The 113,772-nt window shown below is 62.2% G+C and carries 103 protein-coding genes, 3 pseudogenes and 1 riboswitch (2 of these 107 running past the window's edge); of the genes and pseudogenes, 52 read left to right on the top strand and 54 right to left on the bottom strand.

The window, feature by feature from the left end:
* Positions 1-1,341 carry the 5' portion of an adenylate/guanylate cyclase domain-containing protein gene (locus tag Tal182_RS26870; protein WP_064808086.1) on the bottom strand. The gene continues 3 nt to the left of window position 1, outside the view, so only the first 1,341 of its 1,344 coding nucleotides appear in the window; its start codon is at positions 1,339-1,341; its stop codon lies beyond the left edge, outside the window.
* 462 nt (positions 1,342-1,803) lie between these two features.
* Between Tal182_RS26870 and Tal182_RS26875 the strand changes: the two genes are divergently transcribed.
* A complete protein-coding gene (locus Tal182_RS26875) occupies positions 1,804-3,141 on the top strand; it encodes a nucleotide sugar dehydrogenase (protein WP_085861440.1) in 1,338 nt (445 codons plus the stop codon).
* Here Tal182_RS26875 and Tal182_RS26880 read toward each other — a convergent pair.
* The gene (locus tag Tal182_RS26880) at positions 3,131-4,306 is read right to left on the bottom strand and encodes a DUF3095 domain-containing protein (RefSeq protein ID WP_085861742.1); all 1,176 of its coding nucleotides are present in this window, start codon (positions 4,304-4,306) and stop codon (positions 3,131-3,133) included. The genes Tal182_RS26875 and Tal182_RS26880 overlap by 11 nt on opposite strands.
* A 124-nt stretch (positions 4,307-4,430) precedes the next feature.
* Between Tal182_RS26880 and Tal182_RS26885 the strand changes: the two genes are divergently transcribed.
* Both Tal182_RS26885 and Tal182_RS26890 read left to right on the top strand, forming a co-directional pair.
* Positions 4,431-4,910 carry a class I SAM-dependent methyltransferase gene (locus tag Tal182_RS26885; RefSeq protein WP_064808092.1) on the top strand — a complete coding sequence of 160 codons (480 nt, stop codon included), beginning with the start codon at positions 4,431-4,433 and terminating at the stop codon, positions 4,908-4,910.
* A gap of 40 nt (positions 4,911-4,950) precedes the next feature.
* Positions 4,951-5,451, top strand: a complete 501-nt coding sequence (locus Tal182_RS26890; RefSeq protein WP_064808094.1) for a GFA family protein — start codon at positions 4,951-4,953, stop codon at positions 5,449-5,451.
* Positions 5,452-5,468: 17 nt separating this feature from the next.
* On the opposite strand, the gene Tal182_RS26895 is transcribed toward Tal182_RS26890, so the two are convergent.
* Entirely contained in the window at positions 5,469-5,924 is a 456-nt protein-coding gene (locus Tal182_RS26895) for an Rrf2 family transcriptional regulator (protein WP_064808096.1), read from the bottom strand.
* A gap of 130 nt (positions 5,925-6,054) precedes the next feature.
* Here Tal182_RS26895 and Tal182_RS26900 point away from each other — a divergent pair, with 130 nt between their 5' ends.
* The 9 genes from Tal182_RS26900 (at position 6,055) to Tal182_RS26940 (ending at position 14,563) form a co-directional block, all read left to right on the top strand.
* Positions 6,055-6,960 (top strand): NAD(P)/FAD-dependent oxidoreductase, encoded by a 906-nt coding sequence (locus Tal182_RS26900; RefSeq protein ID WP_085861441.1) that lies wholly within the window; start codon positions 6,055-6,057, stop codon positions 6,958-6,960.
* Between the two features lie 235 nt (positions 6,961-7,195).
* Complete coding sequence (locus Tal182_RS26905; RefSeq protein ID WP_085861743.1) at positions 7,196-7,642, top strand: DUF805 domain-containing protein; 447 nt, start codon at positions 7,196-7,198, stop codon at positions 7,640-7,642.
* 199 nt (positions 7,643-7,841) lie between these two features.
* Positions 7,842-8,291: a DUF805 domain-containing protein gene (locus Tal182_RS26910; RefSeq protein ID WP_085861442.1), complete on the top strand. Its 450-nt coding sequence runs from the start codon at positions 7,842-7,844 to the stop codon at positions 8,289-8,291.
* A 3-nt stretch (positions 8,292-8,294) separates the two neighbouring features.
* Complete coding sequence (locus Tal182_RS26915; protein ID WP_085861443.1) at positions 8,295-9,062, top strand: hypothetical protein; 768 nt, start codon at positions 8,295-8,297, stop codon at positions 9,060-9,062.
* On the top strand, positions 9,055-10,329 hold the full coding sequence (locus tag Tal182_RS26920; protein WP_085861444.1) for a hypothetical protein: 1,275 nt from the start codon (positions 9,055-9,057) through the stop codon (positions 10,327-10,329). Before Tal182_RS26915 ends, Tal182_RS26920 begins: the two co-directional genes overlap by 8 nt.
* Positions 10,316-11,272 (top strand): MoxR family ATPase, encoded by a 957-nt coding sequence (locus Tal182_RS26925; protein ID WP_064808107.1) that lies wholly within the window; start codon positions 10,316-10,318, stop codon positions 11,270-11,272. The genes Tal182_RS26920 and Tal182_RS26925 overlap by 14 nt, the downstream gene beginning before the upstream one ends.
* A complete protein-coding gene (locus Tal182_RS26930) occupies positions 11,272-12,591 on the top strand; it encodes a DUF58 domain-containing protein (protein WP_085861445.1) in 1,320 nt (439 codons plus the stop codon). The genes Tal182_RS26925 and Tal182_RS26930 overlap by 1 nt, the downstream gene beginning before the upstream one ends.
* Entirely contained in the window at positions 12,591-13,667 is a 1,077-nt protein-coding gene (locus tag Tal182_RS26935; protein ID WP_085861446.1) for a stage II sporulation protein M, read from the top strand. The genes Tal182_RS26930 and Tal182_RS26935 overlap by 1 nt, the downstream gene beginning before the upstream one ends.
* Positions 13,664-14,563 carry an RDD family protein gene (locus tag Tal182_RS26940; protein ID WP_085861447.1) on the top strand — a complete coding sequence of 300 codons (900 nt, stop codon included), beginning with the start codon at positions 13,664-13,666 and terminating at the stop codon, positions 14,561-14,563. The genes Tal182_RS26935 and Tal182_RS26940 overlap by 4 nt, the downstream gene beginning before the upstream one ends.
* Positions 14,564-14,891: 328 nt before the next feature.
* Here Tal182_RS26940 and Tal182_RS26945 read toward each other — a convergent pair.
* A pseudogene (locus tag Tal182_RS26945) lies at positions 14,892-15,128 on the bottom strand (FkbM family methyltransferase); the annotation flags it as partial.
* Between the two features lie 136 nt (positions 15,129-15,264).
* On the opposite strand from Tal182_RS26945, the gene Tal182_RS26950 reads away from it, so the two are divergent.
* The 3 genes and pseudogenes from Tal182_RS26950 to Tal182_RS31570 all read left to right on the top strand — a co-directional run.
* Positions 15,265-15,531, top strand: a complete 267-nt coding sequence (locus Tal182_RS26950) for a hypothetical protein (protein WP_085861449.1) — start codon at positions 15,265-15,267, stop codon at positions 15,529-15,531.
* A 158-nt stretch (positions 15,532-15,689) separates the two neighbouring features.
* Entirely contained in the window at positions 15,690-17,300 is a 1,611-nt protein-coding gene (locus Tal182_RS26955) for a winged helix-turn-helix domain-containing protein (RefSeq protein ID WP_085861450.1), read from the top strand.
* Positions 17,301-18,355: 1,055 nt separating this feature from the next.
* Positions 18,356-18,565, top strand: a pseudogene (locus Tal182_RS31570) (RDD family protein); the annotation flags it as partial.
* Positions 18,566-18,793: 228 nt separating this feature from the next.
* Here Tal182_RS31570 and Tal182_RS26965 read toward each other — a convergent pair.
* Together Tal182_RS26965 and Tal182_RS26970 are read right to left on the bottom strand one after the other, a co-directional pair.
* Positions 18,794-19,672, bottom strand: coding sequence for an FkbM family methyltransferase (locus tag Tal182_RS26965; protein WP_085861452.1), 879 nt, complete (start codon positions 19,670-19,672; stop codon positions 18,794-18,796).
* Entirely contained in the window at positions 19,672-21,387 is a 1,716-nt protein-coding gene (locus Tal182_RS26970) for an adenylate/guanylate cyclase domain-containing protein (RefSeq protein WP_085861453.1), read from the bottom strand. The genes Tal182_RS26965 and Tal182_RS26970 overlap by 1 nt, the downstream gene beginning before the upstream one ends.
* A gap of 273 nt (positions 21,388-21,660) precedes the next feature.
* On the opposite strand from Tal182_RS26970, the gene Tal182_RS26975 reads away from it, so the two are divergent.
* Both Tal182_RS26975 and Tal182_RS26980 read left to right on the top strand, forming a co-directional pair.
* Complete coding sequence (locus Tal182_RS26975) at positions 21,661-22,749, top strand: glycosyltransferase family 4 protein (RefSeq protein WP_085861744.1); 1,089 nt, start codon at positions 21,661-21,663, stop codon at positions 22,747-22,749.
* Positions 22,749-23,501, top strand: a complete 753-nt coding sequence (locus Tal182_RS26980; protein ID WP_085861454.1) for a polysaccharide deacetylase family protein — start codon at positions 22,749-22,751, stop codon at positions 23,499-23,501. Before Tal182_RS26975 ends, Tal182_RS26980 begins: the two co-directional genes overlap by 1 nt.
* Positions 23,502-23,509: 8 nt before the next feature.
* On the opposite strand, the gene Tal182_RS26985 is transcribed toward Tal182_RS26980, so the two are convergent.
* The 8 genes from Tal182_RS26985 to pcaD form a co-directional block, all read right to left on the bottom strand.
* Positions 23,510-24,379, bottom strand: a complete 870-nt coding sequence (locus tag Tal182_RS26985) for an alpha/beta hydrolase (protein WP_085861745.1) — start codon at positions 24,377-24,379, stop codon at positions 23,510-23,512.
* Between the two features lie 2 nt (positions 24,380-24,381).
* Positions 24,382-24,756 (bottom strand): GFA family protein, encoded by a 375-nt coding sequence (locus Tal182_RS26990; RefSeq protein ID WP_085861455.1) that lies wholly within the window; start codon positions 24,754-24,756, stop codon positions 24,382-24,384.
* 120 nt (positions 24,757-24,876) lie between these two features.
* On the bottom strand, positions 24,877-25,707 hold the full coding sequence (locus Tal182_RS26995) for an MBL fold metallo-hydrolase (RefSeq protein WP_085861456.1): 831 nt from the start codon (positions 25,705-25,707) through the stop codon (positions 24,877-24,879).
* A 324-nt stretch (positions 25,708-26,031) separates the two neighbouring features.
* Entirely contained in the window at positions 26,032-27,078 is a 1,047-nt protein-coding gene (locus Tal182_RS27000) for a 3-carboxy-cis,cis-muconate cycloisomerase (RefSeq protein ID WP_085861457.1), read from the bottom strand.
* Positions 27,079-27,277: 199 nt separating this feature from the next.
* Complete coding sequence (gene pcaG, locus Tal182_RS27005) at positions 27,278-27,889, bottom strand: protocatechuate 3,4-dioxygenase subunit alpha (protein ID WP_085861458.1); 612 nt, start codon at positions 27,887-27,889, stop codon at positions 27,278-27,280.
* Positions 27,890-27,891: 2 nt separating this feature from the next.
* The gene (pcaH, locus tag Tal182_RS27010; RefSeq protein ID WP_064808128.1) at positions 27,892-28,641 is read right to left on the bottom strand and encodes a protocatechuate 3,4-dioxygenase subunit beta; all 750 of its coding nucleotides are present in this window, start codon (positions 28,639-28,641) and stop codon (positions 27,892-27,894) included.
* A 9-nt stretch (positions 28,642-28,650) separates the two neighbouring features.
* The gene (gene pcaC, locus Tal182_RS27015; RefSeq protein ID WP_085861459.1) at positions 28,651-29,055 is read right to left on the bottom strand and encodes a 4-carboxymuconolactone decarboxylase; all 405 of its coding nucleotides are present in this window, start codon (positions 29,053-29,055) and stop codon (positions 28,651-28,653) included.
* Positions 29,052-29,861 (bottom strand): 3-oxoadipate enol-lactonase, encoded by an 810-nt coding sequence (gene pcaD, locus Tal182_RS27020; RefSeq protein ID WP_085861460.1) that lies wholly within the window; start codon positions 29,859-29,861, stop codon positions 29,052-29,054. Before pcaD ends, pcaC begins: the two co-directional genes overlap by 4 nt.
* A 483-nt stretch (positions 29,862-30,344) precedes the next feature.
* Between pcaD and pcaQ the strand changes: the two genes are divergently transcribed.
* The 3 genes from pcaQ to Tal182_RS27035 all read left to right on the top strand — a co-directional run bounded on the left by pcaQ (position 30,345) and on the right by Tal182_RS27035 (position 32,541).
* Positions 30,345-31,262 (top strand): pca operon transcription factor PcaQ, encoded by a 918-nt coding sequence (pcaQ, locus tag Tal182_RS27025; protein WP_085861461.1) that lies wholly within the window; start codon positions 30,345-30,347, stop codon positions 31,260-31,262.
* Between the two features lie 71 nt (positions 31,263-31,333).
* Complete coding sequence (locus tag Tal182_RS27030) at positions 31,334-31,846, top strand: MbcA/ParS/Xre antitoxin family protein (RefSeq protein WP_085861462.1); 513 nt, start codon at positions 31,334-31,336, stop codon at positions 31,844-31,846.
* Entirely contained in the window at positions 31,843-32,541 is a 699-nt protein-coding gene (locus tag Tal182_RS27035) for an RES family NAD+ phosphorylase (protein WP_085861463.1), read from the top strand. Before Tal182_RS27030 ends, Tal182_RS27035 begins: the two co-directional genes overlap by 4 nt.
* Here the strand turns inward: Tal182_RS27035 and Tal182_RS27040 are convergent.
* Positions 32,538-33,179, bottom strand: a complete 642-nt coding sequence (locus Tal182_RS27040) for an alpha/beta family hydrolase (protein WP_085861746.1) — start codon at positions 33,177-33,179, stop codon at positions 32,538-32,540. The genes Tal182_RS27035 and Tal182_RS27040 overlap by 4 nt on opposite strands.
* 70 nt (positions 33,180-33,249) lie before the next feature.
* Here Tal182_RS27040 and Tal182_RS27045 point away from each other — a divergent pair, with 70 nt between their 5' ends.
* Positions 33,250-33,432, top strand: coding sequence for a hypothetical protein (locus Tal182_RS27045; protein ID WP_085861464.1), 183 nt, complete (start codon positions 33,250-33,252; stop codon positions 33,430-33,432).
* Positions 33,433-33,871: 439 nt separating this feature from the next.
* Here the strand turns inward: Tal182_RS27045 and Tal182_RS27050 are convergent, their stop codons facing one another.
* Positions 33,872-34,771, bottom strand: coding sequence for a LysR family transcriptional regulator (locus tag Tal182_RS27050; protein ID WP_085861465.1), 900 nt, complete (start codon positions 34,769-34,771; stop codon positions 33,872-33,874).
* 128 nt (positions 34,772-34,899) lie between these two features.
* On the opposite strand from Tal182_RS27050, the gene Tal182_RS27055 reads away from it, so the two are divergent.
* The 4 genes from Tal182_RS27055 (at position 34,900) to Tal182_RS27070 (ending at position 38,194) form a co-directional block, all read left to right on the top strand.
* Positions 34,900-35,748, top strand: coding sequence for a class III extradiol ring-cleavage dioxygenase (locus Tal182_RS27055; protein WP_085861747.1), 849 nt, complete (start codon positions 34,900-34,902; stop codon positions 35,746-35,748).
* Between the two features lie 159 nt (positions 35,749-35,907).
* Positions 35,908-36,264: a DoxX family protein gene (locus Tal182_RS27060; RefSeq protein ID WP_280952423.1), complete on the top strand. Its 357-nt coding sequence runs from the start codon at positions 35,908-35,910 to the stop codon at positions 36,262-36,264.
* Positions 36,265-36,346: 82 nt separating this feature from the next.
* A complete protein-coding gene (locus Tal182_RS27065) occupies positions 36,347-37,249 on the top strand; it encodes an NADP-dependent oxidoreductase (protein ID WP_085861466.1) in 903 nt (300 codons plus the stop codon).
* Between the two features lie 243 nt (positions 37,250-37,492).
* Positions 37,493-38,194, top strand: coding sequence for a DUF899 family protein (locus tag Tal182_RS27070; RefSeq protein WP_085861467.1), 702 nt, complete (start codon positions 37,493-37,495; stop codon positions 38,192-38,194).
* 17 nt (positions 38,195-38,211) lie between these two features.
* On the opposite strand, the gene Tal182_RS27075 is transcribed toward Tal182_RS27070, so the two are convergent.
* From Tal182_RS27075 to hutI, 6 genes are all read right to left on the bottom strand, one after another.
* On the bottom strand, positions 38,212-38,841 hold the full coding sequence (locus Tal182_RS27075; protein ID WP_064808149.1) for a J domain-containing protein: 630 nt from the start codon (positions 38,839-38,841) through the stop codon (positions 38,212-38,214).
* Between the two features lie 174 nt (positions 38,842-39,015).
* Positions 39,016-39,588, bottom strand: coding sequence for a HutD family protein (locus Tal182_RS27080; protein ID WP_085861468.1), 573 nt, complete (start codon positions 39,586-39,588; stop codon positions 39,016-39,018).
* A 5-nt stretch (positions 39,589-39,593) separates the two neighbouring features.
* Positions 39,594-41,267, bottom strand: a complete 1,674-nt coding sequence (gene hutU / locus Tal182_RS27085; RefSeq protein ID WP_085861469.1) for a urocanate hydratase — start codon at positions 41,265-41,267, stop codon at positions 39,594-39,596.
* Positions 41,268-41,291: 24 nt separating this feature from the next.
* Positions 41,292-42,095, bottom strand: coding sequence for an N-formylglutamate deformylase (hutG, locus tag Tal182_RS27090; protein ID WP_085861470.1), 804 nt, complete (start codon positions 42,093-42,095; stop codon positions 41,292-41,294).
* A gap of 202 nt (positions 42,096-42,297) precedes the next feature.
* Positions 42,298-43,833: a histidine ammonia-lyase gene (gene hutH / locus Tal182_RS27100; RefSeq protein WP_085861471.1), complete on the bottom strand. Its 1,536-nt coding sequence runs from the start codon at positions 43,831-43,833 to the stop codon at positions 42,298-42,300.
* Positions 43,830-45,092 carry an imidazolonepropionase gene (gene hutI / locus Tal182_RS27105; protein ID WP_085861472.1) on the bottom strand — a complete coding sequence of 421 codons (1,263 nt, stop codon included), beginning with the start codon at positions 45,090-45,092 and terminating at the stop codon, positions 43,830-43,832. The genes hutH (Tal182_RS27100) and hutI overlap by 4 nt, the downstream gene beginning before the upstream one ends.
* A gap of 122 nt (positions 45,093-45,214) precedes the next feature.
* Between hutI and Tal182_RS27110 the strand changes: the two genes are divergently transcribed.
* Together Tal182_RS27110 and hutC (Tal182_RS27115) are read left to right on the top strand one after the other, a co-directional pair.
* Entirely contained in the window at positions 45,215-46,561 is a 1,347-nt protein-coding gene (locus Tal182_RS27110; RefSeq protein ID WP_085861473.1) for a formimidoylglutamate deiminase, read from the top strand.
* Positions 46,562-46,622: 61 nt separating this feature from the next.
* On the top strand, positions 46,623-47,345 hold the full coding sequence (gene hutC / locus Tal182_RS27115) for a histidine utilization repressor (protein ID WP_085861474.1): 723 nt from the start codon (positions 46,623-46,625) through the stop codon (positions 47,343-47,345).
* Between the two features lie 32 nt (positions 47,346-47,377).
* On the opposite strand, the gene hutC (Tal182_RS27120) is transcribed toward hutC (Tal182_RS27115), so the two are convergent.
* A complete protein-coding gene (gene hutC, locus Tal182_RS27120; protein ID WP_085861475.1) occupies positions 47,378-48,133 on the bottom strand; it encodes a histidine utilization repressor in 756 nt (251 codons plus the stop codon).
* A gap of 191 nt (positions 48,134-48,324) precedes the next feature.
* Between hutC (Tal182_RS27120) and Tal182_RS27130 the strand changes: the two genes are divergently transcribed.
* From Tal182_RS27130 to hutH (Tal182_RS27150), 5 genes are all read left to right on the top strand, one after another.
* A complete protein-coding gene (locus Tal182_RS27130) occupies positions 48,325-49,167 on the top strand; it encodes a transporter substrate-binding domain-containing protein (protein ID WP_012490473.1) in 843 nt (280 codons plus the stop codon).
* A gap of 105 nt (positions 49,168-49,272) precedes the next feature.
* Complete coding sequence (locus Tal182_RS27135; protein ID WP_064823487.1) at positions 49,273-49,998, top strand: ABC transporter permease subunit; 726 nt, start codon at positions 49,273-49,275, stop codon at positions 49,996-49,998.
* A 10-nt stretch (positions 49,999-50,008) separates the two neighbouring features.
* On the top strand, positions 50,009-50,713 hold the full coding sequence (locus tag Tal182_RS27140) for an ABC transporter permease subunit (protein WP_085861477.1): 705 nt from the start codon (positions 50,009-50,011) through the stop codon (positions 50,711-50,713).
* A 27-nt stretch (positions 50,714-50,740) separates the two neighbouring features.
* A complete protein-coding gene (locus tag Tal182_RS27145; RefSeq protein ID WP_012490476.1) occupies positions 50,741-51,517 on the top strand; it encodes an ATP-binding cassette domain-containing protein in 777 nt (258 codons plus the stop codon).
* Positions 51,514-53,001 (top strand): histidine ammonia-lyase, encoded by a 1,488-nt coding sequence (hutH, locus tag Tal182_RS27150; protein WP_085861478.1) that lies wholly within the window; start codon positions 51,514-51,516, stop codon positions 52,999-53,001. Before Tal182_RS27145 ends, hutH (Tal182_RS27150) begins: the two co-directional genes overlap by 4 nt.
* A gap of 8 nt (positions 53,002-53,009) precedes the next feature.
* Here the strand turns inward: hutH (Tal182_RS27150) and Tal182_RS27155 are convergent, their stop codons facing one another.
* Positions 53,010-53,552, bottom strand: a complete 543-nt coding sequence (locus tag Tal182_RS27155) for a hypothetical protein (protein WP_064829249.1) — start codon at positions 53,550-53,552, stop codon at positions 53,010-53,012.
* Between the two features lie 190 nt (positions 53,553-53,742).
* Between Tal182_RS27155 and Tal182_RS27160 the strand changes: the two genes are divergently transcribed.
* A complete protein-coding gene (locus Tal182_RS27160) occupies positions 53,743-54,477 on the top strand; it encodes a phosphatase PAP2 family protein (protein ID WP_085861479.1) in 735 nt (244 codons plus the stop codon).
* Positions 54,478-54,538: 61 nt separating this feature from the next.
* Here Tal182_RS27160 and Tal182_RS27165 read toward each other — a convergent pair whose 3' ends face one another.
* The 5 genes and pseudogenes from Tal182_RS27165 to Tal182_RS27185 form a co-directional block, all read right to left on the bottom strand.
* A complete protein-coding gene (locus tag Tal182_RS27165) occupies positions 54,539-57,100 on the bottom strand; it encodes an FAD-dependent oxidoreductase (protein ID WP_085861480.1) in 2,562 nt (853 codons plus the stop codon).
* Between the two features lie 99 nt (positions 57,101-57,199).
* Positions 57,200-57,319 (bottom strand): annotated as a pseudogene (locus Tal182_RS27170) (hypothetical protein); the annotation flags it as partial.
* A gap of 48 nt (positions 57,320-57,367) precedes the next feature.
* The gene (locus tag Tal182_RS27175; protein WP_085861481.1) at positions 57,368-57,607 is read right to left on the bottom strand and encodes a hypothetical protein; all 240 of its coding nucleotides are present in this window, start codon (positions 57,605-57,607) and stop codon (positions 57,368-57,370) included.
* Between the two features lie 12 nt (positions 57,608-57,619).
* Positions 57,620-57,880 carry a hypothetical protein gene (locus Tal182_RS27180; protein ID WP_085861482.1) on the bottom strand — a complete coding sequence of 87 codons (261 nt, stop codon included), beginning with the start codon at positions 57,878-57,880 and terminating at the stop codon, positions 57,620-57,622.
* On the bottom strand, positions 57,881-58,198 hold the full coding sequence (locus tag Tal182_RS27185) for a hypothetical protein (protein ID WP_064808180.1): 318 nt from the start codon (positions 58,196-58,198) through the stop codon (positions 57,881-57,883). It abuts the gene before it with no gap.
* Between the two features lie 197 nt (positions 58,199-58,395).
* Between Tal182_RS27185 and Tal182_RS27190 the strand changes: the two genes are divergently transcribed.
* On the top strand, positions 58,396-59,457 hold the full coding sequence (locus Tal182_RS27190) for a class I SAM-dependent methyltransferase (RefSeq protein WP_085861483.1): 1,062 nt from the start codon (positions 58,396-58,398) through the stop codon (positions 59,455-59,457).
* Between the two features lie 23 nt (positions 59,458-59,480).
* Here the strand turns inward: Tal182_RS27190 and Tal182_RS27195 are convergent, their stop codons facing one another.
* Entirely contained in the window at positions 59,481-60,323 is an 843-nt protein-coding gene (locus Tal182_RS27195) for an AraC family transcriptional regulator (protein ID WP_064808820.1), read from the bottom strand.
* Positions 60,324-60,567: 244 nt separating this feature from the next.
* On the opposite strand from Tal182_RS27195, the gene Tal182_RS27200 reads away from it, so the two are divergent.
* From Tal182_RS27200 to Tal182_RS27225, 6 genes are all read left to right on the top strand, one after another.
* A complete protein-coding gene (locus tag Tal182_RS27200; RefSeq protein WP_085861484.1) occupies positions 60,568-62,034 on the top strand; it encodes an alpha-glucosidase/alpha-galactosidase in 1,467 nt (488 codons plus the stop codon).
* 124 nt (positions 62,035-62,158) lie between these two features.
* Positions 62,159-64,246 (top strand): ABC transporter substrate-binding protein, encoded by a 2,088-nt coding sequence (locus Tal182_RS27205; RefSeq protein WP_085861485.1) that lies wholly within the window; start codon positions 62,159-62,161, stop codon positions 64,244-64,246.
* Positions 64,247-64,437: 191 nt separating this feature from the next.
* A complete protein-coding gene (locus tag Tal182_RS27210) occupies positions 64,438-65,445 on the top strand; it encodes an ABC transporter permease (RefSeq protein WP_085861486.1) in 1,008 nt (335 codons plus the stop codon).
* 1 nt (position 65,446) lies between these two features.
* A complete protein-coding gene (locus tag Tal182_RS27215) occupies positions 65,447-66,583 on the top strand; it encodes an ABC transporter permease (RefSeq protein ID WP_064808189.1) in 1,137 nt (378 codons plus the stop codon).
* Positions 66,584-66,593: 10 nt separating this feature from the next.
* On the top strand, positions 66,594-68,261 hold the full coding sequence (locus tag Tal182_RS27220) for an ABC transporter ATP-binding protein (protein ID WP_085861487.1): 1,668 nt from the start codon (positions 66,594-66,596) through the stop codon (positions 68,259-68,261).
* Between the two features lie 22 nt (positions 68,262-68,283).
* Positions 68,284-69,654, top strand: coding sequence for an alpha-glucosidase/alpha-galactosidase (locus Tal182_RS27225; protein WP_085861488.1), 1,371 nt, complete (start codon positions 68,284-68,286; stop codon positions 69,652-69,654).
* 118 nt (positions 69,655-69,772) lie between these two features.
* On the opposite strand, the gene Tal182_RS27230 is transcribed toward Tal182_RS27225, so the two are convergent.
* The 8 genes from Tal182_RS27230 to Tal182_RS27265 all read right to left on the bottom strand — a co-directional run bounded on the left by Tal182_RS27230 (position 69,773) and on the right by Tal182_RS27265 (position 77,970).
* Positions 69,773-70,216: an RT0821/Lpp0805 family surface protein gene (locus Tal182_RS27230; protein ID WP_335720578.1), complete on the bottom strand. Its 444-nt coding sequence runs from the start codon at positions 70,214-70,216 to the stop codon at positions 69,773-69,775.
* Positions 70,213-71,226, bottom strand: coding sequence for a methyltransferase (locus Tal182_RS27235; protein WP_085861489.1), 1,014 nt, complete (start codon positions 71,224-71,226; stop codon positions 70,213-70,215). The genes Tal182_RS27230 and Tal182_RS27235 overlap by 4 nt, the downstream gene beginning before the upstream one ends.
* A gap of 275 nt (positions 71,227-71,501) precedes the next feature.
* Positions 71,502-72,248, bottom strand: a complete 747-nt coding sequence (locus Tal182_RS27240) for a ribonuclease activity regulator RraA (RefSeq protein ID WP_064808197.1) — start codon at positions 72,246-72,248, stop codon at positions 71,502-71,504.
* Between the two features lie 21 nt (positions 72,249-72,269).
* Complete coding sequence (locus Tal182_RS27245) at positions 72,270-73,430, bottom strand: mandelate racemase/muconate lactonizing enzyme family protein (RefSeq protein WP_085861490.1); 1,161 nt, start codon at positions 73,428-73,430, stop codon at positions 72,270-72,272.
* A 33-nt stretch (positions 73,431-73,463) separates the two neighbouring features.
* A complete protein-coding gene (locus Tal182_RS27250; RefSeq protein WP_064808200.1) occupies positions 73,464-74,561 on the bottom strand; it encodes an ABC transporter ATP-binding protein in 1,098 nt (365 codons plus the stop codon).
* Positions 74,562-74,572: 11 nt separating this feature from the next.
* Complete coding sequence (locus tag Tal182_RS27255) at positions 74,573-75,463, bottom strand: carbohydrate ABC transporter permease (protein ID WP_085861491.1); 891 nt, start codon at positions 75,461-75,463, stop codon at positions 74,573-74,575.
* Complete coding sequence (locus tag Tal182_RS27260) at positions 75,460-76,419, bottom strand: sugar ABC transporter permease (RefSeq protein WP_064808202.1); 960 nt, start codon at positions 76,417-76,419, stop codon at positions 75,460-75,462. The genes Tal182_RS27255 and Tal182_RS27260 overlap by 4 nt, the downstream gene beginning before the upstream one ends.
* Positions 76,420-76,491: 72 nt before the next feature.
* Positions 76,492-77,970 (bottom strand): sugar ABC transporter substrate-binding protein, encoded by a 1,479-nt coding sequence (locus tag Tal182_RS27265; RefSeq protein WP_064808203.1) that lies wholly within the window; start codon positions 77,968-77,970, stop codon positions 76,492-76,494.
* Positions 77,971-78,175: 205 nt separating this feature from the next.
* On the opposite strand from Tal182_RS27265, the gene Tal182_RS27270 reads away from it, so the two are divergent.
* From Tal182_RS27270 to Tal182_RS27285, 4 genes are all read left to right on the top strand, one after another.
* Positions 78,176-78,886 (top strand): GntR family transcriptional regulator, encoded by a 711-nt coding sequence (locus Tal182_RS27270; protein ID WP_064808822.1) that lies wholly within the window; start codon positions 78,176-78,178, stop codon positions 78,884-78,886.
* Between the two features lie 52 nt (positions 78,887-78,938).
* Complete coding sequence (locus tag Tal182_RS27275) at positions 78,939-80,105, top strand: mandelate racemase/muconate lactonizing enzyme family protein (RefSeq protein ID WP_064808205.1); 1,167 nt, start codon at positions 78,939-78,941, stop codon at positions 80,103-80,105.
* Positions 80,106-80,166: 61 nt separating this feature from the next.
* Positions 80,167-81,528: a mandelate racemase/muconate lactonizing enzyme family protein gene (locus tag Tal182_RS27280; RefSeq protein WP_085861492.1), complete on the top strand. Its 1,362-nt coding sequence runs from the start codon at positions 80,167-80,169 to the stop codon at positions 81,526-81,528.
* Between the two features lie 17 nt (positions 81,529-81,545).
* Complete coding sequence (locus tag Tal182_RS27285) at positions 81,546-82,745, top strand: mandelate racemase/muconate lactonizing enzyme family protein (protein WP_085861493.1); 1,200 nt, start codon at positions 81,546-81,548, stop codon at positions 82,743-82,745.
* A gap of 62 nt (positions 82,746-82,807) precedes the next feature.
* On the opposite strand, the gene Tal182_RS27290 is transcribed toward Tal182_RS27285, so the two are convergent.
* Positions 82,808-83,107 (bottom strand): hypothetical protein, encoded by a 300-nt coding sequence (locus Tal182_RS27290; protein ID WP_064808211.1) that lies wholly within the window; start codon positions 83,105-83,107, stop codon positions 82,808-82,810.
* Positions 83,108-83,338: 231 nt separating this feature from the next.
* On the opposite strand from Tal182_RS27290, the gene Tal182_RS27295 reads away from it, so the two are divergent.
* On the top strand, positions 83,339-85,456 hold the full coding sequence (locus Tal182_RS27295; protein WP_085861494.1) for a carboxy terminal-processing peptidase: 2,118 nt from the start codon (positions 83,339-83,341) through the stop codon (positions 85,454-85,456).
* A 194-nt stretch (positions 85,457-85,650) separates the two neighbouring features.
* On the opposite strand, the gene Tal182_RS27300 is transcribed toward Tal182_RS27295, so the two are convergent.
* From Tal182_RS27300 to Tal182_RS27330, 7 genes are all read right to left on the bottom strand, one after another.
* Positions 85,651-86,004 carry a cupin domain-containing protein gene (locus tag Tal182_RS27300; protein WP_011427966.1) on the bottom strand — a complete coding sequence of 118 codons (354 nt, stop codon included), beginning with the start codon at positions 86,002-86,004 and terminating at the stop codon, positions 85,651-85,653.
* Positions 85,997-86,665, bottom strand: a complete 669-nt coding sequence (locus tag Tal182_RS27305) for a cysteine hydrolase (protein WP_085861495.1) — start codon at positions 86,663-86,665, stop codon at positions 85,997-85,999. The genes Tal182_RS27300 and Tal182_RS27305 overlap by 8 nt, the downstream gene beginning before the upstream one ends.
* Complete coding sequence (locus Tal182_RS27310) at positions 86,665-88,215, bottom strand: ABC transporter ATP-binding protein (protein WP_085861496.1); 1,551 nt, start codon at positions 88,213-88,215, stop codon at positions 86,665-86,667. The genes Tal182_RS27305 and Tal182_RS27310 overlap by 1 nt, the downstream gene beginning before the upstream one ends.
* Positions 88,212-88,913 carry an isochorismatase family cysteine hydrolase gene (locus Tal182_RS27315; RefSeq protein WP_085861497.1) on the bottom strand — a complete coding sequence of 234 codons (702 nt, stop codon included), beginning with the start codon at positions 88,911-88,913 and terminating at the stop codon, positions 88,212-88,214. The genes Tal182_RS27310 and Tal182_RS27315 overlap by 4 nt, the downstream gene beginning before the upstream one ends.
* Before the next feature lie 104 nt (positions 88,914-89,017).
* Positions 89,018-89,944 carry an ABC transporter permease gene (locus Tal182_RS27320; protein ID WP_085861498.1) on the bottom strand — a complete coding sequence of 309 codons (927 nt, stop codon included), beginning with the start codon at positions 89,942-89,944 and terminating at the stop codon, positions 89,018-89,020.
* Positions 89,944-91,074 (bottom strand): ABC transporter permease, encoded by a 1,131-nt coding sequence (locus Tal182_RS27325; RefSeq protein WP_085861499.1) that lies wholly within the window; start codon positions 91,072-91,074, stop codon positions 89,944-89,946. The genes Tal182_RS27320 and Tal182_RS27325 overlap by 1 nt, the downstream gene beginning before the upstream one ends.
* Positions 91,075-91,094: 20 nt before the next feature.
* Entirely contained in the window at positions 91,095-92,222 is a 1,128-nt protein-coding gene (locus tag Tal182_RS27330) for a BMP family ABC transporter substrate-binding protein (protein WP_085861500.1), read from the bottom strand.
* Between the two features lie 333 nt (positions 92,223-92,555).
* Here Tal182_RS27330 and Tal182_RS27335 point away from each other — a divergent pair, with 333 nt between their 5' ends.
* Positions 92,556-93,248 carry a GntR family transcriptional regulator gene (locus Tal182_RS27335; protein WP_085861501.1) on the top strand — a complete coding sequence of 231 codons (693 nt, stop codon included), beginning with the start codon at positions 92,556-92,558 and terminating at the stop codon, positions 93,246-93,248.
* Positions 93,249-93,496: 248 nt separating this feature from the next.
* Here the strand turns inward: Tal182_RS27335 and atzF are convergent, their stop codons facing one another.
* Genes atzF through Tal182_RS27370 form a run of 7 tightly spaced genes read right to left on the bottom strand, consistent with a single transcriptional unit; the run spans position 93,497 to position 103,099 of the window.
* Positions 93,497-95,308 carry an allophanate hydrolase gene (gene atzF, locus Tal182_RS27340; protein ID WP_085861502.1) on the bottom strand — a complete coding sequence of 604 codons (1,812 nt, stop codon included), beginning with the start codon at positions 95,306-95,308 and terminating at the stop codon, positions 93,497-93,499.
* A gap of 3 nt (positions 95,309-95,311) precedes the next feature.
* Positions 95,312-98,851, bottom strand: coding sequence for an urea carboxylase (uca, locus tag Tal182_RS27345; protein WP_085861503.1), 3,540 nt, complete (start codon positions 98,849-98,851; stop codon positions 95,312-95,314).
* Positions 98,852-98,853: 2 nt separating this feature from the next.
* On the bottom strand, positions 98,854-99,504 hold the full coding sequence (locus tag Tal182_RS27350) for an urea amidolyase associated protein UAAP2 (protein WP_011427976.1): 651 nt from the start codon (positions 99,502-99,504) through the stop codon (positions 98,854-98,856).
* 10 nt (positions 99,505-99,514) lie between these two features.
* Positions 99,515-100,336, bottom strand: a complete 822-nt coding sequence (locus Tal182_RS27355) for an urea amidolyase associated protein UAAP1 (RefSeq protein ID WP_085861504.1) — start codon at positions 100,334-100,336, stop codon at positions 99,515-99,517.
* A complete protein-coding gene (locus Tal182_RS27360) occupies positions 100,333-101,157 on the bottom strand; it encodes an ABC transporter ATP-binding protein (RefSeq protein ID WP_011427978.1) in 825 nt (274 codons plus the stop codon). The genes Tal182_RS27355 and Tal182_RS27360 overlap by 4 nt, the downstream gene beginning before the upstream one ends.
* A complete protein-coding gene (locus tag Tal182_RS27365; RefSeq protein ID WP_085861505.1) occupies positions 101,154-101,972 on the bottom strand; it encodes an ABC transporter permease subunit in 819 nt (272 codons plus the stop codon). Before Tal182_RS27365 ends, Tal182_RS27360 begins: the two co-directional genes overlap by 4 nt.
* A gap of 53 nt (positions 101,973-102,025) precedes the next feature.
* Complete coding sequence (locus Tal182_RS27370; RefSeq protein WP_085861506.1) at positions 102,026-103,099, bottom strand: putative urea ABC transporter substrate-binding protein; 1,074 nt, start codon at positions 103,097-103,099, stop codon at positions 102,026-102,028.
* 74 nt (positions 103,100-103,173) lie between these two features.
* Positions 103,174-103,285: riboswitch (guanidine-I (ykkC/yxkD leader) on the bottom strand.
* Between the two features lie 407 nt (positions 103,286-103,692).
* On the opposite strand from Tal182_RS27370, the gene Tal182_RS27375 reads away from it, so the two are divergent.
* Both Tal182_RS27375 and Tal182_RS32570 read left to right on the top strand, forming a co-directional pair.
* Positions 103,693-106,281, top strand: a complete 2,589-nt coding sequence (locus Tal182_RS27375) for a caspase family protein (RefSeq protein WP_085861507.1) — start codon at positions 103,693-103,695, stop codon at positions 106,279-106,281.
* Positions 106,282-106,305: 24 nt separating this feature from the next.
* Positions 106,306-106,944: a tail fiber domain-containing protein gene (locus tag Tal182_RS32570; RefSeq protein WP_085861508.1), complete on the top strand. Its 639-nt coding sequence runs from the start codon at positions 106,306-106,308 to the stop codon at positions 106,942-106,944.
* 89 nt (positions 106,945-107,033) lie between these two features.
* Here Tal182_RS32570 and Tal182_RS27385 read toward each other — a convergent pair whose 3' ends face one another.
* On the bottom strand, positions 107,034-108,638 hold the full coding sequence (locus tag Tal182_RS27385) for a hypothetical protein (protein ID WP_085861509.1): 1,605 nt from the start codon (positions 108,636-108,638) through the stop codon (positions 107,034-107,036).
* A gap of 258 nt (positions 108,639-108,896) precedes the next feature.
* Here Tal182_RS27385 and Tal182_RS27390 point away from each other — a divergent pair, with 258 nt between their 5' ends.
* The 4 genes from Tal182_RS27390 to Tal182_RS27405 all read left to right on the top strand — a co-directional run.
* Positions 108,897-109,487: a hypothetical protein gene (locus Tal182_RS27390; protein WP_064808235.1), complete on the top strand. Its 591-nt coding sequence runs from the start codon at positions 108,897-108,899 to the stop codon at positions 109,485-109,487.
* A gap of 219 nt (positions 109,488-109,706) precedes the next feature.
* Entirely contained in the window at positions 109,707-110,084 is a 378-nt protein-coding gene (locus Tal182_RS27395) for a hypothetical protein (RefSeq protein WP_085861510.1), read from the top strand.
* 211 nt (positions 110,085-110,295) lie between these two features.
* Complete coding sequence (locus Tal182_RS27400) at positions 110,296-112,257, top strand: DUF4384 domain-containing protein (protein WP_085861511.1); 1,962 nt, start codon at positions 110,296-110,298, stop codon at positions 112,255-112,257.
* Between the two features lie 22 nt (positions 112,258-112,279).
* A protein-coding gene (locus Tal182_RS27405) for a caspase family protein (RefSeq protein ID WP_085861512.1) crosses the window boundary here: on the top strand, positions 112,280-113,772 show its 5' portion. It continues 124 nt past the right edge of the window; only the first 1,493 of its 1,617 coding nucleotides appear in the window; its start codon is at positions 112,280-112,282; its stop codon lies off the right edge, out of view.

Consider the following 113,772-nt stretch of genomic DNA (forward strand, 5'->3'; position numbering starts at 1 on the left):
CTGGATGAACTTCTCCATGCTGGTGCGCTTGACCTGTTTCTTCGCATCCCGGTGCAGCAGAATGACCTGCTCGGCTTCGGAAAGTCCGTTCTGCACGGCCTCGCGGAAATGTTCGTCGACATGGATCTCCGGGGCCGGGGCGCGTGGCTGGAGCACCGTCACCTTCTGGCGGATGCCGCGCAGCTTCTCCTCTCCGAGGGTCGTCCATTCGCCACCGCAATAACCGGCGAAGGCCTGGCTGGCGACGACCTCGCGGCCGTATTTCTTGGTCAGGATTTGCAGACGCTGCACCTCGTTGACCGCCGATCCGAAGGCGGAGAAGGTCAGCCGGTCCTTGAGGCCGACATTGCCGAACATGACGTTGCCGACATGCAGGCCGATGCCGTAACCGATCCTGGCCAGACCCTTTTCCTCGCGGTCGCGGTTGAGTTCGGCCACCCGCGCCTGTGCCTGATAGACGGCCGAAAGTGCAGCCTCGCAGGCGATTTTGGACGGATCCTTGTGACGCCCGCAGGGATAGACGGCGAGGAAGCCGTCGCCGAGGAAGCTCAGAATCTCGCCGCCATTGCGGTTGAAGGGGGCGGCGATCGCGTCGAAGAACTGGTTGAGCGTATCGATATAGGCCTGGCGCCCTTCCTTTTCGGCATACATGGTGGATTCGCGCATGTCGCCCATGACGAGGGCCGCACGGATCGTTTCGCCATCGCCGCGGCGGATCTGGCCGTTCAACACCCGCTTGCCGGCGTCGCCGCCGAGATAGGTGGTCAGCATGTTGTTGGCGAGCTTGCCGAGCACCGCCATCTTGGCGGCGACTGCCAGATGGTTCTGCATCCGGAGCAGCGCGTCGATCATGTCGTCGGTAAAACCGTCATGGTGATCGGTCGACCAGGAGCCCATCATGCCCTGCACCGAATCGTCGCCGAAGGGCTGCACGAAGGCGAGATAATCGGTCATCCTGTCCTTGCGCAGGTCCTCGAAAATCGGGAATTCGGCCGGCCCTTCCTGCATCAGCCGCCGGCGGATGTGCTGCAGGTTGTTGTCGAGCAGGTAATAATAAGGGCTCTGCAGGAAGCGGTCCGGCTTCTGCCCGGCCGGCATGCGGAAACCCTCGATGGTGACGCCGCTGGCGCGCCGCCAGGTGAAGCTCAGCGCATCGTAGAGCGGATGCAGCATCGAAAAGGTCAGGTGCACGCGCGCAATCGGCAGGCCGGCGGAAGCAAGCCTTTCGCAGAAGCCGCGCACGATGTTTTCAAGGTCGTCGCCTGCCAGCGAGGAATGCGTCAGCCATTCGGCGACCCGGTCCAACAGGATGGAGGACACGCTGGATTCGATCGTGCTCATTCGCGGTATGATCCTCATAAGGCAAGCCATCCCTAAGAGCCAAAAGTCCCTCGGCCGACGCATTTTCATGCGCAGGTCACAAGAAAATCAGGATGTACGAGCGGTAATATTTGTCAACGATCCGCCGAAAGCCCGGCAGCAGCGCCCCTGAGTTCCCCGAGCGGGGACCGGACGGGAAGTCCTTTCTCGATGGTTCAATATCAAACTCAGATAGGGATGCTGCAGATGCGAAACAATGGGAGGCGGACGCTTTTGTGCGCCGAAGTTGCAGCAAAGGCCGCCGCCGGGGCATTTTCGCCACACCCGGCTAAAGGGATTCATCTGGCCTAAGAGATTGGTGAGGCCGGCCCCTCATTGGCTCCAACCAGACGGCATTGCCGCCGGGGAAGAAGCCCCGGGTTTAATTCCCCGCCATCATGCATTAGATCAGCTTCCTGAATTCGCCAATTGAAAGAGCCCACCTTGGCCACCTCCACCTTCGACACGCTTTTGCAGAAGATCGAAACCCGCGCGGCGCGTGCCGGCATCATCGGGCTCGGTTATGTCGGCCTGCCGCTGGCGATTGCGGTCGCGCGCAGCGGTTTTGCGGTCACCGGCTTCGACATCGATCCCTCAAAGATGGTGGCGCTCGAGGCCCGCCGTTCCTATATCGACGCCGTCAGCAACGAGGCGCTCGCCGCCGAGATCGAGGCGGGGCGGTTCCGGGCGACCACGGATTTCGCAGGCCTTGGCGAGTGCGACGTGATCATCATCTGCGTGCCGACGCCGCTCACCAAACATCGTGACCCCGACCTTTCCTTCGTCGAGGCGACCTCGCGCTCGATCGCAGAACATCTGCGCTCCGGCCAGCTCGTCGCGCTGGAATCGACCACCTATCCCGGCACCACAGACGATATCGTCAAGGTCATCCTCGAAGGCTCCGGCCTGAAATCCGGCGCCGATTTCTTTGTCGGCTTCTCGCCGGAACGCGAGGATCCCGGCAACCAGCATTATCACACCGCGACCATCCCGAAGGTCGTCGCCGGCGACGGGCCCGAGGCCTTGGCTCTGATGAAGACCTTCTACGGCGCTGCCGTTTCGACCGTCGTTCCTGTCTCCTCGAATGCGACGGCCGAGGCCGTCAAGCTCACCGAAAACATCTTCCGCTCGGTCAACATCGCCCTCGTCAACGAGCTGAAGACCGTCTACGCGGCGATGGGCATCGACGTCTGGGAAGTGATCGACGCGGCCAAGACCAAGCCGTTCGGCTATATGCCCTTCTATCCCGGCCCCGGCCTCGGGGGCCATTGCATCCCGATCGATCCCTTCTACCTCACCTGGAAATCGCGCGAATACGAGTTGCCGACCCGCTTCATCGAGCTTGCCGGCGAGATCAATTCGGCGATGCCGCGTTATGTCGTCGGCAAACTGGCCGAAGCGCTCGACATGCGCGCCGGCAAGGCGCTGAGCCGCAGCCGGGTGCTGGTGCTGGGGCTCGCCTATAAGAAGAACGTTGCCGATATAAGAGAGAGCCCGTCGCTGCGGCTGATCGAGATCATCGAGGAGCGAGGCGGGCGGGCCGATTACCACGATCCCTTCGTCGCCGAGATCCCGCCGACGCGCGAACACCAGGCCCTGAAGGGCCGCAAGTCGGTGACGCTGACTCCGGAGGCGGTGGCCGGCTACGATGCTGTGCTGGTCGCGACCGACCATGACAGGATCGATTATACGATGCTCGCCAAAACTGCGGCGCTGATCGTCGATACGCGCAACGTCTTCGACCGCCTCGGCCTCTCGGCCTCTCACGTCATCAAGGCGTGACGGAAACGGCCGAAAGCGATTTGCCCGTCATCCGGCTGGCGGCGACGGCATAACCGCCTGATGCGCCATCGATGAAATGCATGTGGTCGCGCGAGATCGGCGTCGGCACGAAGCAGGTCATCAGCGCCGAGGACTGGCGATGCAGGCCGTAGCGGGCAATGCCTCTCGCCCGCGCTTCTTCCAGCAGCGTCTCGATCCGTTTCAAGCGGGCGGCGTCGACGTCGACCGTCATCTTCAGTCCGTCGTCGAACTTGCGGAAATCGGAATTGCCGGCGACGTCGCCCTTATAGCGGCGGGCATCAAAGCGTCCGAGCGGAACGCCGAGCTTGTAGCAGACAACGACGATGGCGAGCTGCAGCAAGATGAAGAGCTTCTGCCACAGACGCCGGCCGGCCGGCGCAATCGCCTTGGCCTCGCGATTGATACCCTTCAGTGAAAAGGCGAATTTCGGGCCGTCGGCCGGCACCGGATGGCTGCCGCGGTTCTGCTCGGCGGTGATGGCGACGATGCCGTTGACGAGATCGCGGAATTCTTCGCCCGGCCGGCCTTCGCCGGGCACGGCGATGATCGAGACGATCTCGCCGTTCTCGGCCTCGATCGGGCTCCAGCGGCAGGAAAGGCCGGTGAGATCCGGCCGCGTGCCCAGAGCGGCGCGCTCGATGCCGTAGCGGCCGAGCTTCATCTGTCGTTCCGCCCAGCTCGTGCCGCCGCCCCAGAACATCGCATAGGTGACGTGCGGGCTTGCGGAATAGCGCGCGACACGGACGTCGAGGCCCTCGGCGCGGGTATCGGCGACCGGCACGATGGCGATGCGCAGCATCAGGCCGAGATCCTCCTCGACCCAGACCTGCACGGCGGCGAGCGCATCGCGCGCCGCCTTCTCCAGCGAACCCGGAAGCGCGATCAGCGCGCCGTCGCCACCGAAGACGAAGGGATAGTCGCCCTTGCCGACGGCATTCAGCACCGCCGAAATGACGCTGGCGCCGGCCATATTGACGTCCTTGTAGCGGCCGCCGGCAATCGCCTGTGTCGAGCCGACGATATCGGCAAGCGCCAGCACCCATCCCTCCGGCAGCGGCCGGTAATTGTCGGCATCGGTCACGCCCTCGAAGGCGCTGAAGAGCGGCACGTTCGCAAAGAATTCTTCGTCGGTCTCAGTTGTCATGTCATCGACCTTAGCACAGACACATATCGCTGCTGCAACGCCAATTCCCATTTACGGCAATCGACTTGGCAAGGTTTCATGTGTTAGCACGCGCTCACGATTTTCATCACGGATACGGATTTCGATGAGCCGCCTCGACAGCTTCATTCGCCGGTTGACGGCCCAACGCGACATTCTGAACGCAATCGCCGATTTGGTCGAGGACATCGAAGGTCCGGTGCTGGAGTTCGGCCTCGGCAACGGCCGCACCTATGATCATCTGCGCGAAAAATTCCCCGACCGCCGCATCATCGCTTTTGACTGGGAGGTCCGCTCCTATTCGGCCTCGACCCCAGAGCCGCAAGATATGGTGACCGGCAACATCCGCGACTCCGGCCAAGCCTTCCTCGGCATCGGCGCAGCCCTTGCCCATGCCGATATCGGCACCGGCCATGACGAGATTGACGCCGTGACGCTGACCTGGCTGCCGCAGCTGATGGCCGGCGTGCTCGCTCCGAACGGGATCGCGGTCAGCGGTCTGCCGCTGGAGCATCCGGAGCTCACCGCACTGCCGCTGCCGGAAGGGATCAAGGAAGGACGGTATTTTCTGTATCGGCGGGTGTGAGGGGAGAGTAAGCCCCACCCGCCTCTTGAAGGAGGAGAAAATGAAACGCATCGAGACGGAAGTGAGTGGCGGCTGCCAGTGCGGTGCCGTGCGCTACCACGCCACCGCCATGTTCGACAACTCGCATCTCTGCCATTGCCGCATGTGCCAGAAGGCCTCGGGCAACATCTTTGCCGCGCTCGTCGCCGCGCCCGACGATGCGCTCAGCTGGACACGCGGCAAGCCGAGTGTCTGGAAGAGCTCGGAGCTTGTCGAGCGCGGCTTCTGCGCCAATTGCGGCACGCCATTGTTCTTCCACCACCTGGAAAACGGTCGCACCAACCTGATGATCGGTTCGCTGGACAATCCTCATCCCTTCGCGCCGCTTGCCAATACCTGCACCGAGAACATGGTGGCATGGTTCGAGACGATCACGGACATAGAAAATACCGGTGCAACCGAAACCAACGGCGCCGACTGGGCCGCGGCGATCAGGGCGAGCAACAACCAGCACCCCGATCGCGATACCGCCTCGTGGACGGTGAGGGGGCGTGACGGCTGAGTCCTAGGAGCGTCCGCTCACGAGGCACAGGAATAAGCCGCAGCTGAGCGCGCCGTCAGTTTTGCTTCGAATTCAGCCGCAATTTCCTCCAGCGTCACGCTGCCTAGCCGCCTCAAAAGCAGCGCCTCCGCCTCCTTCATCGCATCGGCCAGCGCGTTATTCACCGCCTGTTCGACCAGACATTTGGGCTGATCGTCGGCGGGGCCGATGGCAAAGACGTGCGGTTCGCCAAGCGCGTTGTAGACGTCGAGCAGGGTGATCTCTGACAAAGGCCGCACCAGCGTCCAGCCGCCGCCGTGGCCCTTTTCCGAACGCACATAGCCCTGTTGGCGAAGCCCCGCCATGGTGCGGCGGACGACGACGGGATTGGTGTTCAGCATCTTTGCAATCATTTCGGAGGTCGCCGCATCCTGATGCCGATCCATGTGGATCAGCACGTGCAGCATGCGGGAAAGGCGGCTGTCGTTGCGCATGGTTCTATCCTGTCGACCGAGCGCGCCATTATCGCAGCCAGTTTGTAACAAGACAAGTGACATGAGTCTTGACTGCTCCGTTTCATGTAACTTATGATGATTCATGAGCCAATATCGAAGGAGTCAGCGCATGTCCTACGAAGTCATCGTCATCGGCGGCAATTTTGCCGGCCTGTCGGCAGCCATGCAGCTCACCCGCGCGCGGCGGCGGGTTCTGCTCGTCGACGCGGGCGCGCCGCGAAACCGATTTTCGCAGGCTTCGCACGGTTTTCTCGGACAGGACGGTCAAGCGCCGGCGGCGATCATGGGTGAGGGGAAGAGGCAGCTTTCGCTTTATCCGAACATAACGCTGCGCGACGCCAAAGTTATCCGCGCCCAGAAGGAGGGCGAGGAATTCGTCGTCACCGTCGAAGGCGGCGGTGAAGAACGCGCTGCCCGCCTCATTCTCGCAACCGGCGTCAGCGACACGCTGCCCGACATCCCCGGCCTTGGCGACCGCTGGGGCCGGTCGGTGCTGCACTGCCCCTATTGCCACGGCTATGAGGTAAGCGGCGGCGAACTCGGTGTCCTTGCAAACCATCCGCATTCGGCCCATGCCGCCATGATGATCCCGGACTGGGGCGCGACCACCTTCTTCACCCAGGCACTGTTCGAGCCCGATGAAGAGCAGCTGGCACGGCTGACTGCCCGTGGGGTACGCATCGAGCGCAGCCCGATCGTGGAGCTGTTGGGCGATAGCCCGAAACTCCAGGCGGTGCGTCTCGCCGATGGCCGTATCGTTCCGCTCGACGCCATATTCGTCGCGCCGAAGACGGCGATGGCGAGCCCCATCGCCGAACAGCTCGGCTGCGCCTTCGACGACGGTGCCTTCGGGCCGGTCATCCGCGCCGGCGAAAACAAGGAGACCAGCGTCAAGGGCGTCTTCGCCGCCGGCGATGCCGCAAGCTCCATGCACAGCGGCACGCTCGCCTCCGCCTCGGGTGTCCTCGCTGGCGTGCACTGCCATCAGTCGCTTATCGTGCAGCCCGCGGCTTAACGCAGGCGCAGTCAGCAATACCGGTCGAGTTCACACCAGTGGGTTAGAGACCCGAGGCCCAGCTGCGCGGGATCACTGGGTGGTAAAAGTACAAGCGCAGTTTCTAAGGCTGCGCCAACCCGGTCATATTGCAATTTTTGCGTTTAAATCGTAGTCACTTTGCGGCGGAATGATCTTCGTTCAGACGCTGGCGAGACATCAACAGATTTGCGGCAAGCAAGAATGGGGCGTTAAAGTGGGGTTTGCTGAGGCTGCCGGAATGGCGCTGGTGCAGAAATATGCAACTTTCTCCGGCAGGGCCTCGCGCTCGGAATATTGGTGGTTTGCCTTATTCTATTTTCTAGTGCTGTTCGCAATCGGGCTCGCTTGTCTTGTGACAGCCAGCTTTTCCGATCTTCGAGACGGCGTTCCACCCCCAGTCGCCCTTCTCTTATTCATCGGCGGATTGATTTGGCTCGCAATGTTTTTGCCACAGGTGGCCGTTCAGGTTCGTCGCTTTCATGATCGCAACATTTCCGGCTGGTGGTATCTCGCACTGTTTGTCTGTGGTTTCGTTCCCTACGTTGGTTTCATTGCGGGTATCGCAGTCCTCGTGATCAGTGTGCTTCCCGGCACCGAGGGGCCCAACAGGTTCGGACCTGATCCGTTGCGCCCCGAGGCGCGAGCTGAGGTCTTTGCCTAGCGCGTGGCCACCCGCACTCCGGCCTGCCCTCAGCTCTGCTGCTGCCTACGGCTCAGTTTTCCGCCTGCATAACGCCCTTCAAGAAATGGGCTTATTGCAATTTCTGCGTTTGAATTGTAGCTGTTTTCATAGAAGTGACTATTGTGGCAAGGCGATGTAAGGTTCGCTGTGCTGCAGTAAGCAGGATTGAGGGGTTAATATGGGGTTTACTGAAGCTGTTCGAACAGTTCTAACGAAGAAATATGCAACTTTCTCTGGAAGGGCCTCCCGCTCGGAGTATTGGTGGTTTCAGCTATTCTATATGCTTATAGCGATCATACTTGTAATTCTGGCCGCCTTGAGCGGCGCTTTTTCCGTTAATCAGAATGAATCTTCGCCGGTGATCTTTATTTTCGGGGCCATCGGCGGATTGTTGGGGCTTGCATTGGCTTTGCCGATCCTCTCCCTTCAGGTTCGCCGCTTTCATGATTGCAACATGTCCGGTTGGTGGTACCTCGCAATTATTATTTTGGCGGGCACTGTTCCCTTTATCGGTCGGGCTACGGGCATCGCAGTTGCGGTTCTTTCCGCGAGGAAGGGCACGGAAGGTCCAAACAAGTTCGGGCCGGATCCGCTGCGTCCCGAAGCGCGAGCAGAGGTCTTTGCCTAGAGCATGACCATCCGCAACGCCGGCCTGCTGGCGGCCCTTTTCCTCGCCGCCTCGGTTTCATTTCCGCCCGTCTGGGCGCAGGACAGCGGCAGCCAGCCCGCCGATAGTCATCAGCCGATCAGCGCCGTCGGTACGGAATATGCCTCGCAGTGCCTGCTGAATGACCTGCGCTGCACGCTCGTCTACGGCGATGCGTCCGATCAGGCCAAAGCGGCGTCGGGTACGACGTCGTCTCAAGACAAGCCGCCGCTGCGACGCGCGCCGTCATCTTTCTCGCGGGAGCCGGTGATCAGCGGCGGCCCTCTGGCCATTGCCGTCGTGCTCGTCGGCTTGGCAGCGGCAATCGGCTTGTGGATGCGTTTCGGAAACGGCGGCGTCCTGCTGTCGTCTGCTCCGAGCGACATCAAGCAGCGCCAGGAGGCGCCGGAAAGTTGGCGGACCGGCGCCGACGAGGTTGAGGAAAAGCCAAGCGATTTCCTGCAGCGGATTGCGGCCATGGCCGATCGAAGGCAGGCGCTTGTCCTGCTGCTCAGGCATTGTCTGCTCCACGCCGCCGACATCACGGATACGCGGCTTTCCCGCGCCGATACGGAACGTGCCGTCTTTGCCCGCTTGCCGAAAACCATGCCCGGCCGCGAGCGGCTTGCCAGCTTCCTGACGGCGGTGGAACTCGTTCATTACGGTGGCCGCACCGTTGCGGAGAACCATTTCGGGGTTCTTCTTGCGACCGGGCGCGATCTGCTTGCAGCAGTCAGAGTGGCCCATGCGTAAATCCGCCCCCGTTTTAATCCTGGGGCTGGTGCTCGCGCTGGCTGCACTGGCGGTCTTTGCGGTGTCGCGGGGCAGCGATTACGACCGTTCGCCTCTTGGCAACAAGGGGCTGGAATTGTGGCTGCAGACCAAGGGTATCCCGGTCGTCCGTTCCGACCCTCATCTTGTCCAGGCGCGTTCCAAAATCTCGCTGCGCATCGTTCACCTGTCGATACGCCAAGGCGAGGCTGTCACACCTCGGTCACACGATGAAACGGAAGATCTGGACCCGGAAAACCCCGTTGTGGAGGCAGACCGATACGCCCTGCCGACGCTGATCGTTTTGCCGAAATGGCGCGGCAGCGTATCGACGGAAGGTGTTGCCGGCAAATCGGGGCTGATTGATCTCGCCGATATCAGCAATGAACTCGACAAGATCGGCTACTCGGATTTTGGCTTCGCCCGCAGTGAGACAAGTTTTGAGGAAGCGCAGCCGCAGCTGCAACCGGGCCAGCCGATCAAGATTGCCCTCTATCGGGCGCAAACCTTCGAGCGGTCGAGCCTGCCGAGCGGCTGCGGGGAGGTCGTGGGTACGCCATCGGGTGTGCTGCTTCTGCACTGCGCGGCCGATCCCACCGTCTATCTGCTGTCGGATCCCGATCTGCTGAATAACCACGGACTGGCGTTGGCCGATAACGCCGCCTTTGCCGTCTCACTGGTCCAGTCTCTCCGCGCCGCCGGCGAGTCGCGGCCAATCTATCTGGATACATCGGGCGAACCTCTCGATAGCAAGGCAACGGTCGACGAGGGGCAATCCTATGAGCGCTCCACCACCGATCTGAAGCGCTTTTTCGCCTATCCCTTATCGGCCATCTGGGGAACCGTGCTGGTTGTGGCGGCGATCTGCTTCTGGCGCGGCGCCTATCGCTTCGGGCCGCCTTTGCGTGGGGTCTCCGGAAATATCGAATTGTCCAAGACCGCCGCGATCGAAGCCACGGCGCGGCTCTTGCGGCTTTCGGGCAATGACGGCCGGATGACGGGACAGTTCGTGCTGCATCTGCTCGCCGATAAGGCGCAATTGCTCTTCGGCTCCGGCGCCGGCAATCAGGCAGGCATCGCACGATTGTTCCAACGCCTGGCGCGTCAAGACAAGGCAGCCGCACAGGCCTTGCACGCCGCAGCCGAGGCGCTGATCGAACGCGGACATATCATGACGCGCTCGGATCTGCATCGCAATCTCGAGACATTCAGAAAATTGCTAGGGAGCTTTGAGTTTGGATCTAGGTGAGTTTCGCGATCTTATCGCTACGGTTCGTGGGGAAATAGGCAAGGTGGTGCAAGGACAGGACGCGATCATCGATCTCGTTCTGATTTCGATTTTTGCCGGCGGGCACTGCCTTGTCGAAGGGCCGCCCGGCACGGCCAAAACCCTGCTGGCCCGCTCGGTTTCCGCGGCCATGGCGCTGGATTATCGCCGTATCCAGTTCACGCCCGACCTGATGCCGGGTGATGTGCTCGGCGTCAATCTCTTCAACTTCCAGACCAATCAATTCCACCTGACCAAGGGACCCGTCTTTACCGACATCCTTCTGGCCGACGAGATCAATCGCGCTCCGCCGAAGACGCAATCCGCCCTGCTGCAGGCGATGAACGAGCGGATGGTGACGATCGATGGGACCGATTATTTGCTGGGGTCGGATTTCTTTGTGCTTGCCACGCAGAATCCGATCGAGCAGCAGGGCACCTATCCCTTGCCCGAAGCACAGCTCGACCGCTTCCTGTTCAAGCTCGTCGTCGATTTCCCCGACCGCAACACCGAAATCGCCATCCTTTCCAAACACGCCAGGCAGGCGCTGAAATCGGATATGCGCAATGCCGGCATCCGTCCGCTTGTCACCAGCGCAGCGCTTGCCGAGGGGCGGGCGCTGATCGACGCCATCCATCTGGATGAGACGACCCTGACCTATGTCGTCGATCTGGTGCGCGCCACGCGCTCCGATCCCGATATTCTCTACGGCGCATCCACGCGCGCTGCCGACGCCCTTGCCTCGGCGGTCAGAGTGCGGGCGGCCTTCGAAGGCCGGGATTACGGCTTGCCGGACGATATCCAGGCGTTGCTGGTGCCCGCGCTTCGCCATCGCATCGTTCTTTCGCCTTCGGCCGAAATCGATGGCCGTACCCCCGACGAGGTGCTGCGCAGCATCATGAACCGCGTGGATGCGCCTCGTTAATGCGGCCATCCCGTTACCTGATCGCGCTCGTTCTGATTTTGGCCGCGGTGACGGTCTTCGTCAGCGTTTGGTGGCGCGATATGGGTTATCCGCTGCTGATGCTGTGGGTCGCGCTTGCGGCATTGACGGCAGGCGATCTGGCGATGTCGGCCTCATCGGGCCGGATGACGGTGGAATTCGATCTGCCGCTGCAAGGTTTTGTCGGTCACACCGCTGTATTTGCGGTGGCGATCCGGCCGCAGAAGGACGCGGTGCCCGACAATGTCGAGATTCGGATCGATTGTGCTCCCGAGCTTGCCGTCGGCGAAGGCAGATTGGCGCGTGCTGCGTCCGTCGCCGGAGAAAGCCATGTCAGAGCCACTGTGAATCTTCGTCTGACGCGACGGGGGCGGTATGCGATCCATGTGCTGTGGCTGAAATGGCCATCGCGGCTGAGGCTGCTGGACATTATCGCGCAGATGCCGGTGGAAAAGGAGATCGCCGTCCTGCCTGACATATCGCCGGTCCTGTCGGGAGCGATAAGGACCCAGATCCTGCCGCTGGAAGGCGGCCAGAAGGATTTGCGGCTGCGCGGCGAAGGATCGGAATTCCATCAGCTGCGCGAGTTTGCCAGCGGCATGGACCCCCGCAGCATCGACTGGAAGCGATCCGCCCGGATGCGCAATCTCGTCGTGCGCGAGATGCGGGCCGAACGAAACCATCAGATCATCCTGTGCATCGATTCCGGGCGGCTGATGGCCGAGCAGCTCGGCGGTTTCACCAAGCTGGACCGCGCCATCAACGCCGCCTTGGCGATGTGCTGGGGGGCCGGGCTCGCCGGCGATCTCGTGGGCTTCTACAGCTTCGATAGCCGCCCGCGGCTGTTCGTGCCTGCCTTGCCCGGAAGAGCGGCCTTTCCGCGGCTTCAGACGAAATGCGCCGAGCTACGATATGAGACCCAGGAGAGCAATCATACGCTCGGACTGACGCATTTGTCGGGACGGCTGAAGCGACGTTCGTTGGTCGTGATATTCTCCGATTTCGTCGACAGCATCACGGCGGAGCTGATGATCGAGAACATCCAGGTCCTCGCCCGGCATCATTTCATCGTCTATGTCGCCTTGCGCGATCCGATGCTCGCAAAGCTGACGGAACCGGAGGAAATCAGCTTGGACGCGGTCGCCCGCTCCGTGGCAGCGCGTCAGATCGTTCAGGAGAGGCGCACTGTCATGGAAAAGCTGGCGCGTCTCGGCGTCCTCTGCCTCGACAGCACGCCGGAGGCGCTGACTTCGGATCTCATTGCGCGCTACATCGAAATCAAATCCCGCGAGATGATATGATGGATCTTGGGATCGACAGCAGGACAGAGACGGGCGCGTCGGTAAACGTCGGCGCCATCCAGACCGATTTGCTGCGCTCGGCGCGCTTTCGCATGGAGCGCGAGGCGCACTGGCGCCAGCTGGACGAGCTCGTGACGCGGGCGGAGAAGGGTGGCGCAGCGACGCTCGGTTATGACGATGTCCGCAACCTCGCCGCCGGGTACAGGCAGGCGATGAACTCGCTGAGCGTCGCGCGTGACATTTCCCTCGATCGCGCCCTCGTCGCCTATCTGGAGAGCCTCTGCGCCCGAGCCTATCTGGTCGTCTATGCGCCGCAGGAAAGTCTCGGGGGGCTGATTACCCGCCTGCTGGTCCAGGGCATTCCTCAGGCGGTGCGCCGATCGGCATTGCCCCTGTTCATCGGCTTCCTGGCTCTCATCCTCGGGGCGGCCGCCGGATACAGGCTCTTCACCCACGACCCGAGCTGGTTCTATACCTTCGTGCCGCCCGACATGGCCGATCAGCGCACCCCGGCAGCATCGGTCGATTTTCTCCGCTCGACGCTTTACGGCGATGAACGGCATGCGAGCGACAGGCTCGCGGCGTTTTCCGCATTTCTCTTTTCCCACAACACCACCATCGTCGTCTTCATTTTTGCGCTCGGCGTTTTCATGTCGGTGCCGAGCTTCATCCTGACCTTTTACAATGGCCTGACGCTGGGCGCGTTTTTTGCGATGTTTTCTCGCAAGGGGCTGGGCTACGACATCTTCGCCTGGCTCTCGATTCACGGGGTGACCGAGCTTGCAGCAATCGCCATTGCCTGTGCGGGCGGTGCAAGGCTCGGCCTTGCCGTTCTCATTCCGGGTATGCGAACGCGCAGGGAGGCCCTGCGCCACCAGGCGCATGATGCCGTCAAACTCGCGATCCTCGCGGCTCTGATGCTTATCGTGGCAGCCTTCATCGAAGGGGTTCTTCGCCAGACGATCCAGGAGCCGATATGGCGCCTCGGCATCGGCTGGGGTATGGGTGTCTTCTGGGTGAGCTGGCTGCTGTTCAGCGGACGCGAAAGCAAGATTTCGCGGGGGCCGAAGCGATGAATCGGCCAGTGACGGACGGCAGGCGCACCGAACAGTTCATCCCGCCCGAAGGAGTGCCGATCAATTTCGCGATCGCCTCGCTGGCGAGCCGCTTCGGCGCGCAATTCCTCGACATCCTCTTTACGGCGCTCATCATCTTCATTTGCGCGGCCGTTATCATCTTCACGGGGTTTCTGCCGGTGAGCGCCGATCTGATGCTCGCCGCCTTGCTCGGCTTTCTCTTGCGCACCCCTTATTACATCCTGTCCGAGCTCATCTGGAACGGCCGCACGCTCGGGAAAAGAATTACCGGTATCCGCGTCGTCAACATGGACGGGCGGCGGCTCACCCCGCACCAGGTGACCGCACGCAACCTCATGAAGGAGGTCGAGATCTTCGGCCCGATGGGCCTACTGGCGCGCATGGAAACCCAGGGAGCTTGGGAGAACGGCCTGGCGGGCCTCTGGCTTCTGGTGGTGGTGGTCGTTCCGTTGGCAAACCGACGCCGGCAACGGCTCGGCGATATCATTGCCGGCACGCTGGTCGTCGACACGCCGCGCTCCGTGCTGCTCGCGGACCTTGCTTTGTCCGCACCCGCAGCCGCCTCGTCGCAGCCGGCCTTCGATTTCCAGCCGGAACATCTCGATGTCTACGGCAAATATGAGCTGCAGACGCTGGAGGACGTGCTCCGCGACTCGATCAAGGCATCAGACCATAAAGAGATCATACAGATCGTGCGAACCATTACTCGAAAGATCCGGTATGAAGACATTGTGAGGCCGGGCCAGGAGCTCCCGTTCCTCAATGACTTCTACCGCGCTCAGCGCGAGCATCTGGAGAGCTTAAAGCTTTTTGGAACGCTGCGGGAGAACAAGTATCATGAGCATACGCGGACGGAGGCGAAGAAACTCGTTTGAGGGTCTACCGATCGAAACGTGAAAGAGTCGTGGTTTTGAGCTGCAGCCAATTGACCGCGGAAATTCACGGACGCCGACGCCGGAATACGCCGCCCCGAAATGAAAGGCGTGCCCTGATGCCCCCCTCATCCGACCCTGCGGGCCACCTTCTGCCCGCTGGGGAGAAGAAGGGAGAACGCCGGTTCGTCATCGCCAGCTTGGGCGGGGTCCCTTTAGTAGGCGTGTTTCGTGCAGGCATGCCGGTGCGGCTTGCTCGCTCTTCTCCCCAGCGAGTGGCCCGCAGGGGTGCACGGGCACGGGCGCCAATGGTCCGCTTCAGGGCGTAAGCCTACGGCAAAAACAGCACATTGTACTGATCGAACTCGTCAGGCAGGTCCCGCACCTTCATCTCCACCTCGCGATCCTCGAACAGCACGACACAGTCTTCGTAAAATCCTGACAGCATCGCTATGAACGCCTTCGTTCCCTCGCGCCCGTAGAACAGCGGCGTGAACTCCATGTGGAGCGGCACGCGGCGGGAAAGCAGCGGCTGCATCGAGCGGCAGGCGACCGGCTCGTAGCCTTGCCCGGAGCGTCCCGCAGGAGCGATCCGAAGGGTACTGGTCGAGAACGTCTCGGGGCGAAGTCACGGCGCCATCAATCTCTTTGCGGAGGAACCCGGCGGTATCGACGGTGTCGTTCTACATGGTATCGATATCAAGATGGACGAAGGGCCGCTTGGCACCGCCAAGCAGTACGACCTGCGACCGACAAATGCTGATCTGGCGCCGCCGAAGGGGGCGCAGGGGCGCGGCAACGCCTGGGTGCGCGGACAGGACGGGAAGATCGTCGGGCTCTTCGACTATCCGGGGGGATTGCCGGGCGTTTTTGCACAAAATGTGACGGATCTCGAGTTGGAAGACATGACGATCCGCCGGCCCGAACCGCTGCCTGCAGGATGGAATCCGGCAATAACCGTGATCTGGTGAGGACGATAAAGCGCTTCTCATCGAGAGGTTGCGAACGTCAATTTCTTCTGTCAAACGACGTATATTGTTTTGCGCAGGCTCGTCTTATAAGCCTTGCACTTTAGGTTTGGTGCAGTGCCCGAGTTGCGGCGATCGCCCGTCAGGCGGTTGGAATTGAGATGATTTCATTTGCGGATACAGGCAAGGCAAAAAGTCTCCATTTTGGAGATCTGACAATCGACGAAGCTTGCATGTTTGCCCATCGCAACGGGCAGACACTCCAGTTCACCAAAAACGAGCGCGCCCTGCTGCTCGCTTTCACCAGCAATCCGCAACGTCTTATGACGCGCGGCCGTCTGCTGGATGAAATCGCTCAACCGGGCTCCGATTCTTCCGATCGCAATATCGATTTTCTGGTCAACAGGTTGCGGTTGAAGCTGGGTGATAATGCAAAATCACCCACCTACATTGCGACCCAATACGGCGAGGGTTATGTCTGGATTGCCACCCCATCTCGGCCCGGTCCGATCGATGCATTCCTGATTATCGGCTCGAGCTTCGAGCTTCAGAAACGTCCTCTGGGTCAACAGGGCCTGTCCTTGATGAACAAGCTGCGCGACTTGATTGCTGTCGGTATCGGCGGAAGTCGCAAGGTCGCTGTTGCCGACAGAAATCTTCTCTCTGCCTACGATAAGTCGCGCTATTTTCTGCAGGTGAGTTTTCACGCCGACACCGACCGCCTCAACTGTGCGGCCACTCTGCAGGAAATGCCGTCGAAGCGCATCGTGAAAGCATTTCGTCTGCATCTCGATGTCACGGATAATATCTCATTCGTGAATGAGGCGACTCGCGTATCCAAAAGCGTTGTCGATGCCTTGCAACAGGCCCTCGAAGAGGCCTCGAACGGGCTCGGCATACTTTTGGATGAGACGCCTGAAGCCCGGCTCCGAAGCGCCTCAAATCTGCTGTCGACCTCGAATTCGAAATGGCTGGCAAGCGGCGAACGGCTTGCCGAAGGCCGCTCGCAGGCCCCTCTCAATGCCGACGCCGCGATTCAATGGGGTTTGCATCTCTTCGCACGCCTTGTCCTGACCAGTCCGTTCGATGGCGGCATGAGCCTGGAAGAACGCGATCGCATCGAGAGCGAGATCGAAGCAACCGTCCTGGAGTGCCTGCCTGAAATCGAGGACAAGCCTCTGCTGATGCTGGGGGCTGCCAAGCTTCTCTACTTCATCAACCGGGGCCATCTTGACCTCGCCGAGGAAATTGTCGAGCGCGCCCTCACCCGCGCCCTGGATTCCACTGCCGGTCTGCCCATTCTCGGGCAGTTGCGATATGCGCGCGGGCGTTTTGATGAAGCTGTCGGAATCTTCGATCAAGGCATCAGAGTGGCCGAACCGGGTTCGGAGTTTCACCGCCATATGAGAGTTCTTAAGTGTATCGCACTGCTGGGTGCGGGCCACAGCGCGGCTTCGGCAGCGCGGGCCACCGACATGGCTGATCTCGGTTCGGATTGCCCACCCCAGATCCGGCTGATGATCGGCTGGATGGTCGCTGCGCCGGATCAGAAATTGCCGGAAGCGTCGGAGCACGCACTTGCGGCACTTGGTCCAGATCACGCTGCCGGGGCGATCGAATATCTCTACTTCACTTCCGCGCGCCACATCACCCTGAGACAGGGTCGCGCAAATGTGATGCGCAACATGATTGCTCATGTGTCGCGATTGTACGGCAAACGAGTCATTCCTGATTTTGTGCTTCGCAGCATCGGCTCTGTGGCCGCCGTCTAGATCATCAACGGCCAAATCAGAAGATCTGTAAAAGCGCTCTGAGAGTCCGCGGCGCCGGCCGCTCGCTCCGGCCAGTTACGACACTGGTTTTTTCAATTCTCAAATATTGCACAAACAATTGCCTGATAGCGACGACCTCAGTTGCCCATCCGAATATCACGTATTCGCTGAGAACGGGGACATCCGGGCAGCAATTGGTTGAAATCTCACGGGCGCGACGCATCCAGCAAAGTCCGCGCACCAATCTTTGTTGAGGGCCATATTACATGCGAATTCAAGTCGGGCGGATCCGATATATCGTCGTGCTTTCGGCAGTGCTGTTAAGCACAGCAACGCTCCTGCAGGGTTGCGCGCGATTTCAAGAAGAGCTGGATAAGTGGGCGAAGGAAAAATCCCAAAAGGGATCAGCGGACGCAGCATTTGGGCGAAGTGAAGCAAATGGCAGTTCAAGCACATCGCCGAGCGCGAGTACCCCGACTGCTGCGACCCCAATCACGCCGACTACTCCGAGCGGCACACCCACTACCGGCACCGGCGGGGTTACGCACTAGAATCTCACATTTTGGCAACGGCGTCGCCAGCAATATTGAGATAATTGGCCGAATGCTTGATTGAACAAGGGCTCTGATGCAACGCTGCGCGTCTTCAATGGTGCGTTTCTGCTCGGCCTTATTCAATTCCAGACTTGTCTGCTTTCGCGATCTTGGCTGTCGATTGGTGGCGGCCGAGATTGTCATATGACGATGACAGTATCGTCAGTCTCCTCACTACACCTCGCTCCTCCTCGCAAACCCTACCGAGAGCGGCCTTCAGCACGCCGCCTCCGAGCGGAATCGCCGTCATATCGAGGTTGGCGAAGGTAATCGACGTGCGCACGGCCATAATTTTATGGCGAAGCGCCTATCCGGGAAAATATGCGTTGATGTGAGATGCAACCTGTTTGATAGTCGGACCTACATCACACTCCATGCCCACCAGCAGAACAGAATGCTTTAAACCCATGAGATTTCCCAGTTTTACGCGATTCCTGATGGTAATCGCGCTTGGCGCAGGCATCAGACCATAAAGAGATAACACAGATCGTGCGAACCATTACTCGAAGGATCCGGTATGAAGACGCCGTGAAGCCCGGCCAGGAGCTGCTTTTCCTCAATGACTTCTACCGCGCCCAGCGCGAGCATCTGGAGAGCTTGAAACTGTTTGGGACGCTGCGGGAGAACAAGTATCATGAGCATACGCGGACGGAGGCGAAGAAACTTGTTTAAGGGGCTGAATGCGCAGGGCAGGCCGGAATATTGAGCATCGTCACCTCTTAACCGGCAGGCGCATGCCGCGCCCGATTGGATGCCAGTATTCCGCGGCTGTCATAGCCCTGCGAACAAGGCGGTCGGCGCCCTGCGTCAGCCACGCGCTGGTGATGAACGCCGACGCCGGAATCGGTCGCTCCGATAATGAAAAGCACGGCGTCAACGATCCGTTTTCAGGATGTAGGCCTACGGCAAAAACAGCACGTTATACTGCTCAAACTCCCCCGGCAGATCCCGCACCTTCATCTCCACCTCGCGATCCTCGAACAGCACGACACAGTCTTCGTAAAATCCTGACAGCATCGCTATGAACGCCTTCGTTCCCTCGCGCCCGTAGAACAGCGGCGTGAACTCCATGTGGAGCGGCACGCGGCGGGCAAGCAGCGGCTGCATCGAGCGGCAGGCGACCGGCTCGTAGCCTTCGATATCCATCCATACAAGGCCGATTGCGGTCGGATCGATCGAGAGGCCGGCGAGGATTTCGGAGACCGGCTTCACCGGCACGCTGATCTTCCGGTCGGTCGGGCTCTGGCGGATGGCGCTGCTCTTGCCGTGATTGTTGAGGTTGAGAAAAAAGTCGATCTCGCCTGCGTGCTCCCCGGCGGCGCAATTGACGAGCCGAACCTTCTCCTCCAGCCGGTTCTGGCGGATGTTGAGTTCAAGCAGCGGGAAATTGCGCGGATCGGGCTCGACGCTGACGATATCGGCGTAGGTGCCGCTCAAGGCGAAATAGATCGTCTGGGTGCCGATATTGCCGCCGATCTCGAGCAGCGTCGCATCCTTTCTGAGCAGGCCGCGCTCGCGCAGGATGACGATCAGTCGGTCGACGGCGTCGCGCTCGAAGTGGCCCTTACGGAAGACCTTGCGGCCGATATAATCGGAAGGCGAGAAGGTCATCAGGTGATCACCGGCATCGACTGTCATCGAGACGACGCGCGGGCCGATATTCTCGATCAGCAGGCGACGGCCGAAACGGGTGTCGAAGAGCCGCGAGGCGGCTCTATTGCGCGCCTTGCGCAGGCGGCGGCTCCAATATTTGGCGGTGAGCCACGGCTTGCCGGGCATTAGGCTTTTCCTTCGAGCGGTTCTGCCGCTTTCTCTCTCGGAACGACATAGACTTTCAAGGGCAGGGCGCGGCCGCGCACGCTGATTTCACGGCTTTCGACATCGGCAAGATCGGCGCCGGCAAGCCTGGCCACCGGCTCGGAGAAGACGATCGCCGCGTCGAATTCCTTGGCCGCACTTTCCAGCCGGCTCGCGACATTCACCGTATCGCCGATCGCCGTCATGCTGCGGACCCGGCCGTAGCCCATCGTGCCGACGACGGCCGGGCCGGTGTGGATGCCGATGGCGATCCGCAGCGGCAGCGTCAGCTCTTCGGCCAGTTCGGCGGCGAGTTTCTCGATTCCCGCGACGATCGCCGCCGCCGCGTCGAGCGCTTGGCGGCAGGCCTCCTCCGGCGCGGCGTTGAGGCCGAAGAGCGCCATGGCGCCGTCGCCGATGAATTTGTCGAGCCGGCCGCCCGCCTGCTCCACCGCCTTGCCGATGATGGCGAAATAGCGGTTCAGCAGGAAGACGACGTCGAAGGGCAGGCGGGTTTCCGTCAGCGTGGTGAAATGACGGATATCGACGAAGAGCACGACGATTTCACGCTCACGGCCAGGGCTCGTCTCCTGGCTGTTGGCGGGAAGAGCCGCCTCGACGGCTGGTACGAGAAGGGGCGCGACCGCGACGTCGGCATCCGGCCGAAGCTGGCAGGCGAGGCGGACATCAGGGCCGGCATTGATGCGTTTCAGTGTCGTCTGTTCCAGCTTGTCGGGCGGCGGCAGCTTCTGGTAATCGCCAAGAATCTGCACCCGGCAGGTGGAGCACTGGCCCTTGCCACCGCAGACCGAATAATGCGGCAGGCCGCCGAGCCGGCTCGCCTCCAGCACCGTGAACCCACGCGGCACCCGGATCACTTCGCCGCCCGGATAGTGCACGGCGACCTGATCGAGACGCTCCTTCAGCCTGCGCCGGGTGCGGGCGGCAACGACGATGATCAGCGAGGCCGAGAAGGCGCCGTAGAGTCCGGCGCGGACCATGGCGATTTGGCTGCGAATCGCGGGGTCGGAGACATAGTGGGAATTCACCGTGGTCGCGTAAGGCTCGATCGAGGTCAACTGATAGGCGGGGTCGGCGAGTGTGCGGCCCATTTCGACGAAGCCGAGCAGCGACAGCACCGGCACGAGGATCGCCAGCGCCAGCAACAGCGGTGCGAAACCGCCGTACCAGGGGCGATAACGCAGCCAGTAATGGATGCCGATGCAGCCGTGGAACCATACCGCGATCAGGCCGAGTGCCTGGCGCACGCCCGTCGCCGGCGTCCGCAGCCACAACATGCCGACGATCGTCTCGTAGTTGTCGATATAGCCGTAGAGTTCATGAGCGATGCGGGTGCCGATGACGTGATCGATGAGAAGCAGCGGGATCAGCAGGCCGAGCACCATCTGGGTTGCTTCCCCCTTGGGCATGACCAGGCTGCGCCTGATGTAGATGGCGCGCAGCACCAGGGTCACATGGACGAGGACCGATCCATAGAACAGGACGGTGCCGAGGGGATTGCGCCAGAGGGCCAGGAAAAGGTGGCGAGCCTTATCGGCTGCGGAGATCGAAACGAGTCCGAGCGCATGGTTCGATAAATGCAAGAGGACGAAGACAAAGATGACCAGCCCGGAACCGAGCCTTGCCCTTCTGATCGAGCGTTCCGAAAAAATCCCTGTGGCCGAGACCGTTGTCATTCATTCCCGTTCTTGCCGATGCAATCGCAGGCCCATAGAGAGGGGGAAAGAGGCGGAATTGCTTCCATTGCGATCACATTGCATATGCTTATGCGCAAGTTTTCGGGAAGGCAGCAATAAGGGATTTTTTCGTCCCCGGCTACGATGGCGCAAACCATGGGCGGGCTGAATGCGACCTCCTCATCCATCTAGCTGATTTGGTTACGGATTCGAATAATCTATGATCGCCCGTGGAAACTGATTGGAAACAGTGTGTCTATGCGAGGGATGCGCATGCGGGTCGCCTTCTATGCGCCGATGAAATCGCCGAACCATCCGGTGCCCTCGGGCGACCGGCTGATGGCGCGGCTACTGATCCGGGCATTGCAGCTTGCCGGGTATCAGGTCGAGGTCGTCTCCGAATTCCGCACCCATGCCGCGACGCCCGAGGCGGCCGCGGCGCTCGAACCCGCGATCTCAGCCGAATTGGCGCGGCTGCGGGCAAAATGGCAAGAAGAGCCCCGGCCGGAGCTCTGGTTCTGCTACCACCCTTACTACAAATCCCCCGATTCCTTCGGGCCGGTGATCTCAGTCGAATTCGCCATTCCCTATGTCACGGCCGAGGCCTCCTATGCGGCAAAACGCGACCGGACCGGTTGGGCGGCCCGGCAGAAACGCGTGGGCGAGGCGGTCATGCAGGCGGCGGTCAATATCAGCTTCACCGAGCGTGATCAGGCCGGGCTTTCCGCCGCCTTTCCGCAGGCGCGGCTTGCAGCTCTCAAGCCGTTCATCGACCCGGCGCTGTTCGAGGCGGTGCGGCCGGCGCCCGATCCCAGCCGGCTGATGACCGTCGCGATGATGCGGGCCGGCGACAAGATGGAAAGTTACGCGATGCTCGCAAAAGCATTGCGGCTGATCGAAAGCCGGCCATGGACCCTTGCGGTCATCGGCGATGGGCCGATGCGCCGGGAGGTGGAGGCACTGTTTGCCGGCTTTGCCGGCCGCATCGAATGGCTGGGCGAGCAAGGTGAAGCTGAGATCGCCAGCCTGCTCGCGCGTGGGGGCATCTATGTCTGGCCCGGCTGCGGCGAGGCCTATGGCCTTGCCTATCTCGAAGCCCAGGCCGCCGGCCTGCCTGTCGTGGCGCAGCAAACGGCGGGCGTGCCTGCCGTGGTCGAGGCCGGGGTCACCGGCCTGCTGACGCCAGAGGGCGATGTCGCCGCCTATGCCGGGGCCATCGCGGCCCTGCTTGGCGACGGGCAAAAACGCGACGCGATGGGACAGGCGGCGCGGCGCTTCGTGCTCGAGGAGCGCTCGCTTGCGACGGCTGCCCGCGCCCTGGACGAGATTTTGCGCAACAGCGCAGGAACAGGAGTGAGGTGATGAGCGAAGGGATGAGCTGGGAACCGCTGCGCCGCGAGCTCGACCGCTGGCGTGCCGCCGGCCGCGTGGCGCGGCTCTGGCTGCGCGACGACGACGCCGTCGAGCCGACGCCCGATCTGGAGCAGCTGTTGGCGCTGACCGGCGGGAACGGGATTCCGCTGACCCTTGCCGTTATTCCTGCCCTGACCGGCGAGGCCTTGGCTGCGCGGCTGGCGGCGGAAGCGGGCGTTGCTGTCGCTGTGCATGGCTGGTCGCACAGCAATCACGCCGGGCAGGAGCGCAAGAAACAGGAACTCGGCGGCGAACGGCCGGCCGAGGTGGTGCTCGGCGAGTTGCGTGCAGGATGGCAGCGCTTGAAGCGGCTCCATCCTGCCCGCTTCGTGCCGGTGCTGGTGCCGCCGTGGAACCGGATCGACGCCACGCTGATCCCGGCATTGCCCGAACTCGGCTTTGCAGCGCTCTCGGTGTACGGGCGGGCAAGAGAGGGCGGGCCGATCCCGCTTCTCAACACCCATATCGACATTATCGACTGGCACGGCACGCGCGGTGGCCGCAGCGCGGAGGAACTGGTGGCCGAATTGGTTGCCGAACTCCGCGATCGGTTTGCCGGCAACGACGAGCCGATCGGCGTGCTCACACATCATCTGGTGCATGATCATGCAGCCTGGGATTTCCTGTCGGCCTTGTTTGCGGCGACGGCCGATCATCCTGCCGTCGCTTGGTCGTCGGCGCCCGAACTCCTGCAAGATTAGGCTATCGATCATCCGGCGTGAACACGCCCGAGGAAATCCCGCATGAGTTCTGCGATCTCATCCAAATGCGTTTCCAACAGCCAATGCCCGCCGTCGAGCAGATGCAGTTCGGCCTCCGGCAGATCGCGGAGATAGGCGCGTGCCGACTTTTCTGGCATATAGTGGTCGTTCGGCCCCCAGACGATCAGGGTCGGCGGCCGGTACTGTCTGAGATATTTCCGGTGCTCGGGGAACCAGGCGCGGTTCTCCTTCAATCCGGCGATCAGGTCGATGGCGATTTCCTTGCGCCGCGGCGTGATCAGCGACCAGTGCAGCCTCCAGAGATCCGGCGGGATCGTGTCGGCCAGAGGCGGCGGCAGGTCATTGAGAAACTCCTCCTTAAACGTCTCCTCGCTGATTGCTTCCGCCAGCGCCTTCCTCATCTCCGCGTGCGGCAGCGCCCAGGTCGCCTCGATGTCCGCATATTTGGGGCCGAGCGCATCCTCATAGGGAATATCGCCATTCTGGATGATCAGCGCCGCGATGCGGCTGGGGTTTCTGATTGCCAGCCGCGCTCCGATCGGCGAGCCGAAATCGTGGAGATAGAGGGCGAAGCGATCGACATCGAGCGCGCCGATAAAAGCCTCCAGCCAGGCGGCATAACCACCGAAGCTGTAGTCGAAATCATCGGGCGTGCCGCTATAGCCCGCGCCGGGGAAATCCGGGGCGATCAGCCGCCAGCGGTCGGCAAGGCGCGGCATGAGATTGCGAAATTCGTAAGACGAGCAGGGATAGCCGTGCGGCAGCAACAGCACCGGCGCATCAGGCGGACCAGCCTCACGGTAAAAGATCTCGATGCCTGCGATCGTAACGAGCTTATGCCGGACGAGCGTGGCCAGGTTCACGTTCGGTCCTCCTCATACTGCTCTGCGCCCTCCACGGGTCGCAGCCACGTCTCGCGGCGTTTGATCCAGAGTTCGTAGCGCGGCACCAGCGGCGTCGGCGCCTGCGAGAGGATGCCGAGCTTGATTTCCGCCTCTTGATCATCGGCGGAAAACAGCCGCGAACCGCAGCCGGTGCAGAAGCGTCGGCCGTGAAATTCGCCGGTTTCGCCGGAATGTTCAAACTGGCCGGCTGGCCAGATTCCATAAAAGGTAAAGGCCGAACCGCTTTCCTTTCGGCAGTCGGTGCAGTGACAAATTCCGACGCGCAGCGGTTCGCCACGAACAGAAAGTTTCACCTGCCCGCAAAGGCATTGTCCGGAGAGCACGGTCATGGTTGATACCCCGTTTCATCGATCTTGCGCTGCCGGGGAAACGGTCGGACCCGGCATCTGTTCCGTCAGCAAAGCGCGAACGGGCCGGCCTGCTTGCGCCGGCGCAGGAGACTTGGTGTTCTAAATCACTACCGTCTGATTGTCGCGGGCGGCGAAGGCGCCGGGGAAGGCGGCCTCGGCCTGCGCTTCCATTTCGGCCAATTGTTCGTCCGTGCGAGAGGGCGCGTGGTGGAACAGGGCGAAGCGCTTGGCGCCCGCCATTTTGGCCAGTTCGGTGCCGTGCTCCCAGGTCGAATGTCCGAAGCCCTTGAAGCGCTGCATCTCGTCTTCATTGTAGGTGCAATCGTAAACGACGAGATCGGCGTCCTGCATCATCTCCAGCGAGACCGGATCATAGCTGCCGGGGATATGCTCGATATCGTAGATGAGAGCGATCGAACGGCCCTGCCATTCGATGCGGTAGCCGATGGCGCCGCCCGGATGGTTCAGCGTGAAGGTCTTGATCTCGATGCCCTCATGCGGGGTCAGAACCTGACCGGCATGGAAATCGCGGAAGTTCATCGTCGCCTGGCAGATGTCGGTCTTCACCGGAAACCAGGGCGGGCTGATGAACTGCTCGACCATCTCACGCGTGCTCATCTTGCCGTCGAGATGGCCGGACCAGATGTTGACGTTGATCGAGGGATAATAGATCGCCTTGAAGAAGGGCAGGCCGATGATGTGGTCGTAGTGGCAATGGCTGAAGAACAGGTCGACGTCACTGACGCCGTCGGCGAGCAGCGACAACCCCGCCTCGCGCAGACCCGAACCTGCGTCGAAAAGCAACCGATGTTTTCCGCAACGAATCTCGATGCAGGAAGTGTTACCGCCGTAGCGATCGAACTCGGGGCCTGATACGGGAATACTGCCGCGGACGCCCCAAAATTTTATCTGAAACAGTCCTGTCGTCATCGTTTTTCAAACCGGCCTTCCCGCATCGCCATCGTAATCATAGTTTATCCCGATGCGAAGCAGCAGAATTCCACGAGTTTGCCTGCGCCCCCTTTCGTTCTCCTAACCGCTAGCGGAAGAAGAAGTATATTCTCCTAAGCAATCGGCTTTCGCTTCGGAAAGCAACCCAGTATGGTTGGTTTTCGGTAAATGGGCTGCTCGGGCGGGGCGTTTTCCGCAAGTCATGCCTATTAGATGGTTGCGCACGATTGAAAAAGCAAATCGCTATGCTTGTGGCCATCCTGCCGCATTCCTTTGCCGCCGCGCCGGGCTTCAGCTGCGGCCTCAGCCCGTACCAAGCCGCTTGATATTTCCGGTCAGTTCTCGGGCAAGCCGCAGGCTCGCAGCGGTTCCCATCGTCATTTGCGGCAGCAGCAGCCATTCGAGCGTCCAGGCGGCTCCGGAGCGTTCCTGTTCATGGACGAGGGACTGGTGGATGCCGGAGAGCGCCGTGGCGTTGAAGCGGGCGAGCGAGACCAGGACTTCAGCGGCAACCGGATTCCGCTTGTGCGCCATCGCCGAGGAGGTGCCGCCGCCTGAGACTTCGATCTCGCCGCCCGTCTGGGCGAGCAGGGCGATGTCCTGGCCGATCTTGCCGAGGCTGCCGGAGATTGAGGCGAACAGGCCTGATATATCGGCGATCACAAGGCGCGAGCTCTGCCATTGGCCGATGTCGGTGAGGCCGAGCTCCTGGGCGAGCGAGGCACGGACGGCCACAGCCTGTGGGCCAAGCTTGTCGAGCGTGCCGGCAGCACCGCCGAACTGGACGGGAAAACTCTGCTCGGTCAGGCGGTCGCGATAGGTCGCGAGCGGCGCACGCCAGGTGTTGAGACGGTCGGAGACGCTGATCGCGATCGCCGCCTGCATGCGGGTATGGCCCATCAGCCGGTTGCCGCCGAATTGCCGCTCGAGCCCGTCGAGCGCTGCGAGGATGGCGGAAAGCCGGGCGGCAAACAGGAAGGCCACCGCTTTCAGGCGGATCATCAGGCTGGTGTCGATGACGTCCTGGCTGGTGGCGCCGAGATGCAGGTTTTTGCCCGCTTCCTCGCCGACCTCAGCGCGCAGCTGCTTGACGAGGTCGGGGACGACGACGCCGTCCTTCGCCGTTGCCGCGCGAAGGCTGGCAAGATCCGGAGAAAAACCGGCGCAGCCTTCGGCAATCTTCCTTGCGGCTTCGCCGGGAATGAGGCCGTGCGCGGCTTCGGCCCTGGCGAGCGCGGCCTCGAAGGAGAGCATTGCGCGGATATCGGCTTCGGCGGAAAAATAGGGTGCGATTTCGTCATCGCCGAGGAGGCCGGAGAGGAAGGGGTGGTCGAAGGGCGATGCGGTCATGGTCGGCTCGTTGTGGTGGTGGCCCCCTCATCCGGCTGCCGCCACCTTCTCCCCCCAGAGGAGAAGGGACTCGGGGCGCGGCCCAGGTGTTTATGAGCGGGCGATCTCGTATGGCACTGTTCCCCTCTCCCCGTCGGGGAGAGGGCAGGGTGAGGGGGCCACTTGCGCGAAGCTCTCCGATTAAATAGCCCGCATACAATCAAATATCCAGAAACACGGTTTCGTCAGGCCCCTGCAGATGGATATCGAAACGGCAGATCGTGCCGTCGCGGGTGGCGACCATGGTTGCGACGCGCTCGCGATGTTCGATGCGCAGCAGCAGCGGGTCGCCCGCGTTGGCTTCGGCCTCTTCCGGGAAATACATCCGCGTATGCAGGCCGATATTGATGCCGCGGGCGACGATCCAGAAGGTGATGTGCGGCGCCTGTCTGCGGCCGTCCTTGAAGGGGACACGGCCGGACTTGATGGTCTCGAAGCTGTAGACGCCGTCCTCGGCGCGGGTCGGGCAACGGCCCCAGCCGGCGAAGTTCGGATCGGCGGCGCCGCGCATTTCCGAGGGGCTGTTGTAAAGGCCGGCGCTGTCGGCCTGCCAGATCTCGACGACGGCGTCGCGCACCAGCGCGCCGGCACCGTCGAAGATGCGGCCGGTGACGGTGATGCGTTCGCCGAGCGTGTTGTCGTTGACCATCTGCGTGCCGAGATCGCTGTCGTAGACGCCTGTGACGTCGCAGAAATTCGGCGTCAGGCCGATATGCACATAGGGACCGGCCGTCTGCGACGGGGTTTCCTTGAGATAGCCGAGCTGCTGCATGGTCAGTTGCCCTCCAGCCTGTTTTCGAACATCGTCGAGCGGCGGCCGCGCAGCACGATATCGAATTTATAGGCGCGTGAATCCATCGGAATGGTGTTGCCCCAATCGAGCGGTGCGATCAGCTGCTCGATCGCCGCCTTGTCCGGGATCGTGCCGACGATCGGACATTTCCAGATCATCGGATCGCCCTCGAAATACATCTGGGTGATCAGCCGCTGGGCAAAGCCGTGGCCGAAGATCGAGAAGTGGATATGGGCGGGGCGCCAGTCGTTGACGCCGTTCGGCCAGGGATAGGCGCCGGGTCGCACGGTGCGGAAATGGTAGCGGCCCTCCTCATCGGTGATGGCGCGGCCGCAGCCGCCGAAATTCGGATCGATCGCCGCGAGATAGGTTTCCTTCTTGTGGCGATAGCGGCCGCCGGCATTGGCCTGCCAGAATTCCACCAGGGCGCCGGCAACCGGCTTTGCCCGCTCGTCGAGCACGCGGCCGTGGACGATGATGCGCTCGCCGATGGCGCTTTCGCCGGGGCGCGCATAGTTCAGGATCAGGTCGTTGTCGAGTTCGCCGATGATAGAATGGCCGAAGACCGGACCTGTCGTCTCGGAGATCGTGCCGTCGAGCGACAGCAGCGCGCGCTGCGGCGCGCGCAGCACCGAGGTTTTGTAGCCTGGGGTCAGCGCCGGCGCGTGCCAGGCGCGGTCGCGGGCGAAGAAGGCGCCGGTCTCCGGCTTGCTGTTTGCTCGTTCGGACATTTCTCCCCCTCAGGCCGCCTTCTCGGCGTCCATCTCCGCAAAGGCCTGCTTGGCAATCTTGATCGCATGATTGGCGGCGGGAACGCCGGCATAAATCGCCACATGTAACAGCGCCTCGCAGATATCTTCGCGCGTCGCACCCGTATTGGCGGTCGCACGCACATGCATGGCGACCTCCTCATCCTGGCCGAGTGCGGCCAGCAGGGCGATCGTGACGATCGAGCGCTCGCGCTTGGTCAGCGTCGGGCGCGACCAGACATGACCCCAGGCGGCTTCGGTGATCAGCTCCTGGAAGGGGCGGTCGAAGCCGGTCTCGCCGGCCGCGGCGCGGTCGACATGGGCGTCGCCGAGCACGGCGCGGCGGGTCGCCATGCCTTGCCGGTAGCGTTCGGAGGGGGAGGCGGTCTCGTTCATGGGCTGCTTTCTCCAGGCGAAATCGATGTGAGGAAGGCGCGGATGATCGCCGTCAACGCCTCCGGCTGCTCGACGCAGGGAATGTGGGCGCAATCGCGGATGACCTCATAACGGGCGCCCGGAATCAGCCGCGCGGTGGAGAGCACGAGATCCGGCGGCGTCGAGCCGTCCTGGTCGCCGACGATGCAGATCGTCGGAACGGCGATCGCCTTGGCCGCTTCGGTGAAGTCGGCATCGCGGATGGCGGCGCAGGCGGCGAGATAACCCTCGACCGGCTGGCGCGTCAGCATGTTGCAATAGCCGGAATAGGCGGTGTTCTCGGGCCGGCGGAAGGCCGGCGTGAACCAGCGCTCCATGACGGCGTCGACGATGCTGCCGATGCCCTTGTCTTCGACGGCGGCGATGCGGGCGTTCCAGCTCTCTGCCGTGCCGATCTTATGGGCGGTGTCGCAAAGAATGAGAGCGCCCACGAGGTCCGGCCGGCGCTGCGTCAGCGACTGGGCGATGAGGCCACCGACCGATAGGCCGCAGATGACCGCATTTTTCACCGACAGCAGATCGAGCAGGCCGGCAAGATCGGTCGCATGGTCCTCGATCGACGAGGGCAGCTGGCCGACATCGGAAAGGCCGTGGCCGCGCTTGTCGTACAAAACGACGGCATAGTCGCCGGCAAGTCGCACCACGACATCGCGCCAGATGCGGAAATCCGTCCCGAGCGAATTGATAAAGACGACCACCGGCCGGTCGGCGGGCGCGCCGATGACCTGATAATGGATCGTTACGTCGTTTATGCGGGCGAATTGCATGCCGCTCTCCTCCCTGTTCAAGTCCGCGCACACCACCCCTCCGTCATGCTCGGGCTTGACCCGAGCATCCACACGGCACCCACCAGCAGCCGCGGCATGGATCCTCGGGTCAAGACCGAGCATGACGGAATGTGGGGTTAGCCTTCCCGCCAAACTGATCTCGTCCAACAGTGACACATCGCATCGCGTGTTTCACCAAGCCGCACTTTCTTTCCTATTCTCATCACAGGAATCCGGCCACAGGCGACAACGCCGCGAATGGCTCCTTATGCCTCCCCACCCTCCGTCATGCTCGGGCTTGATCCGAGCATCCATACGCGCCCACCAACACCCGCGGCATGGATCCTCGGATCAAGCCCGAGGTGACGGAATTTGGGGTTAGCCTTCTCGCCACCATCTCTTGACGACAAAACTGAATGGTTGATCCGGTTAGGTAAAATGATATTTTACGGCTTTTCGATAACTCTGGAGTTATGAAAACAGATGGTCGACAGCCGCGTTAAGTTTCGCCATCTGCAGACCTTTGTCGAGGTGGCGCGGCAGAAGAGCGTGATGAAGGCGGCGGAACTGCTGCATGTCAGCCAGCCGGCGGTGACGAAGACGATCCGCGAGCTGGAACAGGTGCTGGGCGTCGATGTCTTCGAGCGCGACGGCCGCGGCATCAAGATCACCCGTTACGGCGAGGTCTTCCTGCGCCATGCAGGCGCCGCGCTGACGGCGCTGCGCCAGGGTCTCGATTCCGTCTCGCAGGAGCAGTTCGCCGATGCGCCGCCGATCCGGATCGGCGCCCTGCCGACGGTATCATCGCGCATCATGCCGCGGGCGATGGAACTCTTCCTCAAGGAAAATACCCGAAGCCGGGTGAAGATCGTCACCGGCGAAAACGCCGTGCTGCTGGAAGAGCTTCGCGTCGGCGATCTCGACCTCGTGGTCGGCCGTCTGGCCGGGGCGGAGAAGATGGCAGGCTTCTCCTTCGAACATCTCTATTCCGAACAGGTGGTGTTTGCCGTCCGGGCCGGCCATCCGCTGCTGAACAGCCGGCAATCGCTGTTTTCGGGCTTCGGCGACTATACGGTGCTGATGCCGACGCGCGGCTCGATCATCCGGCCGGTCGTCGAAAACTTCCTCATTGCCAACGGCATCTCCAGCCTGCCGAACCAGATCGAGACGGTGTCGGATTCCTTCGGCCGTGCCTTTCTCAAGGCAAGCGACGCCATCTGGATCATTTCCCACGGCGTGGTAGCAGGCGATGTCGCCGATAGGCGGCTGGCGCTGCTGCCGGTCGATACCGGTGAGACTAAAGGGCCGGTCGGGCTGACGATGCGGGCCGATGCCGTGCCGTCGGCGCCGCAATCGATCCTGATGCAGACCATCCGGGAAGCGGCCGCGGAGCTTTCCTGAACTCCCCTCTTCCAACTCTCTTGCCGGATGCCCAGATTTGGACTAAATCTAGTTCAAGACAGGAGATTGCTATGCAGCAGGCAAGACGCAGGGAGCAGGAGCCGGAGCGGCTGGAAACGGAGCGGTTTGCACCTGCCAATCGAAGGCGGCTGAGTCCGCCGGCTTTGCGGACCTTCCTGGCGATCGCCGATCTCTGGGGTTTGAGCGAGGAGCAGCGCCTGCTCGTGCTCGGCTATCCCTCCCGCTCGACCTATCACAGCTGGGCCAAGCAGGCGCGCGAGCACGGCGCTTTCACCCTCGATGTCGATACCCTGACCCGCATCTCCGCCGTGCTCGGCATCCACCAGGCGCTCCGCGTGCTGTTTGCCGACGAACGCTCAGGCGTCGCCTGGCTGCGCACGCCGCATCAGGCGCCAGTTTTCGGCGGCCATCCGCCACTCGATATCGTCACAAGCGGAACCCAGGACGGGCTGATGACCGTGCGCCGGTTCCTCGACGGTGCGCGCGGCGGGCTCTACATGCCGCCGAACGGGCTGGACGAGGCATTCACGCCGTACGAAGATACGGACATCGTCTTCCGGTGAGCGATCGTTTTGCCGAGGCGCCGCGCCCATCCTACCGGCTGATCCCGTCGCAATTTCCGCCAATCGGTTTGTTCGATACGGTGGCAAGGGCGGCCGATCTCGAAGCCGTGATGGAACTTGTGGGATGGACCAACGACCGGCTCGTCGCCGACCGCATCCGGCGGCTTCCCGAAAACGAGTGGGTTTACGGCAGTGCGAACGCCAGTATCGTGATGGCGGCGTTCCTGCATGTCGCACCGGGCGGCATGCGCTTCAACGGCCCCGATCTCGGCGCCTGGTATGCCGCCGACAATCTCAAGACGGCCGCCGCCGAGGTCGGTCATCATCTCCGGCGCGAGGCTGTGGCGCGTGGGGTGGCGACGATGGCGCGCACCTATCGAAGTTATGCCGCCACCCTGACCGGTGACTATCTCGACATTCGCGGCGAACAGGCGCTGCGGCCCGATATCTATGACGGCACGAGTTATGCGGCATCGCAGCTGCTCGGCGAGGCGGTGCGCTTAAGCGGCGGCGCCGGCATTCTCTATGACAGTGTGCGGCTGCGAGGCGGGGTGAACGTCGCGGCGCACCGGCCGAGGAATATCCGCGACGTGGTGCAGGCCGATCATTTCGAAATCACCGTTTTCGCCGCCGACTGGCGCATCGATGTGAGGAAGCTTTCCACCCGACGGCGACCGCCGAAAGCCGGCGCCTAGACCGGTAGGCGTTCGGCCCATGCCTTTGCCATCTTCGCCATCGTCGCAAGGTGGTCGGCGGCGGAGAAGCCGGAGATTTTCTTGCGCGGCTTGAGGTCGTGGTCGCCGTCCTCGAGCCAGAGGATCTCGATCCTGTCGGAGAGATCGTAGCCCGGCACTTCGTCCTTTGTCCCGAACTCGTCGCGCGTACCCTGACAGATCAGCGTGGGTGTCGCGAGCCTTTTGAGGTGGCCGGTACGCAGCTTCTCCGGTTGGCCAGGTGGATGGAAGGGATAGCCGAGGCAGAGCAGGCCGGCGATCTTTCCACTGTCATAGAGACCGTCGGCGACCATGCTCGCAACCCGTCCGCCCATCGACTTGCCGCCGATGATGAGGGGACCGCCGGCGTCGAGCGCGGCAATCGCCGCTTGATATTCGGGGTTGAGCGTTTCGGCGCGCGGCGGCGGCTTGCGGCCTTCCGCAGTGCGGCGGGCGGCCATATAGGCGAATTCGAACCTGGCGACGCGAAAGCCGACGCCGGCAAGCGCGTCGGCCGCCGCTGTCATCGACGCCGAATCCATCGGCGCGCCGGCGCCATGGGCAAGTAGGATGGTGACGCGCGCATCCGGCGGCCCCTGCAGCAGAAACCTCTCAAACATCGGCAGTCCTCCATTCACCGCCGGAACCATGTCGACGGCCCCGACTTCCTCTCTGGAAAGGAGACAGACAATGTCGACGAATGACGAAAACGTAAAGCCCGAGCAGCGCCGTCCCAAGGATGTCAATGTGGTTCCCGGCAAGCCGGAACCCGCCGATGCAGAATCGCTGGCGCCGCCGGCCGTGCAGCCGGCTGGGGAAGGCGACAAAAGCGAGCGGCCGGTGGTCAATCCCGTGACCGGCGTCGCCCTTTAGCAGCCGTTCGCCAACGATGATGCAAAAGACCCCTTGAAATGACGAATGCGAGCGTCCATATAGCGGCCCTGCCTGAAAAATGGATGCGCCCGGTATCGACGTCGTCGAGCTGTTCGCTGTCCGACAGGATAAGGGCGCTCCCCGCAAGGGTCGAGCGCCCTTTTTGCTTCTCGCACCTCGGGTGGAATCATTGCCTGATGGCGGTAGCGAGCAACTCCCACCAGAATCTATATAGCACTTCGGAATCCCGAAATTGGCTGCATCATTGAAATCACTGCGTATTTTCTTACGCCGACGGCGGTGAAAACGCGGCGAATTTCGGAATCCCGAAGCGGGGGAATTTCGGGATTCCGAAGTGAGATTTTTTTCATGCCGCCGTTTTTCGCGCTGCTGGCGTGCTGGAGGCAAGATGGCCTACGGTTTCCAATGAGGGCGGGGATTATCCCATCTCCCGGGTGCTCGCCGTCAGAAAATCGATGAAGGTGCGGACCTTGGCCGAGAGATATTTGCGGCTCGGATAGACGGCGTAAAGTGTGCTGTTGAAGCCAAGCATAATGGCCGGAAGCACGATCTCCAGTCGGCCGGCCTCGATATCCTGCTCAGCCATCCATGCCGGCAGGAAGGCGAGGCCCATGCCGCGCAGGGCCGCCAGGTGCATAATTGTCTCGTTGTCGCTCAGCATCACGGTGCGGAAGGTGATCTTGTGTGGTCCGTCCGGACCTTCCAGCGACATGCTTTCCCCGAGGTTGACGCCGGAGTAGCGAAGCAGTGCGTGGCCGTTGAGGTCGGCGACGTTTTGAGGCCGCCCGGTTCGCGCGAGGTAATCCGGCGAGGCCATGAGACGGAACTGTACATTCGTCAGCGGGCGAGCGACGAGACCCGGATCGAGCCGGTCCTGCGACGTCGCCCGCAGCGCCAGATCGAAACCTTCGTCAACCAGGTTCACCAGCCGGCCGCTGAGATCCAGGTCCAGGCAGACATCGGGGTAGCGCCGGTTATAGGCTGCCAGCATGTCTGTAAAATAGCCGGTTGCCGCCCAAACCGGCGCACTCAATTTCAGGGTGCCACGCGGAGCCACCGTCACATTGCCGATGGCGTCTTCCACCTCGTCCAGCCGTTCGAGCATCTCCCTGGTCTGGTTGAAATAAAGCCGGCCGCTCTCCGTCAGGCTGACATGGCGGCTGGTTCGGTTGAGCAGCCGCGTCCCCAGCCGGTTCTCGAGCTGCATCACATGCTTGCTCGCCATTGCCGGTGAAACGCCAAGGCGATCGGCGGCAGCGGTAAAGCTTTTCAGTTCGGCGATGGTGCAGAACACCCGCAGGCTCGTCATCGTATCCATTTATCATCAACATCCAGGAAATGGTTCTTCAATATCTGCCACATTGATCAATAACGGAGAAAAAATCAAAATCCTCCCATCGAAGCGCTGCTCCAATGCTCGTGGCAATGATGCGAAGGACAATTCCGATGACAAATTCCAGACTCCCGACCTATTTCGTCAGCCATGGCGGCGGCCCCTGGCCCTACATGACGGGTGAATTCCGCCGCAACTTCGATGTGCTCGAACAGTCGCTGGTCGATATGCGCGCCGAACTCGGTGATGCGCCGAAGGCGATCCTCGTGGTCTCGGGTCACTGGGAGGAGAAAGGTTTTGCCATATCGTCGGGCGTCAAGCCGGGCATGGTCTACGACTATTACGGCTTTCCCGAACACCTCTATCACATCACCTACAATGCTCCGGGTTCGCCCGAACTCGCAAACCGCGTGCAGCATCTGCTGCGGGCGAACGGCATCGAGGCGGCGCTCGATCCGACCCGCGGTTACGATCACGGCACGTTCAGCATCATGAAGCCGCTCTATCCGGAAGAGGACATCCCTGTCGTGCAGCTTTCGCTGGATGCGGGTTACGATCCGGCGCTGCACATCAGCGTCGGCCGGGCGCTGGCGCCCTTGCGTGACGAGGGCGTCCTGATCATCGGCAGCGGTCTCAGCTATCACAACCTTTCGGCCATGCGCGGCACGGGCGGATATGAGCCGTCCCGCCGCTTCGACGTCTGGCTTCAGGAAACGCTGGTTCACACGGCCTGCGACAAGCGCACCGAGCGGCTGCTCGAATGGCAGCAGGCCCCGGCTGCCCGGGCGGCGCATCCGCGCGAAGACCATCTCATCCCGCTGATGGTGGTGGTCGGCGCGGCCGAGAACGAAGCCGGCGCCACCACCTATCATCAGAAGGACTTCGCCGGCGGGCTCACCGCATCGAGCTTCCGTTTCGGCCGCGTCCCCTCAGCCATGCCCGCGAACGGAGACCTGCAATGACCAGCGGAAACGTCAGGCCGTCTTCGCCATGTCGATAAGGCTCTGGAAAGAAAATCACGAACTCAAGAAGGCGGCCTCCGCCGCCTGACCTCCCCTCAACCTCTTTGGAGAAACTCGATGACCAATACCGGCAAATAGACGCCATACGTCCTCGCACTTCTGCGCATCATGGCGGCCTTACTCTTCCTCGAACATGCAACCATGAAGTTTCTGCAGTTTCCGGGTCCGATTCAAGGCGTCCCCTATCCGCTGCCCACCATCATGCTGGTTGCAGGCGCGATCGAGGTGATCACCTCTGCTCTGATGCTCGTCGGATTTCAAACGCGCATCGCAGCATTCATCGCTTCGGGCGAAATGGCTGCCGCCTACTTCATGGGCCACATGCCGTATGGCTTCTGGCCGGCGCTCAACATGGGCGAAGGCGCCATCCTGTTCTGCTTCATCTTCTTCTACATCGCCTTTGCCGGCGGCGGCGCCTGGACGCTCGACACTGCGCGTCGTCCCGCCACGGCCTGAGACGGCACTATCCGGAAATCGCCTGTGCCCGGCTGCCGGGCGGCAATTGGGCATAACGAAACGCTGAAATTCTGGAGACGCCATGAAAGCGGCACTTCTCAAATCCTACGGTGATGTCGACCAGTTTGAAATCGCGGACCTTCCGGCGCCGAAGCCCGGACCGGGCGAAGTCCTGATCAAGATCGAGGCATCCGCCGTCAACCCTTTCGATCTCATTCTCCGCCAGGGCCTGATGGCCCAGTATATCCCGCTTCCGCTGCCGGCCGTGCTCGGCGGTGACGCCGCCGGCACCATCTCGGCCCTCGGCGAAGGCGTGACCGGTTTTGCGGTCGGCGAGCGGGTCGTCGCCGATTTTGCCGCAAACGGCAAAGGCGCCCATGCAGAGTATGGTGTCGTTCCCTCGACATCCATCGCAAGGCTGCCCGCCGCACTCGGCTTCGAGCAGGGCGCCTCGCTGGTCAAGGCAGGTCTTACCGGCCGGCAGACCGTCGAAGCGCTCGGCGTCAAGGCCGGCGAACGGGTTCTGGTTTCCGGCGGCCTCGGCACGGTCGGACGGTCCGCCATTCAATATCTCAAGCAGATCGGCGCCGAGCCGGTTGCCGGCGTCCGGCCCGAGCGGCTGAACGAAGGCCGGGGGCTGGCGGGCGAAGCGCTCGACATCACGGTTGCCGCCGCAAGCCCGAGCTTCGACTATGCGATCAGCACGGCCGGCCCGGTGGCCGGCAACCTCATCGGTCATGTCCGCGACGGTGGCACGGTTGCGAGCATCGTTCCGGTGCCGGAAGGCGCCAATGCCGCAGGCCGCGTTATCGTCCGTGAACTCTACCATCGCACCGACGCGGCCATGCTCGACGCTATTCTGGCATCCGCCGCCAGCGGTGAGCTGGTGATCCCGATTTCCTACACCTTCACCCTGGACCAGATCGGCCTCGCCCAAAACGCGGTTGCGGCAGGTGCTCCCGGGAAGGTCGTTCTCAAGCACTGAAAGACAGAGAAGCGGCACGGCATCACGCGAACGGTAGCACCGGCATGAAGTTCTTCATGCCGGTCGCCTCGGTCGCTACCGCGGTTTTCTGTTCCACTCCTCCTCGAAGGCGGATTTTTCCCGCCGGTCCTGTCGATTTTCGCATCTGCGGATCGTCATTCTAACGATGTGCTGGAAATCCGTTGCGATCGCGGCACATCCTTTGAGCGCCAGAGACGCGCGACGATAGAAGGAGGATATGTGATGGATGATCAACAGCTGGTACCCGCCGCCGTGCTCGCGGCAAAAAACGGCGTCCGTTTTCCCAACGAGAGCGAGGAATATCGCAGAGCCCGCGACGCGCTGCTTGCCGAGGAGATCGAATTGCGCCGGCACATCGAGCGCGTCGCGAGACAGCGCCGGGCGCTGCCGCCGGGCGGCGCGGTGAAGAAGGATTACCGCTTCGAAGGCGCCGACGGGCCGATCTCGCTCACCGATCTCTTCGCCGGCAAGGAGACGCTGATCGTCTACAGCTATATGTTCGGGCCGGAGCGCGAACGCCCATGCCCGATGTGCACCTCGCTGCTCTCGGCCTGGGACGGCGAGGTGCCCGACATCCAGCAGCGCGCCGCCCTTGCGGTCGTTGCCCGCTCGCCGATCGGAAAGCTGCTTGCCTTCAAGAAGGAACGCGGCTGGCATCACCTGCCGCTCTATTCCGACACGACGGGCGATTACAGCCGCGACTACAACGCCATCGGCAAAGGCGGCGGCGATGACCCTGCCTATAACGTCTTCACACGGCGCGACGGCACCATCCGCCACTTCTGGAGCCAGGAAATGGGCGACGTCACCTCGGATCCCGGCGAGGATCCGCGCGGCGCGCCCGACCTGATGCCGCTCTGGACCTTGATCGACACGACGCCGGAAGGCCGCGCGCCGGACTGGTATCCGAAGCTGTCCTATTGACGCGTCAGCGCGCTTCGTCAGCCGGTGGAGCGGTTTCTGGAGGGCTCGATCCATTCGAGGTTTGTGACCGAGGCCTCCGGCAACAGCGACGGATCGATGTCGTAGACATAGCCGCTCAGCATGTCGGCGGCGCGTTCGGTCGCCTTGATCTTCGCCTCGGTTTCCGCGACCGCCTTGGCGATCGCTTCGATGCGGGCGCGGAACATATGGGCGAGCACATCGCGGCCGGACTGTTTTTCTAGCCGCTCCAGGTGCAGGCCGACGCGTGAGGCGTGGCGTTCCAGTTCACTCTTGCTGAACCGCGCCTTGCGCAGTTCCTCCGACAGGCTGTCCTGCATCACGGCGACGGGATCGAAACTTCCGGGCGCGCGCTCGTCGAGCACCGCGTCGGTGACGAGCTTCTCAATGATGACAAGCGCCTGCAGCTCGGCGGCATCGGCGAACTCGACATCATAGCCGGTGTCGTCGTAAACCTTGCGGCGGACCGGGTCGAGAAGCAGCGCATAGGCCTTCTGCAGATTGTCGAAGGCTTGCGAATCGCCGCCCGAATCCGGGTGGGCAACCTTCGCCAGGCGCCGATAGGCGGCCTTCAGCTGGGCCTCGTCCGCATCGCGGTCAACTCCGAGAATATCGTAGGGATCCGTCACGCCTGCTCCATTGCTACCCGGCACGTCCGGACAGTCTAGGTCTTCTTCTGCATCAGCAAGGCGAAGTTTAGACCAAAAATAGGAATGACGTCCATGGCCGGAAATCGCAATCGTCGCTGCGAAGGCCCAAGCCATTTTTCGATTGTCCCGTTTTTTCAAGCCGTTGTGCGAAGATCAGGGCGTGGCGATCGAGACGAGATAACATCTGGCCTCGCCGTCGATTTCCAGTGCGGTTCCAGCCGCATCCGCAATCAGCAGCGCATCGCCGGCCGCAAGCGTGCCGCTCTCACCGTCCCGCCTGAACGACAATGCGCCGCGATGGCAGAGCAGCAGGCATGTCGACGACGTCAGCGGCACGGACGTGCCGCCGTCGATGTCGATGCGGATCAGCGTGTGGGCGAGACCGTCGCGGCGCGTCATGACGTTGAGATCGGTGATCGCGCCGTCCTGGAGCCTGGCGGCCACCGGGATATCCGCCGGGAAGGCGAGGGGATCGCTCGCCGTCGTCAGCAGCACCGGTATGCTGTCGATGTCGAGCCCCATGCCGTTGCCGTCGAGAATCACAAGCGTCCGGTCGATACCGGGAAAGATCGAGAACGGCCCGTCGGCCGCGACGGTCGCCATGCTGACGCGCCAGTCGAAGTCGGCAAGGCCGGCGGCTTCGGGCGAAACGGCAATCTCCACCGTTTCGCCGCCGCCATTTTTCCACGGCATGCGCTTGTGATCGCCGGCCCGCAGGATCCGCATGGGTCTCAGTTCCCGAGAATGCCGGGCAGGCGCAGGCCCTTGTCCCTCGCGCAGTCGAGGGCGATGTCGTAGCCGGCATCGGCGTGGCGCATGACGCCGGTCGCCGGGTCGTTCCAGAGCACCCGCTCAAGGCGCTTGGCCGCATCGTCGGTGCCATCGGCGCAGATGACGACGCCCGAATGCTGGGAGAAGCCCATGCCGACGCCGCCGCCATGATGCAACGACACCCAGGTGGCGCCCGAGGCAGTGTTGAGCAGCGCGTTCAGCAGCGGCCAGTCGGAGACGGCGTCCGAGCCGTCTTTCATCGCTTCGGTTTCGCGGTTCGGCGAGGCGACGGAGCCGGAGTCGAGGTGGTCGCGGCCGATGACGATCGGAGCTGATAGCTCGCCGTTCTTGACCATCTCATTGAAGGCCAGAGCCAGGCGGTGACGATCGCCGAGGCCGACCCAGCAGATACGCGCCGGCAGGCCCTGGAAGGCGATACGCTCCCTGGCCATGTCGAGCCAGTTGTGCAGGTGGGTATTGCCGGGGGTCAGTTCCCGCACCTTGGCATCGGTCTTGTAGATATCCTCGGGGTCGCCTGACAGGGCGGCCCAGCGGAAGGGGCCGATGCCGCGGCAGAACAGCGGTCTTATATAGGCCGGCACGAAGCCCGGGAAGGCGAAGGCGTTTTCCAAGCCTTCTTCCTTGGCGACCTGGCGGATGTTGTTGCCGTAGTCGAGGGTCGGAATGCCGGCGTTCCAGAAGGCGATCATCGCTTCGACATGCTCGCGCATCGAGGCGCGCGCCGCTTTTTCCACCGCCTTCGGATCGCTTTCGCGCTTGGCCTTCCATTCGGCCATCGTCCAGCCCTTCGGCAGGTAGCCGTTGATCGGGTCGTGGGCCGAGGTCTGGTCGGTGACCATGTCGGGGCGGATACCGCGACGGACCATTTCCGGCAGGATTTCGGCGGCATTGCCGAGCAGGCCGACGGATTTGGCTTCGCCTGATTTGGTCCAGCGGTCGATCATCTCGAGCGCTTCGTCGAGCGTTTCGGCCTTGGCGTCGAGATAGCGGGTGCGCAGGCGGAAATCGATCGAATCCGGATTGCATTCGACGGCGAGGCAGCAGGCGCCGGCCATGACGGCGGCGAGCGGCTGGGCGCCGCCCATGCCGCCGAGGCCGCCGGTCAGGATCCATTTGCCCTTGAGATTGCCGCCGTAGTGCTGGCGGCCGGCCTCGACGAAGGTCTCGTAGGTGCCCTGCACGATGCCCTGCGTGCCGATATAGATCCACGAGCCGGCCGTCATCTGGCCGTACATGGCAAGACCCTTCTTATCCAGCTCGTTGAAATGATCCCAGGTCGCCCAATGCGGCACGAGGTTGGAATTGGCGATCAGCACACGCGGCGCATCCTTGTGAGTACGGAAGACGCCGACCGGCTTGCCGGACTGCACCAGCAGGGTTTCTTCTTCCGTCAGCGTCTTCAGCGTCGCGACGATACGATCGAAATCCTCCCAGGTGCGGGCGGCGCGGCCGATGCCACCATAGACGACGAGCTCGTTCGGATTCTCCGCGACATCGGGATCGAGATTGTTCATCAGCATGCGCAGCGGCGCTTCGATCATCCAGCTCTTGGCATTGAGCTCGTTGCCGCGGGGTGCGCGGATTTCGCGGATATTGTGGCGTGGATTGCTCATGGCGGTTCCCCTGTCGAGTGATCGTTATCGTTTCAGGCCTGGTGCGATCTGCTCGATGCGCACCAGAATATCTTTGAGATGGCCGCGAAGCCGGTCCGCTCTAGCGGTGTCGTAGGCAAAGGGCGGCGCTTCCGTCTGCAGATGGGTCGATTGCGCGAGCTCCATCTGGATCGCATGCACGCCGGTCTCCGGCTTGCCGTAGTGGCGGGTCGTCCAGCCGCCTTTGAAGCGGCCGTTGAGCACGCTGTCATAGCCAGCCGCGGCTTCGACGACGGTGAGCGTCGCCTGCTCGATGGCGCCGTCGCAGGTCTTGCCCATGTCGGTGCCGATGTTGAAATCCGGCAGCTTGCCTTCGAAGAGGAAGGGAATGTGCGAACGGATCGAGTGGCAATCATAGAGGACCGCCACGCCACGCATTGCTCTGACGCGCTCTATCTCGGCGGCAAGGGCGGCGTGATAGGGCGCATGAAAATCTCTGAGCCGCGCCGCGATATCGGCCTCGTCGGGCGCCTGCCCGTCCTTCCAGATCGCCTTGCCGTCGAAGTCCGTCTCGGGAACGAGGCCGGTGGTGTTCTGGCCGGGATAGAGGCTGACACCGGCCGGATCGCGGTTGGCATCGATCACGTAGCGGTGGAAGGTGGCGCGCACCGTCGTGGCATCGGACAGCAGCCCGTCATAGAGCTCGTGGATGTGCCAGTCGGTATCGGCGAGGATCCGGCCATTGTCGTTGAGGCGGTCGTAAATCGCCGGCGGCACGTCGGTGCCGGTATGGGGGAAGGCGAGGATGAGGGGGGAGGTGCCCCGATGGATTTCGTATGGTTCGGTCATAAGCAAAGAGCTCCGGCGTCTCGGGCATTACCCCCCTCTGCCCTGCCGGACATCTCCCCCACAAGGGGGGAGATCAGCTCGGCGGACCCGCTCGTTCCAGCATCGATTGTTTGGGGAGATTCCACCCGCGAGTCGATCTCCACCCTTGTGGGGGAGATGCCCGGCAGGGCAGAGGGGGGTACCAAGTGCACAAACATCACGATCAACCCTCCAAAACCGGCAGAATGCCATTCGAAACCGAAGCATTCAGCGCGCCCGTCGCCACCAGCTCGGCGGCGGCGGCGAGATCGCCCGCCATGTAGCGGTCGCTATCGAGACTCGGCACCTGGCTGCGGATCGCAGCGATCGCCTTCGAAAGCTCCGGGCTCGTCGACAAGGGCGCGCGCAACTCGACGCCTTGGGCGGCGGTCAGCGCCTCGATGCCGATGATACCGAACAAATTCTCGGTCATCTGCAGCAGGCGCCGGGCGCCGTGGCAGGCCATCGAGACGTGGTCTTCCTGATTGGCCGAGGTCGGGGTCGAATCGACCGAGGCCGGGTGCGACATCTGCTTGTTCTCCGACATCAGCGCCGCCGAAGTGACTTCGGCGATCATCAGGCCGGAGTTGAGACCCGGCTTCTTGGCGAGGAAGGCCGGCAGGCCGTAGGAAAGCACCGGATCGACCAGCAACGCGATGCGGCGCTGCGAAATGGCGCCGATCTCGCAGACGGCGAGCGCGATCTGGTCGGCGGCGAAGGCGACGGGTTCGGCGTGGAAATTGCCGCCTGACACAACCGAGTTGTCCGACAGCACCAGCGGATTGTCTGTGACCGCATTGGCCTCGATTTCGAGCGTGCGGGCGACGGAGCGCAAGAGATCGAGGCAGGCGCCGTCGACCTGCGGCTGGCAGCGGATGCAATAGGGATCCTGCACACGCTCGTCGCCCTCGATATGGCTCTGGCGGATGACGGAATTTTTGAGCAGGCCGCGAAGCGCCGCTGCGGTATCGATCTGGCCCTTATGGCCGCGCAGCGTATGGATATCGGCATGAAAGGGCGCCGAGGACCCCATCGCCGCATCGGTCGACATGGCGCCGGTGATGAGCGCCGACTGCGCGGCACGATGGGCGCGGAAGAGGCCGGCGAGCGCCAGCGCCGTCGAGGTCTGCGTGCCGTTGATCAGCGCCAGGCCTTCCTTGGCGGCGAGCACCACCGGTTTCAGCCCGGCCCGTGCAAGGGCCTCCGCGCCGGAAAGACGTTCGCCGGCGAAGAAGGCTTCGGCCTCGCCCATCATCACCGCTGCCATATGGGCAAGTGGTGCAAGATCGCCGGAGGCGCCGACCGAGCCCTTTTCCGGGATCAGCGGAATGACGCCCTTTTCGAGCATGCCTTCGATCAGCCGCACCAATTCCAGCCGTACGCCGGAGGCGCCGCGGCCGAGCGAGACCAGCTTCAGCGCCATGATCAGCCGGACGATATTTTCCGGCAGCGGTGCGCCGATGCCGCAGCAATGCGACAGGATGAGATTGCGCTGCAGCGTGGCGACGTCAGCGCTGTCGATCTTGATCGAGGCGAGTTTGCCGAAGCCGGTGTTGATGCCGTAAACCGGCGCGTTGCCGGCGGCGATCTCGGCGATGCGGGCGGCGGCCTTGATAATGCCGGCATCGAAGGCGGGATCGAGCCTTGCCGGCTCACCCGTCCAATAGATGATTTCCAGATCCCTGAGCGAGACGGAGCCCGGGTGGAGTGTAATGGTCATCGACCGTTCCTTTCGCCTTTGAAGACGCGTGTATGAAGCGGGTTGAAGCCGATGCGATAGACGAGCTCGGCAAGGCTCTCGATATTCCAGACGGCGAGATCGGCGGATTTGCCGGCTTCGAGCGTTCCGGTCTCGCCGATGAGGCCGAGCGCGCGCGCGCCTTCGCGGGTGGCGCCGGCGATGCATTCCTCGACGGTGAGGCCGAACAGCGTCGCCGACATGTTCATGGTCAGCAGCATCGAGGTCAGCGGCGAGGTGCCGGGATTGCAGTCTGTGGCGATCGCGATCGGCACACCCGCTTGGCGCAGCGCCTCCACCGGCGGTTTCTGTTTTTCATGGATGGCGTAGAAGGCGCCGGGCAGCAGCACGGCGACGGTGCCGGCGGCGGCCATTGCCGCGACGCCTTCCTCGTCGAGATATTCCAGATGATCGGCCGAAAGCGCGCCATAGGCGGCCGCCAGCTTGGCGCCGCCGAGATTGGAGAGCTGCTCGGCATGCAGCTTGACCGGCAGGCCGAGCGCCTTGGCCTTGTCGAAGACGCGGGCGATCTCGGCTGTCGAAAAGGCGATGCCTTCGCAGAAGCCGTCGACGGCATCGGCAAGGCCGAGATTATAGACGTCATCCAGGCCGGGCAGCACGATTTCGTGGAGATAATCGCCGTTGCGGCCCTTATAGTCGACAGGCGTCGCATGGGCGCCGAGATAGCTGGTGGCGATGCGCACCGGCCTGACATGGCCGAGCAGGCGGGCGCTTTGCAGCATCTTCACTTCACCGCTGCGGTTGAGACCATAGCCGGATTTGATCTCGATCGTCGTCACGCCTTCGGCAAGCAGCGTATCGAGCCGCGGCAGCGCCGTGGCGACGAGCTCTTCGACCGACAGCGCATTGGTTGCCTGAACGGAGGAGACGATGCCGCCGCCGGCCCGCGCGATCTCCTCATAGGTCGCGCCTTCAAGCCGCATCTCGAATTCGCGGGCGCGGTTGCCGCCGTGAACGATATGGGTGTGGCAGTCGACGAGACCGGGTGTCACCCAGCGGCCTTCGAGATCGACAATGTCGGAGCGTTCGATGGCCGATGCCGGCAGCTCGCTTTCGGCGCCGGCAAAGCCGATGCGGCCGTTTTCGATCAGAACGGCGCCCTTTTCGATGATGCCGAGCCCGGCTCTGTCGGGCGCGAGCGTCGCCAGGCGCGCATTGCGCCACAGCGCCGGCCTGACGTCGGCGGATGGGGTTTCGTCAGAAAAATTGTTCCCGGTCATCAGCTTTGCGCCTTTCTTTATGCTGAAACATGTATATACATAATAAGCAGGTGACAAGAGAAATTTTGCGCGCTCTTCTGGAAAAGGAAGATCGGCGGCGCGGCAGAAGGGGAGAAAAGGCCATGACCATACTTCACGCGAGGACGGCGCTGACGCCGCAAGGCTGGCAGAAGGACGTGCGGCTGACACTCGAGGCCGGGCGCATCGCCCGGGTCGAGGTGGGCGTCGCCGTCGCGCCCGGCGATGAGCGCCATGCCCTGATCGTCCCGGCCATGGGCAACCTGCACAGCCATGCCTTCCAGCGAGCGATGGCCGGTCTTGCCGAGGTGCGCGGCCCGGCAAACGACAGCTTCTGGAGCTGGCGCACCGTCATGTACAAATTCGCTTTGGCGATGACGCCGGAGCATGTCGAGGCGGTCGCGGCGAAGCTCTATGCGGAGATGCTGGAGGCGGGCTTTTCCCGCGTCGGCGAGTTCCATTATCTCCATCACGACAGGGATGGCAGCGCTTACGCCAATATCGCCGAGCTGGCCGAACGTATCGGCGCGGCGAGCCAGGAGACCGGCATCGGCCTGACGCTTCTACCGGTCTTCTATGCCCATTCCGGCTTCGGTGGTGCGGCGCCGATCGACGGCCAGCGGCGTTTCATCAATTCGCTCGAAAGTTTCCAAAGGCTGATGGAGGGATGCCGAGCAGTGACCGGCCGGCTCGACGGCGCCGAACTCGGACTGGCGCCGCACAGCCTGCGCGCCGCCACACCCGAGCAATTGGCGAAGCTCGTGCCGATGGCGGGCGACGGTCCGATCCATATTCATGTCGCCGAGCAGGTAAAAGAGGTCGAGGACTGCATCGCCTGGTCGGGCGCGCGGCCGGTGCAATGGCTGCTCGATCATATGCCGGTGGATGAGCGCTGGTGCCTGATCCACGCGACGCACATGACCGAGGACGAGACGCGGCGGATGGCGAAAAGCGGGGCGATCGCCGGCCTCTGCCCGATCACCGAGGCCAATCTCGGCGACGGCGCCTTTGCCGCGCCGCTCTTCCTCGACGAGGGCGGGCGCTACGGCATCGGCTCGGATTCCAACGTGCGGATCTCCCTGCCGGAGGAACTGCGCCAGCTCGAATATTCGCAGCGCCTGGCGCTGCGCGCCCGCAACGTCATTGCAGCACCCGGCGGTTCGACGGCGCTTTGCCTGTTCAACCAGGCGCTTGCCGGCGGAGCCGCGGCGCTGAAAGCCACGGCCGGCCTCGCCGAAGGCCGTCATGCCGATCTCGTTTCGCTTGATGCTACGGCCGTTCCCTATCTTTCCGGCGACCAGATCCTCGATCACTGGCTGTTTGCCGGCGGCATCTCCGTCGATTGCGTCTGGGCGCGCGGCCGCAAGCAGGTGGAGGGCGGTCGCCATCGCAAGCGTGACGCCATCGACCGTCGCTTCCTTGCCGCGATGGGTGAGTTGCTGGCCGCCTGAAAAAGAGCTTTTCATGAGCGGGGCATTCGGACTAGATCGGGAAACCAATCGGAACGTGGCGATGAATCAAAGCAGGGATACCACCTTGCATCAGCGCATCCTGGGCGACATCGAAGGCCGTATCGTCTCGGGCGAATGGCCGCCGGGGCATCGCATTCCCTTCGAGGTCGATCTCGCCACGCAGTATGACGTCTCACGGATGACGGTGAACAAGGTGCTGACCCAGCTCGCCAAGGCTGGGCTGATCGAGCGGCGGAAGAAATCCGGCAGTTTCGTCACACAGCCGCAGGCGCAATCGGCGGTTCTCGAAATCCACGACATCAAGGCCGAGGTGCAGTCGCTGAACCTGCCTTATTCCTATGCGGTGTCGAAGAAGACGAGCCGCAAGGCCAAGGCGGAAGACAGCCGCCGGCTGGAGCTGCCTCTGGCGTCCTCGGTCGTCGAAGTGGTCTGCATCCACAATGCCGGCGCGCGGCCTTTCTGTTTGGAGGAACGGCTGATCAGCCTCGCGACCGTGCCGGAGGCGGCCGATGCCGATTTCCTGACGGTGGCGCCGGGGCCGTGGCTGCTCAACCAGGTGCCGTGGAGCACCGCCGAACACCGGATTCACGCCGTTTCCGCCAGCGCCGAGGTGGCGGCCGCCCTCGACATCGCCCGCAACACCGCCTGCCTGGTGGTCGAGCGCCGCACCTGGAGCGGCGCCGGCCCGGTAACCCACGTGCGCTTCACCTATCCAGGCGATCGTCACGCGCTGGTGGCGCGGTTCACGCCGGCGTCGCAATAGCCGTAAGTTCCATATACAACATGGCGGGTGTTTTAGTCTTCGAACATCTTGCCGCTGCGCGCCTCGAGCCGGTAGCGATAGCCGGGATAAACGAGACGGGCGGTCGAAACCACCTGTTTCGCCGACCATGTGCGCCGGCGGATCGTCAGGCACGGCTCGCTCTTCAGGATGGTCAGCAGCTTGCATTCCCAGGCCTGCGGCATCGCCGCCTCGACGACGTGCTCGGAGCCGCTGAGCGGGGCGGCGGCGGTCAGATAGGCGTTCGGGGTGAGCGTCGTGAAATCCTGATCGAGATATTCGGGTGCGGCCTCCGGATTGACGAACCGGTCCTCGATCTGCACCGGAACGCCGTTTTCGCTGTGGACGATCAGCGAGTGGAAAACGGCGGCGCCGATTGCCAGCTCCAGGGCGTCGGCGATCTCCGGAGAGGCGGTTTCCCGGGCCAGAACCACGACCGAGGCTTCATGGATATGGCCGCGTTCGGCGATCTCCTCGGCGATGTTGCGCACCTCGAACAGTGCCGAATAACCCTTGCGCTCGGCGACGAAGGAGCCGACGCCCTGGATGCGGACGAGTTCGCCTTCATTGGCAAGTTCGCGCAGCGCCCGGTTGGCGGTCATCTTGCTGACACCGAGTTCGACGACCAGTTCGTTTTCCGACGGCACGCGGTATTTCGGCGGCCATTCGCCGCTGTGGATGCGGTCGAGGATCACCTGCTTGACGCCGGCGTAAAGCGGCGTGCTGTCATTTCCCGCCAAGTCGCGCTTCATCTCGCCGGAACGCTTCATTGCCTATTCCTTTTGCACGGATGCAATTTGCCACATAATCGACTTTCCTCTTGCATATCACAAAATATCTCATATGGTACCATATACAACCTCCCAATCGGTCCTCGAGATAAAAATAGGACGGAAAGGGCAAGCCGGCGGAGATCGGCGGTGCAGCAAGGTCTGTTTCAACTCCAGAGGAGAATTCATCAATGAAATTTAGCGCCATCCTGTTTTGCGGCGTCGCCGCTTTTTCCGCCTTTGCCGCCCCCGCCTTTGCCAAGGACTGGACGAAGGCGACCATCACGCTCGAGGGCGCCTATGCGCCGTGGAACCTCACCAATGCCGACGGCACGCTCGGCGGCTTCGAGCCGGAGCTTGCCAAGGTGCTGTGCGAGCGCGCCAAGATCGAATGCACGCTCGTCGCCTCCGACTGGGACGGCATGATCCCGGCACTGAATGCCGGCAAGTTCGACGTCATCATGGATGCGCTGTCGATCACCGAGGAGCGCAAGCAGGTCATCGACTTCACCGTTCCTTATGCTGCGACCCCCGCCGCCTTCGCCACCGCCAAGGACAGCCCGCTGGCGAAAGCCGCCGGCACCGGTGCCACGATCAAGATGACGCCTGGCCAGACCGGCGTGAAGGAGATCGACGCGCTGAAGGAAGCCTTCAAGGGCAAGACGATCGGCATCCAGGCGGCGACCGTTTACGCCAAGTTCGTCTATGACAATTTCGGTGATATTGCCGAGATCCGCGAATACAAGACCGGCGCCGACCGCGACCTCGACCTGCAGAATGGCCGTATCGACCTCGGATTCGACGACGCCGTCTATTTCGCCAATGCCTTCCAGGCAGCCAACGGCGCGCTCGACTTCACCGGCCCGGAGATCGTCGGTTCGATCTGGGGCGAGGGCGAAGGCCTCGGCATCCGTAAGGCCGACACCGATCTGCGCGACAAGTTCAACGTGGCGATCAAATCGGCACTCGCCGACGGCACCGTCAAGAACCTTTCGATGAAGTGGTTCAAGGTCGACGTCAGCCCGCAGCAGTAAGCGCTTCGGCCCTTTGGCCGCAGGCGCCGGTCTCCGGCTTTATCGCCGGAGACCGCGTGTTATTCTCGATCGATAAAACACTGCCACGGACGGGGAACGGACGCTATGGCAACCTTGGAACTGCTTGGCTTCGGCTCGACGGGATGGGGCGCGCTGCTCATTCTCGCTGCCTTGATGACGCTGGCCGTCACCGCGACGGCGCTTGCGATCGGCGCGGTGCTGGGCGCGATCGTCGCGGGTGCGAAGCTTTCCGGCAATCCTCTCCTCGTCTCGCTGGGCAACGTCTATACAACAGTGTTTCGCGGCGTGCCGGAACTGCTGATCATCTATCTCATCTATTTCGGTGGTTCCTCCGCCGTCACTTCGATCGGCAAGGCGATGGGCTACGAGGGTTTCCTCGGCCTGCCCTCCTTCGCCGCCGGCGCGCTTGCCGTCGGCATCATCTCCGGCTCCTATCAGGCGGAGGTGTTTCGCGGCGCCTATCTGGCGATCTCCAAGGGTGAGCTCGAGGCCGCTTCGGCGATCGGCATGCATCGTGGCATGCGTTTCCGCCGCATCATCATCCCGCAGGTGCTTCGCTTCGCCATTCCCGGCCTCGGCAATGTCTGGCAGCTCAGCCTCAAGGATTCGGCGCTGATCTCGGTCACCGGTCTTGCCGAGCTGATGCGCACCAGCCAGGTGGCGGCCGGCTCGACCCGGCAATATTTCCTGTTCTTCATCGCCGGCGGCTGCCTCTACCTGATCCTGACCAGTCTTTCCGACCGTATCTTCAACGGCGCGGAACGCCGCGCCAATCGCAGCATGCCGGCTTCCGCCATGGGCCAGGCGTAAGGAGGCGACGATGGATTTCACCTTTCTCGCCTCGACCATGATGACGCTGCTGAAGGCGGTGCCGACGACGCTGATCCTGTTTTCACTGTCGATCTTCTTCGGCGGTCTGCTGGCGCTGGTCATCGTCACGATGCGGGTCAGCGGTAACCGCTATCTGTCAGGTCTCGCCAAGGGCTATATCTTCGTCTTCCGCGGCTCGCCGCTGTTGATCCAGATGTTCCTGGTGTTCTACGGCCTCGGCCAGTTCGGCGTCATCCGCTATTCCTTCCTCTGGCCGTTCCTGCGCGAGCCGATGGTCTGCGCCGTGCTGTCGCTGGCGCTCTGCACCGCCGGCTACACGGCGGAAATCTTCCGCGGCGGCATCCGCGCCGTGTCCCCGAAGGAGATCGAGGCCGCCCGCTCGATCGGCATGTCCGGTTTCCTGATGGTGCGCCGCATCCTGGCGCCGATCGCGTTCCGCCACGCGCTGCCGGCCTATTCCACCGAGATCGTGCTGATGATGAAGTCGACGGCGCTCGCCAGCCTCGTCACCGTCTGGGAGGTCACCGGTGTGGCCCAGCGGCTGATCTCGCAGACCTACCGCACGATGGAAGTCTTCCTCTGCGCGGCGATCATCTATCTCGTTTTGAACTTCATCATCCTGCAGGGCATGGCTCTGCTCGAATATTCGCTGTCCCGACACCGCCGCGCGATCCCGCAGGCGCTGAAGGTCTAGGCGGAACCTGAATCGATTGGAGCAACCATGCCAGGCGTAACCCGACTTTCGGTCCGCAATATCCGCAAGAGCTTCGGCACGCACGAAGTGCTGCGCGGCATTTCCCTCGATGCGGAGGACGGCGATGTGATTTCGCTGCTCGGCGCCTCCGGCTCCGGCAAATCGACCTTTCTGCGCTGTATCAACCTGCTCGAAACCGCCAGCGACGGTGAGATCTGGGTCGATGGCGAGCACATCGAGATGGTTCACAAGAACGGTAAGACAAGACCGGCCAGCCAGAAGCAGGTCGACCATATAAGATCCGAACTCGGCATGGTGTTCCAGTCCTTCAATCTCTGGTCCCATATGACGATCCTGCAGAACGTCATCGAAGGCCCGATCCATGTGCTGAAGCGGCCGCGTGCCGAGTGCATCGCCGAGGCCGAAGCGCTGCTCGAAAAGGTCGGCATCGCGGACAAACGCCATGCCTATCCCGCCCATCTCTCCGGCGGCCAGCAGCAGCGCGCCGCAATCGCCCGCGCGCTGGCGATGAAGCCGAAGGTCATGCTTTTCGACGAGCCGACATCCGCACTCGATCCGGAACTGGTCGGCGAAGTGCTGCGCGTCATGCGCGCGCTTGCCGAGGAAGGCATGACCATGCTCGTCGTCACCCATGAGATGAGCTTTGCCCGCAACGTCTCGAACCGCGTCGTCTTCATGCGCGAAGGGCTGGTCGAAAGCAGCGGCAAGCCGGACGATATGTTCGGCGGCGGCGCGTCGCCGGCTTTCCGCCAGTTCATCGGTCATTTCGGGACAGGCCAATGACGATCACCATCGATAGGGTGCTGACCTGGCGCGATGTCGCGCGGGTCGGGGCAGGGGAGGCGCTTGCGCTGTCGCCGGCCGCCTGGGCGCGGGTCGAGCAGGCAAGCCGGATCGTCGCCAGCATCGTCGAGACGGGCGTGCGCGCTTATGGCGTCAACACCGGCGTCGGAGCGCTCGCCGATACTGTGGTCGACCGGGCCTCGCAGAGCCTGTTGTCGCGCAGCATCGTGCTCAGCCATGCCTGCGGCGTCGGGCCGCTGCTGGCCGGGCGGGAAGTGCGCGCCATCATCGCCGCGCAGATCGCCAATTTCGCCCATGGCCATTCCGGTGTGCGGGGTGAGATCGTCCAGCATCTCACAGCCTTGCTGGAACATGACTGCATTCCCGACGTGCCGTCGAAAGGCTCGGCCGGCTACCTCACCCACAATGCCCATACCGCGCTCGTCCTGATCGGCGAAGGCAGCGCCACGCTCGCCGGTCGGCGCATGAGCGGCCGCGAGGCGCTGGCGGCGATCGGCCTGCAGCCGCTGGTGCTCGGTGCCAAGGAGGGCCTGAGCCTCGTCAACGGTACGGCCTGCGCAACGGGGCTGACCGCCATGGCACTTTTACGCGCCGAACGGCTGCTCGACTGGGCCGATGCCATCGCGGCGCTGACGCTGGAAGCGGCAGGCTGTCAGATCGCCGCCTTCGACGCGGCGGTGCTGGCGCTGCGCCCGTCTGCCGGGATCGAAAAGGTCGGAGCCAGCTTGCGCGCCCGCCTCCAGGGCAGCGGCCTCGTCGCCGCCGCCTTCGGCCGGCGCACCCAGGATGCCCTCAGCCTTCGCTCGGTACCGCATGCCCATGGCGCCGCCCGCGACGTTTTCGACAATTCCGCCCGCATCGCCGATCAGGAACTTGCCTCGGTGACGGACAATCCGGCGGTGTCAGGCACGCCGGAGCAGCCGATCGTTTCCTCCGAGGCGCATGCCGTCGCGCCGGCGCTCGGGCAGGCGGCCGACAGCCTCGCCGTTGCGCTCGCGCAGATCGGCGCGATCAGCGAACGGCGCATGGACCGGCTGGTCAATCCGCTGGTCAGCGGCCTGCCGCCGTTTCTGGCGAGCGATGCCGGCAGCCATTCCGGATTCATGATCGCCCAATATACTGCAGCCGCGCTCAGCAACGACAACCGCCGGCTTGCCGCGCCCGCGGCCATGGACGGCGGCCTGACCTCCGGCCTGCAGGAGGATTTTCTCGCCCATCCGACGGCGGCCGCCGGCAAGCTGCTCGCCGTCATCGACAATGCCGAATATATCTTGGCGATCGAGCTGATGGCCGCGGCCCAGGCGCATGATTTCCTGGCGGCAACCGCGCCGCGGGCGGCAGGCACGGATCTCCTCTATCAAGCCGTGCGTGAACATGTGGCTCATTATGGCGACGAGCGGCCGCTGAACGGCGATATCGAGACCGTACGCAATCTGATCCGCGAGACAGCGCCGGCTGTCTAGGCGAGTCGTCAGAAAGGTTTACTGGTTGCCGAATCCTGCTTGGCCGGCTCGCTGGCCTCGAGCCGTTTGAGGCACTGGGCGAAGGTTGGATAGAGCTGGTCCACCCGCGAAAGCGGCAGGGTCCAGTCGCCTTCGTCGCCGGCAAAGGTCAATTGCACGTCAGGCGTTCCGGCAAAGGAATTCTTGATGATCTTCTTCAGTCCGCCGCTGCCCTTGCTGCCCTTGGGCCAGAGGCGAAGCGTGTTCTTGTCGAAGAATTCGGCGGCGACCACCTTCGTTGCCGCTCGATCGGTCAGCGTCACCTCGGTCGTGGTGCCGGTGGGAATGTCCCACGTGTTCTTCGAGACCAGCCAGAAGGTTTCGGTGGTGCTCTGACGGAATTCCATCGTCTTGCCCAGTTCGCTGTCCCACAGCAGCCGGCAGTAGGCAGGGTGCTCGCTGGCAAAGCCGACCGACCATTGCCTTGCGCCGCCCATCCATTCGGTCTCGCCGAAGGCCGAGACCGGCGGCAGGACGGCTGCCATCAGAACCATCGCGGTCAGAATTTTCATCGCCGAAACCTCTCCAGGTCAATCGCTCCAGCGATAGCAAAAGAAGGTTGAGCTTTTGCTACCGGGCCGCCGGGATGGGCAGCGGATGCCATTATGAACACGCCTCAAATGTCGCAAGGTCTTGAATTTGCGGCTCACCTTGCCGATCTGGCGGAGAGCGGCATGATAAGAAGGGAGTTCGAACTCAAGGATGAGCGAGGTTCAACAACGTGGATTTTGGGCGAGACTCGGCGCATATGAACCGCTGACATTGATCACCATGGCATCAATCGCCGGCGGGCTGTTCGTGCTGCAGCGGCTGACGAGCGAGGTGCTCGAAGGCGAGACGCTCCGTTTCGACGAAACGATCCTGCTGGCGTTGCGACGGCCAGGTGAGCTTGGCGTGCCGATCGGCCCCGGCTGGCTGACGCATGCCGTCGGCGACATCACCAGTCTCGGTGGCATCACCGTTCTCTCGCTGATGACCGTTCTCGTGACAGTCTATCTCTTGCTTGACCGGCGCTGGCCGATCGCGATCTTCGTCTTTTCCTCGGTGCTGACAGGATGGCTGGCGAGCACGACGCTGAAAATCCTGGTCGCGAGGCCGCGCCCCGATGTCGTGCCGCATCTCGTCGAGGTCAGCGATCTCAGTTTTCCCTCGGGCCATGCGATGGTTTCGGCGGTGACCTATCTGACGCTGGGCGCGCTCTTAGCCCGCACGCAGCGTTACCGCTCGACGCGGATCTTCGTCATGGCCGCTGGCGTTTTCCTCGCCGTCATCATCGGCTTGAGCCGGATCTATCTCGGCGTTCACTATCCCACCGACGTCTTCGCCGGATGGTGTGCGGGCGCCCTCTGGGCGCTCGGCTGCTGGCTGATCTCGAAACGATTCGTCCCGAGCAGAGCCCCGGGCGATGGCCTCGAAAACGGCAATGGCGACGGGTGACTAGGACATAGGCTTAGAACGACTGTGGCGCCCGCATGGGGCGCCACAGGGATTTCAGCGCTTAAGTGCGCGGCTTCAGGTTTTCCGGGTCGTAGATCGGCTTGTAGCCGACGCCGACGACTTCCACCGGATAGGTCTCGGCGAAGTATTCGACATTCAGCTTGCGTCCGACCTGGCAGTAGGACCAGGGCAGATAGGCGAGCGCAATGTTCTTGCCGACCGTCGGTCCGTAAGCGATCGAGGTCGTGTAGGAGCGGCGGCCGAGCTGGTCGACCAGGACCTCGCCGGTGGCGGGATCGACGACCGGCAGGTTGCCGAGCGGATAACGCTTGACGCCCGACTTGTCGGTATTCTCGGTCATCACAAGCGTGCAGAGCATGGCCGGCTGGTGTTCACGCGCCTTGTATTCGAGATGTTTTGCCTTGCCGCGGAAATCGGCTTCCTTGACCTTCGGACGGGCGAGATCGGCTTCGATCAGGTTGTACTGGGTCAGGAGGTCGGCGTTCTGCAGGCGCAGGCTCTTTTCCATGCGGCGCGAGTTTGCATAGGTCTCGACGCCGAAGGCCATCACGCCGGTCGAGCGCAGCGCGTCCCAGACGGCGAGGCCGTCTTCGTACTTCATGTGCAGTTCCCAGCCCTGCTCGCCGACATAGGAGATGCGGAAGGCGGTGACCGTCTTGCCTGATATTTCGATCGGCTTGATGGCTGCGAAGGCGAAGTTTTCCTGATCGAGCCCGGCCGGATCGGCCACGACCTTCTTCAGCGTTTCGCGCGCGTTCGGACCCCAGATGCCGACCGTCACGAATTTTTCCGAGACGTCGGTGATCGTCACGTCAAGGCCGCGATCCTGGGCGACGCGTCTCATATAGTGCAGGTCGCGCGGGCCGGCATCGGCGCCGTTGACGAGACGGCAGCGGTCGGCCATGCGGAAGACGGTGAAGTCGGCGCGGACCATGCCTTCGTCGTCGAGGAAATGGGTGTAGACGCCCTTGCCGATATTGGCATCGCCGCCGACCTTGGCGGCGCACAGCCACTCCATCAGTTCGACATGGTCAGGTCCCTCGATATCGACCATGTGGAAGTGGCTGAGATTGACGATGCCGCAATCCTCGCTCATCGCCAGATGCTCGGCATTCGACACGCGCCAGAAATGGCGGTTGTCCCATTCGTTCTCGCGGACCGGCACGCGGTCGCCGTATTTCTCCAGCAGGTGCTCGTTGGCGGCATAGCCGTGCGCACGCTCCCAGCCGCCCAGTTCCATGAAGTAGCCGCCCAGCTCCTTTTCGCGCTCGTAGAAGGGCGAGCGCTTGGCGTTGCGGCCGGATAGATAGGGTTCGCGGGTATGAACGGCCGGGAAATAGATCTTCTGCGCGGCTTCGTAGCAGCGGCCTTCGATGAATTCTTCGGTCAACTGGTGCGGATAGAAGCGGGCGTAGTCGATGCTATTGTGGTCGATTTCGGTGCGGCCGTCGGTCATCCAGTCGGCGATCAGCTTGCCGTAGCCCGGGCCGTCCTTGACCCAGATGGCAACGCAATACCAGAGGCCGCGCACCTTCTGGCTCTCGCCGCAGGACGGCCCGCCGGCGGCGGAAACCTGCAGCAGGCCGTTGAAGGAGTGGCCTTCGTTATAGCCGAGTTCGCCGAGGATCGGCGTCAGTTCCATGGCACGCTCGAGCGGCTCGAGGATCTGTTCCATCTCGAGATCGCGCTGCGAGGGCGAAAGGCGGGCTTCGTGTTTTTCGAGAAGCTCGCGCGGATGGCACATGCGCGGATTGTTGGCTTCGTAATAGCCCCACTCGATCTGGCCGCCCTCGGTCGTCGCAGGGTCGCCGGTATCGCGCATATAGGCGGAGTTGCCCTGGTCGCGCAGCAGCGGGAAGCCGATTTCCTTGCCGGTGCCTTCGAACTCGTTATAGGGGCCGAAGAAGGTGAGCGGGTGATCGACCGGCATGACCGGCAGGTCTTCGCCGACCATCTCGGCGATCAGGCGTCCCCAGAGGCCGGCGCAGACGATGACGTGGTCGGCCATGATCGTGCCGCGATGGGTGACGACGCCCTTGATGCGGCCGCCTTCGACGATCAGCGACTTCGCCGGCGTGTTGCCGAACACCTGCAGCTTGCCGGCCTTTTCGGCGGCATCGACCAGCTTGCCGGCGACGGTCTGCGAGCGCGGGATGACGAGGCCGGCATCCGGATCGAAGAGGCCGCCCATCACCTGATCTTCCTCGATCAGCGGGAATTTTTCCTTGATCTCGGCAGGGCTGACATAATGGGCGCGCGTGCCGAAAGCGCGGGCCGAGGACAGCTTGCGCTTGATTTCCTCCATCCAGGCATCGTCGCCGGTGCGCGCCACTTCGAGGCCGCCGATGCGGGCGTAATGGCCCATCTTCTCGTAGAAATCGATCGAATATTGCGTCGTCCAGACCGACAGATAGTCGTGGCTGGTGGTGTAACAGAAGTCCGAGGCATGGGCTGTGGAGCCGATATCGGTCGGGATGCCCGACTTGTCGATGCCGACGATATCGTCCCATCCGCGCTCGACGAGATGGTGCGCGATGGAGGCGCCGACGATGCCGCCGAGCCCGATGATGACGACCTTTGCCTTTTCCGGAAATGCTGCCACGTGCTGTTCCTTCTATTTCCGCACGAATTAAAACTACCTAGCCGCGCTTGGCTTACGCTTCGCGTGAGATGCAGGAGCCATGTCAGCCTCGTGAGCGTGTCACATTTGCCGAAGCTGCAAAACCCCAGACCTCTCCCTCTCGAAGCTGGATAAGCCATTATGCATAAGGCTCACAATCGTCATTGGTCCTACGCCGTCGAGTAACGGCGTAATTGCGCCAGTCCGGATCGGGCTGAAGTTATTCCAGACAGAGCTCGCACGCCCCCGTCACGGTGCTGAAATCGCCTCGAGCCGGTCGATGTCCCCCAACACGATATCTTCGGAAACAGGTTCGCGATTGTGAAGGCGGAACCATTCGGCGGCGTCACGCACGCGGTCCCCGTGCGGCGCGGGATAGGCGCCCAGCCGGAGAACCCACTCGCGCACGGTCTCGCGCTCCATCCGCCCGGCTCGGTATCGCTCGCAGACGGTTTTCGCCTCGGCGACGAGATCATTGATGCTTTTCATGGGGGCCGCCCTTCAATGCACGGAAGGTTCTTCATCGTCGAGGAAGGATCGGATGCCGTCCCGCTCCACGACTGCCAGGAATTCGTCGAAGGCCTCCCGGTCGGTCGCAAAGGGCTCCTCCCAGCGGATCAGATCCTCCGCTTGGGTGACGACTTCCATCGTCCAGTCCTCATTGCTGCCGGAGGTTCGAAAGATGTCGACGAGGACCGTTACTCCGTCATCGGTGAATTCCCCTGCCAATTCGGAGTGCTCAAGCTTCTGTTTCTTTGCCATTCAACCGCCAGCGCCGGGAGGGGCGTCGTTTTTCAGATATTCTTCATATTGAACCGTCTCGGTCTCGTCAGTGTCTATAGAAGCCGATGCAGGTCTTGCCAAGCGAACGCCGGCGCCGCCGCCATTCTCCGGGATGAAAAGCACGCCGGCGTCTTCCAGGGCGCGCTTGACATGCCGCAGCGTTCGCTCGTCCGGAAAAAGCCTCTCGGCCTCGAAGCCGGCAATCGTCGCCTTGGTTACCTCGGAGGCTGCGGACAGATCCTGCTTGGACCAGGCGATGAGAGCACGCGCGGCGCGGCACTGGGCTGGAGACAGCATGAATATCCACCTGGCATTGAGACTCTGATCTGGCTCTGGGGCAGCACTATGAAGATGTGAGCGCGCCCGAAGAAAGCAAGCCCATGAAATTGCTGCGACCTTTGATGCGCACCCTCATTGGGCGATCGTCAGGGTTGATTGACTGCACATCAGCAAAGTCTAATTTAAGGCTCCCTTATCACGCCCGGGAGGTAACGATGCGTGAGCCAGATATGCAGAAACTCGATGCGCTCGTCGGCCGTCTCGTCGGCGATGTCGGCGCCGCCGTGTCAGGGGCCTTGGTCGTGCTTGGCGACAAGGTGGGGCTGTTCAAGGCGATGGCCGACGGGAAGCCGATGAGCGTTGAGCAGATCGCCGCCAAAACCGGCATCAAGGAGCGCTATGTCAGGGAATGGCTGAGCGCCCAGGCGGCTGCGGATTATATCGTTTACGACGAAAAGACCGATCGTTTCAGCATGACGGCGGAACAGGCGATGGTCTTTGCCGAGGAAAACAGCCCGGCCTTCTTCGTCGGCGCCTTCGAAGTGGTGCAATCCATGTGGATGGATGAGCCGAAGGTTGCCGACGCTTTCCGCACCGGCAAAGGCCTCGGCTGGCATGAACACAGCACCTGCCTGTTCCGCGGAACCGAACGGTTCTTTCGCCCGGGCTACAACAGCCATCTCGTCGACGAATGGATTCCGGCTGTTGCCGGCATGGAGGAAAAGCTCAAGGCGGGCGCCAACGTCGCCGATGTCGGCTGCGGTCACGGCGCATCGACCATCTTGATGGCGCAGGCCTATCCCGCCTCGCGTTTCACCGGCTTCGACTATCACGGTCCATCGATCGAAAGAGCGAAGGCTGCCGCGAAAGAAGCTGGCGTCGCCGATCGCGTCACCTTCGAGCAAGGCAGGGCGGCCGAGTTTCCGGGAGGTAGCTATGACATGGTCGCCATGTTCGACTGCCTGCACGACATGGGCGATCCCGTCGGCGCCGGCCGGCACGTCAAGGAGACGCTGGCCCCGGACGGAACGTGGCTCATCGTCGAACCCTTTGCCCACGACCACCTGAAGGACAATCTCAACCCGGTCGGCCGCGTCTATTACGGCGCCTCGACGATGATCTGCACGCCGGCATCGCTCTCCCAGGAGGTGGGGCTGGGGCTCGGGGCGCAGGCGGGAGAAATGAGGCTGCGCAAGGTGGCGCTCGACGCCGGCTTCACGCATTTCCGCCGCGCCACTGAAACCCCGTTCAACATGGTGTTCGAGGTCCGGGCCTGAAGGCACCGGCTCCGGGGATGAAGCTATTTCGGCCTGCCGATGCTGGCATACATGCCTGTCGTGCGGAATTCGGTGGGATTGGTGCCGTAGACGCGGCGGAAGACCTTCGAGAAATAGTTGGCGTCCTCGAAGCCGCACATGATGGCGACTTCCTTGACCGGCAGGAAGTCCGCCTTGGTCAGAAGCTTGACGGCGCGCTGCAGCCGCTGCTGCAGCACGAATTCGGCCGGCGGCACGCCCTCGCTCTCGGCGAAACTGCGGGAGAAATGCGCGCGGCTGAGGCCGACGATGGCGGCGAGTTCATTAACCGGCAGCGGCTTGTCGAGATTGGCGTTGATGTGGTCGATGACAGGCTGCATCGGGCTGAGCTCGGCGGCAAAGGCCGGTGAGTTGAAGACGTCGTCATAAAGCGCCATCGCCGCTTCATAGGCGATTGCCGAGGCCGCACCCGGCGAAGCCGCGCCCTTGACGAGGCGCAGGCTGCAATCGGCGAGATGATCGATGGTCGCAGGCTGCAGCTTCAAGACCGGGCCGGCGGTGGAGAGCACCAGCTGATGGATGCGCAGCGTCTCCTCGCCATTCATCGAGATCCAGAAATACTCCCAGCGCTCGCCCTTCTCCAGCCAGTAGCGGTGATTGTGCGGCACGAGCACCAAGAGCGTGTCGCCGCCCTGGAGGCGATAATTGCGATTCAAATAGCGTAGCCGGCCGCTGCCGCTGATCGTGTGCTGTAGCACGGTGAACGGAGTCTGGCCGCGTTTTCGGCCGTCCCAGTCATAGGTCTCGTTCTCCCGCACTTCGTAGCCGGCGCTGGTCGGCATGGCGTGCAGACGCTGGCGTCCGCGGGGCAGCGAAACCGTCCTCATCGACTGTCCGTTGGCGATCAAATCCTGCAGCACAAAATTACCCCTGAAAGCATAATCCTTCTCTGGTCGGCCTGCCGAATTCGGGCATAATCCCGCTCAACAAAACGAGGAGAACGCGGCCGATACAGCGGCCGGGAGGAAAACAGGCAGGTTTTACGGCTCTTTCAACCACATGCGCCGGCATGCGGCCTGATCCCTCACAACCATATTTTCTCTAGCATTCCATCGGGTCGAGGTGAAGATCATGAGTTTCAAAATCGCTATCATCGGTGCGGGCAGCGTCGGTTTCACCAAGAAGCTGTTCACCGACATATTGTGCGTTCCGGAGTTCCGCGACGTCGAATTTGCGCTGACCGATCTCAGCGAACACAATCTGGAAATGATCAAGGCGATCCTCGACCGCATCGTCGAGTCGAACAAGCTGCCGACCAAGGTGACGGCGACGACCAACCGGCGCCAGGCGCTGGAAGGCGCACGCTACATCATCAGCTGTGTCCGCGTCGGCGGGCTCGAGGCCTATGCCGACGATATCAGAATTCCGCTGAAATACGGCATCGACCAGTGCGTCGGCGATACGATCTGCGCCGGCGGCATTCTCTACGGCCAGCGCAACATCCCCGTCATTCTCGATTTCTGCAAGGATATCAGGGAGGTCGCCGAGCCGGGCGCGAAATTCCTGAACTATGCCAATCCGATGGCGATGAACACCTGGGCGGCGATCGAATACGGCAAGGTCGATACTGTCGGCCTCTGCCACGGCGTCCAGCACGGCGCCGAACAGATCGCCGAGGTGCTCGGCGCCAAGTCGGTGCGCGAGCTCGATTACATCTGCTCCGGCATCAACCACCAGACCTGGTTCATCGATCTGCGCCTCAACGGCCGTAAGATCGGCAAGGACGAACTGGTCGCCGCCTTCGAGGCGCATCCCGTCTATTCGCAGCAGGAGAAACTGCGCATCGACGTGCTGAAGCGGTTCGGCGTCTATTCCACCGAAAGCAACGGTCATCTCTCGGAATACCTGCCCTGGTACCGCAAGCGGCCGGAGGAAATCACCCGCTGGATCGACATGTCCGACTGGATCCACGGCGAGACCGGCGGCTATCTCCGCCACTCCACCGAAACCCGCAACTGGTTCGAGACGGAATTCCCGCAGTTCCTCGAATCCGCCTCCAAGCCGATCGATCCGGCCAGGCGCTCGAACGAACATGCCAGCCACATCCTGGAAGGGCTGGAGACGAACCGGGTCTATCGCGGCCATTTCAATGTCAAGAACAATGGCGTCATCACCAACCTGCCGTCCGATGCGATCATCGAATCGCCCGGCTTCGTCGATCGCTTCGGCATCAACATGGTCTCGGGCGTCACCCTGCCGGAAGCCTGCGCTGCCACCTGCATCGCCTCGATCAACGTCCAGCGCATGTCGGTGCACGCCGCCATCTCGGGCGATATCGACCTCTTGAAGCTTGCCGTGCTGCACGATCCGCTGGTTGGCGCCGTCTCGACGCCGGAGGAGGTCTGGCAGATGGTCGACGAGATGGTCGTTGCCCAGGCGCGCTGGCTGCCGCAATATGCCGATGCCGTGCCGGCCGCCAAGGAGCGGCTGTCGAAATCGAAGGTGCAGACCCGCGATTGGGCGGGGGCGGCGCGCCGCAACGTCCGCTCGATCGAGGAGCTGCGTGCGGAAAAGGCGGCGCTGAAACAGGCCGTCTGATTTTTTCGTGGAAGATGGGTCGTCATGGGTTTCCGGGAGGGAAATCCATGACATCAAACCTGCTTTCACATCGTGCGAGGAACAGGAGCCCGCGTGACCGCGCTCCGAAACAGAGGGAGAAACGATGATGAATTTCCGCAAAACAAGCATTCTGGCCGGACTGGCGCTCGGCGTCTCAGTCATGGCGTTGAATGCCTACGCCTCCGAGGCGACCGTTCCGCCGGTGCCGCCGGAATTCCCGGCCGAAGGCAAGATCAACTATGTCGCGCGCGACTCCATCCTGGAGTTCAAGGCGCTGCCCGAATATCACGAGCCCGACTGGGTCACCAAGAATTTCGTCTCCAGCGGCAAGCTGCCGGCGGTCAAAGACCGGCTGCCGAAGGAGCCGCTGGTCTTCAAGACGGGCAATATGCCCGACGGCATCGGCGTTTACGGCGATACGATGCGCCATGTCATCGGCGGCCGGCCGGAAGGCTGGAATTACGGCGCCGGCCAGACGCAGGGCTGGGGCGGCATCGACATCGGCCTGTCCGAATGCCTGACGCGCACCGCGCCGCTCTTCCAGGTGAAGGCCCAGGATACCGAGCCGCTGCCGAACCTTGCCAAGAGCTGGGACTGGTCGGAGGACGGCCATAAGCTGACCATGCACCTGATCGAAGGTGCCAAGTGGTCCGACGGTGCGCCGTTCAACGCCGACGACATCATGTTCTACTGGGAAGACGAGGTCATCGATCCCAACGTCTCGCCGCTTGGCGGCGGCGCTTCGCCCGAGGCCTTCGGTGTCGGCACCACGCTGAAGAAGATCGACGATTACACCGTCGAGTGGACCTTCAAGGAAGCCTTCCCTAAGCAATATCTCTACACGATGGCCTACCCGAACTTCTGCCCGGGTCCGTCGCATATCCTGAAACCCCAGCATCCGAAATATTCGAAGAACACCTACGACCAGTTCAAGAACGCCTTCCCGCCGGAGTTCATGAACATGCCTGTGATGGGCGCCTGGGTGCCGGTGGAATATCGCCCTGACGACATCATCGTCCTGCGCCGCAATCCCTATTACTGGAAGGTCGACGAAAAGGGCAATCAGCTGCCTTATCTCAATGAGCTGCACTACAAGCTCTCGACCTGGGCCGACCGCGACGTTCAGGCCGTGGCCGGATCCGCCGATTTCTCCAATCTCGAGCAGCCGGAAAACTTCGTCGCATCGCTGAAGCGCGCTGCGGAAAAGACCGCGCCCGCCCGCCTTGCCTTCGGCCCGCGCCTGATCGGTTATAACCTGCGCATGAACTTCTCCGCCAATGGCTGGGGCAACCCCGACGAGCGCGGTCAGGCAATCCGAGAGCTCAACCGCAACGAGGACTTCCGCAAGGCCGTCAGCATGGCGCTGGATCGCAAGGCGATCGGCGACTCGCTGGTCAAGGGGCCGTTTACGGCGATCTATCCGGGCGGACTTTCCTCCGGCACCAGCTTCTACGACCGCAACTCCACCGTCTACTATCCCTTCGATCTCAAGGGCGCCAAGGCGGAACTCGCCAAAGCCGGCCTCAAGGATACCGATGGCAACGGCATCGTGAACTTCCCGGCCGGCACGGCGGGCGGCAAGGATGTCGAAATCGTCATGCTGATCAACAATCAGTACACGACCGACAAGAGCCTTGCCGAAGGTGTCGTCGGCCAGATGGAAAAGCTCGGCCTGAAGATCGTCATCAATGCGCTCGACGGCGCCAAGCGTGACGATGCCCATTATGCCGGCCGCTTCGATTGGCTGATCCAGCGCAACACGACGGAGCTGTCGTCGGTGGTACAGAATACCGAGCAGCTTGCCCCCGTCGGTCCGCGCACCAGCTGGCATCATCGCGCCGGCAAGGACGACAAGCTCGATCTGATGCCGTTCGAACAGGAACTTGTCGACGTCGTCAACAAGTTCACCACCAGCCAGAACAATGACGAGCGCGTCGATCTGATGAAGCAGTATCAGAAGATCTCGACCGAACACGTCAACACGGTGGGACTGACGGAATATCCCGGCGCCCTGATCATCAACAAGCGCTTCTCCAATGTGCCCCAGGGAACGCCGATCTTCATGTTCAACTGGGCTGAAGATTCGGTGATCCGCGAACGCCTGTGGGTGGCTGCCGACAAGCAGGGAAAATACGAGCTGTTCCCCGAGCAGCTGCCCGGCAAGCCTGGCGACAAGGGCCCGACCAACTGAGGCCCGATCAATTAAGGCTTGTCGCCTGAAACCAAGAGCTGATGCGCGTCGCATCCGATGCGACGCGCGGGAAAAGTTCCCTCCCAGCTGAAGTGAGTTCCGGGCCGCGCGTGCCGCGCGCGGCCTGATATGACCAACGAGCCGGCCGCGCCGACAGGAGCGACTGGCGGCCAAGCGAAGCGAACCGTCCGATGTTACGATTCCTGCTCGTGCGCATAGCCTCCGCGATCCCCGTTCTGTTGATCCTGAGCGTGGTGACTTTTGCGATCATCCAGGCTCCGCCCGGCGATTATGCCGATTACATAAGATCCCAGCTGATCAACCAGGGTGGCGCATCCTATGCCCAGGCCGACGCGCAGGCGCAGGCCTACCGGGTCGAGCACGGCCTCGACAAGCCGCTGGTCGTCCAATACGTCAACTGGATCGGCGGCATTCTCACCCGCGGCGATTTCGGCTACAGCATGTTCTACAACAAGCCGGTTGCCGACGTCGTCGGCGAACGCCTGCCGCGCACCCTGCTTCTGGCGCTCGTCTGCCACATCTTCGCTTCGGTGCTCGGTATCGGCTTCGGCATCTGGGCAGCAACGCGGCAATATAGCTGGATCGACAGCACGCTTTCGGCAGTTTCCTTCCTCGGCATGACGGTGCCGCGCTTCCTGATGGCGTTGATCATCGTCTATCTCCTGGTCTTCCAGTTCAACGTGACGGAGATCGGCAGCTTCTTCTCGCCGCAATATGGCGGCGCACCCTGGTCTTGGGCGAAGTTCGTCGATCTCATCCACCATGTCTGGCCGGTTGTGGCGATCGCCACCTTCGGCGGGCTCGCCTACAATATGCGCGTTATGCGCGGCAATCTGCTCGATACGCTGAATGCCCAATATGTCGAAACCGCAAAGGCCAAGGGCCTGTCCGGCAGCGCGGTGGTGATGCGCCATGCGGTGCCGAACGCGCTGCATCCGCTGGTCATGTATCAGGGCGTCGTGTTGCCCTACATGCTGACCGGCGAGATCGAAACCGCGATCATTTTCGCACTGCCGACCGTCGGCCCGGCGATCGTCGGCTCGATGGCGATCGGCGACGTCTATGTCACCGCCACCTTTATGATGGTGCTGTCGGCGACACTGATCGTCGGCAATATCATCGCCGACATGCTGCTCGCCCTGCTCGATCCGCGCGTGCGCCAGTTCGGAGGAGCCTGAGATGCTTGCTTTCGATTCGTCCGACACACCACCGACAACCGAACCGGCGATCAAGAAGCCTTCGCATGGCAGCGAAAGTTATCTGGCGCTCGTCTGGCGCCGGCTGCGGCGCTCCTGGACCGGCATGATCGGCCTCGTGCTCGTCGGGCTCTTGATCCTGATGGCGGTCTTTGCCGATTTCTTCGCGCCGATGGATCCGAAGGCGACCGATGTCGGCTTCGCGCCGCCGCAGGTGATGAGCTTCCACGACAAGGACGGCAATTTCGTCTTCCAGCCGCGCGTCTATGCGCTGTCGGATTCCGAGGAGCTCGACCCGGTCACCTTCCAGCCGATCGTCGGCATGGATTACGACAATCCCAGGCTGCTCGGCTTCTTCGTCGAGGGCGCCGAATACAAGCTCTTCGGCCTGATCCCGGCCGACCGGCATTTCTTCGGCTCGACCGACGGCCAGCCGGTGCATTTCCTCGGCACCGACAAGTTCGGCCGCGACGTGCTCTCGCGCGCCATCATCGGCTCGCGCATCTCGCTGATGATCGCGCTGACCGTGGTCTTCATCGTCACGCTCATCGGCACGACGGTCGGCATGGTCTCCGGCTATTTCGGCGGCACCTTTGATATCTGGTTGCAGCGCTTCGTCGAACTGGTGCTCGCCTTCCCGCAGCTGCCGCTCTATCTCGCCTTGACCTCGCTGATCCCGGTGACGGCGCCGACCAATGTCTTCCTCGCCTTTGTCATCGTCGTGATGTCGGCGCTCGGCTGGGCGCAGATGTCGCGCGAGGTGCGCGGCAAGACCCTGGCGCTTGCCCGCATCGATTACGTCCGGGCGGCGATGGCGGTCGGCGCCACCGATCGGCGCATCATCATCCAGCATATCTTCCCGAACGTGATGAGCCACGTCATCGTCGCCGTGACGCTCGCCATACCGAGCGTCGTGCTGCTGGAATCCTTCCTTGGTTTCCTCGGTTTCGCCGTCAAGCCGCCGCTGATCTCCTGGGGGCTGATGCTGCAGGATACGGCGACCTATTCGGTCATCGGCTCCTATCCCTGGATTCTTTCCCCGGTCGGCTTCGTGCTCGTCACCGTCTTCGCCTTCAATGCGCTCGGCGACGGACTGCGCGACGCGGTCGACCCCTATTGAGGTGATTGATATGGCTCTTGCACTGGTCAATTCCTTCGCCCCGCCCGTCCGTCACGATCATGACGGCCGCTCGGACACGCCGATCATCGATGCCCGCAACGTCGCGGTAAATTTCAAGGTCGAGGGCGGCATGGTCGAAGCCGTCAAGGACGTCTCGTTCCAGCTCTATCGCGGCGAGACCATCGCGATCGTCGGCGAATCCGGCTCCGGCAAATCGGTGACGGCGCGAACGGTGATGGGGCTATTGTCCAAGCGCGCCGTCGTCTCCGGCAATTCGACGGTCTCCTATGACGGCAGCAACATCCTGAAATTCTCCGAGCGGGCGCGGCGCAAGCTGCGCGGCGACCGCATCTCGATGATCTTCCAGGAGCCGATGAGCTCGCTGAATCCGATCTACACGATCGGCAGCCAGATCGTCGAGGCGATCCGCGTGCATCGCCGGATCAGCAAGCGGGATGCGGAAAAGCGGGCGCTGGAACTGCTCGAACATGTGCAGATCCCCGATCCGGCCGCGCGCCTCAAGCAATATCCGCATCAGCTTTCCGGCGGCCAGCGCCAGCGCGTGATGATCGCCATGGCGCTCGCCAACGATCCTGACGTACTGATCGCCGACGAGCCGACGACGGCCCTCGACGTCACCGTGCAGGCGCAGATCCTCAATCTGATCCGCAACCTGCAGAAGGAACTGGGGATGGCGGTCATCCTCATCACCCATGATCTGACGGTGGTGCGGCAGTTCTCCGATTACGTCTATGTCATGCAGCATGGCGAGGTGCGCGAGCACAATGTCACCGAGGCGCTGTTTGCCAATCCGCAGCACGCCTATACCAAACACCTGCTCGCCTCCGAGCCGCGCGGCCAGGCCAATCCGCTGCCGGAAGGATCGGATATCATCCTCGACGCGAGGGGTGTGCGCGTCGGCTTCATGATGCGTCACGGCACCTTCCTCAAGCCCGAGATGCGCGAGCTTGTCGCCGTCGACAGCCTGAGCCTGACGCTGCGCCGTCACGAAACGCTCGGCCTCGTCGGCGAATCCGGCTCCGGCAAAACCACCTTCGGCCAGGCGATCCTGCGGCTGAACACGCCGCAGGCCGGCGAGATCCATTTCGACCGTCAGCCGATCCACGGCCTGTCCAGGGCCGAGATGCGGCCGCTGCGCGCCCGCATGCAGGTGGTGTTCCAGGATCCGTTCTCCTCGCTCAACCCGCGCATGACAATCGGCCAGATCATCGACGAGGGCCTCGTCGTCAACAAGCTCGGCGCCACGAGGGCCGAGCGGCAGGACCGGGTGCGTGAGGCGCTTGTTGCCGCCGGCATGCCCGGCAATATCCTCTCGCGTTTCCCGCATGAATTTTCCGGCGGCCAGCGCCAGCGCATCGCCATTGCCCGCGCCATCGCGCTGGAGCCGGAATTCATCCTGCTCGACGAGCCGACATCTGCACTCGACCTCTCCGGCCAGGCGCAGATCATCGAGCTGTTGCGCAAGCTGCAGGACGAGCGGGGCCTGAGCTACCTCTTCATCTCCCACGATCTGAAGGTCGTCCGGGCGCTGTGCCACCGCGTCATCGTCATGCAGCATGGCAAGATCATGGAAGAGGGGCCCGTCGACGAAGTTCTCACCCATCCCAAGACCGCCTACACGGAACGGCTCGTCAAGGCCGCTTTCGAGGTAGCATGATTATCGAATGCCGGAGGCTATAATGGCAGGAAATCCCAAAATCACCTTCATCGGAGCTGGCTCCACCGTCTTCATGAAGAACATCATCGGCGACGTGTTGCAGCGTCCGGCGCTGTCGGGCGCAACGATCGCGCTGATGGACCTCAACCCGCAGCGGTTGGAAGAAAGCGCCATCGTCGTCAATAAGCTGATCTCGACGCTCGGCGTCAAGGCGAAGGCCGAGACCTATTCCGACCAGCGCAAGGCGCTTTCAGGCGCCGATTTTGTCGTCGTCGCCTTCCAGATCGGCGGTTACGAGCCCTGCACCGTCACCGATTTCGAGGTGCCGAAGAAATACGGGCTGCGCCAGACGATTGCCGATACGCTCGGCGTCGGCGGCATCATGCGGGGCTTGCGCACCGTGCCGCATCTGTGGAAGGTCTGCGAGGACATGCTCGCCGTCTGCCCGGAGGCGATCATGCTGCAATATGTCAACCCGATGGCGATCAACACCTGGGCGATATCGGAGAAATACCCCACAATCCGCCAGGTCGGCCTCTGCCACTCGGTGCAGGGCACGGCGATGGAACTGGCGCACGATCTCGACATTCCCTATGAGGAAATCCGCTATCGCGCCGCCGGCATCAACCACATGGCCTTCTATCTCAAATTCGAGCATCGCCAGGCCGACGGTTCCTATCGCAACCTCTATCCCGATCTCCTGCGCGCCTATCGTGAGGGCAGGGCGCCGAAGCCCGGCTGGAACCCGCGCTGCCCGAACAAGGTGCGCTACGAGATGCTGACGCGGCTCGGCTATTTCGTCACCGAAAGCTCGGAGCATTTCGCCGAATACACGCCCTATTTCATCAAGGAGGGGCGCGAGGACCTGATCGAGAAATTCGGCATTCCGCTCGATGAATATCCGAAGCGCTGCATCGAGCAGATCGAGCGCTGGAAGGGCCAGGCCGAGGCCTATCGCTCGGCCGACAAGATCGAAGTGACGCCGTCGAAGGAATATGCTTCCTCGATCATCAATTCGGTCTGGACCGGCGAACCCTCGGTCATCTACGGCAACGTCCGCAACAATGGCTGCATCACCTCGCTGCCGGAAAATTGCGCCACCGAAGTGCCCTGCCTGGTCGACGCCTCCGGCATCCAGCCGACGTTCATCGGCGACCTGCCGCCGCAGCTGACGGCACTGATGCGCACCAATATCAACGTGCAGGAACTGACGGTGCAGGCGCTGATGACGGAAAATCGCGAGCACATCTACCACGCCGCGATGATGGACCCGCATACGGCGGCCGAGCTCGACCTCGACCAGATCTGGTCGCTGGTCGACGACCTGCTCGCCGCCCACGGCGACTGGCTGCCCGAATGGGCCCGCACGAACCGTAAAGTCCAGGCCGCCTGATCCCCTCTCCCGGGTGAGGCGTCGAGAAGCCCCGCGGTGTGGCAACGACCGCGGGGCTTTGCGTAAAAATCTTGTAATGGATACGAGGGGCCTCGTCGAATAAGTTAATCGGCTTAGACTAGTGGGTCGTTGCTCCTAACTTCCAAGAATTCCCAGAGGGACAAACTACGCCACCAAAGCGCGTAGTACCCTCAAGTGACTGGCGACTTGTTACGAAACCACGGCATCCATCAAGCCTATCGTGGGTGTCAATCTGTTCGATAACTCCGGCGCTCCCAGTCGACGGATTTGCCCAGGCGAGAGCTTTCGTTCCGACAGCTCCGCGGCCAACCACATCTGCAATTACAGCTTGATCGCTGACTGGGGCGGCGCCTGGTGAAACGGAAGGCGCGGCAGACACTTCGAGAGGTTCGGTGCGTGAGCAGGCGGCGAGAAACGCCACGCACGCACACGCAATGATAACTATTCGTTTCATGCAGAAAATGATGGATCTGAAGACGACTATTTCAACCCCACGGCGCATCAACTTTGGGGGAGGGCCGAGCTCGCCGTTTCCGCTCATTCGGGCTTGAATCCGATCACCATTGAGTCCGGTCCCAGCAACGGCTCGACGCGTGTGGACACGAAACCGGCGTCGCGCATCCAGGCTTGGCAGTCGGCACCGGTGTAGTCGAACCCTCCGCGGGTCTCGATCAGCATGTTCAAGCTCATCAGCAAGCCGAAGGCGTTGCTGCAGCGCTCGTCGTCGATGACGGCGTCATAGACGATCAGGGCCCCGCCGTTCGGCAGCGCGGCGAAGGCTTTTTCCAGCAGCATCCTCTTCTCGGCAAGATCCCAGTCGTGGAGGATATGCCCCATCACGATCACATCCGCTTTCGGCATCGGGCTGTCGAAGAAGTTGCCGCTGTGGAAGCGGATGCGGTCGGCAAGGCCGTGACGGGCGACGAACTCGTCAAATATCGGCTGCACGGCAGGCAGGTCGAAGCCGAGGGCCTGGAGATGCGGATGGGCCCGGGCGATCACCACCGGTACCATGCCTTGCGCCGCGCCCACATCGGCGAAGGTCGTGTATTTCGACCAGTCGAACTTCGCGGCGATCGCCTGCGCCGCTCCGGCGCTGATCCCGCTCATCGCCGCGAGGAATCCGCGCAGCCGTGCCGGCTCCGCATATAGCGCAGCAAAGAAGTCCTCGCTGTGCTTGGCTTCGTTCTGCGGCTCTCCCGTGTGCAGGGCTTCGGTAAGCGAGCCCCAGAAACCGTAGAGCCGGGCATTGGCCATTTCGAGGATGCCTCCGATATAGGATGGCTTCGCCTTGTCGAGGAAGAGGTCCGTATCAGTGGCATTGCGATAGCGGCCATCCTCGCGTTCGAGCAGCTTCAGGGCCACCAGGGTGTCGAGGAAGTCGCGGGCCGAGCGGGGATGCAGTTTCAGCCTGGCCTGCAGCTCGGGCAGGTCGGCCGGGCCGGCTGCAAGCTCGGTGAAGACACCGAGCTCGACTGCGCTTAGCATGGCTTTGGAGGCCCAGAACCCCATGCCAAGCTGCATGATGTTGTCCGGCGTCGTTGCGCGCATCGCTCGTCTCCTCGTAGATTGTGTCGTCGAACGGCACCTGGGATTGGTGCGAAACCGAAGTGGTCCGACGGCGCTGCGAAGCAGAACGTCTCGTCTCGTCGCGGCACCCCGCAAGAAAAATAGAGCGTTTTACGGTGGGGTACAATTAATCAAGAATCACTAGCCAAGAGCTCGGCTGAGCGGTGATTCCGACACCTGACTTTCACTGCGAAGGCGAGTCGCGGATCACCGGCAACGCCTCACAAATTTCGTCGCCCTTTGAAGCAATCCATTGTCTAGATTGTTCCCAGACGGTGCATTTTGCGCCACTCTTCGTACTCTGTTCGGGCATCATCATGCAGCGGATAGTAGCGCTGCAACGACCCGCCCTCCATAAGCTTCGCTCGCGAGAACTCCTCCCAATCGTGATGCTTTTGCGATTCTTCGATTACCTTCGGGGCCATTGCGACTGGAAGCACCACCACCCCGTCATCGTCGGCGACGATGATGTCTCCAGGGATTACGGTGACGCCGCCGCAGGCAATCGGGACGTTGACGGCGTTGGGATAAATGCCGGTCTGCACATGGTAGTTGGGCGTCCAGCCGCGCAGCCACAAAGGGAGATCGAGCTTCTCGACATTGGGCCGATCGCGCATGCACCCATCGATCACGATGCCGGCGCCGCCCCTGCCTTTGAAATAAGTCGACATCATATCGCCAAAGACGCCTGAGCTCATGTCACTGCGCGCGTCGACCACGACCACATCGCCCTCCTGCACGTGATAAAGCACATGGCGGTGCAACTGCGTCTCCGGGTCCGCATATTCTCCCTCGGTGAAGAGGTCCGGCCGCTGCGGCAGGAATTGAAGCGTCAGCGCCGGTCCAACGATCGACTTCCCGCGGGTCTGCGGCACGGGACCGACCATGTGCGGATTGCGGAAGCCCATGTGGCCAAGCGTGCCGGAAACCGTCGCGGCGCCGATCTCCTTCAGTGCGTCGATCATGTCTCTGGGCGGTCGCGTAATATCGGGCGTATGCGTCATTTTAGGCTCCGGTGAATGAAGCTACCAGTTTGTGACAGAACCGTCGCGGCGCTTCAGGTGCGGCGCTTCCCAGAAACGAAAGCTCTCCGCCTTGATCGCCTCTTCGTTGACCTCGACGCCGAGGCCCGGCAGATCGCTGACCGGATAATCGGGGCCGTCGAGCCGCGGTTGCACGGGGAAGAAGTCGGAATTGTCGAAGCCGAGCTTCGCTTCGGGCGCCCTGGTCTCGAGCCAGGCGAAATTCGGCACCGCGGCGGCGAGATGGATGGTCGCGGCCGTGCAGACTGGGCCGAGGGGATTGTGCGGCATCAGATCCACATAGTGCGCCTCGCTCCAGCCCGCGACCTTCATCGCTTCGGTGAGCCCGCCCACATTGCACACATCGAGCCGGTTGAACTGATGGATGCCGCGCTCGATGTAGGGCAGGAATTGCCACTTGCTGGCAAATTCCTCGCCGATTGCGAACGGGATGTCGGTCATGGTGCGCAGGGATTCGTAGGCCTCGGGTGTCTCGTCTCGTATTGGCTCCTCGAGGAAATCAAGCACGCCACGGTCTAGCCTGTTACAGAAGCTCGCAGCCTCTGCCACCGACAGCCGATGATGATAATCGATGCCGAGGACGACGTCGTCGCCCAGCGCCCGGCGCGCCTTGTTCAGCATTGCCGCGGTAGGGCCGATCGACTCCCGCGGCTCAAAGATGTCCTTGTTGTTTTGCCCGATCGGGAAGAAGCGGATCGCCTGCCACCCTTGTGCGCGCAGTTCGCGGGCTCGTTCGATGGCAACCTCGCCTTCGGCCTCGTCCCCGGTCGAGGCGAAGGTCGGAATGCGGTCGCGCTGCTTCCCGCCCAGCAGTTCGTAGGCTGGAACCCCCAGCGCCTTGCCCTTGATGTCGTGAAGGGCGATGTCGATCGCGGAAATCGCCGCCTGCAGAACGCGCCCGCCTTCGAAGTATTGGCTGCGATAAATTTCCTGCCAGATCCGACCCGTCTGCATCGCGTCACGGCCGATGAGAAATTCGCGATAGTGTTCGATCGCACCGGCAACGGCCTTTTCGCGACCGCTCAAGCCGCTCTCGCCCCAGCCGAAGATGCCGCTGTCGGTCTCGACCTTGACCAGCATCTGGTTGCGCGTTCCTACCCATACTGGGTAGGGCTTGATCGCCGTGATGTAAAGCTTCGTCATCCACGCCCTCGTCCCACACGCATCCGCTTGGTCTCAGTTGACCTTCAGCGCCATTTCTGTTTCGCCGTCGAACAGATGCATCCGCTCCTGATCGAACTCGAGCCAAATCTGTTCGTCCGGCGTGACCGCAATGGTCGGCGGCACGCTGACATTGACGATGGCGCCTGATAGGAACGCCTGGACGAAGGTGACATCACCGGTCGGCTCCACTGTGTAGGCTTTGGCAGGGATGCTCCCAGGCGTCGCACTCTTATGCAACTTGATCGTCGAGTGGCGCGCGCCGAGCACGACTTTCTTGGTGGATGACCTTGCAACTTTATGGGCATTTTCTGGCGAAAGCTCGAGGCGCCATCCCTCCGCGCTGATCAACACATTGTCACCGCTTGCCGTTGATGCCTCCAACGGGATTAGGCTCATCGCCGGGCTGCCGACGAAGCTGGCGACGAACATGTTCACCGGATTGGCAAAGACCTGCGCTGGAGTATCGTATTGCTGCAGATAGCCGCCGTTCATCACCGCCATCCTGTCGGCCATGGTGACCGCTTCGAGCTGGTCGTGCGTCACATAGATGATCGTCGCCTTGAGATCCTGGTGAAAACGTTTGATCTCCGACCGCATCTGTACGCGCAGTTTTGCGTCGAGGTTGGAAAGCGGTTCATCCATCAGGAATACCGCCGGATCGCGAACGAGCGCACGGCCGAGCGCCACGCGCTGCTGTTGGCCGCCCGAAAGTTCGCGTGGCTTGCGCTCGAGGAGCTGCGTCATGTCGAGCACCCGCGCTGCTTCCCTGACCTTCTTGTCGATCTCGTCCCGTGGCAGTTTGCGCATCTGCAGCGGAAACGCCAGATTTTTGTATACGGATTTCTGCGGGTAGAGCGCGTAGTTCTGGAACACCATTGCGATGTCCCGGTCCTTGGGGTCGAGGTCGTTGACCACCCGCTCGCCGATGACGATGTCGCCGGATGTGATAGGGATGAGCCCCGCCACAAGATTGAGCGTCGTTGTCTTGCCGCAGCCTGAAGGGCCGACGAGCGCAACGAATTCGCCGTCGTTGACCGTCAGAGAAACTTTGTTGACAGCTTTGAAGCCGCCATAGGTCTTGACCAGATCTTTGAGGACCACGTGGGCCACCGGCAACTCCCCTAATGCTTGACTGCGCCTTCCGTGAGGGCGCGTACGAAGTATCGCTGCAGAACGAGAAACAGAACCACGACGGGTACGCTCATCATGAAGCTGGCCGCCATAAGGCCCGGGAAGTCCGTCGTGTTTTCCGAGAAAAAGCGCTGGATGCCGACCGGCAGAGTCAGCTGCTCGTTCTTGGAGAGAAAGGTGTAGGCGTAGATGTACTCGTTCCAGGCGCCGATGAACGAATAGATCGCGGTGGCGATGATTCCTGGTGCCGAGAGCGGCATGACGATCAGGAGAAAGGCCTGAAACCGCGTTGCCCCGTCGATGCGCGCAGCCTGCTCGAGTTGCACCGGGATGTTGTCGTAAAAGCCCTTGAGGAGCCAGATTGCCAGTGGCAGGCCGAATGTAAGGTAAGTCAGAACAAGCGACCCGTGCGTGTTCACCAGCCCGATCGCGCGCATCAGGATGAAGAGAGGCACGAGAAAGATCACTGCCGGGAACATGTTGCGAAGCAAAACGGCGAAGAACAGAAAGTTGCGGCCAGGAAAGGTGAAACGCGAAAACGCGTAGGCCGCAGGAACGGCCACGATCACCGAAAGGATGGTCGTAGCGGTGGAGACGAAAAGGCTGTTCCAGAAGAAGCGCAGGAAGTCCTGGCCGACGCTATTTTGCGGATCGAGCAATTTCTGGTAGCTGGCGAGGGTTGGTTGGTCCGGCCACCATTGCGGCGGGAATTGCATGGCAGCGAAGCCGGACTTGATCGAGGTGATCAGCATCCAGACCATCGGTAATGCGGTGTAAAGCAACATGAACACAAGGAAGATGCGTCCGCCCCACCGCCATCCGTCGATGCGCATGCGGCGATGGATCCGGCCTCTATGAGTGGCCTCGGCAATTGTGCTCATGCGCTCCCATCCTTCTGCTCATTCCCGCTCAGCGCGCGGACGTAGAAGTAGCCGAGCGACATCAGGATCAGGAAAAGCAGCACCGAATAGGCCGATGCCACTCCCCAGCGCTGGCGGCCGAAGGCGAGTTCATAAATGTGGGTGATCCAGATATGCGAGGCGTTCGAGGGCCCGCCGCCGGTCATGATCCAGGGAATGATGAACGAATTGAAGTTGGCCACTGCCAGCAGAAGGATTGTGACCGTCGAGACGTTTCTCAAATGCGGAAAGGTGACGTGCCAGAACCGCTGCCATGCATTGGCGCCGTCGACCTTTGCGGCGCGCAGCAACTGGTCGGGAACCGTCTGCAGGCCAGCCATCATCATGATCATGGCAAACGGAAACTCGCGCCAGATATTGACGACGATCAGGGAGGGCAGCACTGTGCTGACGCTGTCGATGAAATTCGGCGGCCGATCGGCCCATCCAAGGCCGACGAGCACCGCGCCGATTATCCCAAAGTCTGAATGGTAGATCCACTTCCAGATGTAGGAGGCGGCGACCGCGCTGATGACCCAGGGAATGATCAGGATGGCCCGCAGAATTCCGCGGCCGACAAAGTCGCGATGGAGCGCCAGAGCGCAGGCAAATCCCAGGACAAAAGAGATGAGAGTGGATCCCAGTGTCCAGATAAGAGTGTTCGAGGTGACTTTCCAGAACACCGGACTTGTGAGGATGGCGGTGTAGTTGTCGAGGCCGACGAAGATCTTGTCCCGGAGCTGCAGGCCAGGCGGTGTATTGAAGAACGACAGTTCGATCGTGTAGTAGATCGGGTAGGCGATGACGATAAGCATCACGGCGATCGCGGGAAGCACGTACGCATAGTCAGCGCGATGCTCCAAGATGTTTCGCAGCACGCCGAACCGATCGGATTGCAGTCTTCGGTGAGGCTCGGCCTTGCCAGTCAAGATCGTCACTGTGCGGTGCCCTTATTCTTCGGAACAAACCGGCTGCAATCAAAGCTGCAGCCGGTCAGATCGTCAGGATGATTAGAGTCCGCCGTCCATCAGGTCTTTCACCTTCTTGGCTGCGTCGTCCGCTGCTTGGTCGACTGTCATGGCCCCGGTCAGGGCATTCTGTAGCATATCCGGGACGATGATGTTCATGATCTCCGGCGACTGCGGCAGTGCCGGGAACGGGATGCCGTAGGGCAGCATCGAAGTCGTAACATCGAGAAACTTGATGTTATCAAGACGTTCCTTCATCCACTTGGTCTTGAAGCCGTTCAGGTTGCCCGGGTTCGAGCCGGCATAGGCCATCTTCAGCGACCATTCGGGGCTCGTCCACATGCAGATAATAGCCTTTGCAGCCGGCTCGTCGACCTTGCCGCCCTCGACATATTCGGGCTTCAGGATGTGGATGTTGGAGCCGCCAAACACGACGGCACGCTTGCCGTCTGGGCCGGTCGGAATGAGGCCGTAGCGCATATTGTCGATGACGGTCTGCGCTTTTTCCTTGTCGCTGCCCGTCGTCTTCTTTTGCAGGTCGAGCATGACGTTGTAGTCGGACGGGTGCGAGATCATCATGCCGAGCTGGCCAGCGAGGAAGAGGGGCTGGTTGTCGGCCTGCTGGTTGGTGAGCGCCGAAACCGGAACCGACTTGTCACGAACATACATGTCGTAGGAGGCTTGCAATGCGGCCTTGCTCTGCGGGCTATTGAGCTCGACCTGCTTATAGGTCGGGTTGGCGGTCGCTTCGTCGAAGACGCCGCCGCCATAGGCCCACAGCTGCGGCATGAAGCGGTAGGGCGTGTTGCCGGCATTCTTGCGAGCCACGAGGCCGTAACCGGCAATGCCGAGCTTGTCGTGGATCTGCTTGGAATACTTGACGACGTCATCCCAGGTTGCCGGAGCCTTGTCCGGATCGAGGCCTGCACGCTTGAAGATGTCGGCGTTCCAGATGAACGCCATCGTCTCGTTGTTGGTTGGGATGCCGTAGGTCACCCCCTCCCAAGTAACAGCCTTCATTGCGCCGGGCCAGAAATCCTCGGTCGAATAACCGACATCCTCGGGCTTGAGCGGCTGCAAATAGCCTTTGGCGGCGAACTCGGTGCCGCCCAGGATCTGCAGGCGGACCGCCATCGGCGCTGCGTTGCCAAGAAGCGCGGTCCGGAACTTGTCCAGCAGGTCGTTATAGGTGAGGGCTTGTTCCTCAAGCTGGATGTTTGGGTAGGTTTTGCGGAAGCTCTCGAAGAAGTCCTTGTAATACTGGCGCAGCAGGTCGGGATCGCCCTCGAACACGCCCTGATACCAGAATGTCAGCCGGCCCTTGTAGTCGAGGGGGGTGACCTTGCCGCAATCAGCCGCCGTGTCGAACTCCTGCGTGCCGGCGATGGAGCGCACATATTGCGGTGACCACTGGCTCAAGTCGACCGGCGCACTGAGCGCAGACACGGACATCAACGATACCATCAAAGCAGCGGATACAGTGCCGCGTACAACGACACCGCCGAGCGAAAGACTCGTCATAGGTATTCTCCCAGGTTTGTCCCAAGCCGCTCTGCATTGAGGCGGTCTTGCTCCCAGGTCGTGGGATTCTCCCACTTAATGTATCCCTTCGACCTTATCATACGTTTTCATGTCAAGGATTGTCTGTCAACCAAAGAAAATCGTACATTGTTTTGGAAAGTTTTGCATGATATCTCGTGAATATGTGTATGGATTGGGGACGGTCTTGACCGAAACAAGCGAATTTAAAGCGCAGCCGCCCGAGGGGATCGACGCTACAGGGGCGTCGAGCGAGGGTGCGTCTGTTTACCAACTGATCAGGGACGACATCATCGAAGGGCGGCTCGCGGCCAACGAGCGGCTCGTCATCACCGATCTCGCCCGGCGCCACGGCACCTCGACCAACCCGGTGCGGGAGGCTTTGCAACTGTTGCGCGGGGAGGGCTTTGTCACCTTCGTTCCCAATCGCGGAGCGCGCGTCCGGCCCATCGATCAGGATTTTGTTCGGGATATCTACGAGATAGGCGTTTTGATCGAGCCGTCCCTGACGCGCTGGTTCGTGAATATGGCGACGGTGGAGGACATTGCTGAACTCGAACGCATCCAAAGCCTCATTGAAGAGAACAACTTTGCCGACACGCTAAGGCATAGCGAACTGGACACCGCCTTTCATACCGTCATGTACCGGAAGCACTACAACCGCCATGCCGCCGAGCTTTGGTGGAAGCATCGCGAAGTGCTTCGAGCCGTGAGCCGCCGCTTCGATTTTACGCTTGCCCGGCGTGCGGCGATCCTGAGTGAACACCGCGAGCTCATCGCGCATGTCAAAGCCGGAAGCGCTAACGAGGCAGCCGAACTTATTGCGCGCCATGTCGAAGGCTCAGGGCGGCACATCCTCGAACACATGCGTGCGCGCAACGCCGCTCGCGCAGGATGAACGTTTGGCATGATTATCGTTACCCGGAACACCTGAGGTAAAGGCAGTTGAGATGAAAATCACCAACGTCCGGCCGTGGCTCATCAGCTCGGATGCTTCTTATTGGGGAGAGTTTCTGTTTGTCGAAGTGACGACCGACGGGGGGGTGAGCGGCTGGGGAGAGATCACCACCACGACAAGGCTCGCCAATCGCGCCCTCTGCACGATCTTGCGGCAGATCGGCGCCGCGTTGATGGGCGAAGACCCGGCGCGCATCGAGTATCTTTGGCACAAGATATTCCGCAGCTTCACCTACATGGGCAGTCGCGGCGCCGCCGTCGAATGCGTGAGCGCCATCGACATAGCCCTTTGGGACATCCGAGGCAAAGTGCTTGGCAAGCCGATATACGAGCTATTGGGCGGACCGGTGCGCGATCAAATTGCGCTCTACACCCATCCAAACCAAGCCAAGTTTACCAGCAAAGAAGCGGTGGTCAGGGAAATTCGAGACATCGTCGAGTCCGGCCACACGGCGCTCAAGTTCGATCCCTTCCCCTACCAGGGCAGCACTGCCGATGGACGGCCTCGCGAACAGCGGGACGGCTACCTCGATGGCAGCATGACCCGCAAGGATGAACGCGAAGCCGCAGAACTCACCGCTCTGATCCGCGAAACGGCGGGCTCAGATGTCGACATCCTCATCGATGCGCATGGCCGCTTCGACGTTCCCACCGCCATTCGCCTTTGTCGGAGCCTCGAAGAAGCTGGCCAAATCGACTGGTTCGAGGAGCCCTGCCCACCGGAGAGCCTGAATGCTCTCAGACAGGTCCGCGAGAAGATCAGCGCCCCTATCTCGTGGGGCGAGCGCGGCCACACGAAGTGGGATTTCGTGCCGGTGCTCGAAAACAGGCTCGCCGACTACATCATGCCCGATGTCACCTGGACTGGCGGCATTACCGAACTCAAGAAGATTTCCGCCCTGTGCGAAGCCTACTACATCCCGGTCTCGCCGCATGACGCCGCAGGACCGATCAACGTAGTTGCCGGAGCGCAGGTGATGATGACCGTTCCGAATTTCTACAAGCTTGAAACGTCAGAGTGGAATCTGGGCAAATACGATCACCTCATCGACAGGCCGCTCGATGTTTCGGACGGCAGCCTAAAGCTTACACCGAAGCCCGGTCTCGGCGTTGAGATGAACCGCGACTACCTTGAAGGCCACGAGATTGAGCTGGCCTAGCAATGCTCTACGCCGCCGTCGTGTGCGGCAACGATCCCGCCGACCGAAACGAGGATAAATCATGCCAGAGGCATATGGAGCCGACGAGGCGCTCAATCGGGTCAACACGCATTCCAAGCCTTCCGAGCTTCGCATAACCGACATGCGGGTAGCCGAAATTGTCGACGCGCCGTTCACCTCGGTGCTGCTGAAGATTTACACCAACCAGGGCATTGTCGGGCTTGGCGAGGTCCGTGACGGCGCCAGCGCCACCTACGCGCTGATGCTGAAGAGCCGGTTGCTGGGTGAGAACCCTTGCAACATCGATCGACTGTTTCGCCGGATCAAGCAGTTCGGCGGGCACGGCCGGCAAGGCGGCGGCGTATCGGCGGTTGAAATCGCATTGTGGGATCTTGCCGGCAAGGCCTATGGCGTCCCTATCTACCAGATGCTCGGCGGCCGCTTTCGGGAGAAAGTGCGCGTTTACTGCGATACTGACGCCACCGTGCCGAGCGGCACCGAGACCGGCAAACGCCTCAAGCAGCGCATGGAGCTCGGCTTCACGTTCCTCAAGATGGACCTGGGACTGATGCAGATCGCCGATGTGCCCGGTGCGGTCGTGTTTCCCGCCGGCTCACTGGAAGGATACCGCGACCGTCCCAGTCGCGGGCCGCTGAAGACCATTGAAGAGCGGCTTGTCCGCAACGCAGCCTACGATCTGCATAACGTCCAGCATCCGTTTACCGGCCTCCACTTTTCCGACAAGGGCCTCGACCTGCTCGAGCAATACATCGCCGAGGTTCGTGAGGTGATCGGCATGCAGGTTCCGCTTGCGATCGACCATATCGGCCATATCTCCATGCAGAACGGCATTCGCCTTGCCAGGCGAATTGAGAAATACGTGCCGGCCTGGCTCGAGGATGTCATCCCGTGGCAATATACCGAGCAGTATCGACAACTGCAGGATTCCACCACGGTGCCGATCTGCACCGGCGAGGACATATACCTCAAGGAGGGTTTCGAGCCTCTGCTCAAGAGCGGCGGCGTCTCCGTCATCCATCCGGACCTGCTCACCAGTGGGGGCATCCTCGAGACCAAGAAGATCGGGGATATGGCGCAGGACCATGGTGTTCCCATGGCCATACACATGGCAGAAAGTCCGATCGCCGCAATAGCCGCCGCACACGTCGCGACGGCGACCGAAAACTTCATGGCGCTCGAATACCACTCCGCCGATGTGGACTGGTGGGACGATATTGTCACCGGCCTTCCCAAGCCGTTGGTGAAGGACGGCTTCATCACTGTTCCGGACAAGCCGGGCCTGGGGATCGACGATGTGGTCGACGAGGTGATCTCGCAGCATCTGCAGCCGGGCGTCGCCGGCATTTGGCAGCCTACGGATCACTGGGACGATGAATATTCCTGGGATCGCACTTGGAGCTGAGACGAAAAGGGCCGAAGATGAAGATCACCGACCTGCGCTGTGCCGTTATCGGCAAACACCCGATCGTCCGCATCGTCACGGACGAGGGCCTCTATGGCCTGGGCGAAGTCGAATTCACCAAGGCCTATCTCAAGCCCTGGGTGCTGCATTTCCGCGAGGCGCTGATCGGCGAGGACCCGACCGACGTCGAGAGAGTGATGCTGAAGATCCGCCAGCGCGGCTCTTTCAAGCCATACGGCGCGGCGGTGAGCGCGATCGAGCATGCGCTGTGGGATATTGCCGGCAAGGCCGCAGGTCTGCCGGCCTATAAGCTGCTCGGCGGCAAGGTGCGCGACAAGGTGCGGGTCTACAACGGCTCGGTCCGCCAGAAACGCACCGGCGACCGGCCGGAGGATTACGCCGCTGACGTCAAATGGATAATGGGGCAGCCGCAGAACTTCTTCATGATCAAGCAAGGAATCTCGTTCCACTCCAACATGAAGGACACCATCGAGGGCTTTCACTACGGGGTGACGCAGAAGAAGGCCGGCTATCACGGCGCCATGGATCAGGGCGTGATCAGCGAGCGGGGTTTCAATCACATGCTCGACTGCGTGATCGCGATGAAGGAAGTGCTGGGCGACAAGGTCAGCCTGGCGCTCGACTGCGGCCCGGGCTGGATGCTGCCGGATGCGATCAAGTTCGCTCGCGCGGTCGAGAAGTACAATTTGATGTGGCTCGAGGACATGCTGACCGGCGACTACGTGCCGTGGGTCAATCCGCAGGCCTACCGGGAACTGACAACCTCCACTTCGACACCGATCCACACTGGTGAGCAGATCTACCTCCGGCATAATTTCAAGGACCTGATCGAGACGCAGGCAGTCCGCGTTATCGGCCCCGATCCAGCCGATATTGGCGGCATCGCCGAGCTCAAATGGGTCGCCGAGCATGCCTACATGCACTCGATCCTGATGGCACCGCATGGCACTGCCAACGGGCTGCTCGGTCTCGGCGCGCTGATCAATGTCTGCGCCACGTTGCCGGCAAATTACGTCGCCTTCGAATATCCGACTGCTTCGGACCCCTGGTGGGAGGATCTGGTAATCGGCTTGCCGCCTGAGATCGTGAAGGACAGCATGGTGGATCTACTGGAAGCGCCGGGGCTGGGCCTCGACATCGACGCTGAAGCGGCCGGGAGATACCTCAGGGAAGAGGATGCGGGCTTTTTCGACTGAACCTTGCTCCACCTGCCGTGCCTATCTTGTCGGGCGCCAGGAAACAGGGCTTGCGCCGGTCCTTAAATGCCCGACCCATCCAGCTGCTCGTCGTCTTCGCCTTGCCAGGGCGAGGGCATCGAGGTGCGATTGGCCGAGGGCATCGGCATCCAGCACTTTAACTCCGGCTCGGCATATTCGATGATGTGCCCGGGCGAGGAATCCGAGGCGCGCCAGCCTTCGCCGCCGAACTGATCGCCATGCGACCAATAGGCTAGGTCGACTTCCGCCGGCCCCTGTTCGGACGCCCGGATCGTCACCAGGATGCGGCTGCCGTCTCTCGGTGCGCTTGCCATCTGGCGCCAGCGGTCTTGCTCGTCCATCATGTTCCTCCTGCCTTGCTGCAGATCAACTGTCGCCTCGCCACCCGAAACGGTCAACTCAAACTTTCCGAGCGCACGGGGGTGCGGTCTTGCGCGCCGTCGCAATATTCATTGCCGAATGGTTTTTTCCTGGCTTCGCCGGCCAACAATTCTCCCCTGCTTGCCAAAAAACCACAATTGCCTCACTTAGTTCACATCCACCCTCGGCATTAAGAATTGGATCAAGACTGAATGCGCATAGCCTATGTTTTTCTCGGTGCATTTCTTGCACTCGCCCCGTCCGCCTATGCCGAGGTCGCAGCGCCACCGGTCTTGAAGCCGTTGACGCGGCAGGCGCAGGCGGCTGAGCTCAGCGCGCAATTTCTCTCGCGATACAGCTACAAGCCGGTTCCGCTCGACGATGCCCTGTCGGGCAGGGTGATGGATCAGTTCGTCAAGTCGCTTGATCCCGACCGCATGCTCTTCCTGCAGGCCGACATCGACAAGTTCATGGCCGACCGCAGCGAGATCGACGATGCCATCGAGCGGCAGGACCTGAAGATCCCGTTTGCGATCTTCAACGCCTATCAACAGCGCGTCGTCGACCGCATGACCTATGCGCGCAGCCTGCTCAAGCAGGGCTTCGATTTCAGCGGCAAGGAAGATTATGCGGTGCTGCGCGACAAGGCGCCCTGGCCGCAGTCGGAAGCCGAAAGCAACGATCTCTGGCGCAAGCGCGTCAAGAACGACTGGCTGCGGCTGAAGCTCGGCGGCAAAGACGACGCGGCGATCCGCGAAACGCTCGATAAACGCTATGAAAACACGCTCGAGCGCGCTTACAAGTTCAAGAGCGACGACGTCTTCCAGTCGTTCATGGATGCCTATTCGAACTCGATCGACCCGCATACCGATTATTTCGGCGCGGCGGCTTCCGCCGACTTCAATGTCTCGATGAAGCTGTCGCTGTTCGGCATCGGCGCGGTGCTGCAGGAGCGCGACGATTACACGACGATCCGCGAACTCGTGCCCGGCGGACCGGCGCAGCTCTCCGGCAAGCTCGCCGTCGGCGACCGCATCACCGGCGTCGGCCAGGGCAAGGACGGGCCGATCAAGGAGGTGGTGGGCACGCGCCTTGATGAAGTCGTGCAGATGATCCGCGGCAAGAAAGGTTCGGTGGTGCGGCTCGACATCCTGCCGGCCGATGCCGGCGCAGACGGCGTGCACCGTGTCGTCAACCTGGTGCGCGACAAGATCAGCCTCGACAAGCAGGCCGCCAGGAAAACCGTGCTGTCGGTGAAGGCGGGCGAGGCCACGCGCAAGATCGGCATCATCACCCTGCCGGTCTTTTATGAGGATTTCGAAGCCAAGAACAAGGGCGACAAAGACTACAAGAGCGCCAGCCGCGATGTCGCCAAGCTTCTCGCCGAACTGAACGAGGAAAAGGTCGATGGCGTTCTCATCGATCTGCGCAACAATGGCGGCGGTTCGCTGGATGAGGCGATCGATCTCACCGGCCTCTTCATCGGCAAGGGCCCGGTCGTTCAGCAGCGCGCCGGCAACGGCAAGATCGAGGTCAAGAGCGCCGACCTGACAACGCCGGCCTGGACAGGTCCCTTGGGGGTTCTGATCAACCGCGGCTCGGCCTCGGCTTCGGAGATCTTTGCCGCGGCGATCCAGGATTACGGCCGCGGGGTGATCATCGGCGAGCCCAGTTTCGGCAAGGGCACGGTTCAGACGGTCGTCGATCTCGACCAGGTGGTTCACAACAGCAAACCCGAATTCGGCGAGCTGAAGGTGACGATCGCCCAGTTTTTCCGGATCAACGGCGGCACGACGCAGCTGCGCGGCGTCACCCCCGATGTCAGCCTGCCCGCATTGTCCGATCCCGCGAGCTTCGGCGAGACCAGTTATGACAATGCCCTGCCGTGGGCGGAGATCAAGCCGGCGAAATACGCGCCGGAAGGCGATGTTACGGCGTTGCTGCCGGCTTTGCAGAGCCGCCACGATGCGCGGATCAAGAGCGATCAGGACTTCCAGCGTCTGTTGCAGGACATCGCCGATCTGAAGGCGCAGCGCGAGAAGGGCGTCGTTTCCCTGAACGAAGCCGAACGCCGCAAGGAAGCGGCGGCCCGGGAAGCTCGGTTCAAGGCTCGCGCCGAAGCCGGCGATGGCGAAGATCTTGCCGGCGACGATGGCCTGCAGGCGGACGAGCGCAGCCTGAGCGCCGATATCGCCATGGAAAATGCCCGCAAAAAGGCCAAGGACGTCCTGCTCGACGAGGCCGCCGCCATTGTCGGGGACGAGGCGGATTTGCAGGGCGGCGCTGTAGAGGCAGCCACGAAGCAGCCGGGAAAGGCGGAGCAGAAATAGGCGTAACCCGGCGCCGATAAACCTTACTGTCTCGCTTGGAACGCTTTAACCCGTTGATAATGCGAGATGTCCGTGAGGACAGTTCGAATCTGCTCAACTGCAATCCAGTCTTGGGGGTGAATTGGAGCGGAAGCTTTATTAACCCCATCGATCTGCTCATCCCAGCCGCCTGCATCGCGGTGGTATCGTTTGCTTCATGCTGTTTTCTCTTCCAGTATGCTGACGGGTCGATCCCACTGGATGAGCACGACACAGCCGGTGTCGCTCCAGACCGAGTGCTCGGTACCGGCTGCGTTGACGATGTAGCTGCCGCGGCCGTAATTGCCGGCTTCATCCGATTGCACTCCGTCGAGCACGAGAATGGTTTCCAGCCCCTCATGCCGATGGCGGGGAACGCCAGCCCCGGCCTCGTATTTCAGGAGCGCCACGCCGGGCTGGTCGCCCTCGAAGGGCCGGATCCAGTGGATCGTCACCTGATCGCGGAAGGGGGCGAAGTGCAGATCCCTCCAGCCGCCTGATGTGAGCAATTCGCGGGTGGTTTCAGGCATGGGCGATGCTTTCCAATATGTCGTTGACATGAGCCGTCCAGCCGACGATTGCGCCCTGGGCGCGGATCATGGCGATGGCTGCGGCCTTGAACTCCGGAAAATAGCTTTCCGTGGCCTCCTCGGCGAGAAGGCATTCATAGCCGCGGTCGTTGGCCTCACGCATGGTGGTCTGCACGCAGACTTCGGTCGTCACGCCTGCGAAAACCAGCTGTTTGATACCCTTCTGCTGCAGCACTCCGTCGAGCTCGGTCGCATAAAAGGCGCCCTTGCCCGGTTTTTCGATGACGACCTCGCCTTTGACCGGAGCAAGCTCCGGCAGAATTGCGGTGCCGGGCTCGCCAGAGATCAGGATGCGGCCCATGGGGCCTACATCGCCGATCCTGAGTGTAGGATTGCCGCGGTCGCGTTTCGCCGGCGGCAGATCCGAAAGATCGGGCCGATGGCATTCCATTGTGTGAATGACCGGCAGCCCGGCATAACGAAAGCCCTGGATCAGTCGTTTGACATCGGGCACGATCCTGGTGATGCGGCTGACATCATTGCCGAGGCTGGCGCCGAAGCCGCCCGGCTCGGCGAAATCACGCTGCATGTCGATGACGATCAGCGCGAGCTGGTCGTGCTTCACCGGGAAGGCGAAGGGTTCTGCCTTGATCTCCGCCATCAGTGATGCCCCGCCATATGGGCACCGATCACGCCGATGTCGGCTGAGCGCGCCGGCGTTTCGTAGACCAGCCTACCTTCGGAAATCACCATGATCCGATCGGACATCTCGAGCAGCTCGTCGAGGTCCTCGGAGAGCAGCAACACGGCAGCGCCAGCGTTGCGCGCTTTCATGATGCGGGCGCGGATTTCGGCGACGGCCGAGAAATCGAGGCCGAAGCACGGGTTCGAGACGATCAGCAGATCCACCTTGCCGGTCAGTTCGCGGGCAAGCACGGCGCGCTGCACATTGCCGCCGGAAAGTGCCGCGATCGGCGAGGCAGACGAGGCCGTCTTCACCTTGAAGTCGGAAATCAGCGCCGCGGCGCGCTTCCTCATCCTGCCCTTGTTCAGCCAGAGCGCGTCCTTGCCGTCTACCTTGAGGTCAAACGTTCGAAAGGCGAGATTTTCGCTGACCGTCATGCGCGGCGCACAGGCATTCTGTAGCGGCTCCTCGGGAATAAAACGGACATTGTTCTTGCGCGTCTCCGGCCGTGTCGCGCGATAGGCGTCGCCGTTGACGATAACGCGGCCGGTTTCCGTCGGGCGCTGGCCGGCGAGGATTTCGGTCAATTCCTTCTGGCCATTGCCTGATATTCCGGCGATGCCGACGATCTCGCCGGCGTGAACCATGAGCTCGTCGATTTCGATGGTCTTGAGACCCGTGCGGTCAGGCGCCTTGACCTGCTCGACCTTGAGGACCGGCTTGACGCTCTGCGGGGTGGGAACGCGGCTGTCGAGTTCGGCGAGCTTGACGTCGCCGATCATCATCGTCGCCATCTCGGCCGTGGAGACTTCCCCGACTTTTCCAGAGCCGACAAGCTTGCCGCGCCGCAGGATCGAGACGGCATTGGCAAACTTCGTCACCTCATGGAACTTGTGGGAGATCATCAGCACGGTCAGTTCGCCGCGCTCCGTCATCCCGCGCACGAGGCCGAGCATCTCGTCGGCTTCTGCGGGCGTCAGCACCGAGGTCGGCTCGTCGAGGACCAGAAAGGAGCGGCCGAGATAGAGCTGCTTGACGATCTCGAGCTTCTGTTTCTCGCCGGCGGCCAGTTCGCTCACCGGGCGATCCAGCGGGATCTGGAAGGGCATGCGCTCCATGAAGGCGGCGAGATCCTTCCGCTCCTTCGCCCAGTTGATGACAGCAGGCACTTCGGCGCGGCTGATGACGAGGTTTTCGGCACCCGTCAGCGACGGGACCAGCGTGAAGTGCTGATAGACCATGCCGAGGCCATAGGCCGCCGCGTCCCTAGGCGATGCGATTGCCACTTCGCGACCATCGACGGAGAGCGAGCCCGCTGTCGCGTGATAGAAACCCATGATGCATTTGACGAGCGTCGACTTGCCCGCGCCGTTCTCGCCGAGCAGCGCATGGAAACTACCGGCCGGCACCTTGATCGAGACGTGGTCAAGCGCGGTGAAGCTGCCGAAGCGCATCGTCATGTCCATTGTATCGATGCCGACGGCCTTGCCGGCCTGCGGGAGCGGCGTGTCTCGGATCGTGCTCATGGCAGCTGGCTCACGAGCGTTGCGGAACTGGAGACGGAGCCGAAGACGCCGCCCTGCATCTTCACCATCTTGATGGCAGCGAGGTGGTTGCCGTAATCGGTCGCGCCGCAGCAGTCTTCCAGCAGCAGGCATTCGAAGCCGCGGTCGTTCGCCTCGCGCATCGTGGTGGAAACGCAGACGTCGGTGGTGATCCCGGTCAGGATGATGTTCTCGATGCGCTTCTGGTTGAGGATCAGCTCCAGGTCGGTGGCGCAAAACGAGCCCTTGCCGGGCTTGTCGATGATCGTCTCGCCTTCGATCGGGTAGAGTTCAGGAATGATGTCCCAGCCGGGTTCGCCGCGTGTGAGGATGCGTCCGCACGGGCCAGGATCGCCGATGCCCGCGCCAATGCGCTGTGAACGCCAGCGCTTGTTGGCCGGCAGGTCGGCGAGATCGGGGCGATGACCCTCGCGGGTGTGGATGATGTGATAGCCCTTGGCGCGCATGGCGGCGAGCACGCGCTTGATCGGTTCGATCGGCGCCTGAACCAGCGACAGGTCGTACCCCATGTGGTCGACATAACCGCCCTTGCCGCAGAAATCGGTCTGCATGTCGATGATGATGAGGGCCGTATTGTCCGGGCGCAGGGCGCCGTTATATGGCCAGGGATAGGGATCGGCGTCGATATAATGTCCTTTGGTCTCGACCGTGGCGTCCATCGTCTTCTTCTCCTATTCACCCGCAAGTTTGAATGTTTTGCTGCCGCGGTTCGACCGTTTCGATCCGTTCAATGCGCCGCGGTTGGACATCAGCTGCTCCCGCCTCACTTCGTCAGCGAGAGCGCCCCCGGCGCACCGGCAAGCGAACGTGTCGGTGAGGAGGTCGCGATCATGATGACGAGGGTGAGCACGTAGGGCGCGGCATAGAAGAGATAATAGCCCTGGGTCACGCCGATCGATTGCAGCGCCGGCCCCAGCGCACCGGCGCCGCCGAATAGCAGCGCGGCGAGGAAGCAGCCGATCGGGTTCCAGCGGGCGAAGATGACGAGCGCGACGGCCATCAGGCCTTGGCCTGAAGAAATGCCCTCGTTCCACGATCCGGGATAATAGAGCGACAGGTAGGCGCCGCCGATCGCCGCCAGCGACCCGCCGACGGCGGTGGCCAGCAGGCGCACCCGATCGGGATTGATGCCCATGGCGCGCGCCGCATCCGTGCTGTCACCGACGACGCGCAGGATGAGGCCCAGCCGCGTATTCCGGAAGGCCCACCAGAGGGTGAAGGCCAGCAAGGCCCCAATGATGAAGAGAACATTGATGTTCAGCGCTGCCTGGATCTGCGGCAGGCTCGACCAGAAGCCGAAGGGAATCGACGGCAGATGCGGCGCTGCAGGCTGAATGAAGGACTTGCCGAGGAAGAAGGCGAGGCCCAGGCCGAACTGCATCATGGCGATGCCGATCGCGATGTCGTTCACCTTCGGCCATTTGCAGATCCAGCCGTGAACGAGACCGAAGATGGCGCCGGTCGCCATGGCGGCGAGCACGCCGAGCCAGGGCGAGTTGGTCATGACGGCCACGGCGTAGGCCGTCATCGCACCGAAGACGAGCGTCCCTTCCAGGCCGAGATTGATGCGGCCGGAGCGCTCGGTGATCGTCTCGCCGAGGCTGACGAAGATGAAGGGGGTGGAAACGCGGATGGCGCCCGCCAGGATCGCGAGCGGCACGCCCCAGATGCCGATGCCCGTCTCTTCCATCAGAGGCTCCTTTTCCAGAGGTCGGGATTGAAGATCTTGAAGCGCCCGTAGAAGGTCTCGCAGAAGAGGATGATGATGAAGAGCGTACCCTGCAGCACCAGCACCGTGGCATCGGGCAGGCCCATGCGGCGCTGGATGAGGCCGCCGGAAGCATCTATGCCCCCGAGCAGGATCGCGACCGGGATGATCGCCAGCGGATTATGGCGGGCGAGGAAGGCGACGAGGATGCCGGTATAGCCATAACCCGCGGCGAGCGAGGCATTGGCGCTCCCCTGGACGGCGACGACCTCGATCATGCCGGCAAGACCTGCGAAACTGCCGGCGATCGCGGTGAAGCCGGCGATCAGCCTGCCGACCGGCAGACCTTGGATTTGGGCGGCCCGCACGTTACCGCCGGCGATGCGGGCGGCGAAACCGAAGCTCGTCACCTCGATCAGGATCCAGGAGAGGATGCAGGCGAGGATGCCGATCACGAGGCCCCAATGCACATCCATGCCGGGAATGTTGCCGAGCATGTATTCGGGCGGCAGCGGCTTGGTCGAGGGCTTGTTGAGACTGGCCGGATCGCGTAGCGGCCCCTCGACGAACTGGTTCATCAGGGCAATGGCGATATAGGAGAGCAGCAGCGAAGAAATGGTCTCGTTGACGCCGCGGTAATGGCGCAGGAACCCTGCAAAGCCGATCCAGATGCCACCGACGACCATGGCGGCAATCGCCATCAGAATAAGAGTGGGAAACGCGGGGGCCGCGCCGCCAAGCGGCATGGCCATGGCTGCGGCGGCAACGCCGCCCAGCACGACCGCTCCTTCCCCGCCGATGATGACGAGACCGAGGCGGGCGGGCAGGGCGACGCAGAGTGCCGTCAGGAGAAGGGGTGCGGCACGGCTTAAGCTGTTCTGCACCGAAAACCAGCTGCCGAAGCCGCCGGTATACATGAGCTGGAAGAGCATGGCCGGCGATTTGCCGATCGCCAGGATGAAGAGGGAGAAGAGCCCGAGCCCGATCAGGATGGCCGCAAGGCCGATGGCCACAGGTTCCGCCCTGCGCGCGATCCATTCGAGCAGGGGACGCAGCGCGGTGGGATCGTCGGAAGCGACTGATATCGCGGGATCATTGGCCTGAACGGTCATGCGCTTCTCCCTCACGCGGTTTACACCGTGGACCCGACGACACCCTCGACCAGATAGTTCATGCTTTCGAGCTCGATCGCGTCTTCCGCGTAGCTCTTGTCGGCCGTGACGATGGTGTTGCCCTTGTTGTCCTTCAGCGGCCCCTTGAAGACCGAGAAGCCGCCCTTCATCATGTCGGCATGCGTCGCCTCGAATGCCTTGCGGCCCGCCTCGGAAACGCCGGGGCCGAGCGCGCTCATCTTGACGAAACCGTCCTTCAGGCCGCCACGCACGAAATTGCCGAGCTTTTCGCCGGCCTGCGCCTTCTTGACGAAGTCGCCATAGACATTGCCCCAGGCCCATTCAGCGCCTGTGAGGTATTTCTCAGGCGCAAGCGGGCTCTGGTTGGCGTGGTAGCCGCAGACGAAGGCGCCGCGGCCGGCGGCGGTTTCCACGACCACCTTTGGACTGTCGACATGGCAGGTGATGACGTCCGCGCCCTGATCGACCAGCGCGTTGGTGGCTTCTGCCTCCTTGACCGCAAGCGACCATTCGCCGGTGAAAATCACCTGGCAGGTAATGGTCGGATCGACTGCGCGTGCGCCGAGCAGGAAGGCATTGATGTTCTGCAGCACCTGTGGGATCGGCTTGGCCGCGACGAAGCCGATCTTCTTGCTCTTCGTCGCATGGCCGGCAGCGATGCCATTCAGGTACTGCCCCTGGAAAATATAACCGAAATAGGAGCCGGTATTGGCGGGGTGCTTGCCCTCCTGCCATAACCCGCCGCAATGGCGGAACTGGATATCGGGATATTTGGCGGCCATGGCCAGCATATGCGGATCGAAATAGCCGAAGGAGGTCGGGAAGAGCAGGGTGGCGCCGTCGAGATTGATCATCGATTCCATCGTCTTCTGAACGTCCACCGTCTCGGGCACGTTCTCTTCCTCGACGACGGTGACGCCGGGCACCGCCTTGACGGCGGCAGCACCCTCGGCATGCGCCTGGTTGTAGCCATAGTCATCCTTGGGACCGACATAGACGAAGCCGACGGTCAGGGGCGTCTGCGCGAGCGCGCGCGAGGAGAGGAGACCGGGCGCCGCGCCGACGAGAGTGGCGGCGGCGGAAGCCCGAAGAAAATGGCGTCGTTTCATGGAAAGGAGTCTGGTCATCGGAATGCTCCCCTGACGGCGGTTGCCGTTTTCGATTGGTTACAGAAAAGTGTATGCAATGGTCGTGCCAGAATTTATTACATTGATTCTACGATGGAAATTGTCTTTCCTCGCCCGATGTCCGAAAAGTGCATGCAATTTCATCTTGAAATAAGATTAAAAAATATGCATAGCCTATAAAATTGTCTTACATCTGCGTCGTTGGGTTTGAGGTGCAGGTTAAGCCGATAGTGAAGGATGCATTTTTGCTAGATACATCAATAATATATACTGAGATTTGACTTTGCCCGCTTGGGCGGGCATGTGTATGCAACCTCAATGTAGAATCATTCCTTGAAGCAAATCAGGCGCAGAGAAATCATCAGGGCAGGGACGACCGTCGAGCAGATGGTGCGGGCGATCGCGGACATGATCGTGACCGGACAGATGCTGCCGGGCGAGAAGCTTGATGAGGTCTCGCTGGCTGCTCGTTTCGAAGTGTCGCGCACACCGGTGCGCGAGGCGCTCCGTGAACTCGGGGCGATGGGGCTTGTCGACCGGGAGCCGAACCGCAGCGCCGTCGTCACCACCGTGACCGAAACCTATCTGCATTCGATGTTCGAGGCGATGGCGGAACTCGAAGCGATCTGCGCCAGGCTCTCGGCCGAGCGTATGACGGTCGACGAGCGGCGCACGCTGGAGTTGGAGCATAAGGCCTCGATGAGGCTCGTGCATGCCGGCGCGGAAGAGGAGTATTCGGCGCATAACACGGAATTCCACACCCGCCTTTATCGCGGGGCGCATAATGATCACATCTTTGAGATGGTGACGCAGACACGGGCACGGCTCGCCCCATTTCGGCGGGCGCAGTTTCGGCTGCCCGGTCGCTTGGCAAGGTCCTACGAGGAACACGGTCGGATCGTGATGGCAGTCATGCGAGCGGATGGCATCGCTGCCGCACAGGCAGCTTATTCCCACGTGGTGATGGTCAGCGATGCGAGCGCGGTGTTTGCAAAAACCGGAGAGCCGAGCGCGCGAGGCACCTGAAATCTTGCAGGTCATCTGCGACAAGGCGACAGCCATGGCGGCCGCAACTGCAGCGGCTGCCCTTTGTCCATAACGCAGCGAATTTCTTGTTCGCGATCGTCCTCAGGCGTCGAAGCAAAAATATGGCAAATGCGATATCGTCTCGGCCCCACCTCGTCATGAAATCCTGCGGTGGCCGAACCGCCTTGAAGCACTTCGTGCCTCAAGGCCCGCAAGTATCGCCAGGAGGATTTTTTTGAGACGATGCTTCATGCTTTTTTCATTTGATCTGAGACGTAGGCGCGCCAGCCCCCCAATTCCGTGATTTCGCGCGCGCCTTCGATGGCATGAGCCTCGCAAAGAAAACCGGAAATTTGGGAACCGTCATCGAGCGTTACCTTGCCGATGCCGAGTGGAGCCGGGATGTTCTGGACAAAGCGCCCGAAAGCCTCCGGAGTGACGTTCCACACCTCGACTTCGAGACCCTTGCCGTCAAAACCCGGTTCACGGATCAGGCCTGGCTTCGGCGGGACGGTGCCCGGCAGCACGAAGAGGCGGTAATCCGGTGCAGTACGGCAGGATTTGATGCGCCTGCCGCCCGGTCGCGTCAGTTCGTGGTTGAGAGGCATGCCGGTCAGATGCGCCCCGACGACGACGATCGGCACCAAGCCGTCATCGGCGGGCGGCACGCGGCTCGCCTCGGGGATTGCCGACAGACGGTCCTTGCCCATGCCGGCGTTCGCCGTCCGGTGCATGGCGTCGGCGAAGCGGGCAAGGGCGTCATCGGTAAAGGCGGGGCCGATCAGGGTCACGCCGGCCGGGAGATGACCATCGGCGTCGAAGCCGGCTGGAACGGCGATCGCCGCGCAATCGAGCAGATTGACGAAGTTGGTGTACCGGCCGAAATGGCCGTTTTTCACAATCGGATCCGCCAACATTTCTTCGACCGTATAGGTGGTCGGAGAGGTCGGCAGCATCAGGAGATCAGCCTTTTCCCATTCCTTCCCGGTCTTCTGGCGCAGCGCTTCGAGCTTGTATCTGCCTTCGAAGGCGGCGACTGCGTCATAGGCTTTCGCGCCCTCGATGATGGTGCGAACCGTCGGCTCGAAGTCGGTGGCATTGGTGGCAAGAAAATTCTTCACTGCCGCCAGCCGTTCGGCGACCCAGGGGCCATTGTAGAGCAGTTCTGCCGCCTGCCGGAACGGCGCGTAGTCGAAGGCAACGATGGTGGCGCCGAGGTCGCGCGCTCTTTCGATTGCGGCGTCATAGAGAGCCTCGACCTGCCTGTTGCCGAAGAATTCCCGCTCGGCCCCATCGAGCACGCCGATCCGCAAACCGGAGGCGGGCAGGCTGAATGGCACGGCCTTGCGCGAGAACGGATCGGCGGCATCGTAGCCCTCCATCACCTTGCGGATCGTGACGCCGTCGCCGACCGTTGCAGCAAAGACGGTGACGACATCGACGCTGCGGCAGGCCGGCACGACGCCGACATTCGGCACCAGTCCCGGCGTCGGTTTGATGCCGACGAGATTGTTGAAGGCCGCCGGCACGCGACCGGAGCCGGCTGTGTCGGTGCCGAGCGCGAAGCTCGCCAGGCCTGAGGCAACGGTAACTGCCGAGCCGGAGCTCGAGCCGCCCGACACATAGTCCCTGTCGAAGACCGAGCGCGGCGCTCCATAGGGCGAACGTGTGCCGTTGAGGCCGGTGGCGAATTGGTCGAGATTGGTCTTGCCGATGACGATCGCGCCCGCAGCCCGCAGCCTCGCAACGACGGTTGCGTCCTTCTCCGGCCGGTAGGAAAAGGCAGGGCAGGCAGCTGTCGTCGGCAGTCCCGCCACGTCGATATTGTCTTTGACCGCGAAGGGAATGCCCCAAAGCGGCAGGCTGTTGGGATCAGGCGCCCGTTCCATCAGAGCCCGTGCCTCGCCCCGCAAGGCTTCATCAGGTGCCGGCGTGATGAAGATAGCGGGATCCGTCGCGTCATTGCGACGGGCAATGACGATCTCGATGATATCGAGCGGGGTTTTGCCTGCCTCATAGGCTGCGCGAAGGCTGGTCAGATCAAGAATGGTCGGCAGCATGGGTCAGCACTCCTCCAGAACAACAATGATATCGCCCGCTTTGACGTTTCGTCCGGGCCCGGCGCGGAGGTCGCGGACACGGCCCGGCGCATGTGCGGTGACGTTGATTTCCATTTTCATGGATTCGATGATGGCAAGCGTGTCGCCAGCCGCAACCGGTGCGCCCGGCTCGACCAGCAGTTTCCAGATATTGCCGGGCACGGCGCTGGCAACACCGAAGCAGCCTTGGGGAATGTCCCCATCCGGGCTTTCGCCGGTGCCTTCGTCGGTAACGAAGCTGTCGAGGCCCGCCTCCTTCCAGCGCTGGCGTTCGGCGTCGAAGGCGGCCTGCTGGCGTGCCTTGAAGGTCGCGATCGAGGCGGCATTCGCCTGCAATTGCTGCTCATAGGCGGCGTAGGAAAATTCGGTCTCCTCGATCTTGACGGGATAACCGCCATGCGGAAAGGCGCTGCGGGCTTCCGCCAATTCCTGATGGCTGATCGGGAAGAAGCGGATCTGATCGAAAAAGTCGAGCAGCCACGGCTTGCCCTTGGCAAAGACCGGCGTCTGCCGCCAGGTATTCCAGACTTGGATGGTGCGCCCGAAGAGCTGGTAGCCGCCGGGTCCTTCCATGCCGTAGATGCACATATAGGCCCCGCCGATGCCGACGGCATTTTCAGGCGTCCAGGTGCGGGCGGGATTGTACTTCGTCGTTACCAGCCGATGGCGCGGATCGACCGGGGTCGCCACCGGTGCGCCGAGATAGACGTCGCCGAGGCCGAGCACGAGGTAGCTCGCATCGAAGACGACGTCGCGCACGGCCTGTTCGTCTGCCAGCCCGTTGATGCGGCGGATGAACTCGATGTTATCAGGGCACCAGGGCGCATTCGGCCGCACGAGTTCCTGATATTTGCGCTTGGCAAGTTCCGCGTCCGGGTCGTTCCAGGAAAGCGGCAGATGCACGATGCGGCTCGGCACGGTGACGTCCTGGGCCGCCGGCAGGCTCGCTTCGATTTCGGACAGCAGCCCGAGCAGGCGTTTGCGGGTCACCGTCGTGCCGTCATAATGGATCTGCAGCGAGCGGATGCCGGGCGTGAGATCGATGATACCGGGCAGACGGGCCTGCGAGACGGCTTGCATCAGCAGGTGCACTCTCAGCCGCAGGGCGATATCGAGCGTCATCGGTCCGTATTCGACCAGCAGATTGTCATCGCCCTGACGGCGATAGACAACGGAGACAGGCCCGACGTCACTTTTTGCGATAACCGGCGAGCCGGTCTCTTCCTTCGCCCGATGCACGGCCGGGCCGGCAATCGGATCATCCGATCGCGCGACGGGATGAAAGCGGATGCGATCACCCGGCTTGAACTGGCCCATCTTCCATTGTTCGTCACGCGCGATCACCGCCGGGCAGACGAAGCCGCCGAGACTCGGGCCGTCAGGCCCGAGAATGATCGGCATGTCGCCGGTGAAATCGATCGCGCCGATCGCATAGGCATTGTCATGCAGGTTGGAGGGATGGAGGCCCGCCTCCCCGCCATCGCTACGCGCCCATTTCGGCGCGGGACCGATCAGCCGCACGCCGGTGCGGGCGCTGTTGAAATGCACCTCGTAGCTCGCCGAAAACAACGTCTCGATATCGCCGTCCTGAAAGAAATCAGGCGCGCCATGCGGACCGTAGACGACACCGACATCCCATTCGCGCGTCAATTCCAAAGGCTCTGTTGCCGGCTTGGGTGGTTCGGCTGCAGCCTGGCGGGCAAGACGCAGCACATGGCCGGTCTTCAGCGTGCCGGTGGCATTGCCGCCGAACTGACCGAGGCCGAAGGTAGCGCGCGAGCCGAGCACGACGGGGGCGGCAAGGCCCCCTGCTACGGCAAGGTAAGCCCGCTGCCCCGGTCCATCGATGCTGCCGATTGCGAGGATCTGGCCGGCGCGGATGGTCACCGCCTTGCCATGCGGCAGATTCACGCCGTCGATGCTCATCGCCATCCTGGCGCCGGCAAGGGCAACTGTCGTATCGGTATGGAATTTCAGCATCGGGCCGGAGACCGTCAGCTCCAGCGCTGCAACCATGTCGCCATTGCCGACGAGGCGGTTGGCATGGCGGAAGGAGCGCTCGTCCATCGGCCCGCTCGGCGGCACGCCGACATGCCAGAGGCCAAGCCGTCCCGGCAGTTCCTGGATACTCGATTGCGCGCCCGGCGCAATCACTTCGATGACATCAGGCACGAAGGAAAAGTGGCGCAGCGCCGTCGTCGCCACCTTGCCGCTCGCCAGAAGCTCGGAGCTCGCGATGGCCCTGAGATAGTCGAGATTGGTCTCGATGCCTGATATCGATGTTTCGCCAAGTGCCGCCTTCAGTTTTTCGATCGCGGCCGGACGGTCCTCGGCTGACACTATCACTTTGGCGAGCATCGGATCATAGAAGGGCGTGACCTCCGTGCCGGTCTCGATCCAACCGTCGATGCGCGTATCTTGAGTAAAGGACACCTCCGTCAGCAGCCCGGCACTCGGGCGGAAATCGGCATGCGGCATCTCGGCATAGACGCGCACTTCAATCGCCGCTCCCTTCGGCTGCAGGGTCTCGGCGCCCGAGAGCACGTCCTCGCCGGCCGCCTGACGGATCATCCATTCTACGAGGTCAATGCCGAACACAGCTTCGGTGACGGGATGTTCGACCTGCAGGCGGGTGTTGACCTCAAGGAAGTAGAACTCCTCGCGCTGGGGATCGTAGATGAATTCCACGGTGCCGGCGGATTCGTAGGAGACGGCAGCACCAAGATCGATGGCCGACTTATGCAGGCGGGCGCGGGTCGCGGCCGAAAGGCCGGGGGCCGGAGTTTCCTCGACCACCTTCTGGTTTCGCCGCTGCAACGAGCAGTCGCGCTCGCCGAGCGCGATGACCTTGCCTTGGCCATTGCCGAAGATCTGCACTTCGACATGCCGTGCCTCGGCCACAAAACGCTCGATATAGACGCGCGCATCGCCGAAGCTTGCCCGCGCCGTACGCTGCACGCTTTCGAAGGACGCCTTCAGGCTTTCGGCATCGGCACAGAGCTGCATGCCGATGCCGCCGCCGCCGGCCGTGCTTTTCAGCATCACGGGATAGCCGATCTGTTCTACCGCAGCGAGCGCGTCATCAGCCCTTGAAAGCAGGCCGGTGCCAGGCAGCAATGGCACGCCGCTCGCCCTGGCGAGTTCGCGCGCCGTATGTTTCAGCCCGAAGGCAGAGAGGTGCTCGGGCCGTGGCCCGATGAAGGCGATGCCTTCGGCGGCAAGGCGCTCGGCGAAATCCATATTTTCCGACAGGAATCCGTAGCCGGGATGAACGGCCTCGGCCCCCGTCGCCTTGCACGCGGCAATGACGGCGTCGACATTCAAATAGCTTTCGCTGGCAGGCGCCGGCCCGAGACGCACTGCTTCATCCGCCATCATGGCAGGCTTGGCGAAGCGGTCGGCATCGGAATAGACAGCAACAGAAGCAATGCCCATCCGACGCAGCGTCTTGATAACGCGGACGGCGATTTCGCCCCGGTTGGCGATCAGGACTTTCTTGAACATGCTCAGTCCTCGCCATCCCAGATCAGCACCCGGATCGGCGTCGGGTCGAAGCCGTTGCACGGGTTGTTGATCTGCGGGCAGTTGGAGATGACGCAGAGGACGTCCATCTCCGCGACGAGCTCGACATAATCGCCCGGCGCGGAAATGCCGTCGACGATGGTCATCTCGCCGGTCGGCTTGATCGGCACGTTCATGAAGAAGTTGATGTTCGGCACGATGTCACGTTTGCCCATGCCGTGTTTCGAAACTTCGAGGACGAAATTGTCGCGGCAGGCATGCAGGTATTTCGTGCCATGGCCGAAACGCACCGTATTGCTCTCGCAGGAGCAGGCGCCGGCGGACGTATCATGGCGGCCACAGCTGTCAGCCGTCATGGTCAGCATGACATTGCCTTCATTCGACATGATCTTCGTGCCGATGCCGATATAGGCGGCGCCCTGCATGCGCATTGTATCCTGATTGGAATAGCGCTCTGAAAAATCGTCGGCGCGATAGAAGAGCGTGTCGATCGCCTGCTGGCCAAGACTGTCTTCGATGCGGATCGTCTGGCCCTTGCGCACGACGCCGGACCATGGGGCTTCGGCCGGAATGAAATGATCCTGCACAGCGTTTTGAATAGTACGGGCAGGGGAGGTCTGGATGAAATCGGACATCGTCTTCTCCTCAGGCCTGCATCAGAGTGTTGTTTTCGAAACCCCGCACGGCTTCCGCCGTTGCCGTGCGGCAAAGATCATCGGCAGCCGGGACTGCCGCCTTGTAGCGGGTGATGACGACAGCCTTCGGCTGATAGGCGGGATCGGGATCGAGCGGATGCGGGCAGGTGGAAAAGCCGACCAGCATGTCCATCTCAGCGCGCAGCTCGACGTAATCGCCGCTGTTAGAGCGCTTGCCCTGCCAGCCGAAACCTCCGGCCTCGGCCAGGCGGACGGGTGCGAAGAGGTTGAGGATGCCGGGTATATCGCGCCTGTCGAGGCCGAGCTTGACGGCGATGATGATCAGGTTGTCCCGGGTGTTGCGCGTTTTTTCGCCCGGATATTTCGCTGCGTTCGAGGCGGCCGTCGAGCCGCCCATCAGGCAGTCATGGGCGCCGGAACTATCCTCGATGATCGAGAACATGACGCGGCCCATATCCGAGAAGATCACCCGCCCCTTGCCGAGTGCGGTCGTCCACTGGACCTTGGCGGTATCGACGAGATTGATCCGCTCGCTCGTATCCTCGGCATTCCAGGCGACGAGCGCCACGGTGGAATTTCCCTCGCCCTGGTCGATTCGGATCGCCTCGCCGCGCAGAAGTTTCGTCGACCAGTACCAGCCGCCCGGAATGGTCTCCTGATGGATGATCGCGGCGGCAGCGATGGCCGATGCCGGCACTGGGCTTGGGCCGGGCAGGGTCTTAGGCGCAAATTCCAGACCCTTTTTTTGGTGCTCCTCGTAACGCGCGCGATTGGCGGCAATTTCTTCGGGCGATCGTCTCACATGCATCATAGCGTCTCTCCTGATGATGCCAGGTCGTCCCGGCTGTGCCCCAGGGAAGCGACCGGGCCGTCCCGGTCGGGGCTGAAGATCGATGACTGGCCGGCAAGGCGCGGCGGCCAGATAGCAATGTCCTTGGTAATGGTGGCGCCGTAGCGCTCCTTCTCTTCCGGCCGGTCACGGCGGCGTTCGAAGGCGACGACGCGGCTGGCCAACGTGAAAGCTTCACGCATGTCGTGGGTGACCATGACGACGGTCATCTGCGTTTCATGCCAGAGCCGCTTCATCAGCGTGTGGATCTCGGCGCGGATGCCGGGATCGAGCGCGCCGAAGGGTTCATCGAGCAGCAGCACCTTCGGCTTCATGATGAGCGCCTGGGCGAGCGCCAGGCGCTGCTGCATGCCGCCGGAAAGCTGGGCCGGATATTTGTCCTGCGAACCGGCGAGCCCGACCTCGGCGATCAACTGGCGTGCTTCCTCAATGGCGTTGCGGCGTGCGGCACCGAAGAGCTTGGCCTTGTAGCGCGCGCCGGAAAACTCCCTGCCGAGCAGCACGTTGCCGAGCACCGTCAGGTGCGGAAAGACGGAATAGCGCTGGAAGACGACGCCGCGATCCGGTCCCGGCTCCGGCGGCAGCGGCTCGCCGTCGAGCAGGATCTTGCCCTTCGTCGGCTGCTCCTGGCCGAGCAGCATGCGCAGGAAGGTGGTCTTGCCACAGCCGGAAGGGCCGACAAGGGCGACGAAGGCGCGCGAGGCGACGGTCAAGGACACGTCTTCAAGTACAATCTGGTCCCCATATTCCTTCCAGACCTTTTCGATCTTCAACTCGCTCATGCCTGCTTCTCCAGCTCCGACCAGGGGAAGACGGCGATGCGCAGGCGATCGAGCAGGGCGTTCATGACCACGGCAAGCAGGGTGATCCAGACGACATAGGGAAAGATGATATCCATCGAGAGATAGCGGCGGACGAGGAAGATGCGGTAGCCGAGGCCGGAGTCGGAAGAGATTGCCTCGGCCGCGATCAGGAACAGCCAGGCCGGACCGAGCTGCAGTCTGAGGCAGGTGATCAGCCGCGGCAAGATCTGCGGCAGCACGATACGCAGACCGATCTGCCAGGAGGAACCGCCGAGCGTCTCGGCCTTGACGATCTGTTCGCGCGGCAGTTCCAGCGCCTTCAGAGCCAGATCGCGGATCATCGTCGGCGCGACGCCGATGACAATGAGGGCGATCTTCGATGTTTCGCCAAGCCCCATGACGATGAAGAGGATCGGCAGCAGCGCCAGTGGCGGCACCATGGAAATGACGGCGATGAAGGGAGCGAGCAGCGCTCTGAGATAAGGCAGCATGCCGATCAGCATGCCGATGGTGAGCGCTATCGCCGTCGAGATGCCGAGGCCGGAGAGCAGGCGGACCAGGCTCGCGCCGGTGTCCGACCAGAGCAGAAACTCGCCGGTACGCGGGTCGGCGACGAAGGCCAGACGGTTGATCGCATCGGCAAAGCCGGCAAGGCTCGGCAGAAGCTTGTCATTGGCGTTATCAGCCAGCCGCGCGGCCGAACCGAAGGCATAGGCAAAGGCAAGCAGCACGAAGGGCAGCATCGTCAGGGCGAACTGGGCGCCGCGGCTCGGCCTCGTGTTGATCCAACGCATGGGAAATGCTCCGCTGATGAAGGGGAGGGAGCGCGGGCAGGCCGCGCCCGCGATCAGAGCGAACCGTCGGCGGCTGCCTTCATGTAGGCCTCGGTGAAGCGCAGCTTCACATTGCCGGGGTCGCCCAGCACCTTGCCGTCCGGCATTTCGATGCCGATGACGTCGGCGGATGGCGCGCCGTTGCCGAGCAGTCCCTTCTCGAAAAGGAAGTTGCGCACCAGATCCATGGTCTTCGGCAGATTGGGCGAAGCGGTGAAATCAACCGCATCAGCCGGCTTGTCGAACAGCTTGGTGGCGGCAAGCTGGGCTTCGAAGCCGGCAAGATCGGTGCCCGAAGCCGAGCCCATGGCCTCGCGGGCTGCCTTGCCTTCGGCGGTGTCCGCCCGCAGCAGTGCGGCCGTCTCATACCAGATGCCGGCAAGCGCCTTGCCGAAGTTCGGATTGTCCTTGAGTACGCTGCTATTGGCGACCATCAGGTCGATGATTTCGCCCGGCACCTGCGAACTATCGAACACCTTCTTGGCCGAGGGATCTTCGAGGATGGTGGAGACCAGCGGATTCCACGTGACGACGGCAGAGACGTCAGGCGTCTTATAGGCTGCGACCATGTCGGCATCGGAGGTGTTGACCACCTTCACGTCACGTTCCGTCAGCTTGATGCTTTCGAGCGCGCGGACGAGCAGATAGTGCGAGACGGAGAACTCGACGAGATTGACGTTCTGGCCCTTGATATCGGCAAGGCTCGCCTTGTCCTTCAGGATCACGGCGTCGTTGCCGTTCGAAAAGTCACCGACGATCACGGCAGTCGTATCGACGCCGCCGGCGGCCGGGATCGACAGCCCGTCCATATTGGTCAGCGTCACCGCATCGAAGGCGCCAGCCGTGTACTGGTTCATCGATTCCACATAGTCGTTGAACTGGGTGACGTCGATCTTGATACCGTATTTGTCAGCCCATTTCTTGACGATGCCGTGGTCGGCCGCGTAGCCCCAAGGCATCCATCCGACATAGATGGACCAGGCGACCTTGAATTCCGTCTTCTGTTCCGCCTCTGCGACGGAGGCAAGCCCAAGCATCAGCGATACCGCCAGCGCTGTGGTAGAAGCAATCTTCGAAAAAGTCTGCATTGAAATTCCCCTTCTGCTTTTCTTCAAAAGGGATCGGCAAAGACCATCGTGCCGCCAATCCCTTGGCTTACGAGGTCTCCCGGGCTTTTGTCCCGCCGTGCACCCGACGGTATTTCTCCTCCGCCGGTGGTGGCTCTCGGACCAGTCGCGCTTCAGAAAAGCGCCGGAACCCTAGCCACCAACTCAGCATATTACGTGCAAGAGGTGTGCCAGCTTATAACATGTTGATTTTTCTAGCCTCCGTTCCTTGATTTGCCTATTACTGTGTACACTTTGCGGCATTTGCTAAATTTTTGAGCAGTGATCGGCGCGGCGCGTGTCGGTACTTTCGATGACCCGGCACAGCCGGCACCGTGTCTGTCCTTGGCTGGGCCGGAACCGGTTTTTGCTTGCACCGATCACATTCGGGTAGCCCTGCATTTGCATAAGCCTCGGTAATGGTTCAGATTTACTGTGGGTGACCCTTGACGATACATTTTTTGGAAGCCCTCCAATTGCCTTGGAAATGACCAAACTTGCTTTTTTACAGTCAGGGGAATATTTTTATTTGGCCGGCAATAAATCGTCCAACCAGTACTATCTGCGGTGGAGCTATGCCCGAGTTTCACGGAAAGAACCGCCTTGCGGCTATACTGCTGATCTTCCTGACAGCATTGGTCTTTCTCGGGCTTGAACAGCCCGCTGTCGCCGCATCCGGTGACCAGGACGGCCGGCGGGTTGCCTTGATCGTCGGCAACTCCGTTTATAAGACGCTGCCCTCATTGCCCAATCCTGCCAATGATGTCCAGGAAGTCGCGAACACGCTGCGCAGAGCCGGTTTCGACGTGACGATCGGCATCAATGTCGATCGCATCGGCCTCGAGAACACGGTGCGCAGCTTCCTGCGCTCGGCCAATAATGCAGAGGCCGGTCTCATCTATTATTCCGGCCACGGCATCCAGGTCGGCGGACAGAATTTCATCGTGCCGGTCGATGCGACGCTGGAAACGCCCTATGACGTCGAGACGCAGACCATGCCGCTCGATCTCATCCTGAACCACCTCAAGCAGAATTCGCGCGTGCAGCTGATCTTTCTCGATGCCTGCCGCAACAACCCGTTCAATGCGCAGAAATTCTGGATGGCGGAAAAGCTGGAACCGGTCGGCGCCACGCGCGGCCTGGCGCGCATCGACAGCGATCTCGGCAGCCTGATTGCCTTCTCGACCGAGCCGGGCCAGGTGGCGCTCGATGGCGAGGGGGCGCTGAGCCCCTATTCCGAATCCTTCATCAAGCGCGCCAGCGAGCCGAACAAGGAAATCCGCCAGGTCCTGACCGATGTGCGCCGCGACGTGATCGCCATGACCAATGGCAAGCAGGTCCCCTGGGAAAATTCCTCGCTGATGGACAGCTTCTATTTCATCCCGGCCCCGCCGCCGCCGAGCGTCGAACCGATGCAGCAGGTGAGTGTACCGGAGGGGGCTGCCGCGACCAGGCTGCCGATCGCCCCGCCTCATGACGAAACCGGCGCGGCGCTGCTCGTCACGCTGAACCAGCTTCCCCAGACCGGCAAGCTCAGTTTCGACGGCAAGCCGGTGGAGCAGGGCGCCAAGCTGCCGGCCGCAGCACTGACGGCGCTGAGCTATGATTCATCGGGCGTTGCCGCCGGAACGGTCGGCCTGATCGGTTATTCCGTGAGCGATCCCTATGGCCAGGCGACGCAGGGCGTCGTCGCCATCACCGTCTCGGCCGATGCCGGCGCCAAGCTCGCCCAGCTCGAACAGCAAAAGCAGGCGCGGCTTGCCGATGCCGGCGCCTATCTGAAATCGCTGCCGCGCGACATCGACACGACGATCGGCGTCGGTCCCGTCAAAGCCCATCTGCCTGAAGTCCCTGCATCGGCCGCGGAGATGACCTTCAAGGTCGCAGCCCTGCCCGACAAGGGCACGCTGCGCGCCGGCGACCGGGTGATCGGGCCCGGCCACGTGCTTGAGGCAGCCGATATTCCGGCGCTGTCCTACGAGCCGCAGATCGGCACCGAAAACCAGCCTTTCGCCCTGACGCTGCAGGCCGCCAACGACGACCTGCAGCCCGCTACCGTCACCTTTAAACCGACGCTTGATGACTGTGATAGCGTAGCTGCCGCTCCCCTCGACCTGCAGGGCGTGACCGCCGGCAAGCTGCCGAATGAAATCGATCCTGCCGTCGCGCTGCCCGCCTGCGAGGATGCGGTGAAGACCTATCCCGGCGTTGCCCGCTTCGTTTATCAGCTCGGTCGCGCCCAGCTTGCCAACCGCGACGCCAAGACGGCCTTTGCGACGATCAAGAAGGCGATGGATGCCGGCCATGTCAGGGCGATTTCCGAACTCGCCTCGCTCTATCTCGTCGGAGCGTCCGTCCCGGCAAATCTCGGCAAATCGAGCGAGATAGCCGCGATCGGCGCGAAGAAGGGCGATCCCTACGCGCTCTATGCCTATGGCAAAAGCCTGTTTTATGGCCGCGGTGTGAAAGCCGACACTGAGGAAGGCCTGAAGCTTATGCTCCAGGCCGCCGACCTCGGACACACCTATGCAATGAACGAACTTGGCTACATCTTCTCGAACGGCGTCAACATCCCGGCCGACATGGAACGCGGCATTCGCTTTTACGAGTCGGGCCTCAAGAGAGACGACATCTATTCGATGAACAGCCTCGGGATGATTTATCGCGCCGGCAAAGGCGTGCCGCAGGACCTCGAGAAGGCGCTGGAGCTTTTCAAAAAGGCAGCGGATGGCGGCCAGCCTTATGCCCCGCGCAACATCGGCCTTATGTACAGAGACGGTCAAGGGGTGCCTAAGGACGAGGCTGCAGCCCTCTCCTGGCTGGAAATGGGCGCCGAGCGCGGCGACTATTGGAGCGCGTTCGAACGGGCCAAGATGGCCAAGGGCGACGGTTCAGATGCGGAAAACCTCGTGACCGCTGCTCACTATTTCGCGCTTGCAAGCGCACTCAACAGACCCGGAACCGGCGATCCCAAAAAGCAGTCGGACAAGGAACTCGCATCCTTGGCCGAGCCTGCCAAAAAGAAGGCCGCAGAGGCGTTTTCGGCCGAATTGACTGCGCAGGAACTGAAGGCTCTGCCGAAGACGAAGTCGCTGAACGAGAGGCTGACGCTTCTTGCGAAGGCGACGTGGGCAAAGCGAAATCCGCGATATGATCTTTTTTAAACGGTGATCCCGGGGGCGCCTGACATGACCAGCAAAGTCTTCATTCGTGTACTCCTCTGCTCGACCTTCATCGCCAGCTCGGGAGCCATACTGCAGGGTTGCATCTTCGACCCCGGCGGCAAGACGCTCTTCGCCAATCAGGAGCTGGCGCAGCCGACCCGCAAAAAGACGCCGACCGTGAAAAGGGTCGTCGCAAAAAGTAATGACCAGGAGTCGACTTTTGCTCGATCGGACAAGGGTTCCGGCGGCTCAAGCAGCTCATCCGGAATGGGCGGCGGCTCCGACAGTGATTCTGGCGGCAGCGACGATGGCGGCGGCGGTCCCGCCGGCGGATGGGATTCGGATCGCCGTCTGAAGACGGATATTCGTCGCCTCGGCACGTCCCCTGCCGGCATCCCGATCTATGCATTCCGTTACATCTGGGGCGGGCCGCTCTTTGTCGGTACGATGGCGCAAGACCTGCTGCTGATCAGGCGGGATGTCCTGTCTCAGGACGCAACCGGATACTACACCGTGGACTATGCCGAGCTCGATATCAGAATGATCTCGATACCGGATGAGCTTTCGCTGGCTTCGCCAGCGGCAGCCGCTGCCGTCGCGGCGCTTTCGGTCGACGCTGCAAAGACGCAGCCTTTGATCGGACTTCCGGAATTCGTGCTGTAACCGTTGGCAATCTTATCCAAACGCCCGTGCTGGACGCAACGTTTGTTTGCGTCCAGCCGTAATACTGCACCCTGCAGCCACCCGGCCGTTCAGCCATCCAACCCCTTGAAGCGCACCGGCTGGTAGCCGCGCAGCAGCAGGCTACCGAGCGAATAGGTGTTGCGGCAGACGCGGCCCTTGCAGGCGTTGGGCGTTGCCTCCATCACTTCCACTTTGCGGTCGTCGGTGAAGCGCATGAACAGCATGACATGCGACCCCGGCCGGTTCAGCGCGTCGCCAGGCTGCAGCGACCACGGATCGGCAAGCCGCCTGGTGATACCAGGGATCGCCCGCGTCGAGACATGCATCTTCAGCCCCCAGGCTTCGCTGACGAAGCCGGAGCAGTCGACGCCGAGAATATTGGTTTGCGGCGCGCTCTTGGTGCAGACGTTGCCGGCCGTCTGGCCGTCGATGACGCCATTGGTAAAATCCTCGAGCGGTGTCTTGCAGCCCCAGCAATAGGGCACGCCCTTCACCGTCTGGCCGCGTTTGCCGATCAGATAGAACGGCCGGCGCAGGCGGTTCATGTTAACGCAAGCCGGCCCCGGATCCTTGCCATAGGCCGCCGGCGTCACCAGCCAGTTCAACGTCTCGAAGCCGATCGCCCGCTCGATGACGTCGCCGCGCGATTTCGGCAGGATCGCCACCTTCGGCAGCTTTCCGGGTTTGGCCGCAATCGATGGCTTGGCCGGCCTGGCGACGGCGAGCTTGCGGCCGGGCTCGCGCCCCTCGAGTTTCAGCACCTGCGCCCGGCTCTCCTGCGAGCGAAGGAAAAGCACGTCGCCGCGTGGGCCGATCGCCACGAACCGCCTTGAGAAGACCGTGCCGGCTTCGATCGGCAGATCATAGACGCGCTCCAGCACGCCGTTCGGCGTGAAGCGCACCACCAGCATGCCGGTCCGTTCCGGCCGCTCGGCGGGCACGAGCTCGACCAGCGCGTAGGGTCTGCCTGTCGTGTCGATGTCGAGAAGTTCGACGGTGCCGATGCGGTTTTCCCCAGTGAGCTGAAGCGAGAGGAAATTCTCCTCCGAGCTCGCGCGCCGCAGCAGGATCTCCGCCTTGTCGTTTGCCGCCGAGACTTCGGCAACGATATCGCCGAGCCCGCGGCTCGGCACGTATTGAACGACCGGCGGGCGGGCTTGCGGCCGGCTGGTGCTGCGGCCGATCTCGTCGACGATGCTGTTCAGCGGGCCGGGCGGCACCGAGCCCATCGAGGCGAAGACCGAGCGGGTGTAGTCGTCGGCATCGCCGCCGTCGATGGCGCGCAGAGTCTGTGAGCGGCCATCGGCGCCCGTGGAGCGCTCGAGCGGCACGATGCCGTCGGACCAGAGGTAGAGTTCATTGTGGACGACGGCGAGATCCTCCGGCGCCGTATTTTCGGGCAGTGGCAGGATCTCGGGATCGGCCTGCGAGCGTTCGCCGTCGACGGCGAGCACGCGGCCGTTGTTCTGGTCGAGGATGTAGACCGTGCCGTCGTCGCCGACGGTGATCGCCGCCGGCCCGGACGCTTCGACCTCCTCATTGGCGGAGATGATGCCGACCGAACGGGCGCCGTCGCCGCTCGGCAGCTCGATCATGAGAGTGTCTTTTGCGAGGACAGGCCAGGCGATTGCGATCGCTGCGGCCATCAGAATATGCGAGCTGAAACTGCGCATTGCCGTGAACCCCGGAACAGGATCATTTTGGCCATGTGGGCCTCAATCTGAAGCCTGTTCACAATTAAAGAGTGAGAGAATGATGTCGTCCGAAAACCGTTCACAACTTTCGGCATCATCCCCTTATGACCGTCAAGTCCTTAAAATGTTAGGATAGAAGCGGCTCGTCAGCAAGGCGTTGCTTTCCAAACGATTTGGAGATCGGCGTCGGCGATAGTACAACTTCATCGTCTTGAAGTTTTATTGGCAGGGAAGCCTATGCTGGACTGGAACGGTGACGAACTGGCGCTCGATGTCAGCCTGTTGGAGCAGGTGCGCGCGGCAAGGATCGGGTTTTCCGATCGCGTCTGCGCCGCCTCGGCCAGCAAGGATGAGAAACATCTGGCGCAGCTGCGCTCCGAACCGACCTATCTGATGGCCGAGTTTCTGTATTCGATGAAGGTCTTCGGCATCAACACGGCTGAGGATATCGAGCGCTTCGCCGACCTGCACAATGATTACGTCGTGTCGCTCACCCGCGATCCGGCCAAGCTGCAGCGCCTCGGGCTTTCGCAGGACCGGGCGCTGGCCTCGATGTTCACCGCCGACACCAAGCCGCGGCTGATCCAGAACTGGACTGAGAAGGCAGGCGCCATCGATCAGTCCAATCTCGCCCGTTTCCTGGTCGCCGTCATGTCGAGTGAGACCTGCCGCAAGACGCTGATCGATTTCGAGACGGCCGGCTTCATGCAGCGCAAGCGCTCGCCCTATGGCACGATGGTGGTCTGGTCGACCGGCAGGATCGAGGAAATCTTCGGCGAAATGCTGCGCAATCTCCGCCTCGGCCTGCAGCAGCTGAAGATACTCTGAGCTCTCTCCAGCCGATTTCCACCCTCCCAATCGATTGGCGCCGAGCGCCGTTGCCTTCCATCCGGCCTCTCCCTATTGTCGTTCCAGAGCAATTCCAGCAAAAGTGTGCAGCGGTTTTGCGTTCGGAATTGCGTGAAAACATAGAGATAGAGCAATTCCGTACAAAAGACGGAACTGCTCTAGTCGCGCGATGGCGCCCCTCGGACGGATGTGACGACGATGAAAAAATCACGGCTCATAAGCTTGTCGATCGGCTTGGCGCTGGCGCTTGGGATGCCCGGGCTCGGGTTTGCCGGACCGGTCGAGGATGCGCTTGCGGCGCGAAACCCCGCGCTTGCGGCGCTGCGCCAGCACGATGAAAAGGCCTTTGCCGCCGCCGTTGCTGTCATCGCCGACCATGAACGCGCCGAGGGGCTGACGCCGGGCCAAGGCAAGCTGCCGCAGACGACATCGCCCGGCCGCGACATGGGCTCGGGCTCCGGCAAGGAATTCACATCGGACAATCCGGATATTCTCTGGCTCTACAATTCCTCGCCGGAGGGAATGAGCGACCTGATCTCGATTCTGAAATCAGCCGGCCAGAAGCCGAAGAACTAACGCCCTCACACCAGTCCAGTCAGACTATAAACGCATGCCGGATATTGCCGGCCGTGAGTCTTGCCGCGCCTTCGCCTTCGCACAATCTTTCCGGCTCCAAATAATTTGTAACCCTCCCTCAAGCAAGACAGGCAAGACCATCCCAATTTCACCGGTCAGTGCTATTCTCATCTTCAGCACAGTGTGAGATTGTTCGAAGGGGGAGGTTCCGATGCTCAGCCGCAAAGCCATCCTAGCCGCAGCCACATGTCTTTCGCTTTTTTCGCCGATTCCCGAGGTCGGGGCGCAGAACGAACGCACGCTGACCGAAGCGCCGGCTCAGAGCGGGCCTGTCAGCATCACCTTCGATCGCGCCGAGGCGAGATACGCCATCGGCGAAGTCGTCGGCCTTTTCATCCAGTCGAGCGAGAACGCTTATGTCACGGTGCTGAACGTCTCGCCGAACGGCTCCGTCACCAAGCTCTTTCCGAACAAATACCAGACCGATGCGCTCGTTGCCGCCGGCAAGCGCGTACAGGTGCCGGATCCGGCCAGCGGCGCCAGGCTGCAGGTTTCGGGCCCGGTCGGGCAGGAGCAGATCAAGGTCTTCTATTCCTCCAAGCCGCTGATGATCTTCGCCGACCTCGGCGGCAGCGGCAGCGGCATGTTCCGCTCGATCGACGGCGGCATGGATGCCGTTTCCCGCAGCCTTGAGGAAGCCCGCAGCCTCGGCACCAAGATCAGCAGCAAAACGCTGACGCTGACCACCGTCGACAGCACGGCGGCCCTGCCGGCCCCGGCCGTTCCGCCCGTCGCCGCCGTTCCCGCCGCAAAACCCGCCCCGGTCGAACAGGCGGCAAAGCCGCCCGTTGCGCCGAAACCGCCGGCCGCCCCGAAGCCGAAGCCGGTCGTCAAACCCGAGGTCGCCAAGAAGCCCGAGGTGATCGAAAAGCCGAAGCCGGCGCCGAAACCGGTCGAACAGGCGACGACGCAGCCGCCGAAAAAATACAAGATCGTCACCAATCTGGCGCCCGGCCAGGAGCTTGCTGCCGACGAGCTGCAGCTGATCGGCCCCGCCGACACCACATCATCCACACGCCCCAGCCAATATAAACAACCGAGCCAATATCAGCAGCCCTATAAGCAGCCGTCCCAGTCTGCCCAGACCAAGATGCCGAAACTGCCGATGCCGCAAATCAAGATGCCGCAATTCAAGCTTCCCGGCGGCTTCAGCATCAAGATGCCGCCGCTGAGCTTCGGCCGTTCGGCCGAACCCGGCCAGACCGGCGAGGAGATCGAGGTGGCCAATGCCGACATGCCGGCCTGCAACGCCCTGCTCGACAAGCTGAACACCGCCGTTGCCGCCAAGGACATCACCGCTGCCGCTTCCGAGGCCGATGCCATTGCCGTCAGCGCCGAGTGCGGCCAGTTCCAGGTGAACGCCCAGCGCCGCGTCGCAGCCCTCAGGCTCGCCGCCGCCCAGGAGATGATGGCGGCCGACAAGCCGGTCGCCGAATATGAACCGCTGCTCGTCGCCGCCGACAGCCCGCAGGTGCTCTGGCAGGCCTCCGCCACGCTCGGCGAGATCTATTTCTCCGCCCGCCGGTTCGCCGATGCCGCCGCCGATTACCAGCAGGCGATCGAGATCATCAAGAACGAGACCCGCACGCCGAAGGCGCCGCCGGCCGAGACCATTTCCGATCTCATCCAGCGCGCCGCCCAGGCCCGCATCCTCGCCGCCAACCCGACCAGCGACAATCCGCAGGGCAGCTTCGTGCCGGCCGAAAAAGACCACCGCAGTGGCGTGCTCGGGGGCATCTATTCGGAGAATGTGCGCGGCATCGTGCCGGTCTCCATCCCGGTACCGATCACCTTCGATTTCGACAAGTCGACCTTCACCTCGATCGGCACCGAGGCCGCTGAGGAATTGCTGGAAGCGCTGAAGGAGCAGAAGCCCGGCCGCGTCATCCTCATCGGCCATACCGATCGCAAGGGTGGCGATGATTATAATCAGAAGCTCTCCGAGCGCCGCGCCCAGGCCGTTGCCGATTTCCTGAAAAACCACGGCATCGACGCCACGATCGATGCCGAAGGCCGCGGCTCCTCCGAGCCGGTGGACGTCACCGCCACCGCCAACCTCACCGAAGACGATATCGACGCGCTCAATCGCCGCGTCGAATGGCGCCGCGAATAGAGGGGGCGAGGGGGAACCGGCCATGTCCACATTCGCTCCCATGGCCGCCGCACTCGCCCTTCTTTCACTCGCGGGCACGGACAGCCTTGCCAGGACGCTCGAAGCGCCCGAGCGCGGCACGGTCAGAGCCGTTCTGATCGGCATCGATCTCTATCGCAATGTCCCGCCGCTGCACGGCGCCGTCGCCGATGCCGAGGATCTTTCCCTGTCGCTGCGCTCGCTCGGCGTCGAGGACATGACGCTCTTGAAGAACGGCGCTGCCGACCGCCAGGGCATCTTCGATGCGATCGGCGCCGTCACGCAAAGGGCAGGCGAGGGCGATCTCGTCGTGCTCGGCATCGCCGGCCATGGATCGAGCGAGCCGGAGCGCGTCAAAGGCTCGAAATCGAGCGGCCGCGACGAGGTCTATGTGCTGGCCGGCTTCGATACCAGGCTGCCGGGATCGCGCGAGCGCATCTTCGGCGACGAATTCAAGGTGCTGATCCACAGGCTGGAGCAAAAAGGTGCCGAGGTCCTGTTCATCGCCGATACCTGCCATGCCGGCGGCATGACCCGCAACGTCGATCCGCGCGGCGCCGAGATCACCTGGCGCCAGGCGCCGTCCTATACGATCGAGGAGGATGACCTCGCGCCGATTTCGACGACAACAGACGCCCTCTCCACCGGCTTCGACTACAAGCGACTGACCTTCCTTGCCGCCGTCGACGACAACACCAAATCGCCGGAAATAACAATTCCCGGCATTGCTGAGAAGCGCGGGGCACTGAGCTATGCCACAGCCCGCGCCTTCGAAGGCGCGGCCGACCGCAACAGCGACGGCACTGTGACCCGCCGCGAGCTGTTCGAATATGTCCGCCAGTCGGTCTATCAGTACACCGACCAGCGCCAGAACATCTTCACGCAAAGCCCGCCCGGGGCGGATCTCGACCACGCCGTCGTCTATGCCTATGACACGACAGCCCCGGCGGAAGCGCAGAAATCGAATGTGCCGCCACCGCCGCCCGAGCCTGCCCCGATCACCGTCGCCGCCCTCGGTTCCGAGCCGGTACTGCAGGGTATTGATCCGGCCGTCACGCCGTTCAACTTGACCGACGGCGCCCAGGCCGAACTCGTCTTCGATCCGCAAAAGCGCGAGGCGATCGCCGGCGGCGATGTCGTCGCCTCCGAAGTCGGCGCCGGCGACATGCCCTTCGTCGTCGACCGGATGGCGGCGCTCGACACGCTGAAGCGGCTGTCGGAGATCAACCCCCAAACCGTGCGGGTGACACCGTCCGACAGGGTCCATCGCGACGGCGAGCGCGTCGGTGTCACGGTGTCCGAGCTTGCCGGCCGCAAGCTCGTGCTGTTCGACGTCACCGGCGACGGCACCGTGCAGTTCCTCTATCCCGGCGACAGGGAAGCCGATGCCGAGATGTCTGCAACCTTCGATCTCGATCTTTCCGTCGTCGCCCCCTTCGGCACCGACCTGCTCGTCGCCGTCACCTCGGAGGCGCCGATGCCTGGTCTGGTCGAATT

Origin of the sequence: Rhizobium sp. TAL182 (genome assembly GCF_002117725.1) — a bacterium.
Lineage (GTDB): Bacteria > Pseudomonadota > Alphaproteobacteria > Rhizobiales > Rhizobiaceae > Rhizobium > Rhizobium esperanzae.

What these genes read in the sequence shown, in the direction of transcription:
- Tal182_RS26880 (WP_085861742.1), bottom strand. Translation starts at nt 4,306, where the DNA reads ATGACAACTGAGACCGACGAAGAATTCTTTGCGAACGTGCCGCTCTTC.
- Tal182_RS26885 (WP_064808092.1), top strand. Translation starts at nt 4,431, where the DNA reads ATGAGCCGCCTCGACAGCTTCATTCGCCGGTTGACGGCCCAACGCGAC.
- Tal182_RS26890 (WP_064808094.1), top strand. Translation starts at nt 4,951, where the DNA reads ATGAAACGCATCGAGACGGAAGTGAGTGGCGGCTGCCAGTGCGGTGCC.
- Tal182_RS26895 (WP_064808096.1), bottom strand. Translation starts at nt 5,924, where the DNA reads ATGCGCAACGACAGCCGCCTTTCCCGCATGCTGCACGTGCTGATCCAC.
- Tal182_RS26900 (WP_085861441.1), top strand. Translation starts at nt 6,055, where the DNA reads ATGTCCTACGAAGTCATCGTCATCGGCGGCAATTTTGCCGGCCTGTCG.
- Tal182_RS26910 (WP_085861442.1), top strand. Translation starts at nt 7,842, where the DNA reads ATGGGGTTTACTGAAGCTGTTCGAACAGTTCTAACGAAGAAATATGCA.
- Tal182_RS26915 (WP_085861443.1), top strand. Translation starts at nt 8,295, where the DNA reads ATGACCATCCGCAACGCCGGCCTGCTGGCGGCCCTTTTCCTCGCCGCC.
- Tal182_RS26920 (WP_085861444.1), top strand. Translation starts at nt 9,055, where the DNA reads ATGCGTAAATCCGCCCCCGTTTTAATCCTGGGGCTGGTGCTCGCGCTG.
- Tal182_RS26930 (WP_085861445.1), top strand. Translation starts at nt 11,272, where the DNA reads ATGCGGCCATCCCGTTACCTGATCGCGCTCGTTCTGATTTTGGCCGCG.
- Tal182_RS26935 (WP_085861446.1), top strand. Translation starts at nt 12,591, where the DNA reads ATGGATCTTGGGATCGACAGCAGGACAGAGACGGGCGCGTCGGTAAAC.
- Tal182_RS26940 (WP_085861447.1), top strand. Translation starts at nt 13,664, where the DNA reads ATGAATCGGCCAGTGACGGACGGCAGGCGCACCGAACAGTTCATCCCG.
- Tal182_RS26950 (WP_085861449.1), top strand. Translation starts at nt 15,265, where the DNA reads ATGGACGAAGGGCCGCTTGGCACCGCCAAGCAGTACGACCTGCGACCG.
- Tal182_RS26955 (WP_085861450.1), top strand. Translation starts at nt 15,690, where the DNA reads ATGATTTCATTTGCGGATACAGGCAAGGCAAAAAGTCTCCATTTTGGA.
- Tal182_RS26965 (WP_085861452.1), bottom strand. Translation starts at nt 19,672, where the DNA reads ATGCCCGGCAAGCCGTGGCTCACCGCCAAATATTGGAGCCGCCGCCTG.
- Tal182_RS26970 (WP_085861453.1), bottom strand. Translation starts at nt 21,387, where the DNA reads ATGACAACGGTCTCGGCCACAGGGATTTTTTCGGAACGCTCGATCAGA.
- Tal182_RS26975 (WP_085861744.1), top strand. Translation starts at nt 21,661, where the DNA reads ATGCGGGTCGCCTTCTATGCGCCGATGAAATCGCCGAACCATCCGGTG.
- Tal182_RS26980 (WP_085861454.1), top strand. Translation starts at nt 22,749, where the DNA reads ATGAGCGAAGGGATGAGCTGGGAACCGCTGCGCCGCGAGCTCGACCGC.
- Tal182_RS26990 (WP_085861455.1), bottom strand. Translation starts at nt 24,756, where the DNA reads ATGACCGTGCTCTCCGGACAATGCCTTTGCGGGCAGGTGAAACTTTCT.
- Tal182_RS26995 (WP_085861456.1), bottom strand. Translation starts at nt 25,707, where the DNA reads ATGACGACAGGACTGTTTCAGATAAAATTTTGGGGCGTCCGCGGCAGT.
- Tal182_RS27000 (WP_085861457.1), bottom strand. Translation starts at nt 27,078, where the DNA reads ATGACCGCATCGCCCTTCGACCACCCCTTCCTCTCCGGCCTCCTCGGC.
- pcaG (WP_085861458.1), bottom strand. Translation starts at nt 27,889, where the DNA reads ATGCAGCAGCTCGGCTATCTCAAGGAAACCCCGTCGCAGACGGCCGGT.
- pcaH (WP_064808128.1), bottom strand. Translation starts at nt 28,641, where the DNA reads ATGTCCGAACGAGCAAACAGCAAGCCGGAGACCGGCGCCTTCTTCGCC.
- pcaC (WP_085861459.1), bottom strand. Translation starts at nt 29,055, where the DNA reads ATGAACGAGACCGCCTCCCCCTCCGAACGCTACCGGCAAGGCATGGCG.
- pcaD (WP_085861460.1), bottom strand. Translation starts at nt 29,861, where the DNA reads ATGCAATTCGCCCGCATAAACGACGTAACGATCCATTATCAGGTCATC.
- pcaQ (WP_085861461.1), top strand. Translation starts at nt 30,345, where the DNA reads ATGGTCGACAGCCGCGTTAAGTTTCGCCATCTGCAGACCTTTGTCGAG.
- Tal182_RS27030 (WP_085861462.1), top strand. Translation starts at nt 31,334, where the DNA reads ATGCAGCAGGCAAGACGCAGGGAGCAGGAGCCGGAGCGGCTGGAAACG.
- Tal182_RS27040 (WP_085861746.1), bottom strand. Translation starts at nt 33,179, where the DNA reads ATGTTTGAGAGGTTTCTGCTGCAGGGGCCGCCGGATGCGCGCGTCACC.
- Tal182_RS27045 (WP_085861464.1), top strand. Translation starts at nt 33,250, where the DNA reads ATGTCGACGAATGACGAAAACGTAAAGCCCGAGCAGCGCCGTCCCAAG.
- Tal182_RS27050 (WP_085861465.1), bottom strand. Translation starts at nt 34,771, where the DNA reads ATGGATACGATGACGAGCCTGCGGGTGTTCTGCACCATCGCCGAACTG.
- Tal182_RS27055 (WP_085861747.1), top strand. Translation starts at nt 34,900, where the DNA reads ATGACAAATTCCAGACTCCCGACCTATTTCGTCAGCCATGGCGGCGGC.
- Tal182_RS27065 (WP_085861466.1), top strand. Translation starts at nt 36,347, where the DNA reads ATGAAAGCGGCACTTCTCAAATCCTACGGTGATGTCGACCAGTTTGAA.
- Tal182_RS27070 (WP_085861467.1), top strand. Translation starts at nt 37,493, where the DNA reads ATGGATGATCAACAGCTGGTACCCGCCGCCGTGCTCGCGGCAAAAAAC.
- Tal182_RS27080 (WP_085861468.1), bottom strand. Translation starts at nt 39,588, where the DNA reads ATGCGGATCCTGCGGGCCGGCGATCACAAGCGCATGCCGTGGAAAAAT.
- hutU (WP_085861469.1), bottom strand. Translation starts at nt 41,267, where the DNA reads ATGAGCAATCCACGCCACAATATCCGCGAAATCCGCGCACCCCGCGGC.
- hutG (WP_085861470.1), bottom strand. Translation starts at nt 42,095, where the DNA reads ATGACCGAACCATACGAAATCCATCGGGGCACCTCCCCCCTCATCCTC.
- hutH (WP_085861471.1), bottom strand. Translation starts at nt 43,833, where the DNA reads ATGACCATTACACTCCACCCGGGCTCCGTCTCGCTCAGGGATCTGGAA.
- hutI (WP_085861472.1), bottom strand. Translation starts at nt 45,092, where the DNA reads ATGACCGGGAACAATTTTTCTGACGAAACCCCATCCGCCGACGTCAGG.
- Tal182_RS27110 (WP_085861473.1), top strand. Translation starts at nt 45,215, where the DNA reads ATGACCATACTTCACGCGAGGACGGCGCTGACGCCGCAAGGCTGGCAG.
- hutC (WP_085861474.1), top strand. Translation starts at nt 46,623, where the DNA reads ATGAATCAAAGCAGGGATACCACCTTGCATCAGCGCATCCTGGGCGAC.
- hutC (WP_085861475.1), bottom strand. Translation starts at nt 48,133, where the DNA reads ATGAAGCGTTCCGGCGAGATGAAGCGCGACTTGGCGGGAAATGACAGC.
- Tal182_RS27130 (WP_012490473.1), top strand. Translation starts at nt 48,325, where the DNA reads ATGAAATTTAGCGCCATCCTGTTTTGCGGCGTCGCCGCTTTTTCCGCC.
- Tal182_RS27135 (WP_064823487.1), top strand. Translation starts at nt 49,273, where the DNA reads ATGGCAACCTTGGAACTGCTTGGCTTCGGCTCGACGGGATGGGGCGCG.
- Tal182_RS27140 (WP_085861477.1), top strand. Translation starts at nt 50,009, where the DNA reads ATGGATTTCACCTTTCTCGCCTCGACCATGATGACGCTGCTGAAGGCG.
- Tal182_RS27145 (WP_012490476.1), top strand. Translation starts at nt 50,741, where the DNA reads ATGCCAGGCGTAACCCGACTTTCGGTCCGCAATATCCGCAAGAGCTTC.
- hutH (WP_085861478.1), top strand. Translation starts at nt 51,514, where the DNA reads ATGACGATCACCATCGATAGGGTGCTGACCTGGCGCGATGTCGCGCGG.
- Tal182_RS27155 (WP_064829249.1), bottom strand. Translation starts at nt 53,552, where the DNA reads ATGAAAATTCTGACCGCGATGGTTCTGATGGCAGCCGTCCTGCCGCCG.
- Tal182_RS27160 (WP_085861479.1), top strand. Translation starts at nt 53,743, where the DNA reads ATGAGCGAGGTTCAACAACGTGGATTTTGGGCGAGACTCGGCGCATAT.
- Tal182_RS27175 (WP_085861481.1), bottom strand. Translation starts at nt 57,607, where the DNA reads ATGAAAAGCATCAATGATCTCGTCGCCGAGGCGAAAACCGTCTGCGAG.
- Tal182_RS27180 (WP_085861482.1), bottom strand. Translation starts at nt 57,880, where the DNA reads ATGGCAAAGAAACAGAAGCTTGAGCACTCCGAATTGGCAGGGGAATTC.
- Tal182_RS27185 (WP_064808180.1), bottom strand. Translation starts at nt 58,198, where the DNA reads ATGCTGTCTCCAGCCCAGTGCCGCGCCGCGCGTGCTCTCATCGCCTGG.
- Tal182_RS27190 (WP_085861483.1), top strand. Translation starts at nt 58,396, where the DNA reads ATGCGTGAGCCAGATATGCAGAAACTCGATGCGCTCGTCGGCCGTCTC.
- Tal182_RS27195 (WP_064808820.1), bottom strand. Translation starts at nt 60,323, where the DNA reads ATGAGGACGGTTTCGCTGCCCCGCGGACGCCAGCGTCTGCACGCCATG.
- Tal182_RS27200 (WP_085861484.1), top strand. Translation starts at nt 60,568, where the DNA reads ATGAGTTTCAAAATCGCTATCATCGGTGCGGGCAGCGTCGGTTTCACC.
- Tal182_RS27205 (WP_085861485.1), top strand. Translation starts at nt 62,159, where the DNA reads ATGATGAATTTCCGCAAAACAAGCATTCTGGCCGGACTGGCGCTCGGC.
- Tal182_RS27210 (WP_085861486.1), top strand. Translation starts at nt 64,438, where the DNA reads ATGTTACGATTCCTGCTCGTGCGCATAGCCTCCGCGATCCCCGTTCTG.
- Tal182_RS27215 (WP_064808189.1), top strand. Translation starts at nt 65,447, where the DNA reads ATGCTTGCTTTCGATTCGTCCGACACACCACCGACAACCGAACCGGCG.
- Tal182_RS27220 (WP_085861487.1), top strand. Translation starts at nt 66,594, where the DNA reads ATGGCTCTTGCACTGGTCAATTCCTTCGCCCCGCCCGTCCGTCACGAT.
- Tal182_RS27225 (WP_085861488.1), top strand. Translation starts at nt 68,284, where the DNA reads ATGGCAGGAAATCCCAAAATCACCTTCATCGGAGCTGGCTCCACCGTC.
- Tal182_RS27230 (WP_335720578.1), bottom strand. Translation starts at nt 70,216, where the DNA reads ATGAGCGGAAACGGCGAGCTCGGCCCTCCCCCAAAGTTGATGCGCCGT.
- Tal182_RS27235 (WP_085861489.1), bottom strand. Translation starts at nt 71,226, where the DNA reads ATGCGCGCAACGACGCCGGACAACATCATGCAGCTTGGCATGGGGTTC.
- Tal182_RS27240 (WP_064808197.1), bottom strand. Translation starts at nt 72,248, where the DNA reads ATGACGCATACGCCCGATATTACGCGACCGCCCAGAGACATGATCGAC.
- Tal182_RS27245 (WP_085861490.1), bottom strand. Translation starts at nt 73,430, where the DNA reads ATGACGAAGCTTTACATCACGGCGATCAAGCCCTACCCAGTATGGGTA.
- Tal182_RS27255 (WP_085861491.1), bottom strand. Translation starts at nt 75,463, where the DNA reads ATGAGCACAATTGCCGAGGCCACTCATAGAGGCCGGATCCATCGCCGC.
- Tal182_RS27265 (WP_064808203.1), bottom strand. Translation starts at nt 77,970, where the DNA reads ATGACGAGTCTTTCGCTCGGCGGTGTCGTTGTACGCGGCACTGTATCC.
- Tal182_RS27275 (WP_064808205.1), top strand. Translation starts at nt 78,939, where the DNA reads ATGAAAATCACCAACGTCCGGCCGTGGCTCATCAGCTCGGATGCTTCT.
- Tal182_RS27280 (WP_085861492.1), top strand. Translation starts at nt 80,167, where the DNA reads ATGCCAGAGGCATATGGAGCCGACGAGGCGCTCAATCGGGTCAACACG.
- Tal182_RS27285 (WP_085861493.1), top strand. Translation starts at nt 81,546, where the DNA reads ATGAAGATCACCGACCTGCGCTGTGCCGTTATCGGCAAACACCCGATC.
- Tal182_RS27290 (WP_064808211.1), bottom strand. Translation starts at nt 83,107, where the DNA reads ATGGACGAGCAAGACCGCTGGCGCCAGATGGCAAGCGCACCGAGAGAC.
- Tal182_RS27295 (WP_085861494.1), top strand. Translation starts at nt 83,339, where the DNA reads ATGCGCATAGCCTATGTTTTTCTCGGTGCATTTCTTGCACTCGCCCCG.
- Tal182_RS27300 (WP_011427966.1), bottom strand. Translation starts at nt 86,004, where the DNA reads ATGCCTGAAACCACCCGCGAATTGCTCACATCAGGCGGCTGGAGGGAT.
- Tal182_RS27305 (WP_085861495.1), bottom strand. Translation starts at nt 86,665, where the DNA reads ATGGCGGAGATCAAGGCAGAACCCTTCGCCTTCCCGGTGAAGCACGAC.
- Tal182_RS27310 (WP_085861496.1), bottom strand. Translation starts at nt 88,215, where the DNA reads ATGAGCACGATCCGAGACACGCCGCTCCCGCAGGCCGGCAAGGCCGTC.
- Tal182_RS27315 (WP_085861497.1), bottom strand. Translation starts at nt 88,913, where the DNA reads ATGGACGCCACGGTCGAGACCAAAGGACATTATATCGACGCCGATCCC.
- Tal182_RS27320 (WP_085861498.1), bottom strand. Translation starts at nt 89,944, where the DNA reads ATGGAAGAGACGGGCATCGGCATCTGGGGCGTGCCGCTCGCGATCCTG.
- Tal182_RS27325 (WP_085861499.1), bottom strand. Translation starts at nt 91,074, where the DNA reads ATGACCGTTCAGGCCAATGATCCCGCGATATCAGTCGCTTCCGACGAT.
- Tal182_RS27330 (WP_085861500.1), bottom strand. Translation starts at nt 92,222, where the DNA reads ATGACCAGACTCCTTTCCATGAAACGACGCCATTTTCTTCGGGCTTCC.
- atzF (WP_085861502.1), bottom strand. Translation starts at nt 95,308, where the DNA reads ATGCTGCCGACCATTCTTGATCTGACCAGCCTTCGCGCAGCCTATGAG.
- uca (WP_085861503.1), bottom strand. Translation starts at nt 98,851, where the DNA reads ATGTTCAAGAAAGTCCTGATCGCCAACCGGGGCGAAATCGCCGTCCGC.
- Tal182_RS27350 (WP_011427976.1), bottom strand. Translation starts at nt 99,504, where the DNA reads ATGTCCGATTTCATCCAGACCTCCCCTGCCCGTACTATTCAAAACGCT.
- Tal182_RS27355 (WP_085861504.1), bottom strand. Translation starts at nt 100,336, where the DNA reads ATGATGCATGTGAGACGATCGCCCGAAGAAATTGCCGCCAATCGCGCG.
- Tal182_RS27360 (WP_011427978.1), bottom strand. Translation starts at nt 101,157, where the DNA reads ATGAGCGAGTTGAAGATCGAAAAGGTCTGGAAGGAATATGGGGACCAG.
- Tal182_RS27365 (WP_085861505.1), bottom strand. Translation starts at nt 101,972, where the DNA reads ATGCGTTGGATCAACACGAGGCCGAGCCGCGGCGCCCAGTTCGCCCTG.
- Tal182_RS27370 (WP_085861506.1), bottom strand. Translation starts at nt 103,099, where the DNA reads ATGCAGACTTTTTCGAAGATTGCTTCTACCACAGCGCTGGCGGTATCG.
- Tal182_RS27375 (WP_085861507.1), top strand. Translation starts at nt 103,693, where the DNA reads ATGCCCGAGTTTCACGGAAAGAACCGCCTTGCGGCTATACTGCTGATC.
- Tal182_RS32570 (WP_085861508.1), top strand. Translation starts at nt 106,306, where the DNA reads ATGACCAGCAAAGTCTTCATTCGTGTACTCCTCTGCTCGACCTTCATC.
- Tal182_RS27385 (WP_085861509.1), bottom strand. Translation starts at nt 108,638, where the DNA reads ATGCGCAGTTTCAGCTCGCATATTCTGATGGCCGCAGCGATCGCAATC.
- Tal182_RS27390 (WP_064808235.1), top strand. Translation starts at nt 108,897, where the DNA reads ATGCTGGACTGGAACGGTGACGAACTGGCGCTCGATGTCAGCCTGTTG.
- Tal182_RS27395 (WP_085861510.1), top strand. Translation starts at nt 109,707, where the DNA reads ATGAAAAAATCACGGCTCATAAGCTTGTCGATCGGCTTGGCGCTGGCG.
- Tal182_RS27400 (WP_085861511.1), top strand. Translation starts at nt 110,296, where the DNA reads ATGCTCAGCCGCAAAGCCATCCTAGCCGCAGCCACATGTCTTTCGCTT.